An 83,563-nucleotide genomic window follows, 5' to 3' on the forward strand; every position below is an offset into this window, starting at 1 on the left:
GGGTACAGAGCCATAAAAAAGCCGCACCCGGTGACGGGTGCGGCGGGGTATTGCATTGCTGGTCGATCAGTTGAGCTGTGCGCCCTGGTCGATCCAGGCGCCGATCAGCTCGCGTTCTTCCTGGGTCATCTGGGTGATGTTGCCCAGCGGCATGATCTGCGAAGCAACGCTTTGCGCGTGGATCTTTGCGGCCTGCGCTTTGATCTGCTCCGGGGTGTCGAGGATAAAACCGGCAGGCGGTGCGCTGAACATCGGGCTGCTGGGGGTGGCCGAGTGGCACACGCTACAGCGTTCCTGAATCACGCTGTTGACCTGGGCAAAGTCGCCAGCGCCCGATGCGCTTTCAGCTGGAGCACTGGCCGCAGGGGCCGCTGCGGCTTCTGCCGGTTTGGCAGCTGCTTCGGCAGCCTTGGCGGCAACTTCCGGGTGGCCGCTGATGCCAGTGGCCGGTACCGGGGCGTATTTGATCACTGCGGTTTTCGCTACGTCGGGGGCGGCCGACTTCATAGTCGGGCCGGTGACGAAAGCCAGGCAGATCATGCCCAGGGCGGCGGCAGGCAGGGTCCAGACGTACTTGCTGCTGTCATGACGGGTGTTGAAGTAGTGGCGCACCAGTACCGCCAGCATCGCGATGCCCGCCAGAATCAGCCAGTTGTATTGGCTGCCGTAGGTGCTCGGGAAGTGGTTGCTGATCATGATGAACAGCACCGGCAGGGTGAAGTAGTTGTTGTGGCGCGAACGCAGCAGGCCTTTGGCCGGCAGGGTCGGGTCCGGCGTGGTGTTGTCTTCGATGGCCTTAACCAGCGCGCGCTGGGCCGGCATGATGGTGAAGAACACGTTGCCGACCATGATGGTGCCGATAATGGCGCCGACATGGATATAGGCCGCGCGGCCGCTGAAGATCTGGCTGAAGCCATAGGCGGCGGCGATGATCAGCACGAACAGCACGGCGCCAAGTAGGGCCGGGCGCTTGCCCAGCGGCGAATCGCAGAGGAAGTGGTAGGCCACATAGCCCGCCACCATCGAGCCGAAACCGATGGCAATGGCCATTTCCGGTGCCAGATCAACGCCCGGCTTGACCAGGTACAGGCTCGGGTTGAGGTAGTAGACCACCAGCATCAGGGCCACGCCCGACAGCCAGGTGGCATAGGCCTCCCATTTGAACCAGTGCAGGTTCTCCGGCATTTTCGGCGGGGCCAGTTTGTATTTTTCCAGGTGGTAGATACCGCCACCGTGAATCGCCCACAGGTCGCCAGACAGGCCTTCGCGGGGATTGCTGCGGTTGAGGTTGTTTTCCAGCCAGACGAAATAGAAGGATGCGCCGATCCAGGCGATGCCGGTGATCATATGGATCCAGCGAATGCCCAGGTTCAGCCACTCAGTAAAATGTGCTTCCACGATCAGTACCTCTTTCCCAGTGCTGGCAGGCCAGTCCCCTGGGCTTCTCTTATTGGTGGGGAGCGAGCAGCAGTTGCTCATGCTCGTCGAAGAAATGCTCATCGCAGTTGTTGCCAGAACCACTGCGATCAACCACCAGGAAGTCATCCCGCTTTTCGATCGTCAGCACCGGGTGGTGCCAAACGCCGCGATGGTAATTAATGCCCTGCCTGCCGTTGCTGCGGAAGGCGCGGACCAACTCTGATTCAGGTGCATCGCCAAGTGGCGCGACCACGATCAGAAAGGGGTGGCCGAGCAGCGGTATGAACGCTTGGCTGCCCAGCGGATGGCGCTCCAGCATGCGTACGGTCAGCGGCATGTCCAGGGCTTCGGCACTGAAGATGCTGATGATCGCCTTATCCTCAGGCTGGGCGGTCTCAACCGCGGCCAGCTTGTGATAACGGCGCGTGGAGCCGTTGTTGATCATGAAAAACTCGCTGCCCTCGGTTTCGATGACATCGCCGAAGGGGGCGAAGGCTTCTTTGCTGAGGGGCTCGATGATCAGTTTGCGCATGATGGTCTTCTGTTTTTAAGTTCGGTTGCTTGTGCGTTTGTGTGGGAGAGGCTGGGCGGCATTCCGCTTTAGCCGCGAGCGTTTCAAGCTATCGCGGCTGAAGCCCCTCCTACAGAGTCATCTGCACGTTTTACTTGGCGACTTTGCCGAACAGGCGCAGGCGGCTGATACCACCGTCCGGGAACACGTTCACCCGTACGTGGGTGATCGGGCCCAGTGCCTTGATCTGCTCGCTGAACTCGTGCTCGGCGTGCATCTGCAGCTTCTGGCTCGGCAGCAGGTCGCGCCAGAACAGGCTCTGGGTTTCGATCTGGCTGTCGGTGCCGCCTTTGACGAAGGCGGCCTGGATCGAGCAGCTGTCCGGGTAGTTGCCTTTGAAGTGCAGGGTGTCGACGACGATGCGCTCGATTTCACCGGGATGGCCGAGGGCGACGATCACCCAGTCGTTGCCTGGAGTACGGCGACGCGCAGTTTCCCAGCCGTCGCCCATGTTGATGCCACGGCCCGGGTTGAGGATGTTGCTCATGCGGCCGAAGTGTTCGTCCGAGCAGGCCAGGGCGCGACCGCCATTCAGTGCGGCAGCCAGGTCGATCTGCTCGTTGTCGCCGATGTTGCTCCAGTCACGGAACGGCACGCCGTATACGCGCAGACGGGCGACGCCGCCGTCCGGGTAGATGTTGAAGCGCAGGTGGGTGAAGGCCTGGGCGTTGGCAATTTCGTGGTAGTGGTGGCTGTTGCCTTGCAGTTCGACGGCGGCCAGCACTTCGGTCCACTGGGTGGCGTCGGTCGGGTCGCCTTCAGCGACGAAGCAGCCTTCCAGGGATGCCGACGGCGGGAAGTTACCGGTGAAGAAACTGGTGTCGATGTCCACGCCCTTGATCGAGCCCGGTACGCCCAGACGGATCACCGCGCTGTCGTAACCTTCGAAGCGCTTGCGGCGCGATTCCCAGCCATCCATCCACTTGCCGTTGTCATCGAACACGCCCTCCTTCCATACGGCCGGAGTCGGCTGGAACAGACGGTTAACGTCGGCGAACCAGTCGTCGGTGACCGAAATGGCCTTGGTGCCCAGGCGTGCGTCGGCGAGGTTGACGTATTTCTCAAAGGGTACGGCGTAAGCTTTCATGAAATGTCTGCCTTAGATGATGGCGTTGGGGAGGGCGGAGTGCTTGAAGCATGTTCAACGTCTGCTGCGCGTCGGCCCTGCTGCGTTAAAAACAGTCTCGAAATGCTCATTTACACCAGTAAACTCCGCTTCCTCGTCTGTTTTTGCCTTGCATTGCTCTAGCTCGCGAGACGTTGAGCGCTTTTTTCAAAGCTGCTGCAAGCGGAACAGCGCGATCTTGTTGATCTCGGCCAGGGCGCAGGCGAATTCCTGCTCCGGGGAGTTATGAATCCGCTCCTCGAAGGCCGCCAGGATCTGGTGCCGGTTGCTGCCTTTCACCGCCATGATGAAGGGGAAGCCGAACTTGGCTTTGTAGGCATCGTTCAGTTCGGTAAAGCGGGCGAACTCTTCTGCGGTACAGGCGTGAATGCCCGCACCGGCCTGCTCCGACGTGGAGGAGGCGGTCAACTCACCGCGTACGGCTGCCTTGCCGGCCAGATCCGGGTGAGCATTGATCAATGCCAGCTGTGCAGCATGGCTGGCACTGAGCAACAGGTCGGCCATGCGCTGATGCAGGCCGTCGATGTCGTTGATGCTGGCGTCCGGGCTTCCGGCGTCCTGGCCCAGGTCGAAGGCCTTCTCGGCCACCCAGGGCGAGTGCTCGTAGATATCGGCGAAGACTTTGACGAAGTCTTCGCGGCTCAAGCGGGACGGGGTCAGGGTTTGAAAACGGCTCATTTGTTGTTCTCTACAAAAGGGTGAGTGGTGTGCCAGTGGCGGGCAATATCGACGCGCCGTGCGAACCACACCTTGTCATGGCCATTGACGTACTCGATGAAGCGCGCCAGGGCGGCCAGGCGTGCCGGGCGGCCGAGCAGGCGGCAATGCATACCGATCGAGAGCATCTTCGGTGCGCCGTCCATGCCTTCTGCATAGAGCACGTCGAAGGCGTCCTTCAAGTACTGATAGAAGTCGTCGCCGGTGTTGAAACCCTGCACCTGGGTGAAGCGCATGTCGTTGGTGTCCAGGGTGTAGGGGATCACCAAGTGCGGCTTGGCCGCGGTGCTGGCCGGGTCCCAGTAGGGCAGGTCGTCGTCGTAGGTGTCCGAGTCATAGAGGAAACCACCTTCCTGCATGACGATACGCCGGGTATTCGGCCCGGTGCGGCCGGTGTACCAGCCGAGCGGGCGTTCGCCAGTGATGTCGGTGAGGATGCGGATGGCTTCGAGCATATGCTCGCGCTCTTCGACCTCGCTCATGTACTGGTAGTCGATCCAGCGATAGCCGTGGCTGCAGATCTCGTGACCGGCGGCGACCATCGCTTTGATCGCATCCGGGTGACGCTGCGCGGCCATGGCCACGGCGAACACGGTCAGCGGAATGTCATGTTTCTGGAACAGCTTGAGCAGGCGCCAGATGCCGGCACGGCTACCGTACTCATACAGCGACTCCATGCTCATGTTGCGCTCGCCCTGCAACGGCTGGGCGGAGACCATCTCGGAGAGGAACGCTTCGGACTCCTTGTCGCCGTGCAATACGTTGCGTTCGCCGCCTTCCTCGTAGTTGAGTACGAAGGAAATGGCGATACGGGCATCGCCCGGCCAGTGCGGATGCGGAGGGTTGTTGGCGTAACCGATCAGGTCGCGTGGGTAGTCAGCGCTCACTGCAGTCTTCCTTCTTAGCGTTGTTGCGGCCACTGCGTAGCCCATGGGGTATGGGTACGCGACCGTGATGGGATAATTGTATACAAAGTACATTGCATTTTGTAAATAGAAAATTTACCTATTTTGCTGAGCCCATTCACTGCAAGAAATCTGCCTATATGGTCAGGTGTTTGCACTGTAGCGTTCTGTTTATAAGGCTCTGCGGCTTTTCAGGTGAGCCTGGTATGGTTCTCGTCTGCCACGATATGAGTAGGTTTATTGTGTACAATATTTTTAAAAAGTGTCTTATATTTTTATTTCGACGTGCTATGCTCTGTCCACGTCGAGGCTGCGTGAAGCCTGAACGACCTGCCGAATTCAATAAAAGTAGAGGAGGTGCGGTGTCTGCGTGGCAGTTGCCAGCGTAGATGCCCATGACCAATGGGACGATTGACGACACATGTACTCGATGCCGCACATGGCTGCCCTGGCAGTGCCATCACCGTTGAGCTGTACCGCGTCGAAGGTGCGCAACTGGAGCTGCTGGCCACTGTCGTGACCAACCATGATGGCCGTTGCGATGCGCCGATTCTGCAAGGCGATGATTACCGCAGTGGCGTCTATCAATTGCACTTTCATGCCGGCGATTACTACCGGGCGCGTGGCGTGAGCCTGCCCGAGCCGGCGTTCCTGGATGTGGTGGTGCTGCGTTTCGGCATCGATGCCGGCCAGGACCACTACCACGTACCGCTGCTGATTTCCCCCTACAGCTACTCCACCTACCGCGGTAGCTGAACCGAATGTTTGTCACCCTCTGACTCGTTTAGAGAGTCCTTGGCCCGTATGCACTGCGGGCTTTTTTTTGTCTGGAATTTGCCTGCTGGCCGTCGATCTTGCGCACAAGGTGGACAAGCCTGCGGCATGTCCACCCTACGAGGTTGGTCGATGTCGGGCGAACATGGCGAGGTCGTGTCCGCCAGCGCTGGCGCTAGCTGTTCACCGGTCCGCACTCCGTAGAGTGGCTCGGGTGGCGCTCCGCTACCCCGCGCATTGCCGGTGGTGACTTTAAAGGTGGGCAGGCCTGCGAGGTTGGTCGATGTCGGGCGGACATGGCGAGGTCGTGTCCGCCAGCGCTGGCTCAGCGGCTCAGCAGCGAGGCCGCTCCAGCGCCGCCAAACAGTGCCGCGCTGATACGGTTGAACCATACCTGCCCCTTGCCCGAGCGCAGGTAGCGCGCGGCGCCCTGGGCGCTGAGGCCGTAGAACAGCTTGCAGCTCAGATCGAGCACCGCCCAGGTGGCAATCATCACCAATAACTGGCTGAGCATCGGCCGTTCGGCGCTGATGAATTGCGGCAGGAAGGCGGCAAAGAACAGGATGTCTTTGGGGTTGCTGGCACCCAGGCCGAAGGCTTTCCAGAACATAGCGCGAACGCTCGGGTTGACCGGTTGCTCTTCGGCCGTCACTGGCTTGGCGGCTTGGCGCGACTCCTGCCAGCTCTGCCAGGCGAGGTAGAACAGGTAGAGCGCGCCGACGATCTTCAGTGCGCTGAACAGCTGTTCGGACGCCAGCAGCAGGGCGCCCAGGCCGAGCGCCGAGGCGCTGAGCAAGCAGATCGACGCCGACACGCCGCCGAGAAACGCCGGAGCCGAGCGGCGCAGGCCATAGTTCAGGCTGTTGCTGACCATCAGCAGCGACAGCGGCCCGGGGATCAGGATCACGATCAGTGCGGCGCTGCTGAACAGCAGCCAGGTTTCCAGACTCATTGCATTCTCTCCAGATGTGGAAAAGCCCCAGCGCCGAAACGCTGAGGCTTGGTAACGCTCAGGCCAACCTTACAGGAAGGCGAACTTGGCGATAAAGATCACACACAGTACATACAGGCTGACCGAGACCTTGTCGCGTTGACCCGTCAGCAGCTTCAGTGTGGCGTAGGTCAAAAAGCCCAGGGCGATGCCGTTGGCGATCGAGAAGGTCAGCGGCATCATCACCACGGTGACGATCGCCGGAATAGTGTCGGTGAGGTCTTCCCAGTCGATGTGCGCCATGCCGCTCATCATCAGCATCGCCACATAGATCAGCGCGCCGGCGGTGGCGTAAGCCGGAATCATGCCAGCCAACGGGGCAAAGAACATCGCCGCCAGGAACAGCACACCTACAGTGACCGCGGTCAGCCCGGTACGGCCGCCCGCCGCTACCCCGGAGGCGCTTTCCACATAGCTGGTCACTGGCGGGCAACCGACCACGGCACCGATCACGCTGGAGGTACTGTCGGCCTTCAGGGCCTTGGACAGGTCTTTGATCTTGCCGTCTTCCTCGACCAGGTTGGCGCGGTGCGCCACCCCCATCAGGGTGCCGGCGGTGTCGAACATGTTCACGAACAGGAAGGCCAGGATCACGCTGATCATGGCGATATTGAACGCGCCAGCGATGTCCATCGCCATAAAGGTCGGCGCCAGGCTTGGCGGCATCGACACCAGACCGTTGTACTCGACCAGGCCCAGCGCCCAGCCCAGGGCGGTCACGCCGAGCATGCTGAACAGGATGGCGCCGAAGACGTTGCGGTGGCTGAGCACGGCAATCATCAGGAAGCACACCGCGGCCAGCAGCGCCGACGGCTCACCGAAGGAACCCATGGTCAGCAGGGTGGCCGGGCTATCGACGACGATGCCGGCGGTCTTCAGGCCGATCAGGCCGAGGAACAAGCCGACCCCGGCACCCATGGCGAAGCGCAGGCTCATCGGGATGCTGTTGAGCAACCATTCGCGAATCTTCGATAGGCTCATGATCATAAACAGCACGCCGGAGATGAACACCGCCCCCAGGGCGATTTGCCAGCTGTAGCCCATCTCGCCAACCACGGTGTAGGTGAAGAAGGCGTTAAGACCCATGCCCGGCGCCAGGCCGACTGGCCAGTTGGCGTACAGCCCCATAAGGAAGCAGCCGAGCGCTGCGCCGATGCAGGTGGCGACAAACGCGGCGCCATGATCGACGCCGGCCGTGGCCATGATGTTGGGGTTGACGAAAATGATGTAGGCCATGGTGACGAATGTCGTCAGGCCTGCCAGCAGTTCGGTTTTGATACTGGTGCGGTGCTCGGTCAGCTTGAAGAAGCGGTCGAGTAGACCGGTCTTGGCCAGCCCTTGAACGTGAGTCGCATGTTGTTCTTGTTTAGCGCTTTCCACAGCAGGTACTCCTCATCTCTCTTGTTGTGTACCACCCAGAGTCAGTGCCGTGGCACGGTTCGACTCTCTGAGGCAGATGGTGCGTTGGGGTGTGCTTGCTGGCTTAGTTGTTGACCGAGCGGTCAGGAAGTCACACTGGCGCGATTATGCGTTTGTATACAAAAAAAGCAAATAATGTTTTCTTTGTTGCGCAAATTGAACCAATAGATTGTCTGCGCCAGGTTGCAGAGTTGTGCTCGCGACAATCGGTGTCTTGTTTTTATGTAAATTCTAATTAAAACAATACCTTATGATTTTATCCAAATAGCCGGTAAGCACCTGCTGCCTACGCGGTAGCCACGGAAAAATGCATGCGCAGGCGGCGTTAAGCTATTTGCTCAGCACAAAAATGAGTTTTTATAAGAAATCAATTTACCCGCTGCACAGTGAGAAGCGCCGTCGTGGCGATTGTCTGGTGGTTGCACCGATGGGGTGCTTGGCTGGAGCGAGTGGGCATAAAGTGTGCGCAGTGGTTAGATTGTGTACAATGCATAAGACTTTTCCCTCTGATTTTTCACCACATACTGCTTGCCAGGTGCTAGGTGAAAAGCAGTAGAGTCTCGCTAGTCAGTTATTGAAACCCTCTCGGGCTTGGCGCTCCTGGCTTTCAACGACCAGCAAACCGCCGACCTCTTTGACGCGAGCCAGAATGAACGATCAATTGCAGCCCCTTAAGAAGCAGCCGCGTATCGGCAAAAGCAGCCGCAGCGGGACTCAGGACGATATCGTTTACGCGCATATCTTCGATGCCATCCTCGAGCAGCGCCTGGCACCTGGCACCAAGCTCAGCGAAGAAGCCCTCGGCGAGATTTTCGGCGTCAGCCGCACCATCATTCGCCGCGCTCTGTCGCGCTTGGCGCATGAAGGCGTGGTGTTGCTGCGGCCGAACCGTGGCGCGGTAGTGGCCAGCCCGAGCGTGGAAGAGGCGCGGCAGATTTTTTACGCTCGGCGCATGGTCGAGCGAGCGATCACCGAGTTGGCGGTGACCTATGCCACTGCCGAGCAACTCAGCGAGTTACGCCAGATGGTCGAAGACGAGCAGAGCAGCTTCTCGCGCGGCGATCGCGGCGCGGGTATCCGCTTGTCCGGCGAGTTCCACCTGAAATTGGCCGAGGCGGCGAAGAACGCGCCATTGATCAGCTTCCAGCGCAGCTTGGTGTCGCAAACTTCGCTGATCATCGCCCAGTACGAAAGCGGCAGCCGTTCGCACTGCTCCTATGACGAGCATAACCAGTTGATCGATGCCATCGAGGCGCGCGATGCGGCCAAGGCCGTGAGCCTGATGATGCATCACATGGATCACATCGACAGCAAGCTCAACCTCGACGAAGAGAGTGCCTCGGACGATTTGCACGCGGTGTTCTCGCACCTGCTGCAAACCAAGAAGAAGCCAGGGCGTAACGCCGCCAATCGCTGATTGCCGAGCGCCTCCTGAACAAGCCCCGCATCGTCGTGATGCGGGGCTTTTTTGTGTTTTGCACAATCAGGCGCGGCCGTAGGTTAGCGGCATTGCGCTGCCAAGGCTTCAGTGCCGCGTAACCCAACAGTGCTGCCTGCAACGCGTGCAATCGCGGTGGGTTACGCGGCGCGGTCTAGCCGACGGATCGCCACCCCCTCAATCCCTACGATGCACCGACTGGCCGGCGGCGAAGGTTTCCTTAACCGCGCGGTCGTCGCCGAGCATGGTCAGGGCGAACAGCTTCTCGTCGAGGGTCTTGGCCTGCTGCATGCGGTAGCTGATCAGCGGCGTGGCGTTGTAGTCGAGCACCACGAAGTCGGCGTCTTTGCCGCTCTCGAAATTGCCCAGCTTGTCGTCCAGGTACAGCGCGTTGGCACCGCCGAGGGTGGCCAGGTACAGCGACTTGAACGGGTCGAGTTTCTTGCCTTGCAGCTGCATGACCTTGTACGCCTCGTTCAGCGATTGCAGTTGGCTGAAACTGGTGCCAGCGCCGACGTCGGTGCCCAGGCCGACGCGTACGCCATGCTGCTCCAGCGCTTGCAGATCGAACAAACCGCTGCCAAGAAACAGGTTGGAGGTCGGGCAGAAGGCCACCGCCGAACCGGTCTCAGCCAGACGTTTGCACTCGTCGTCGCACAGGTGCACGCCGTGGGCGAACACCGAGCGCGCGCCGATCAGTTGGTAGTGGTCATACACATCCAGGTAGCCCTTGCGCTCGGGGAACAGCTCTTTCACCCACTCGATTTCCTTGCGGTTCTCGGACAGGTGGGTGTGCATATACAGGCCCGGGTACTCCTGGTATAGCTGGCCAGCCAGGCGCAGTTGTTCCGGGGTGCTGGTCGGGGCGAAGCGCGGAGTCACCGCATAATGCAGGCGGCCTTTGCCGTGCCAGCGCTCGATCAGTTCCTTGCTGTCGGCGTAGCCGGATTCCGCGGTGTCGGTCAGATAATCCGGGGCATTGCGGTCCATCAGCACCTTACCGGCGATCATCCGCAGGTTCAGCGCTTCGGCGGCTTCGAAGAAGGCGTCCACCGATTGCTTGTGCACCGTGCCGAACACCAGGGCGGTGGTGGTGCCGTTGCGCAGCAGTTCCTTGAGGAAGATCCCGGCCACGTCCGCAGCGTGGGCCTTGTCGGCGAATTGCTGCTCGGTGGGGAAGGTGTAGGTGTTCAGCCAATCCAGCAGCTGCTCGCCGTAGGAGGCGATCATCCCGGTTTGCGGGTAGTGGATATGCGTATCGATGAAACCGGGGGTGATCAATGCGTCACGGTACTCGGTGATTTCCACGCCCTTGAGGCTGGGCAGCAGCTCGGCGGCGTGGCCAACCTGGGCGATCTGGCCATCTTCGACAACCAGCAGGCCGTCTTCGAAGTATTGGTAGGACGCTTCGACGCCGACCACGGCAGGGTCGGCGAGGCTGTGCAGGATGGCGGCGCGGTAGGCGTGGGTCGTGGTGCTCATGGTTGTCTCTATCAATCGTTGAGTGGGGTCGGTAGGAGCGGCCTTGGCTGCGATTGGGTCTGATCGCGGCCAAGGCCGCTCCTACAGAAATCTGTGCAAGCTCAGGATGTCGGTTGGGCTTCGCTCCTCGGCGCCAACCTACGAGTGTTCGGCTGTGCTTCTGCGTGACGCCGGCAGCAGTTTGGCGACGCTGGTTTCGCCCTTTTTCACGTCCAGGCCAAAGGTGGCGTTGTAGGTGGCGATCACTTCGCCGGCGATGGACACGGCGATTTCCACCGGCAGCTTGCCTTTCACCTCGGCAATGCCCATGGGGCAACGCATGCGCGCCACCACGGCCGGGTCGAAGCCGCGATCACGCAGGCGGTGTTCGAACTTGGCGCGTTTGGTCTGCGAGCCGATCAAGCCGTAATAGGCGAAATCGTTGCGTTTGAGGATGGCGGCGGTCAGCTCCAGGTCGAGCTGATGGTTGTGGGTCATGACGATAAAGTAGCTGCCGGCGGGCATGCGTTCGATCTCGTCGATCACCTCGTCATTCACCACTTTGTCGACCCCGGCCGGGATCTGCTCGGGAAACTCGCTTTCCCGCGAATCGATCCAGCGCACCTTGCAGGGCAGGCTGGCGAGCAGCGGCACCAGGGCGCGGCCGACATGGCCGGCACCGAATACGGCGATCTGCGCCTGTGGCTGGCCCATGGGTTCGAACAGCAGCACGGTGGCACCGCCGCAGCACTGGCCGAGGCTGGCCCCGAGGCTGAAACGCTCCAGGCGGGTGTCCTGGCTGCGGCTGCTGAGCATTTCGCGGGCCAGCTCCATCGCCTTGTATTCCAGGTGACCGCCACCGATGGTTTCGAAGATGCGGTCAGCGGTGACCACCATTTTCGAGCCGGCATTGCGCGGGGTTGAGCCGCGTTCTTCGATGATGGTCACCAGCACGCAAGGCTGGCCTTGCTGCTGTAGTTCGGCGAGGGCGCTGATCCAGCTCATTTGCTCAGCCTCCAGGTAGGCGGCAGTTGTCCCGGGCGTGGCAGGCGCCAGTTGCTTGCCGACGGGTCCAGTATGGGTGCCGGAATCGGTCGAGGTGTCTGGGGTTTCGCTTCGGTGTGTTTTGTCATTGTTCTACACCTGTTCGGTTGCGTAGATCCGAGGTTTATTCGCAAGGCCTACGGCCTCGTAGGGTGGACATGCCGAAGGCTTGTCCGCCACCTGGGAGCCATCGGTGGACAAGGCTTCGCCATGGCCACCCTACAAAAGCGTGCCCGGATGCAATCCGGGCTACATATTGGCGTTATGCCGGTTCTATCTCGACTACCGTCGCGGTCTTGGCCGTTTGCTGCAGTTTCTTCATCTGCTCCACGCCCCAGAGCACGCGCTCCGGCGTGGCCGGGGCGTCGATGTTCGGTTGTACGCGGTAGTCAGCCAGGCTGGCCACGGCGTCCTTGATCGCACACCACACGGCGATGCCGAGCATAAACGGCGGCTCACCGACGGCCTTGGAATGGAACACGGTGTCTTCCGGGTTCTTGCGGTTTTCTACCAGGTTGACGCGCAGGTCCAGCGGCATATCGGCGATGGCGGGGATCTTGTAGCTGGCCGGGCCGTTGGTCATCAGCTTGCCCTTGCCGTTCCACACCAGCTCTTCCATGGTCAGCCAACCCATGCCTTGAACGAATGCGCCTTCCACCTGGCCGATGTCGATAGCCGGGTTCAGCGAGGCGCCGACGTCATGCAGGATGTCGGTTCGCAGCATCTTGTACTCGCCGGTCAGGGTATCGACTATCACCTCGGAACAGGCTGCGCCGTAGGCGAAGTAGTAGAAGGGACGGCCGGCGGCCTTGTCGCGGTTGTAGAAAATTTTCGGCGTGCGGTAGAAGCCGGTGCTCGAAAGCGACACCTGACCGAAGTAGGCCTTCTGGATCACTTCCTCGAAGCTCAGGAACAGATCGCGCACGCGCACCTGGCTGTTGCGGAACTCAACGTCTTCCGGGGTGACCTTGTACTCGCGCACCAGGAAGTCGACCAGGCGCTGCTTGAGCGTTTCGGCAGCATTTTGTGCGGCCTTGCCGTTAAGGTCGGCACCGCTGGAGGCGGCGGTCGGCGAGGTGTTCGGCACCTTGTCGGTGTTGGTGGCGGTGATCTGGATGCGCGAGATGTCCACCTGCAGCACTTCGGCGACGATCTGCGCGACCTTGGTGTTGAGGCCCTGGCCCATCTCGGTGCCGCCGTGGTTCAGGTGGATCGAACCGTCGGTGTAGATATGGATCAGCGCGCCGGCCTGGTTGAGGAAGGTGGCGGTAAAGCTGATGCCGAATTTCACCGGGGTCAGCGCCAGGCCTTTCTTCAATACCGGGCTCTTGGCGTTGAACGCGCGGATTTCTTCGCGGCGTTTGGCGTAGTCACTGCTGGCTTCCAGCTCGGCGGTCATCTCGTGGATAACGTTGTGCTCGACGGTCTGGTGGTAGTGGGTGACGTTGCGCTCGGTCTTGCCGTAGTAGTTGGTCTTGCGCACTTCCAGCGGGTCTTTGCCCAGGCTGCGCGCCACCGCATCCATGATCTCCTCGATGGCGACCATCCCTTGCGGGCCGCCGAAGCCGCGGTAGGCGGTGTTCGACGCGGTGTTGGTCTTGCAGCGATGACCATTGATGGTGGCATTGCCGAGGAAGTAGGCGTTGTCGGAGTGGAACATCGCGCGGTCGACGATCGAGCCGGACAGGTCTGGCGAGTACCCGCAGTTGCCGGCCAGTTCGATCTCGATGCCATGCAGCAGGCCGTTGTCATCGAAGCCGACGTCGTATTCGACGTAGAACGGGTGACGCTTGCCGGTCATCTGCATGTCTTCGACGCGCGGCAGGCGCATCTTGGTCGGTCGGCCGGTGAGATGGGCGATTACTGCGCACAGGCACGCCGGGCCAGCGGCCTGGGTTTCCTTGCCGCCGAAACCGCCACCCATGCGGCGCATGTCGATGACGATCTTGTGCATCGGCACGCCGAGCACTTCGGCCACCAGTTTCTGCACTTCGGTGGCGTTCTGCGTCGAGGTGTAGACGAGCATGCCGCCGTCTTCAGTCGGCATCACCGAGGAAATCTGGGTTTCCAGGTAGAAGTGTTCCTGGCCGCCGATATGCAGGCTGCCTTGCAGGCGGCGCGGCGCGCTGGCCAGTTCGGCAGCGGAGTTGCCGATCTTGTGCTGGTGGCTGTCGAGGACGAAATGCTTCTTGCGCAGCGCATCGACCACGTCGAGAACCGGCTCGAGGTCTTCGTATTCGATGATCGCGGCCATGGCTGCCTTGCGTGCAGTTTCCAGGCTGTCGGCACCCACGGCCAGTACCACCTGGCCAACGTATTCAACCTTGCCGTCCGCCAGCAGTGGGTCACCGGCGACCACCGGGCCGATGTCCAGCTGGCCGGGTACATCATCCTTGGTGATGGCAATGGCCACCCCAGGAATGGCATAGCAGGGGCTGGTGTCGATGCTGACGATGCGCGCGTGGGCGCGGTCGCTCATGCGGGCATAGACGTGCAGCTGATTGGGGAACTCCAGGCGGTCGTCGACGTAGATGGCTTCGCCGGAGACGTGCTTGTCCGCGCTTTCATGTTTGACGCTCTTGCCAACGCCGGTGGTGATGTCGGCGCGGAACAGTTCGGCCAGTTCGGCCTGGCTTTTAACTACATGATGATTAGACATACGCGGTCACCCGGGTTTCGACTTCGGGAGCTTGCAGCTCGAGGAAGAATTTACGCAGCAGATTCTGTGCAGTGAGCAGGCGGTATTCCTTGCTGGCGCGGAAGTCGCTGAGTGGGGTGAAGTCCTCGGCCAGGGCGGCGCAGGCACGCTCGATCACGCCCGGATACCAGGCCGAGCCTTGCAGCGCGGCTTCACAGGCCGCGGCGCGTTTCGGAATCGCGGCCATACCGCCAAAGGCGATACGCGCGCTTTGCACCACGCCATCTTCGACCACCAGGTTGAAGGCGGCGCACACGGCGGAGATGTCATCGTCGAGGCGCTTGGACACCTTGTAGGCGCGGAACGCCTGGCTGGCCTGGTGGCGCGGCACGATGATCTTCTCGATAAATTCGGCTTCCTGACGGGCAGTCACCTTGTAGTCGAGGAAGTAGTCTTCGATCGGCAGGGTGCGGCTGCTGTTGCCTTTGCGCAGCACGATCTGTGCGCCGAGGGCGATCAGCAGCGGCGGGGCGTCGCCAATCGGTGAGGCGTTGCCGATATTGCCGCCCAGGGTGCCCTGGTTGCGGATTTGCAGGGAGGCGAAGCGGTGCAGCAGCTCGCCGAAGTCCGGGTAGTCCTGGGCCAGGGCGGCGTAGCAATCGGACAGCGCGGTGGCGGCACCGATTTCGATGCTTTCGGCGGTCACTTCGACGCGTTTCATCGCCTCGATATGGCCGACGTAGATCATCACCGGCAGCTCGCGGTGGAACTGGGTGACTTCCAGGGCCAGGTCGGTGCCGCCAGCGAGCAGGCGGGCTTCCGGGTTGGCGGCGTAGAGATCGGCCAAATCGGCGACGGTCAGCGGCAGCAGGCAGCGTTTGTCGCCGCTGTTGAGCTCGGCGGTGTCACGTGGGGCGATGGCTTTCAGTTGCGCGACGGTCTGCGCTTCGGCAGCGTCGAACTGATCGGGCTGTTTCTGGCAGCAGGCCTGCTCGGCAGCATCGATAATCGGGCGGTAGCCAGTACAGCGGCACAGGTTGCCGGCCAGGGCTTCCATGGTGTCAGCCTTGTCGAAGCCGCCGCTGCCTGACGCGGCCCGGTTCTTCTGCAGGGCGAACAGCGACATGACAAAGCCAGGGGTGCAGAAGCCGCACTGCGAGCCATGGCAGTCGACCATGGCCTGCTGCACGCTGTGCAGTTTGCCCTGGTGCTTGAGGTCTTCGACCGTGATCAGCTGTTTGCCGTGCAAGGAGGAAACGAAGGTCAGGCAGGAGTTGAGGGTGCGATAACGCACGCGCTCGCCGTCCAGCTCACCTACTACCACGGTGCAGGCACCACAGTCGCCAGAAGCGCAGCCTTCTTTGGTTCCGGATTTGCCAAGATGCTCACGCAGGTAATTGAGCACGGTGACGTTTGGGTCCAGGGCATGCTCAGTATGCAGCTCCCGGTTGAGTAAAAACTGGATCAAGGACGACCTCCAGGCACTTTATTGTTGTGTACGAGCGACTCGCCAGGATGGGCTCGCACTGAGGCCCTGGCATACGTTGCATGGGGCCAATCTAGAGTTTTCTGACTTTTGGGTCAATAAATATTTGACCTTATGGTCAGGGAATTGTCATGCGATTCGGTTATGAGCCAGGGGGCCACAAGGGATTGCCTTAAAGGCTAGCGGATTTTGTGCCAGCGCAGGCTCTGTAACGGGGGATTCAGGCGAGAGGCGATTGACCGTGCAGGGTGGGCTTCGGCCCACCAGGGCCCGATGAGCGGCGAGTGTTGCAGGTTGGCACCATGAAAAAAGCCCCGAAGACCTGCATCTTCGGGGCTGAGTGGTGCCGCGTTGTTTAGTGTGCGAGTTGCGAGTCGGTCAACTGGTGCTCTTCGCCGGCGTAATAGGCACGCACGCGTGGGTCCATCACCGCGCGCCACAGTGGCGGGAACAACGCCAGGACGATCATCCCGGCATAGCCGTTGGGCAGTTGCGGGCTGTCGTCGAAGTGGCGCAGCACCTGGTAGCGGCGTTTGGCGTAGGCGTGGTGGTCGGAATGGCGTTGCAGGTGAAAGAGGAACAGATTGGTCAGCAGGAAGTTGCTGTTCCAGGAGTGCGTCGGATTGGTGCGCTCGTAGCGACCGTCTTCCTGCTTGCGCCGGTGCAGACCGTAGTGCTCCACGTAATTGACGATCTCCAGCAGGGTGAGGGCTATAAAGGACTGGCCGAGGAAGAACAGCGCGCCCAGCCAGCCAAACGCCAAGCCGAAGCCGAGCAGGAACAGTGCGCTGATGGCGTACCACCAGATCAGCTCGTTGCGCCAATGCAGCGCCGCTAGCCCCTTGCGCTTCAGGCGCTGGCTTTCCAGAGCCCAGGCATTGCGGAAGTTGTGTTTGTAGGCGTGTGGCAGGAAGGCATACAGGCTTTGCCCGTAACGCGACGACGAGGCGTCTTCCGGCGTGGAAACATGCACGTGGTGACCGCGCACATGCTCGATCTTGAAGCCGGCGTAACACACCGCAGCGAGCAGCAAGCCGCCGGCATTTTGTTCGAGTTGTGGGTCCTTGTGGATGAATTCGTGGGCCACGGTGATACCAATCGCGCCGGTGACCGTGCCCACCGAGAGCAGCCAGCCGAGTTGACCGAGCCAGCTCCAGGCCTCGTAGTGCACGAACACCCAGCCAGACCAGATCAGCATGCCGAGCAGAAAGGGTACTGTGCTCAAGCTTAGGAAGCGGTAGTAGCCTTGTTTATCCATCTGCGGAACTTGAACGGCTTCATCCGGGTTGGCTGGGTCGCGTCCGACAAGTGCATCGAGCAGTGGAATCACCCCGAACACGATGCTGACCACCAACCAGGCCCAGGCGTTGGCGTATTCGCTGCCCAGCGACCAGTAATAGCTGAGCGGGATACCGAGTACCGGGATCAGCCAGATCCAGTAGCCGACTTTCTTCAGGGCGATGATCCAGGGCGAGGGCAGGCGTTCGAACATGGTGGCTCCGTCTTATTATTCTGTGCATGATTGGTTGGTAGGATTGTAGGACAATCAGTTTCTGTGACTACCCACCCACAGCCCATCTTTTGCTCGGAAAGCCCGCCTCACCTGCCCTTGGCCCGGTAACACCCTGTGTTACACTCGCGCCTGCAATTGCCGGCCTCGCGCCCAGCCAGGGCGGGAGCGCAGACCAGTCAGACGCTTGCGCCAATAGGTCCATAGAGCCTAAGGAAAACCATGACGTTCAAGGCACCGGACAGCCTCGCCGAGCAGATCGCTCATCACCTCGCGGAACGCATCATTCGCGGTGAACTGAAGGAACGCGAGCGCATTCAGGAGCAGAAAGTCACTCAGTCATTGAATGTCAGCCGGGGTTCGGTGCGCGAGGCGCTGCTGATTCTCGAACGGCGCCATTTGATCGTGATCCTGCCGCGCCGCGGCGCCCAAGTCACCGAACTCACCCCGCACAACGTCAAGAGCCTGTACGCCCTGGTCATGGAGCTGTACATCCTGCTTGCCCGCGCGGTGGCCGATGGCTGGCGCGTCGAGGCCGACCTGGCGCCGTTTTTGGCGATCCAGCAGCGCTTGTTGGCGAGTTTGCAGCGTGAGGACATTCACGCCTTCGTCGAGGGCAGCTTCGATATCATGCGCGCCGCCTTCCCGTTCTCGAACAACCCCTATCTGCAAGAAACCGTCGAGAACCTGCTGCCGGCCATCAGTCGCACCTATCACCTGGCGCTGGAGCGGCGCAAAGGCGAGATGGGCCAGTTCATGAACACCTTCGCCGCGCTGCTGCAAGCCATCATTGCCCGTGACCACCAGCAGGCGCGTGAGGTGCTAACCGGCTACGGCGAGCACAACTGCCAGTTGGTGCTGGCCACCCTGGCCGAGCGCTGATCGATGCGGCTCAAGTGCATCAAGCTCGCGGGTTTCAAATCCTTCGTCGACCCGACCACGGTGACCTTCCCCAGCAATATGGCGGCGGTGGTTGGGCCCAACGGCTGCGGCAAGTCGAACATTATCGACGCCGTACGCTGGGTGATGGGCGAGAGTTCGGCGAAGAACCTCCGTGGCGAGTCGATGACCGACGTCATCTTCAACGGCTCCAATACGCGCAAGCCAGTGACCCAGGCGTCCATCGAGCTGATTTTCGACAACTCCGATGGCACCCTGACTGGCGAATACGCCGGCTATAACGAGATTTCGATTCGCCGACGGGTGACCCGCGACAGCCAGAACACCTATTTCCTCAACGGCACCAAGTGCCGCCGTCGCGACATTACCGACATCTTCCTCGGCACCGGCCTGGGGCCGCGCAGCTACTCGATTATCGAGCAGGGCATGATCAGCAAGCTGATCGAGGCCAAGCCGGAAGACCTGCGCAACTTTATCGAGGAAGCCGCCGGCATCTCCAAGTACAAGGAGCGTCGCCGCGAGACTGAAAACCGCATTCGCCGTACCCACGAGAACCTGGCGCGCCTGACCGACCTACGTGAAGAGCTGGAGCGTCAGCTCGATCGCTTGCACCGTCAGGCTCAGTCGGCGGAGAAGTACCAGGAATACAAGGCCGAGGAGCGCCAGCTCAAAGCCCAGCTCACCGCACTGCGTTGGCAGGCGCTGAACGAGCAGGTTGGCCAGCGCGAAGCGGTGATCGGCAACCAGGAAGTCAGCTTCGAGGCGCTGGTCGCCGAGCAGCGCAACGCCGATGCCAGTATCGAACGCCTGCGCGATGGTCACCATGAGCTGAGCGAGCGTTTCAACCTGGTGCAGGGTCGCTTCTATTCGGTGGGTGGCGATATCGCCCGGGTCGAGCAGAGTATCCAGCACGGCCAGCAGCGCTTGCGCCAGTTGCAGGACGATTTGCGTGAAGCCGAGCGCGCGCGCCTGGAAACCGAATCGCACCTGGGCCACGACCGCACCTTGCTGGCGACCCTGGGTGAAGAGCTGGAGATGCTGCTGCCCGAGCAGGAGCTGACCGCCGCAGCAGCGGAAGAATCCGCCGCCGGGCTGGAAGAATCCGAAAGCGCCATGCACGGCTGGCAGGAGCAGTGGGATGGCTTCAACCAGCGCAGCGCCGAGCCGCGCCGTCAGGCCGAGGTGCAGCAGTCGCGGATCCAGCAGCTGGAGCAGAGCCTGGAGCGCCTGGCCGAGCGCCAGCGCCGGCTGAGCGATGAGCTGCTGCAACTGGCTGCCGATCCGGAAGATGCGGCCATTCTCGAGTTGAGCGAGCAGATCGCCGCCAGCGAACTGAGCATCGAAGACCTGCAATTGGCTGAAGAACAGCAGGCCGAGCGCTTGCAGCAATTGCGCAATGACCTGCAACACGCCGGGCAGGCCCAGCAGCAGGCGCAAGGCGAATTGCAACGCCTGAATGGTCGCTTGGCCTCACTGGAAGCCTTGCAGCAAGCGGCGCTGGACCCGGGCAAGGGCGCGGGTGAGTGGCTGCGCGAGCAGCAGCTCAGTGAGCGTCCGCGTCTGGCTGAAGGTTTGCGCGTCGAAGCGGGTTGGGAGCTGGCGGTGGAAACCGTGCTGGGTGCCGACCTGCAAGCTGTGCTGCTGGACGACTTCAACGGCTTGGACTTGAGCGGCTTCGAACAGGGTGATTTGCGTCTGGCCAGCCCCAGCAAGGGCGGCATGCGGGTGGCCGGCAGCCTGCTGGATAAAGTTGAGGCCAGCGTCGATCTGGCTCCTTGGCTGGCCAAGGTCAAGCCGGTACACAGTCTCGATGAAGCGCTGGCCGCGCGCCTGAGCCTGGGCGACGGCGAAAGCCTGATCAGTCGCGACGGTTATTGGGTCGGTCGGCATTTTCTGCGGGTGCGCCGCGCCAGTGAAGCGGAAAGCGGCGTATTGGCCCGCGGCCAGGAAATTGAACGCCTGGGCCTTGAGCGTGAAGAGCGTGAGGCAGCCCTGTCGCTGCTCGATGAGCGGTTGCTGCAACTGCGCGAAAGTCAGGGCCAGCAAGAAGAGTTGCGTGAGCAGCAACGTCGCCAGTTGCAGGAACAGGCCCGTCGCCTCGGTGAACTGAAGGCGCAGCTGTCGGCCGGTCAGGCCAAGGTCGAGCAACTGACCCTGCGTCGCAGCCGTCTGGACAGCGAGTTGCTGGAGCTGGCCGAGCAGCGTGAGATTGAGCATGAGCAACTGGGTGAGTCGCGCTTGCAGCTGCAAGATGCCCTGGACGCCATGGCCACCGACAACGAACAACGCGAAAACCTGCTGGCCAGCCGCGATGTGCTGCGTGAGCGACTCGACCGAGTGCGCCGGGAAGCTCGTCAGCATAAAGATCATGCCCACCAGCTGGCGGTGCGCCTGGGTTCGCTCAAGGCGCAACACGACTCCACTCGCCAGGCCCTGGAGCGTCTGGAATTGCAGGCCGAGCGCCTGCACGAGAAGCGCGAGCAGCTCAATCTCAACCTGGAGGAGGGCGAAGCACCGCTGGAAGAGCTGCGCCTGAAACTGGAAGAGCTGCTCGATAAACGTATGGCGGTCGAGGATGAGCTGAAACTGGCGCGTCTGGCCCTGGAAGATGCTGATCGCGAATTGCGTGATGCGGAGAAACGCCGCACCCAGGCCGAGCAACAATCGCAGTTGCTGCGTAGCCAGCTGGAGCAGCAGCGGATGGACTGGCAATCGCTGACCGTGCGGCGCAAGGCGTTGCAGGATCAGCTGCTGGAAGACCATTACGACCTGCACGGCGTACTGGCGAGCTTGCCAAGCGAGGCCAACGAGCAGGCCTGGGAAGACGAGCTGGAGCGCCTGGCCGCGCGGATTCAGCGTTTAGGTCCGATCAACCTCGCCGCCATCGACGAATACCAGCAGCAATCCGAGCGCAAGCGCTACCTGGATGCGCAAAACGCCGACCTGGTCGAGGCGCTGGACACCCTGGAAAATGTCATTCGCAAGATCGACAAGGAAACCCGCAACCGTTTCAAGGAAACCTTCGATCAGATCAACGGCGGTTTGCAGGCGTTATTTCCCAAGGTTTTCGGCGGTGGCAACGCCTATTTGGAACTCACCGGCGAAGATCTACTCGATACCGGTGTGACTATTATGGCGAGGCCGCCCGGCAAGAAGAACAGCACCATCCATTTGCTCTCGGGTGGTGAGAAGGCGCTGACCGCGTTGGCTCTGGTGTTCGCCATCTTTAAACTCAACCCAGCACCGTTCTGCATGCTCGATGAAGTCGATGCACCGCTGGATGACGCCAACGTCGGCCGCTATGCGCGGCTGGTCAAAGAGATGTCGGAAACTGTGCAGTTCATCTATATCACCCACAACAAGATCGCCATGGAAATGGCCGATCAGTTGATGGGCGTGACCATGCACGAGCCGGGTTGTTCGCGGTTGGTGGCGGTGGATGTGGAGGAAGCACTGGCGATGGTCGAAGCGTGATGCGCACCGCTACGGCACCCGTCGAACGCGGCCAAAGCGGGATGCCGCTGGTCAGGCTGGGGCTCGCTCGCAACGCTGGCCGCGCCAGTGAGCAAACATGACGTTTTTAACGACCTGCTGGCGGTGTAAAGTTGCCTTTCGTCGTGCTAGCTTAATGCCCACTTTTGTTGCACGTGGAAAACGCCTGTCAGAACATGGAGTTGGCGCCACGTTTTAGAGTTACCGAAGCATGGGCTGGATGCTCTTTTTTCATCACATTTTCATTAGGGGTCAGGGTATTTCATGGAATTCGGTCTGCGCGAATGGCTGATCGTCATCGGTATTATTGTGATTGCTGGCATCTTGTTCGATGGCTGGCGGCGCATGCGTGGTGGCAAGGGTAAGTTGAAATTCAAACTCGACCGGAGTTTCTCCAATTTACCGGACGACGGCAGCGATCCGGATCTGCTCAGCCCGCCGCGTGTACTTGAGCGCCACCAGGAACCATCGCTGGACGAGGAAGATTTGCCCTCGATGAGCGCCCGCGAGCTGAACCGTCGGCGCGGCAGTGAACCGCAGCAAGGCGATTTGAACCTGGGTCAGGACGAGCCGGTTCCGACCTTGCTCAATCCGGTCGATGAAGGTGCCGAAGACGCGCGCCACAACGCTACGAAGACCGCCAGCAAAGAGCTGCCACCGGTTGAAGAGGTGCTGGTCATCAATGTGGTGGCCCGTGAGGGCGAGGGCTTCAAAGGTCCGGCCCTGCTGCAGAATATTTTGGAGAGCGGTTTGCGTTTCGGCGAGATGGACATCTTCCACCGCCACGAAAGCATGGCCGGCAATGGCGAAGTACTGTTCTCCATGGCCAACGCTTTGAAGCCAGGCACCTTCGACCTCGACGATATCGAAGGTTTCAGCACTCGCGCGGTGAGCTTCTTTCTCGGCCTGCCGGGGCCGCGTCATCCCAAGCAGGCGTTCGATGTCATGGTCGCGGCTGCACGTAAGCTGGCGCATGAGTTGAACGGCGAGTTGAAGGATGATCAGCGCAGCGTGATGACCGCGCAAACTATCGAGCATTACCGTCAGCGCATCGTCGAATTCGAGCGCAAGCAACTGACCAATAAACGCTAAGCGTAACCGTTTGCAGAAAGAGCAGCCCAGGCTGCTCTTTTCGTTTGAGAGATAAGCACCATGCCTGACGCCCAAGCCGCCGCCGAACGTATCGCCCAGCTCCGTAGTGAGCTCGATGCGCACAACTACCGTTATCACGTGCTTGACGAGCCGAGCATTCCGGACGCCGAGTACGACCGCCTGTTTCATGAGTTGAAGGCCCTCGAAACCGAGCATCCGCAACTGGTGACACCAGATTCACCGACCCAGCGGGTGGGCAGCCTGGCGCTGTCGGCCTTCGGCGAGGTCAAACACGAGGTGCCGATGCTCAGTCTCGGCAACGCCTTCGAAGAAGACGACCTGCGCGATTTCGACCGCCGCGTGCGCGAGGGGCTGGATTTGCCGGCCGGCGATCTGTTCGGTGGCGGCGTCGATGTCGAGTACAGCTGCGAACCCAAGCTCGACGGCCTAGCCGTCAGCCTGCTGTACCGCGATGGTCTGTTGGTGCGTGGCGCCACGCGTGGCGATGGGAGTACCGGCGAGGACATCAGTGTCAACGTGCGCACCATCCGCAATGTGCCGCTCAAGTTGCAGGGCAGCGGCTGGCCGGCGGTGTTGGAGGTGCGTGGCGAAGTCTTTATGTCCAAGACCGGTTTCGACGCGTTGAATGCTCGGCAGCTGGAGGCAGGCGGTAAGACCTTCGCCAACCCGCGTAACGCAGCGGCGGGCAGCCTGCGCCAGCTCGACTCGAAGATTACCGCCAGCCGGCCGCTGGAGTTCTGCTGCTATGGCGTTGGCCAGGTGCAGGGTGAGTTGCCGGACAGCCATATCGGCATTCTCGAGGCGCTGAAGGGTTGGGGCATGCCGATCAGCCGCGAGCTGAAATTGGCCAAAGGGGCGGATGAATGCCTGGCTTACTACCGCAGCATCGGCGAGCGGCGCGAGTCGCTGGCCTACGAGATCGATGGAGTGGTGTTCAAGGTCAACAACCTGGCCTACCAGCGTGAGCTGGGCTTTCGCGCCCGCGAGCCGCGCTGGGCGATTGCACATAAATTCCCCGCGCTGGAAGAGCTGACTGAGCTGCTGGATGTCGAGTTTCAGGTCGGCCGCACCGGTGCGGTAACCCCGGTGGCGCGCTTGAAACCGGTAAAAGTGGCGGGTGTCACAGTGTCCAACGCCACCCTGCACAATATGGATGAGGTGGCACGGCTGGGGGTGATGATCGGCGATACGGTGATTATCCGCCGCGCCGGTGATGTGATTCCGCAGGTGGTGCAGGTGGTGCTTGAGCGGCGGCCATCGGATGTCAGGCCCGTGCAGATTCCTGAAAGCTGTCCGGTGTGCGGTTCGCATGTCGAGCGCACCCAACTGGTCAAACGCAGCAAGGGCAAGGAAACCTTCAGCGAGGGTTCGGTATACCGCTGTGTGGGTCGTCTGGCCTGCGCTGCGCAGCTCAAGCAGGCGATCATCCACTTTGTCTCGCGCCGCGCCATGGACATCGAAGGTCTGGGCGAGAAGAGCGTCGAGCAGTTGGTGGACGAGGGCTTGGTGGCCTCGCCGGCAGATCTCTACACCTTGCAGTTCGAGCAGATAGTCGGCTTGGAAGGTTTCGCCGAGCTGTCCACGAAAAACCTCTTGGCGGCCATCGCCGACAGCCGCAAGCCGAGCCTGGCGCGCTTTATCTATGCGCTGGGCATTCCCGATGTCGGCGAGGAGACCGCCAAGGTGCTGGCCCGTTCGCTGGCGTCGCTGGAGCGGGTCAAGCGGGCATTGCCCGAGGTGCTGACCTATCTGCCGGATGTCGGCCTGGAAGTCGCCCATGAGATTCACAGCTTCTTCGAAGACGCACATAACCGTACGGTAATCGAGCAGTTGTTGGCACGTGGTATCGAGTTGCAGGACGAGGGTGAGCTGCATGCCGAGTTCGCTGCCTGCGCCACGCTGGCCGGTTTTATCGACAAGCTGAACATTCCCTTTATCGCCGTGACTGGCGCAGAGAAACTGGCCGTAAAGTTTGGCTCGTTGCAGGGCATCATCGACGCCGACTGGCTCGACCTGCGTCAGGTCGAACGGCTTAATGAAAAAGCTGCCAGATCACTTCGCGAGTTTTTCGACAAGCCGGAAAATGCCGAGCGGGCGCGGCGTATCGAGGCGCAATTGCATGAGTTCGGCATGCATTGGCAGAGCGAGAAGAAAACCGTCGAAGGCTTGCCGTTGGCCGGGCAGACCTGGGTGCTGACCGGCAGTCTCGAACTGATGAGCCGCGATGTAGCCAAGGACAAGCTGGAGGGTCTTGGCGCCAAGGTCGCCGGTTCGGTATCGGCCAAGACCACGTGCGTGGTCGCCGGGCCGGGCGCAGGTTCGAAGCTGGCCAAGGCCAACGAGTTGGGTGTACAGGTGCTGGACGAGCAAGCGTTTCTCACGGCAATGGCGGCTTATGGCGTCGCGACCTGAGGGTAGACCTGCATCTAGGGCGCGTGGGCTGAAGTCCACCCTACAAGCCGTTCAGGTCGAGAGTCAGGCGTGAACGCCAAGCATCAGGTTATCGAGCACTTGCGCCGTTGCGTCATCCAGGGCGACCTCTGCCGCCAAATGCCGCCCCGGGCGGCGCGCCTGGCGGAATTCGCTGGGGGTACAGCCACAGGACTGTTTGAAAGCGCGAGCGAAGTAGGACGGGTCCTTGAAACCGGCGTCGTAACCGATGCTGGTAATGGGCATCTGGCTGTTGTCGAGCAGCTCCTTGGCGAAGTCCATGCGTTTGTTCAGGATGTAATCCATAAAGCCGATGCCGACGACTTCCTTGAACAGGCGGCTGAAGCGAAAGGGGGTCATGCCGCAGCGTTGCGCCAGTACCTTCTGGTCGATGCTCTCGCGAAAGTGCTGGTCGATATACTGCAGCACCTTCTGCAGCGCCTGGTGTTTCTGGTGCTCGCTAGTCAGGCGGATGCTGTCCGGCAGGCATGGATGGCGCTCCACCAGTGGCTTCTTGCCATGGCTATTGAAACTGCGGCGCAACTCGCACAACTGCTGCAGGGAGTGCAGATAGCGGTTTTTCTCCGCTGCCGAAAGCGGCAGCACCATGTATTCCCACACCCGCGAGCGCATGGCCCATACGGCCAGCTCTTCCGAGTGCTGCACGGTGAACATGGTGATCGGGATCGAAGGTGCGGTGCGCTTGACCTCCAAGAGCAGGCTGAGGCCGAGCGCGTCCGGGCGATCGAAGTGCATGCAGATCATGTCGGGCTGTTGCTCATGGGCCCGCTCGGGCAGGGTGGAAGGTTTCGCCAGACGGCAATCGCAGGTCGCACGGAATTGCCCGATCAGCTCTTCAACCGATCGGTCGTGCGTAAGATCGAGCCATAACAAAAATGGCTTTGTGGCCGAGTTAGACTTCATACCCTTAGCTCTGCGCTTGAGTGTTCTATCAGACTAAAGTCTTAGTGCCACTGTGCTATCAGTGCGAAGATCAAATTCTAATAAAAAAAGCCAAGCCTAGCTCGTTACGCTCTATGTCTCGTTGAGAGCCCAGCGCCACGTGGCGTCCTTCGCTTTTTTCGACGGGGGCGGGATCGACCATTCGTCGCTTGCGAATTAGTTGCAGAGTCATCTGTAAGTTATTCCTTTTCCTGGGATTTCCTTTGTCTATGCATCTATTACGGGTTGCCCATGGCTTTTGTAGGGTGGGTTACGGCGCAGCTGACTGCGCATCCGCACTTAGCTTGTGGTCATGCGCCCAACCCACCCTACGCATTACCCCTCCCCAGGTATCGCCGCGCCGGCTCACAGGCAACGCGGAGCCTTTTCGTTGCCGGCGTCCAAGGACGGCCGTCGGATTTTAGCTGCCTGGCCATGCTGGCAAAAAAGTCCTAGCGATCCGCAAAAAACTCCTAACCCCTCTATATCCGCCTGACTAGGGTTCAAACAGGCGGGGCAAGCAGTGCCGCCGATTTCCTGGAAGAACAACTTTCGAGTGAGGTGGGCGAAATGACTTTTCAAACAATCAAGACTTCGGTGATGAAGTTTGTGAAGGACGAAGATGGTTTGACCATTGTGGAATATGCGGTGGCGGGTGGGCTCATCACAGCTGCCGTAGCGGCCACTTTCTTGGCCTTGGGAACGAATGTGGAAACCACTATGGACAGGCTCTGTAACGCAGTTGGCGGTGGTGCGGCCTGCTAGTGACGACAGTTGCATAGGGAGAAGTGGCCATGAGTTTGGAGCAGATCACCGTAGTTATCTTGCTTCTTGGGCTGCTGCTTATCGCGGTGGCGAGCGATTTGCGCCGCCATCGCATTCCCAACTTCCTGGTCGTGCTGGGCCTCGCGCTGGGGCTGGCCGGCCAGGCTTATACGGGCGGAATTAGCGGTTTGGGCGATGGTGCGTTGGGACTGTTGATCGGTTTCGGCGTGTTTCTCCCGCTCTACGCCCTGGGCGGCATGGCCGCCGGCGATGTCAAGCTGATGGCCATGGTCGGCGTCTTTTTGACGCCGAGTGGCGCGCTCTGGGCGGCCCTGTTCAGCCTGATGGCCGGCGGTCTGTGCGGCTTTCTGATCGTGCTGGTGCGCGGGCAATTGCTGCAGACCCTGTCGCGTTACGGCTTGATGCTCAGGGCCCGCGCCTACTTTGCTCCGGCAGCGGATGAAGTGGCCGGCAAACCCTTTCCTTATTCGGTGGCGATTTTGTTGGGCACGCTGGCCAGCCTGTACTGGTTGCATTTCGCTCAATAATTTGGGAGGCCCGTTATGTATGCAGTCAGCGACAGCGACGCCTACCCCAGCGAACGCGAGGCCGTAGAACGCCTGGCCCCGCAGCCACGGAGCATTCGCGAGACCGGCCTGGCGGACAATTTTCTCGGCGATCTGCTGTGCAAGCACCTGCACGATGCCGGGGTGCTGGCTATGCCGCAGTTGGTCGAGCGCCTGGCGTTGACCGGCGCGGTGCTGGAGGAGGTCCTGGCGTTTCTGCGCAAGGATGGCCGGGTCGAGGTACTCGGTCAGGCAGGCGGCCAGACCGCCGCCCAGGGCCTGCGTTACGGCCTGACCGAGCGCGGCCGCAGCGCCGCCCGCGATGCTCTGGCGCGCAGCGGCTACATTGGTGCGGCGCCTTATCCGGTGAGCAGTTACCGCTCGCTGCTCAAAGTGCAGACCATCCACCATGGCCGCATCACCGCGCGCGACATGCGGGCCTCCTTCGGTGGTGTGGTACTGACTGAAGGCATGCTTGATCAGTTGGGCGTGGCCTTGAATTCCGGGCGCGCCATCATGATTTACGGCCCGGCCGGTACCGGCAAGACCTATATCAGCAGCCGCCTGATCCGCCTGTTCGCCGAGGCCATCTGGGTGCCTTACGCCATCGCGGTCAACGAGGCGGTGATCGAAATTTACGACCCCCAGGTGCACCAGCGGCTGGATGACCCGGACGAGCAGCAGAACAGCCTGATGCTTAGCGAGGGCATCGACCGCCGCCTGCTGTGCTGCAAGCGCCCGGTGTTGATCACCGGCGGCGAGCTGAGCATGGAGCAGCTGGATATTCGCTACGACCCGTTCAGCCGGCAATACCAGGCGCCGCTGCAACTCAAGGCCAGCAACGGCCTGTTCATCATCGACGACATGGGCCGTCAGCGCATGGCGCCGGCCGAGTTGCTCAACCGCTGGATAGTGCCGATGGAGGAGAAGCGCGACTTCCTCAACCTCGGCGGTGGGCGCCACTGTGAGCTGCCATTCGACCTGGTGCTGGTGTTCTCCACCAACCTCAACCCGCTGGAACTGGCCGACGAGGCCTTCCTCCGGCGGATCGGCTACAAGCTGCATTTCAACTACCTCAAGGCCGAAGAGTACGAGCGTATCTGGCGCCAGGAATGCGAGCGTCTGGGCATCGCCTATGACCCAGTGCTGCTGCGCTATGTGCTGCAAGGGTTGTACGAGGCCGAGGGCATGCCGCTGGTGCCTTGCCATCCGCGTGACCTGCTGGGCATGGCGCTGGATCGCCAGCGCTACCTGGATGGCAGCGGGCCGCTGTCGCCGCGCGAGCTGGAGTGGGCTTGGCACAACTACTTCATCCAACTCGACTTCCTTGGGTGACGTTGCTGGATAAGACTTTCTTGGCTAAGGAGATACAGACATGAGTGCGCGTACCCTGACCCTGGTTGCTCTGTCCCTGATCCTCGGGCTGGGCGCCGCCTGGATGGCCAACAACTGGCTGAGTGCCCGGCTCGATGCAGGCCCGGACGACAACCTGCAGAGCGTGGTGGTGGCCACTGTGGAAATCCCCTTCGGCCAGATGATCGAGGCCCAGCACGTCAGCCTGGTGCGCATGCCGAAAAACACGGTGCCGGACGACGGTTTCGATACCACCGACAAGGTGATCGGCAAGATCGCCACCTTCAGCATGCTGCGCGGCGACATCCTGCGCGGCGCGCGGCTGGCCGAGCACCTCGGCGGCAGCACCCTGGCCTCGCTGATCGAGTCGAACAAGCGCGCCATCTCGGTGCGGGTCGACGACGTGGTCGGTGTCGGCGGCTTCTTGCTGCCGGGTAACCGGGTCGACGTGCTGGCGACTAAGCAGAGTGGCGGCAACAACAACGAAGCCGAATCGAAGACCATCCTTGAAGACCTGCGGGTGCTCGCCGTCGACCAGACCGCCAGCACCGACAAGACCCAGCCGGTAGTGGTGCGCGCGGTGACCCTGGAGATGAGCAGCGCAGAGGCTGAGGTGCTGGTTAAGGCGCAAACCGAGGGCAAGCTGCAACTGGCTCTGCGCAACCCGCTGAACAACCAGAAAAAGCTCGAAACCGCCGCACCGCTGGCACTGGTCGAGGCGCCTGCGCCGACTCCGCTCGCAGCCCCGGCGCCAGCCAAACCGCTGGTGCGGCGCAGCGGCGGTGGTGTAGGGGTCACGATCATTCGCGGTACCGCAGTCGAGGCAACGAAGGTACAGCTGTAGGGGCGGGAGAGGAGGGCGCGAGTCAAGCGGGGTTCGCGCACTCCCCATTCGCCTCACAGGACGAACGGGTACGCAGTGGCAGCGGTTTCCGCTGCTCCGGTAAGCAGGTAAGGCGACATAACAAGCAAGGAGTAGGGCATGGAGATCATCCTGAGACTCAGGTCATACGCGCTGTACGCACTGGGCGCCTGGCTGCTGTCGAGCATCGTGGTGCAGGCGGCTGAAGCGCCGCCGGCGGTAAGTACCATGCCGGCAGCCAATACCAGCAATATCGAGGTGCCGATCTATAAATCGCGGGTGCTCAGCACGCGCGCCCCGGTGAAGAAGGTCTCGGTGGGCAACCCGGAGATCGCCGATATCCTGATCACCAGCCCGACCCAGCTGTATCTGCTCGGCCGCTCCCTGGGCAGCACCAACGTACTGCTGTGGGATAGCCGCAACCGGCTGATCGACAGCCTCGACCTGGAGGTGGTGCACGACCTCGGCGGGTTGAAGGGCAAATTGCACCAGTTGATGCCTAACGAACGCATCGAGGTGTTCAGCGCCCAGGGCGCGCTGGTGCTACGCGGCCAGGTGAGCAGCGCGGCGGCCATGGATACCGCGATCAAACTGGCCAAGACCTATACCGCACAGACTGCCAGCGTGGTCCAGGGCGAGGGTGAGGCGGCGGTTGCGGCGCCGACCCAGTCGCTGGAGGTGATCAATCTGCTCACCGTCGGCGGCAGCCAGCAGGTGATGCTGGAGGTCAAGGTGGCGGAGATGAAGCGTGATCTGGTCAAGCGTCTTGGCGTGCGTTTCCTGGCGATCGGTTCCGGTGGCAATTGGGAGTTTGGCGGCTTCAATAACAGCGGCTCAGTGGTCGACAACCTGCTTAGCCCAAGCACGGGGTTTCTGGCTCAGTTCGCCTCCGAGAGCTTTTTCTTCAACGCCATATTGGAAGCATCCAAGGACAATGGCTCGGCCAAGATACTGGCGGAGCCGACCCTGACCACCCTGACCGGACAGCAGGCCGAGTTCATTTCCGGCGGCGAGTTCCCCATCCCGGTTTCCGATGATGACGGCATCACCATCGAGTTTAAGGAATTCGGGGTCGGGGTGAAGTTCCTGCCGACCGTATTGGACTCGGGGCGGATCAACCTCAACCTGAACGTATCGGTCAGCGAGCTGGTGGCTGCCAACAGCTTGGTAGTAGAAGCTGAGTCGACTAGCGGTTCCTCCTCATTACTGGTGCCGGCGCTGACCAAGCGCAGTGCCTTGTCCACCGTCGAGTTGGGCAATGGCCAGACCATCGCCATCGCCGGGTTGATTAGCGAAAGCACCCGTGATTCGGTCAGCCGCTTCCCCGGATTGGGTGACATCGCGGTGATCGGTAACTTGTTCCGCAGCCAGGAGTTCATCAGTGGTGAGACCGAGCTGGTGATCCTGGTGACGCCGCACCTGGCCAAGCCAGTAGATGCCCGGAGCGTGCGTCTGCCGACCGAGAAAGTCGTCGCACCTGGCGATGTGGATTTCTACCTGCTGGGCAGAACCAAGGGGCGTGAAGCCGGGCGTCCGGTACCGGTCAGCCTTGGCGTCAGCGAAGGCAGTTTCGGCCACGATCTGAATTAGCTGCTGGTGGAGCCTGCTGGGCAGACCGCCAGGCGCCGGGCACGATCTCAATCAATTGGAGGCAGCGACCATGAAAATCATGATTCTCCTGTGCATGCCGGTATTTGCGTTGGCCGGCTGCATGACCTACGACGAGGCGCGGGTCGGCACCCAGGGTTCCAGCATTTACGACATCCACTATCAGCAGATTGCCGACAAGACGTTGGCCGCCAACCCGGGCACCGAGGTCTCGCCCAGCGGCACCGATGGTCCTCTGACAGAGAAGGCCATGGATGGCTACCGTGGCGTGACCGGCGATGCGACCCAGGTCGGCCAGCCGATCCAGATCAACATCGGCAACTGAGGGCTGGATGATGAAACCCCGTATGCACCGGCCGTTCACCGCGCTGCCACAACGCCAGCGGGGAGCGGTGATCGTACTGATCATGATTGCCCTGCTGTCTATTCTGGCCATGGCCGCATTGGCCCTCGATGGTGGGCATATGCTGGTGAACAAGACGCGTCTGCAGAATGCCGTGGATGCAGCGGCGCTGAGTGGCGCCAAGCGGCTCTTGCAGGTGTCCGGCGCGGTCGGCGCGGCGACCGTGGTGGAAAGAGCCGCGCGCGATACTTTGCTGCTCAACGCCAGTGCGCTGAACGGCAACGGCGAACTGGCGAGCGCCATCACCCAGGCGGGCGGCGTTAACAGTTTCGCCGTGGTAGAGCTGGCCAACAGCGTCTATGGCCCGTTCACCTTCCCAGGGCCTGCGGATGCCAGCTATGTGCGGGTGTCGGTGCCGAACTATCCGCTGAGCCCGTTCTTCTGGGGCATTCTGCAGGTGATCGCCGGGCCCGATCCGGCCAAGGCAGTGGCAGCCATTGCCACCGCCGGGCCGAGTCCGACCAGTCCTTGTGATGTCGTGCCGCTGATGGTGTGTGGCAATCCTGCTCAATATGACCCGGCCAATGGGATGTTTTGGGGTTATCGCTTCGGCGATCTGCAACTGCTGAAAACCGCGGCAAACGACGATTCGCCGATCGGCCCCGGCAATTTCCAGTTGCTCAGCCTGGATGGCAATGGTGGGAATGTTGTGCGTGATTCGCTGGCCGGCGGTATAGAGCGGTGCAACAACGTCGGCGAACAGGTCCAGACCAAACCGGGCAATACCGTCGGGCCATCGGTTCAGGGGCTGAATACGCGGTTTGGCAACTATCAGGGCGGGAACCTGAGTCGTCAGGACTATCCACCGGATCTGGTGATTACCGCCACGGATTTGAAGTACGACGACAAGGAGTCGCCGCCACGGATCGAGCATCAGAATCAGCCGGTCACTTCCAGCAACGGCAACCTGTCCTCCGCCAGTGGTGCGCTGTTCGATTACAACGACTGGCTGCAGGCTTCGGCGGCCTGCGCCGCCGGCACCGGCAGCGGCTGCCAGAGCGGTGGCGTATTCGAGCGGCGCATGCTGAAGATCGTGGTTGGCCAATGCAACGGCACGGATGGCGGCAAGACGCCGATCCCGGTGCTCGGCTTCGGCTGCTTCTTTGTGCTGCAACCAGCGGAGCACAAGGGCAACGAGGCGCAGATATTTGGGCAGTTCGTCCGCGAGTGCGAAGGCGACAACGTGGCCGGGCCTACCCCGATAGACGACGCGGGGCCGCAGATCATCCAGCTGTACAAGACCTATATCGACAACAACCGGACGCCGAGCAACGACTCTTAGGAGGGGCCATGGACCGACAAGCATTCACGCGGCGCCAGGCCCAGGGCGGGATAGCCATGGTCGAGTTCGTCATCACGCTGCCGCTGCTGCTGTTGCTGCTTTTCGCTATTGGCGAGTTCGGTCGCCTGCTGTTCCAGTACAACAGCCTGCTACAGGCCAGTCGTGATGCCGGGCGCTACGCGGCCGGCGAAGCCTGGAACGCTAGGTTGGGGCGGGTCGAGCTGAGTACTGACCTGCAAACCCAGATCCAAAACCTGGCAGCCAGCGGGGTGGCCTCCGCGCAAGTTGTGTCCTGTAGCCCCGACCCCAGCGCGAAGCTAGTGCCTAAGCTGTGCCCAGGTAATGTCACCGTCACCCCGGTGGGCACCGACCACGTCCAGGTCACCATCCGTTACACCTTCTTACCGCTGATCGGTAGCGGCATTCCGGCTTTTATCGGTGACGCCACTGGGCTTAATTTTCCGCTGGTCGCCACCACTGTCATGAGGGCCTTGTGATGAACGCCAGGCAGATGCGCGGGGTGTATGTAGTGGAGTTCGCCATCATCGGCCTGCTGCTGTTCACCCTGCTGTTCGGTGTGCTGGAGATGGGCCGTCTGTTCTTCACCGTCAACGCCCTGAACGAAACCGTGCGCCGGGGTGCCCGGCTGGCGGCGGTGTGCGATATCAGCGAGCCGCGCATTCTGCGCCGGGCTATCTACAATGCGGCCAATGACAGTGGCGCCAGCAGCCTGATCGGCGGTCTGGATACCGCCGACCTGAGCCTGACTTATCTCGACGGCACAGGTGGTCCTGTCCTCCTTCCCAGCGATCCCGTTGCGGTCAACGGGTTTCGTGCTATCCGCTATGTTCGCCTTCAGGTGCGGGGCTTTACCTTCAGCCTGCTGATTCCCGGGTTCGGGGGCATCACGCTGCCTGACTTCCAGTCGATTTTGCCTCGCGAAAGCCTTGGCCGTCATGCCGAGGAAGGTGTAGTTCCGGAGATCACGCCATGCTGAAGCTCAGAGAAGCCCCCGCGCTATCCAGTTCGCTCGGTAAACAGGGATTGCATCTATTGATCAGCAGCCGCGATGCCGCGGCGCTGAATCACCTGAAAACAGTCAGTCAGCGTCTGCCCAGCGTGCAAGTGACCACTCGATTGGTGAGCAACGGCCATACCGACCCACTGTACGGCTTAGAGCGGATGCCCGACTTGCTGTTGTTGCGGGTCAGCCATCTGTGGCGCGAGGAGCTGGTGGCCCTGCTGCAACGTCCGGCCCATGAGCGGCCGCCGCTGTTGATCTGTGGCCCGCTGGACGAGCGCGAAGGCATACGTTTGGCGATGCAGGCCGGCGCCCGGGATTTTCTGCCCGAGCCGGTGGCCGCAGATGAGCTGCTGGCCGCTTTGGGCCGGATGATCCATGAGACCCAGGCGGGGCAGGCAACGGGCGGCAAGTTGATCGCGGTGATGAATGCCAAGGGCGGCTCGGGCGCCACCCTGCTGGCCTGCAACTTGGCCCATCAGTTGAGTGCACGTGGCGGCAGCACTCTGTTGCTGGATCTGGATCTGCAGTTCGGCAGCGTTGCCCATTGCCTGGATGTGGTGCCGGCGCACAGTCATGTGGAGGTGCTGCAACAGATCGAGGAAATGGACAGTGTCGCCTTGCGTGGCTTCTGCAGCCATTTCAGCCCGACCCTGCATGTGCTGGGTGGGCGTTCCGGCGAGCTGTGCTTGCCGCAGGATGTACACCTGGAGCAGTTGGAGACGCTGTTGCGCCTGGCGCGCAGTACCTACGACTGGGTGGTGGTGGATCTGCCGCGGCAGATCGACCACCTCACCGGCATTACTCTGGAGCAGGCAGATCGGGTCTATGTCCTGGTGCAGCAGAGCCTCAGCCACCTGAAGGATGCCACCCGCCTAGTGCGCATCATGCGCGAGGAGCTGGGGGTGCAGGGCGACCGTTTGCAGGTGGTGGTCAACCGCTACGACAAGGCCTCGCCGGTCAGCCTGCAGGATATTGCCGAGGCACTGCGCTGCACGGACCTGCAGAAATTACCCAACGACTATGCGGTGGTCAGCGAAAGCCAGAACACCGGGGTTCCGCTGCAACTGCATGCGCCGCGGGCCCCGGTGACCCTTGGCATGCGCGAGTTGAGTCAGGCGTTGCTCGGCACCGAGACGGCCGAGCAGGGTTTGCTGAAACGTACCTTTGGCCGACTATTCAGGGGATAGACCATGCTCAGTGAATTTCGCAATCGCCTGCGTCAGCAACCGGGCAAGACTGCGGCGGTAGCCTCGCAGGAACAGGCCAAGGGCGAGGAGGCTGCCAGTGCACCCATGGCCTGGGAAAGCAGTGCGCCGGATGCCGTTTATGAAACCAAGTCGCGACTCAACCCGATGGAGGCTGAGTGGCGGGAGAAGATCTATCAGCAGTTGCTCAAGGTCATGGATCTGTCGCTGCTCGATTCCCTCGAACCGGCCGAGGCCGGTCGGCAGATCCGCGAACTCAGCCAGCGCCTGCTGGACGAGCATTCGGCGCCGGTGAGCGCCAGCAGCCGGCAGTTGATCATCAAGCAGATCACCGACGAGGTGCTGGGGCTGGGGCCGTTGGAACCGCTGCTGGCCGATCACAGCGTGTCGGACATCCTGGTCAACGGCCATGCCTCGGTGTATGTCGAGCGCTACGGCAAGTTGCAGCACACCGATGTGCGCTTTCGCGACGACCAGCATCTGCTGAACATCATCGACCGTATCGTTTCCAACCTGGGCCGGCGCATCGACGAATCCTCACCGCTGGTGGATGCGCGCTTGAAGGACGGCTCGCGGGTCAACGCGATCATCCCACCGCTGGCCATCGACGGACCGAGCATGTCGATCCGCCGTTTCGCGGTGGATCTGTTGAACGCCGAGAGTCTGGTGCAGATGGGTACCCTGACCCCGGCCATCGCTCTGGTGCTCAAGGCCATCGTGCGCGGACGGCTGAACGTGCTGGTATCTGGCGGCACCGGCACCGGCAAAACCACCATGCTTAACGTGCTGTCCAGCTTCATTCCGCACAATGAGCGGATCGTCACCATCGAAGACTCGGCCGAGCTGCAACTGCAGCAGCCGCACGTGGTGCGCCTGGAAACCCGGCCACCGAATATCGAGGGTCGCGGCGAGGTCAACCAGCGCGAATTGGTGCGCAACAGCCTGCGCATGCGCCCGGATCGCATCGTTATCGGCGAGGTGCGCGGCGCCGAGGCGCTGGACATGCTGACGGCGATGAATACCGGTCATGACGGTTCGCTGACCACCATTCACGCCAATACCGCACGCGATGCCTTGGGGCGCATCGAGAACATGGTGTCGATGACCGGCGCGACCTTCCCGATCAAGGCCCTGCGCCAGCAGATTGCCTCGGCCATCGACGTGGTGATCCAGTTGGAGCGCCAGGAGGATGGCAAGCGGCGCCTGGTCAGCGTGCAGGAGATCAATGGCATGGAAGGCGAGATCATCACCATGACCGAGATCTTTGCCTTCGTCCGCCGCGGCATGGGCGAACACGGCGAGGTGCTCGGCGACTATCGCCCGACCGGCATGGTGCCGGCCTTCCGCGATGTGTTGGGCAAACGCGGCATCGAGTTACCGCTTAATCTGTTCCGTCCGGAATGGCTGGGGGGCAGTCATGAACCAGATTCCCAGTGAATTTATCCTGGCGTTCCTCGGCATGGTGTTCGCTGCCGTGTTCCTCCTCAGCCAGGGCCTGGTGGTACCGGTGTTCGGCGAGGCGGGCCGGGTGCGTAAGCGCATTCGCGGGCGTTTGCATGTGCTGGAACATGCCAGCAACCTGCCGAATATGCAGTCGGTGCTGCGCCAGAAGTACCTCAGGCGCCTGTCGCCGCTGGAGGCCCGGCTGGAGCAACTGCCCGCCATGGAGACCCTGGCGCAGATGATTGAGCAGGCCGGGCATCATTACCGGGCCTACCGGGTATTGTTGCTCGGGCTGATCCTTGGTGTTGCGGTGGGCATTCTGCTGTGGCTGTTCATCCGGCTGTGGTGGGTGGCGCTGCCTGTGGCCGTGCTGGCGTGCTGGCTGCCGGTGCTGAAAATTGCCAGCGACCGCAGCAAACGTTTCGCCCAGTTCGAGGAGGGCTTACCGGATGCCCTGGACGCCATGTGTCGTGCCCTGCGCGCCGGCCACCCGTTCAACGAAACCCTGCAACTGGTGGCCGAGGAGCACCAGGGGCCGGTGGCCCATGAATTCGGCCTGACCTTCGCCGATATCAACTACGGCAACGACGTGCGCCGGGCAATGCTCGGCCTGCTCGAGCGCATGCCGAGCATGACGGTGATGATGCTGGTGACCTCGGTGCTGATTCACCGCGATACCGGCGGCAACCTGACCGAGGTGCTGGAGCGGCTGAGCAGCCTGATCCGCGGGCGCTTCCGCTTCCAGCGCAAGGTCAAGACCTTGTCGGCGGAGGGGCGGATGTCGGCCTGGGTGCTGGTGGCCGTGCCCTTTGTGCTGGCTGCGGCGATTGTGCTTACAACGCCAGAATATTTGCCCCTGCTGCTCAAGGAGCCGTTGGGCCAGAAACTGGTCATCTGGGCTTTTGCCGCCATGCTGATCGGGATTTTCTGGATTCGCAAAATCATCAGGATTCAGGTCTAGGTACTGGCTCTCGTCGAGGAGGTATTGCTCATGGACTATCTGCTGAGTCTGCTCAATCGGGTGGTGGGCAACGAGGAGTTGGCGCGCCTGTTGTTCGTCGGCGGCATCGGTCTGAGCGCGGTGCTGACGATGGCCACCCTGGCCATGCTGGTGTTGGGGTTGCGCGACCCGGTGCAGCGCCGCCTGAGCCTGATCAAGCGCGGGCATGGCGGCTTGGCCGCCAGCCAGGAGGCGCCGAGTAACCTGCAACTGATGCTGGAGCAGGTGGGCCAGCGCTTCACCTCCGCCGAGCAGGGGCACGACTCGGCTACCCGCACCCTGCTCACGCACGCCGGTTATCGCTCGTCCGCAGCGGTGCAGACCTACTGGGCGGTGCGCCTGCTGGCGCCGCTGGTGCTGGTGGGGCTTACCTTGCTGGTCCTGCCGCTGATCCCCACGCTGTCCCTGGTCATGGGCATTGCTCTAGTGGCTGCGGCGGCCGCCTTGGGCTGGCTGATGCCGGCCATCTATGTCGACAAGCGTAAGCAGGCGCGGATGGCCCGGCTGTTGGTAGCCTTTCCCGATGCTTTGGATCTGATGGTGGTCTGCGTCGAGTCGGGGCTGGCCTTGCCTCAGGCGATTGAACGGGTGGCCGACGAGATGGCGGTCAGCCAGCCGGAATTGGCGGTGGAACTGGCCTTGGTCAACTCGGAGATTCGTGCCGGCATTTCCAGTGCCGAAGCGCTCAAGCATCTGGCTGAACGCACCGGGCTGGAAGACATCCGCGGTTTGGTCAGCCTGCTGGCGCAGAGCATCCGCTTCGGCACCAGCGTCGCCGATACCCTGCGTATCTACGCAGAGGAATTCCGCGACCGGCGTACCCAGAAGGCCGAGGAGACGGCGGCGAAAATCGGCACCAAACTGGTCTTTCCACTAATCTTCTGCCTATGGCCGAGCTTTTTCCTGGTGGCCATCGGTCCCGCCATCATTGGGGCACTCAAAGCGTTCGGGAAGCTATGACATGAAAAGGATCAGTCTGCTGTTGGCCATGACGGCCGTGCTGTCAGGATGTCAGACCATGGGGCCGGAGCCGGAACTCAATACCCGTTCGGTGTATAGCGGCGACAATTCGTTGTTGCACAAGGTACAGAAACAGGCCAGTTCGGCCGATCAGGCCATGCAGATGGCCGCGATGGCCTACCGGGCCGGTGATCTGGATCAGTCGCTGTATCAGTATCTGCGCGCCATCGAACTGCAGTCGAAACGCTACGAGGCCCTGGTCGGGGTCGGGCGCATCCACCGCGAACGCGGTAATACTCAGCTCGCCGAGATGGCCTTCAGCGATGTGCTGGCGAGCCAGCCGGAAAACCTCGACGCCCTGGCGGAGATGGGGCTGCTGCAGCTGGCCAAGCGTGATCATGAGGTCGCCCGGGCGTTGCTGTTCAAGGCGGTGGCGCTGGATCAGCGCCGTCTGGGCAACGATCAGGGCGATGGCCTGCCCGACGTGGCCGCACTCAAGGTGGACGGCCAGTCGCCTCTTAAGGTCTACAACGCCCTTGGCGTACTTGCCGACTTGAGTAACGATTTCCCGTTGTCCGAGGCCTATTACCGCTTGGCCCTGCTGATCGAGCCGCGCTCGGTGCTGGTGCAAAATAGCCTGGGCTACTCCTACTACCTAGCCGGACAATGGCCCGAAGCCGAACGTACCTATCAGCGCGGCATCGGCTACGACACTACCTACGCACCGCTGTGGCGCAACTACGGGCTGCTGCTGGCGCGAATGGAGCGTTACGAGGAGGCGCTTTCCGCATTCGAGCAGATCAGCGATCGTGCCCAGGCCAGTAACGATGTTGGTTACGTCTGCCTGGTCGAAGGCAAGCTGGATGTGGCCGAGCAGTTCTTTCGCAGCGCGATCGAGCAGTCGCCGGCACACTACGATACTGCTTGGGAAAATCTGAACCGGGTGCAGCAGGTCAGGCGGATTCGCCAGATGGATCGTAACCCTGGCTCGGTCGCCGTCGCCCCGTTAGCGGAGCCAGTGGCGCAGTAAGAGAAACCACTGCAACTCCCGTAGGCGGGCGTTGAATGCAGCGATACTCATCGGCGTCGTTAATGGGTTAAGCGGCGCGCAGGATTCCGCGTTGTGCTTGAGTCTTGAGCGCCGCTAACCCAGCCTACGGTCTTAGTTGATCGCGTCGCTCAGCGCTTTGGCTGGTACGTACTTGACTACTTTCTTGGCGGCGATTTCGATTGTCTTGCCGGTCTGTGGATTGCGACCGGTGCGGGCAGGGCGCTCGCTGACTTTCAATTTGCCAATACCCGGCAGGGTGATCTCGCTGCCGTTTTCCAGGGCTTCGCTGACGATTTCGCTGAGCTGCTCAAGGGCCGCACGCACGGTGGCCTTGGGTGTATCGATAGCTTCGGCGATATCGCTGATCAGTTGGTCTTTGGTCATGGCCATGCTGTTGCTCCTTGAAATGAGGGGGATGCCCCGCGCAGGGTACTGCGATTGTGCGTCGCCAGCATCGCTTCAGTGCGGATGCCAGGCAATCGAGACCTGTTTGTGACTCGTTGCGCTGGCGGAAATTCCCTGTGCAGGCCGATTTACGCTCTGTGCGCTGCTCTTGTCGGTGCTCGCTCATGCTTGATTCATGCAGCGAAGCTCACTGGCATAACCTGGAAAGCTCCTGCTCTAACCGGCGCTATGTAGGGCTCGCCAGTGCCTGTGCGTTCACGCAGGAATTCGCCAAGTATTTTTCAGCGGTGGTCTAAGCTAGCTGGTACTTGGCCATCATGCCGGAGAGTCGTTATGTTCCGTGTTTTCGCTGATCTGGGCTTCCGTTGGAAAATCGCTCTGCCGATTCTGTTGCTGGCCATGCTGCTGGTGACGATGGGGGTGCTGGGCATGCGCGGAATCAGTCAGGTGGCAGACTCCAGCACCACGCTGACCAATCGTTACCTGCCGGGTATCAGTTTGTTGCTCAATGCCGACCGTGACCTCTATCAGGCCTTTGTCGCCGAACGCAGCACGCTGGACGAAAATGCCGGTGTGCATCTGGATGGGCTCAAGGCATCACACGCGGAAAACCTGCAGCAGGCCTATGACCGCGTACACAAGTTTGCCGCTATGCAGCCCGGCGCTGAAGCATTGCAGCTGGTTTCCCAGTTCGACCGTGGTTTCGAGCGCTGGAAGGCGACATCCCAGCAAGTCCTGCAATTGCTGGGCAGTGATCCGGTCGCAGCCAGCGCCCTGAGTTTTGGCGCGAGCGAAGCGCAGTTCGAAGAAATGCGCACGGCCATCGACAAGCTCGGTGAACTGGAGGATCGGGCAGCCAATGCAGAAGGGCTGGCGGCTATCGAGTTAGGCCAGGCTCTGAGTTGGCAGCAAGGCATCATCATCGCCATCGGCCTGGCGGTGTGTTTGGTACTAGTGATCGGCTTCCCGATTCTGGTGACCCGGCCTTTGCATAACTTACTGCACCGTATCGAGCAAATCGCCGATGGCGATGGCGACTTGCGGGTACGTTTGGATGTGCTTTCCAGAGACGAGTTGGGCAAGCTCAGTCATGCCTTCAATCGCTTTCTCGACAAATTACAGCCGTTGATCAAGGAGGTCGGCCGGGTCACCGGCGAGGTTGCCGACTCCGCGCAGAGTCTGGCGGGCATGGCGGCGGCGAATGATCGCTTGATCAGCAGTGAGCATGCCGCCGTCGATCAGGTCAGCACCGCGGCCACCGAGATGAGCGTGGCAGTGCATGAGGTGGCGCGCAACGCACAGAATGCTGCGGACGCTGCGCGCACCGCCGAAGCGCAGTCCCGCGAAGGGGCTCAGGTAGTTGGGGCGACGATTCACTCGATTCGCCAACTGGCCCAGGAGGTGGAAAGCGCTTCCGACACCATCCAGACCCTGGAGCAGGAAACCGCCAATATCGGCGCAGTGCTGGCGGTGATCAAAGGTATTGCCGAGCAGACCAACCTGCTGGCGCTGAATGCGGCCATCGAGGCGGCTAGGGCCGGTGAGCAGGGGCGCGGTTTTGCCGTGGTGGCCGACGAAGTGCGGGCTCTGGCGGCGCGTACTCAGGACTCGACCAAGGACATCCAGGAGATGATCCAGCGTTTGCAGATCGGCGTGCAGAACGCGGTCAAGGCGACCCATTCCGGCAGCGCGCGAGCGCGGCAGAGCGTTGAGCAGGCCGCGGGCGTCGACCAGGCGCTCAACGACACCAGCGATTCAGTGCAGCGGATCAACGACATGGCGGCACAGATCGCCACCGCGTGCGAGGAGCAGAGCAGCGTGACCGAGGAGATTGCCCGGAACATTAGCGATATTCGCGATCTGTCCAACGAGGCGGCGCAAACCTCGGAGCAAAGCACCCGCGCCAGTCAGCATCTATCCGAGCTGTCCCATGGGTTGGCGCAGCTGGTTGGCCGCTTTCGCGTGTGACCCGCACACCATGAATTCAGCGCTAAGTGTTTGAAGCAGTTGTAAGTTCAATGCAAGCCGGTACAATGGCGCGGCTCGTCGCAAGGCGAGCTGCGTTATGGTGGCCCTGCCGGTCCCCTCGCAACGATTACCCGTGAACCTGGTCAGATCCGGAAGGAAGCAGCCACAGCGGGAACATTGTGTGCCGAGGTGTGGCTGGTGGGGTTGCCTCCATCTCTAAACCCATCCGGGTTTGACTCGCGTAAATTGAATACCCCTACTCATCGAATCTTGACGCGCCGCGTTACAGGTTTTCGTGCGCCATGAAAAAGCCCCGCATTAAGCGGGGCTTTTTGTGTTGGGTGCAGGTCAGGCGATGTGGTAGTTGAGCACGCTGTCTTGTTCTTTCAATGCTTTACGCATGTCCGCAGGAATGCTGCCGGAGCGTACGGCGAGTTCCAGGCGGATTTCTTCCAGGCTCTGGGCGAAAGCCTGCGAGTCATTCCGCTGGGCGGCGCTGAGTACGCGGCTGTAAGCGGTGACATCGGCAGCATCGACTAAAGAGAGGACGATGCCGCCGTCCGGGCGTGGTGCGCTAAAGGTGACGCGCAAGGGCGCGAACAATTGCTCGACGAGTTGGCGATTGATGTTGTCCATGACCGTACTCCATCCTGAGGGTGACTAGCTTCGACCCCGCTGCAGCGATGAAGTTCGGGGTGGATGTGGCGATCAGGCCAGTAGCGACTGGCGTGCGCGCTCGATTACCTGCTGTAGGGAGTCACCGCTGTACTGGCCGGGATACAAGCGCTGGCTATGTCGAGCGATGCCGGCCTGGTTGACGATGGTGAAGCTGAAGCTGCCTTTGCGCGCGGCCATGATGTGGCAATCGAAGGGCGAAAATGCGCTGGTTAGGGTGCGAATGGCATCCTGAATTTGGTGTTGAGTATTCATTTTTCTGGGTGTTTCCTAAAAACAACGGGCGCGTCATTGCGCTAAATAAAGCTCCAAACGATCGACCGTGCAGGCCGAAGGGATGAGTCTGATCGGAGCGGGACTGCACGCAAAAGTTCCAAGTGAGGGGCTTGAGCGCGGTCGGTACTTCGGAGGCGGGCTTGAGTCGGCGCTTGCGCGGGACGGCCAGATCAGTCAGCAGGTTGGGTCACGGTAGAGAACTGTGCGGCATCGCTTGGTGAGGCGGATGCGTTCTTTACCTGGAAACCATCGAGGGGGCCAAAAGGCCTGATTGACTTACAGCGTGGTACGAACGGCGCGGATGATAACCGCTTGATCAAACTTTAGCCAGGGCAATCTTCGCAGGGTGACGGATTGGGCAGTAACGAGTCTGCGCATCGGATGCAATTTGCCCCATGCTCCGTTAGGATTAGCCCACTTTTGCTTTCCTCTCGTGACGGGTTTCGATGAGTTATCAGGTTCTTGCACGTAAGTGGCGTCCGCGCTCGTTCCGCGAAATGGTCGGCCAGGCCCATGTGCTCAAGGCGCTGATCAATGCCCTCGATAGCCAACGTCTGCACCATGCCTACTTATTTACCGGTACCCGTGGGGTCGGCAAGACCACTATCGCGCGGATCATCGCCAAGTGCCTGAACTGTGAGTCCGGGATCAGTTCGACTCCCTGCGGCGTGTGTTCGATCTGTAAAGAGATTGATGAGGGGCGTTTCGTCGACCTGATTGAGGTCGACGCCGCCAGCCGCACCAAGGTAGAAGACACCCGTGAGTTGCTGGATAACGTGCAGTATTCGCCGAGTCGCGGGCGCTTCAAGGTCTACCTGATCGACGAAGTGCATATGCTCTCCACCAGCTCGTTCAACGCGCTGCTGAAAACCCTGGAAGAGCCGCCACCGCACGTCAAATTCCTGCTTGCCACCACGGACCCACAAAAGCTGCCGGTTACCGTGTTGTCGCGCTGCCTGCAGTTTTCCTTGAAGAACATGCCGCCGGAGCGGGTGGTCGAACACCTGAGTCACGTGCTGGGTTTGGAAAATGTGCCCTTTGAGCAAGACGCGCTGTGGTTGTTGGGGCGCGCGGCAGATGGCTCGATGCGCGATGCCATGAGCCTGACCGATCAGGCGATTGCTTTCGGTGAGGGCAAGGTGCTGGCTGCCGATGTGCGCGCGATGCTCGGTACCCTGGATCATGGTCAGGTGTATGGCGTGTTGCATGCGTTGCTGGAAGGCGATGCGCGCGGCTTGATCGAGGCGGTGCGGCATCTCGCCGAGCAGGGGCCGGATTGGAGCGGCGTGCTCGCGGAAATCCTCAATGTGCTGCATCGCGTGGCGATTGCCCAGGCTCTGCCGGATGCAGTGGACAACGGTCAGGGGGATCGTGAGCGCGTGCTGGCCCTGGCCCAAGCGCTGCCGGCTGAAGATGTGCAGTTCTATTATCAGATGGGTCTGATCGGACGGCGCGATTTGCCGCTGGCGCCGGACCCGCGCAGTGGCTTCGAGATGGTGTTATTGCGCATGCTGGCGTTCCGGCCCGCAGATCCCGGCGATGCGCCGAGGGTGGCGCTAAAGCCGCTAGGGATTAGCCAGGCCACTGCTGATCCCCGCACCAACCCAGTGGCCGGCGCTGCTATGGCGACGCCGGCTGTTAGTGTTTCCTCTCCGCTGTCTGGCGTGGCGGCAGCGCCTGTAACGGCGCCAGTTCCTGAGCTCCATCCCGAGCCCGAGGTGACGGTCGCGCCAGCGCTTGCGGTCATTCCGGCTGTGCCTGAGTCAGCGCCGGCGCCGCTTGACGTAGTACCGCCAGTCGCTCCTGAAGTCGTTAGCGAACCCGTGGTTGAGACGCCTGCCAGTGTGGTGACGGCGCCTGCGGCAGCGGTCACTGACCTGCCTTGGGAGGAGCAGCGTCCTCCGGTCGATGCGATTGCCCCGGTTACGCAGGCGTTGCCGGTGCCAGCCGTTGCGGTTGCTGCAGCTGAGCCGGCGATAGAGCACGCGGCGGTGCTTGTCAGTGCATCGCACGTCGGTACGGACAGTGACGACGAGCCACCGCCCGGCGATTACGATTATGTGGAGATGGATGCGCAGTCGTTCGACTACGATTTCGATGCCGTAGAACTGGCCTCGCCTGCGGTTCCTGAGCCTATGCCGGCAGCGCAGCCGGCGACCGGTTTGGCTGCGGACTGGCTGGAGCTGTTCCCCAAGCTGGGCTTGTCCGGCATGACCGGCAGCATTGGCGCCAACTGCACGCTGATGGCTGTCGACGGCGATAGTTGGCTGTTACACCTCGATCCAGGGCACAGTGCATTGTTCAACGCGACCCAACAACGTCGTTTGAATGATGCGTTGAATCAGTTTCATGGGCGCGAGTTGAGCCTGCACATCGAGTTGCGCAAGCCTGAGCAGGAAACCCCGGCGCAGGCCGCGGCACGCAAGCGTGCCAATCGTCAGCGCGATGCTGAAGCGTCGATCCAGAATGATCCGCTGGTGCAACAAATGATTCAGCAGTTCGCCGCTATTATTCGGGCGGACAGCATTGAACCCGTGGACACCGCAGTTAACCCCTGATTACCGAGGACTAGCACCATGATGAAAGGTGGCATGGCCGGCCTGATGAAGCAGGCCCAGCAGATGCAAGAAAAAATGCAGAAAATGCAGGAAGAGCTGGCGAACGCCGAGGTTACCGGTCAGTCCGGTGCTGGCCTGGTCAGCGTGGTGATGACCGGTCGCCATGACGTCAAGCGCGTCAGCCTGGACGACAGCCTGATGCAGGAAGACAAGGAAATTCTCGAAGACCTGATTGCCGCTGCGGTGAACGATGCCGTGCGCAAGGTCGAGCAGAACAGCCAGGATAAGATGTCCGGCATGACCGCCGGGATGCAACTGCCCCCAGGCTTCAAAATGCCCTTCTAAGAAGGGGCGTCCAGCCAGCGCACATGACCGCGTTGCAAACAGGCCCGGGCATCCTCATTTACAACAGTAAATTCCAGTGCCCGCGCCTATTTGCGCCTTGTCCTGCATACCGTCTGAGCACCCCGCTGCGGCGGTAGCCGGCAAGCCAAAAGCCGAGCTTGCGAACACTCAAAATCCTGTCGTCACCGAGTACCTCTCCATGAGCTTCAGCCCGCTGATTCGCCAACTGATCGATTCCCTGCGCATCCTGCCGGGTGTGGGGCAGAAGACTGCTCAGCGCATGGCCTTGCAGATGCTCGAGCGCGATCGCAGCGGCGCTTTGCGTCTGGCCCAGGCGTTGACCCAGGCCATGGACGGGGTCGGGCATTGCAAGGAGTGCCGTAGCCTGAGTGAAGATGAGGTCTGTCAGCTCTGCCTCGATCCGCGGCGTGACGACAGCTTGCTGTGCGTGGTGGAAGGACCGATGGATGTATACGCGGTGGAGCACACGGGTTTTCGCGGTCGCTACTTTGTGCTCAAGGGGCACCTTTCGCCTTTGGACGGCCTGGGCCCGGAAGCCATCGGTATACCTGAACTGCTGGCGCGCATTGAGGCGGGCAGTTTCAGTGAGGTGATCCTGGCCACCAACCCGACAGTCGAGGGCGAGGCCACTGCCCACTACATTGCCCAGTTGCTCGCCAACAAGGGCCTGATCGCTTCGCGCATTGCCCATGGCATGCCGCTAGGTGGCGAGTTGGAACTGGTCGATGGCGGCACCCTGGCGCATTCGATTGCCGGACGGCGGCCGATTCAGCTATAGCGAGCCTGGGGCTGCGTTCAACCGTTCGTGGGTCCGTGTGTAGGCGGCGGGCGCGTGACCGGAAACGTCTGAGCGGTGATTTTTATCGAGTGCTGTGCAGGCGAAGCGGCTTCTGCGGCAGAGAAATGCCTGCGACCTTATAGCCCTGTTGCCTGGCACTATCCTCATCTTGTAAACCAAGCAAGCGCTCGGTATGGTCGTTCAAACCATCTCGGGAGCTCCCCATGTCTGCCCTTCAGCATTATTTCGATGACTCCCACCAGTTGGTGCGCGATTCGGTAAGGCGTTTCGTCGAGCGGGAAATTCTTCCGCACATCAACGACTGGGAGGAGGCCGAAGAGTTTCCCCGTGAGTTGTACCAGAAGGCTGGCGCTGCGGGGATTCTTGGCATTGGTTACCCGGAGCAGTTCGGTGGTAGCCATGAGGGCGATATCTTCGCCAAGGTTGCCGCCAGCGAAGAGCTGATGCGCTCCGGCTCCGGCGGCCTGGTGGCCGGGCTGGGTTCGTTGGATATTGGTTTGCCGCCCGTGGTGAAGTGGGCCAAGGCCGAGGTGCGCGAGCGCATCGTGCCGCAGGTATTGGCCGGCGAGAAAATCATGGCGCTGGCCGTCACCGAACCCTCTGGTGGTTCCGATGTGGCGAACCTGAAGACCCGTGCAGTGCGCGACGGCGATTTCTATCGCGTCACCGGGAGTAAGACCTTCATCACCAGTGGCGTGCGCGCGGACTATTACACCGTGGCGGTGCGTACCGGTGGCGAGGGGTTTGCCGGTGTCAGTCTGTTACTGATCGAGAAGGGCACGCCGGGGTTCACCGTTGGCCGCAAGTTGAAGAAGATGGGCTGGTGGGCCTCGGACACCGCCGAGTTGTTCTTCGACGATTGCCGTGTGCCGGTGGCGAACCTGATTGGCGCCGAGAACATGGGCTTTGCCTGCATCATGGCCAATTTCCAGAGCGAACGGCTGGCGCTGGCGATCATGGCCAACATGACGGCGCAACTGGCCTTTGACGAGGCAATGGCCTGGGCCAAGGCGCGTGAGGCGTTCGGCAAGCCCATCGGTAAGTTTCAGGTGCTCAAGCATCGTCTGGCGGAAATGGCCACGCAGCTGGAGGTGTCCCGCGAGTTCACCTACCGCCAGGCGGCGCAGATGGCGGCGGGCAAGAGCGTAATCAAGGAGATTTCCATGGCGAAGAACTTCGCCACCGACATCGCCGATCGCTTGACCTACGACGCGGTGCAGATCATGGGCGGCATGGGGTATATGCGTGAAAGCTTGGTCGAGCGCCTGTACCGCGACAACCGCATTCTTTCGATCGGCGGCGGCTCACGGGAGATCATGAACGAGATCATCAGCAAACAGCTGGGGCTGTAGGAGGGCGGCCATCCCTGGGGGTATCAGTTGGCCTGTGGGCTTGGAGCCGTATAGCGCAGTAGACGCGCGGGTGCGGTGATTAACCACGCTGCAAAAAATAAGCCCCGCGAGTGCGGGGCTTATTCAGAACAGGACAGGAGGCTTAGGCCACCTGTACCTCTTCAGCTTGCATACCTTTCTGACCGCGAGCGGCCACGTAGGTAACGGTTTGGCCTTCTTTCAGGCTTTTGAAACCGTCGCTCTGGATTGCTTTGAAGTGCACGAACAGATCATCGCCGCCGTTAGTCGGGGTAATGAAGCCGAAGCCCTTCTCATCGTTGAACCATTTGACGGTGCCAGTTTCGCGATTTGCCATGATGTGTCTCTTAATTCGATACGAATTGCGGTGCCAGATAATTCATAGCACCTATGCGGTTTTGCTGATAACTACAGTTCAGCTCAACCATTCTAGGCCGTTTTTGCGACGAATGTTGGGATTGAAGTTAATTCACTGAATTTCTGCATTTTAGTCAGGCTGAATTTCTCAGTCTGGTCAGGTCGCGCAGCGGTGGTTCACCGAACAAACGGCGGTATTCGCGGCTGAATTGCGATGGGCTTTCGTAGCCCACCCGATAGCTGGCCGAGGCGGCTTCCAGGCCTTCGCAGAGCATCAGGCGTCGCGCTTCCTGTAGGCGCAGCTGCTTCTGGTACTGCAGTGGGCTCAGCGCGGTGACGGCCTTGAAGCGGTGATGCAGAGTCGAGGTGCTGAGGTTGACCTCACGGGCCAGGTCCTCGATGCGCAGGGGTTGGTCGAAATGCAGATTCAGCCATTCGATGGCGCGGGTGATGCGCTGACCCAGGCTGTCGGCGATGGCGATCTCATGCAAGCGATGGCCCTGCGGGCTGTGCAGCAGCCGGTAGAAAATCTCGCGCAGGGCCAGCGGCGCAAGCATGGCAATGTCGCGCGGAGTCTCCAGCAGACGCAGCAGGCGCAACACAGCGTCGAGCAATTGAGTATCCAGACGATCCAGATACAGCGCCCGACGTGGCCCAGGATTGGGTACGCCAATCGGGCCTATATCGGCGATCAAGCTGGCGATCAGCGCCGGATCAATCTCCAGGCGCAGGCTCAGGTAGGGCTGCTCGGGGGTTGCGTCGATCACTTGGCCGGTCACCGGCAGGGTGACTGAGGCCACCAGGTAGTTCAGTGGGTCGTAGGTGTACTGCTCGCCTGCGAGGCGCACATCCTTGCGGCCCTGGGCAATGATGCACAGGCATGGCCGGTACAGCGTCGGTATGGGCAGGCTGGGCTGGGTCGCGCAGGCCAGGTCGAGGCCGGCAATCGCACTCCCATGCAGGCCATCACCTGGGCACAGGCGCTGGATCAAGGCGGCCAGTTCGGCCTGGCGCGAGGCCAGGTTTTCGTTGAGGGCTGAGAGGTTGGCGAGTGATGTCATGGCAGGGCTCCTGTGGCTTGCAGACTAGCCCGGTTTTTCAGGCAAGTCTGCGCTGCACATAAGGCGTTGCAGGTTTAGGCAATGATTCACCAGCAATAGGCAAGCCGCCATGTTCTATGGGCTTTCAGGCCGGCAATGGGCTGATCAAAGATTGCACGTAGCTATTCAGGCCGAGTCTGTGCATTGCAGGTTTAGGCAATAATTCGCCAGTAATCGACTAACCCAGAACCCGCCATCTGACCGAATCTGTTGTTGTCGCGGCTTGCCATGCCGCTTATCAGCAGAGGGTTCGGCCATGTTGAATATCCAAGACAAAGTCATTCTGATCACCGGCGCGAGCAGTGGTATCGGCGAGGCCTGCGCGCGTTTGCTGGCCGAGAAGGGCGCGCGACTGTTGCTCGGCGCGCGGCGCACCGAGCGCCTGGAACAGTTGGTCGGTGAGATCCGCGCGGCTGGCGGTAACGCGGACTACCGACGCCTGGACGTGACCAGTCAGGCCGACACCCAGGTGTTTGTCGATGCCGCTCTGGCGCAGTACGGCCGCGTCGATGTGCTGATCAACAACGCCGGGGTCATGCCGCTGTCGCGCCTCGATGTGCTGAAGGTGGAGGAGTGGAACCGCATGATCGACGTGAATATCCGCGGCGTTCTGCACGGCATTGCCGCGGCTTTGCCGGTGATGCAGCGTCAGCGCAGCGGTCAGTTCGTCAATATCGCCTCTATCGGGGCCTATAGCGTGGTGCCGACTGGCGCGGTGTACTGCGCGACCAAGTATGCGGTGCGTGCCATCTCCGAAGGCTTGCGTCAGGAAGTGGGCGGCGATATTCGCGTGACCCTGGTGTCGCCGGGCGTGGTCGAGTCGGAGTTGGCCGAGAGCATTTCCGATGCGCCGAGCCGTGAGGCAATGCAGGCGTTCCGCAAGGTCGCCATCACCCCGGACGCGATTGCCCGTGCCATCGCCTATGCCGTCGAGCAGCCGGCGGATGTCGATGTCAGCGAGCTGATCGTGCGGCCAACTGCCAGCCCTTACTGAGCAGGCCTACCTGGAGAACGCCACGATGTTTAGCCATACCGCTGTGCTGCGCGCCGCGCGTGGGTGTGCCGAGCCATTAGGACTGTGTCTGGATGACCTGCGTGAACCCGTGCAACGCATGGCGGGGTGCCTGGGTGTCGAGGTGCGACGGGTGCCGCACGATGCGGCGCTGTGGGTGCTGGAGACGCGCTGGCAATCGGCGGCTGCCATGCAGGCGTTCTTCCTCGCGCCGCGGCTGCAGCAACTGCTGGACCGCGCCGTGCAGCAGGGCATGCTCAGCGGCTTGGATTGCGAGGCCGCCTGAACGGCAAAACGCCCCGTCGCTAGCGATAGCGGCGGGGCGGTTCTGCATTGTGCCGAGCATTGAAAGACGCTCTGCACCTTGGTGGAGCGCTTGAGCTAAGGATCAATCAACCAGTGTCAGGGTGACGTCGATGTTGCCGCGGGTGGCGTTGGAGTAAGGGCAGACGATGTGCGCACGCTCGATCAGGGTTTGCGCTTGCTCGCGGTCCAGGCCCGGCAGGCTGATGCGCAGTTCGACTTCGATGCCGAAGCCGTTCGGGATCGCGCCGATACCGACCACGCCCTCGATCGATACGTCTGCCGGAATGGCCAGTTTGTCGCGGCCGGCGACGAACTTCATCGCGCCGAGGAAGCAGGCCGAGTAGCCCGCAGCGAACAGTTGCTCGGGGTTGGTGCCCTGGCCGCCGGCACCGCCGAGTTCTTTCGGGGTGGTCAGGGCGACGTCGAGTACGCCGTCGGAGGAAACAGCACGACCGTCACGGCCGCCGGTGGCTTCTGCGTAGGCACGGTAAGCAATGGTTTGAATCGACATGGTGGTAATCCTCTAAGACTGGTTGGTTTGAAGTTTGCTGCGGTGCGGCGTGCTCAGCCGTCGTGGTTGATCAGCCACGTCGGGTACAGACCTTTGCCGTCCTGCGGGTTGGCGTGGCTGAGAACGGGAGCCGAGAGAACAAGCGTAGCGGTTAGGGTGATCAAGGTTTTCATGACAGTTCTCCACGAGTAATAACGTTGTTCGGTTGGGGGGGGGGGAAGGCAACTGCGCAGCCTTCCGTTGGTATTTCACGCTAATATTTTGTGCGCTAATCAGTTCCATGGGGAGAACTCTAGTGCTCATTAATTTAGTGCGCAAGATATATTTTTGAACATTTAGCGATAAGTGCTGCTTTGTTCAGGCATAAGCGAGGATTGGCGGGCTATTGCACGATGTTTTCGGCGGGCGATGGGCGTGAGCGGAGTGGGGAATATAGGCGGTAAGAGGGGCGTGAGGTAGCCGGCAAGGCCGCCCGGGGTGCTTACACGGCCTGTTGCAGGCTGCTGCGTAAGGCGACTAGTTCAGCCTTCAGCGCGCCGAGTTCCGCTGCGGATTGCTGGGTGGCGGTTAGGATGCAACTGGGAATGCTCTTAGCGTGTTCTCGCAGGTTGCGGCCTTTGTCGGTCAGGAACAGCTCCACCACGCGCTCGTCGGCACGGCTGCGGGTGCGCTTGAGCAGGCCCTCGGCTTCCAGGCGCTTGAGCAGTGGGGTGACGGAGCCGGGGTCGGTCAGCAGGCGACTGCTGATGTCGCCCACGGTGATGCCATCACCTTCCCAGAGCACCATCATGGCCAAGTACTGCGGGTAGGTCAGGCCAAGCGCTTGCAGCAGTGGCTTGTACACCTTGGTCAGCAGCAGCGAGGTGGAATAGAGGGCAAAGCACAGCTGGTTGTCGAGCAACAGCTCGGCGCAGGCGTCGTCTTGGGGGGCCATGGTGATCTCCGGCGGTGCGTGGCGAATGACGACAATTTATCGCGCTAACTACTGGGATGCCAATTGAATGCGGCCATGACCGAGAAATGGCCAGTCAGACCACCTCGCGGCCATGGGCTCATGGTTACTCCGCAGCCGTGTGTGCCTTGCTCGCGCCCTTGGGCGCAAAACGTGCGGCCAGGCGCATGGAGGCGGTTACCAAACGCTGGTAGAAGGCCGGCCACAGCCGTTGCATGCCATCCAGGGCATAGGCGTCGGGGCCGATGAGGATGCGCCGTTTGTTCGCCAGCACGCCGTTGATGATCACCTGCGCGGCTTTCTCCGGGGTAGTGCGAAGCAACTGGTCGTTGAACTGCTGGCGCGCCTGGTCGGCGTCCTGGCCGGTGACGCTGCTCAGGCTGTCGTTCATCCGCGCGGTCTTGGCGATGTTGGTCTTAATCCCGCCGGGGTGCACGCAACTGGCCGATACGCCGCAGGCCTGCATGTCCAGTTCCTGGCGCAGCGATTCGGTAAAACCGCGCACGGCGAACTTACTGGCGTTGTAGGCGCTCATGCCGGGTTGCGAGAACAACCCGAACACGCTCGACACGTTGACGATATGACCACTGCCCGCAGCTTTGATGTGTGGCAGGAAGGCCTTGGTGCCGTGTATCACGCCCCAGAAGTTGATGGCCATGATCCACTCATAATCGGCGTAGTCGTTGCCTTCCACCGTGCCGCCCTGGGCCACTCCGGCATTGTTGAAGATGGCGTTGACCCGGCCGTGCTCGGCTACCACCAGGGCGGCCCAGGCATGCACGGCCTCGCGGTCGGCGACGTTGACCGTGGCCTCGCTGACGCTGACACCGAGTTTGCGCGCCTGGGCGGCGGTTTCCGCCAGGCCCTCGACGTTGACGTCGGAGAGCGCCAGGTGACAGCCCTGGCGCGCCAGGCCGTAGGCGAGCGCGCGGCCGATGCCGGAGCCGGCGCCTGTGATGGCGGCGACTTTATTCTCGAAGGACTTCATACGCTGGCCTCCTGTGCCAGTTGCAGGGCATGGCTTTGTGCCGGGTGCGCGGCGTTGCGGCGACTGAAGTGGTAGGCCGCCGGGTCGAAGTTGCGGGTCAGCAGGCGAAAGCGCCAGGTGAAGCCCGGCCAGACCGTGCAGTTACGCCCGCTCACCGGATGCAGGTACCAGCTCTTGCAGCCGCCGGCGTTCCATACGGTGTTGCCGAGGTTGCCCTGGATCTTGCCGTTGAAGGCGTTCTGCACCGCGCGTTTGACTTCCAGGCTCTGCAACTTCTGTTCGCCGACCAGCTTGAGCGCCCCGAGCACGTAATGGATTTGCGACTCGATCATGTAGACCATCGAGTTGTGGCCCAGGCCGGTGTTCGGACCCATCAGGAAGAATAGATTGGGGAAGCCGGCGGTCAGGGTGCCTTTGTAGGCCTCCGGGCCCTGTGGCCAGGTGTCGAGCAGGTCGACGCCAGCGCGGCCGAAGACCACGCCGCGCGGCAGGGGATCGCTCGGAGTGAAGCCGGTGCCGAAGATGATCGCGTCGATGGCGCGCTCCTGTCCGTCGACGGTGACGATGCTGTTCGCGCGGATTTCCTGAATGCCGTCGGTGATCAGATCGACGTTGGGCTGGGTCAGCGCCGGGAAGTAATCGTTGGAGATCAATACCCGTTTGCAGCCCATCAGGTAATCCGGGGTGACCTTGGCGCGCAGCACCGGGTCCTTGATCTGCTTGTTGATGTACCACTTGCCAACTTTCTGGGCGATGGTCATCACCTTGGGCAGCATGGCGAAGCCAATCACCCGGCTCTCCAGCACGGCATAGATGGCGCCGCGCCAGAGCTTTTGCAGCAGCGGGAAGCGCTTGAAACGGTCGCGTTCGCGCGCGCTGATGGCGCGGTCCGGCTTGGGCATGATCCATGGTGCGGTGCGCTGGTAGAGGTCGAGCTGGGCGACCTGCTGCTGGATCTGCGGGACGAATTGGATGGACGAGGCACCAGTGCCGATCACCGCCACGCGTTTGCCGCTGAGGTCGTAGTCGTGGTTCCACTGCTGGGAGTGGAACAGCGTGCCGCTGAAGTTCTCCAGGCCAGTGAGCGCCGGAATTGCCGGGGTCGACAGGGCGCCCATGCCGGACACCACGAACTGCGCGCTGTAGCGATTGCCGGCGCGGTCCTCGATCTGCCAGCGCTCCTGCTCTTCGTCCCAGTCCAAACGGGAAATCTCGGTGCCGAGCAGGGTGTGCGGTTGCAGGCGGTATTTTTCCCAGCAGCCTTCCAGGTAGCCCTTGATCTCCGGTTGCTTGGCGAACATCCGCGTCCAGTCGGGGTTCTGCTCGAAGGAGAACGAATACAGATGCGATTGCACGTCGCAGCCGCAGCCCGGGTAATTGTTGACGCGCCAGGTGCCACCGACGCCGGCTTCTTTTTCGAACAGCAGGAAATCATGCTCGCCTTGCTGCTTCAGGCGGATGGCCATGCCGAGGCCGGAAAAGCCGCTGCCGATGATGGCCACCTTGCAGTGGCGGGCGGCAGCGGGAAGGGGTGACACGGGTGCGTTCATGGCCAAGCTCCTGTTATGTTTATTGCTGGCGTATACAGCTGTATACCAAAGTAGACAGTTGTATACTCAGCGGCAAGCCGTAACGCCACAAGCCAACTTTTAGGTAGGGTTTTGTCATGGATGCAGACACTGGCAGCGATCAGCCCGTGCAGGAGAAGAGTGCCGAGGCACCGGGCAAGCGCCTGCTGCTGGAGGCGGCGTTACGTCTCACCTCAACCAGTCGCAGCCTCAGTGGCCTGGGGTTACGCGAACTGGCGCGCGAGGCGGGGCTTAACCCGAATACCTTTTATCGCCACTTCAAGGATGTCGACGACCTCGGCCTGGCGGTGATTCGCGAGATTTCCAGCAAACTGCGCCAGCCCCTGCGCGATCTGCGTCGCGAAGCCGCCTTGCGCGCCGTGCAAGGCCCGCAGACGGCCATGCCGACCCTGTTGGGCATCGACCTGGGCCGTGGTCGGCGGGTGTGCCATGAGACGGTGCACCTGTTCTTCGATTTCGTCGACGCCAATCCAGAGGCTTTCATCATCGGCGTGCGCGAGTTGCACGGTGCCTCGCCGGTGCTGCGCGATGCCTTGCGAGAGGTGATGGATGGCTTCGCCGTGGACATGGCCGCCGACATCCTCGAATTCAAGCTACTGCCCGCCAGTATCGAGGCGGCGGTGGTGCAACAGGTTTCCAGCCTGATCAGCCGTAACCTGTTCCAGCTGTCGCTGGACTACCTGGGTGAGCCCGCGCGCCAGGCGTCGATTCGTACTCTGGCCGAGGAGCAGGTGCTGATGCTGTTCACCGGCGCCAGCGTGTTGCAGAGCCTGGGGCAGCTACAGTTGCCGGTGAACTAAAACGGCTATGCAGGTGAATACGATGTTCTCATTACCCGTGTTTGGCGGCTGTGCATGCGGCGGTGTGCGTTACCGCCTGGACAGCCTGCCGGGCGAAAGCGGCTACTGCCATTGCCGCATTTGCCAGAAAGTCAGCGCCGCGCCTGCCATCCCCTGGGCCATGGTGCCGGCTTCGGCGCTGCACTACCTGAGCGGCGATATCGGCATTTTCCATTCCAGTGCCCGTGGCGAGCGGCGTTTCTGCCGCGCCTGCGGCACCCCGTTGGAGTACCGCGAGCAAGGCCGCGATGAGGTGGGCTTGAACAGCGTGACGCTCGACCAGCCCGAGGCGGTGGTGCCGCAAAAACATATCTGGTACGCCTCGCACCTGCCCTGGTTCGAGCTGGCGGACGACTTGCCGCGCTTCGCCGGCGAAGGCTAACGCTGTTCTCAGTCCTGATCCGGCGTAGCGCTGCTAGTCGTCTCATCCTTTTGCTTGGCCAGGCTGAAGTGCTGGAACGCCTGGGCAATGGTGCTGCGCAGTTGTTCGTCGTCCCAGGGTTTGGTGAGGAACTTGTAGATCGCGCCCTGGTTGATCGCGTCGGTCACCGACTTCAGGTCGGTGTACCCCGATAGCACGATGCGCACGGTATCCGGGTAGAGATCCTTGACCCGACTGAAAAACTCGGTGCCGTTCATTTCCGGCATGCGCTGGTCCGAGAGAATCACCTGCACGTCGTGCTTGGCCAGCAAGGCAAACGCATCCTGGGCACAGTGGGCGGCGAGGATCTGGTAGCCGTCACGGCGCAGAACGCGGGCCAGGGCACGCAGGATGTTGTCCTCGTCGTCGAGCAGCAGCAGGGTCTGCGTGTTGCTGTCTGCCGCACTGCTCGACTGTTGCGCGTGGCGCTGCCGATGCTGCAGTTGCAGGAACTCTTTCAGCTTGGCCAGCGGCATCGGCTTGGCGAAGTAGTAGCCCTGGAATTCGTCGCAGTGGCTCTTTTTCAAGAAGGCGAACTGCGGTTCGGTCTCCACACCTTCGGCAATCACCTTGAGTTTGAGGTGATGGGCCATGGAAATGATGCCCTGGGTAATGGCCGCGTCGTGGCGATCGCTGATCACTTCCTGGACGAACGAGCGGTCGATCTTCACCTTGTCGATCGGCAGGCGCTTGAGGTAGTTGAGGCTGGAGAAGCCGGTGCCGAAGTCATCGATGGAGATGTGCACACCGAGGTCTTTTAAGGCATGCAGGGTAAAGATGGCGCGCTCGGCGTTATCCAGCAGCACGGTTTCGGTGATTTCCAGTTCGAGCATTTCCGCCGGTAGCTGGGCTTTTTCCAGGGTGAGGCGCACGGTTTCGACGAAGTTGGACCGTTGGAACTGCACCGGCGAAATATTCACCGCCATGACCGCATGGTTGAAGCCCTGAACGAGCAAGTTGCGGGCCGCCTGGCAGGCGGTGCTCAGTACCCATTCGCTGAGCGGGATGATCTGTCCGGTGTCCTCGGCGATCGGCACGAACTGCGCCGGGGAAATAAAGCCGTGCTCGGCATGCTGCCAGCGCAGCAGCGCCTCGTAACCGACCACTCGGCCGCTGCGCCCGTCGATCTGCGGTTGGTAATACAGCTCGAAGGCTTCGGCCTCGATGGCTTTTTGCAGTTCGTTGCGCAGGGTCACGCGTTCGCTGACCTTCTGGTTGAGGTCCTCGGTGTACCACTGGTAGTTGTTGCGCCCTTGCTGCTTGGCTTTGTACATCGCCAGGTCGGCTTGCTGGATCAGTTGCATCGGCTGTTCGATACTGCCATCGCTGAGGGTGATACCGATGCTCGCGGTGATGTGCAGTTCGATGCCGCTGACCTGGTAGGGGCGGGCGATGCTCTCGATGATGCGGTCGGCCACCAGCAGCACGTCTTCTTCGCGGGCCAGGTCCGGCAGGATGACGATGAACTCGTCACCGCCCAAACGCGCCACGGTGTCGCCGGGGCGAATCTGCTGGTTCATGCGCCGCGCCACTTCAATCAGAATCTGATCGCCGACGCTGTGGCCCATGGTGTCGTTGATCGGCTTGAAGCCGTCCAGGTCGATGAACATGACCGCCAGGCTGCGTTTGTAGCGGCGGCTGATCTGGCAGCCCTGGCTCAGGCGATCCTCCAGCAGTGAGCGGTTGGGCAGGCCGGTGAGCACGTCGTGGCTGGCGTTGTAGGCCAGTTCGGATTCGAAGCGCTTCTGTTCGGAAATATCGTTCTGCACGCCGATGAAGTGGGTGATTTCGCCCTGTTCGTTGGGCACCGGGGCGATGTACATGTCGTTCCAGAATGGCGTGCCGTCCTTGCGGAAGTTGCGCAGCACCACGTGCACATCGCGCTTTTCCTGCAGGCTCAGGCGAATCTCGCCGATACCGATCTGGTCGCGCTCTTCGCCTTGCAGGAAGCGGCAGTTCTGGCCCAGCGCCTCTGCGGCGCTGTAGCCGGTGATGCGCTCGAATGCCGGGTTGACGTAGATGATTGGCAGGTCGTCGACCTGTGCGTCGCAGATCAACGCACCGTTGTAGCTGGCCTCCAGGCTGCGTTTGAGCAGGCGCAGTTGTTTGTCGGCCTCCTTGCGCGCGGTGATGTCGCGAAACGCCACTACCCAGCCTTGTGGACCGTCGTCGTCGAGCAGTGGGGCGCTGTCGTAGGCGATGTGGCGTTTGCCCAGGGCGTTCAGCGACAGGCTGATTTCGCCGTGGTAGCTGCTGGTGCGTTCGCTGTGTTCGCTGTCGCTGAGCGCCAGTGGCAGGAAGGTACTCAGTGCTTGGCCGAGCAACGCATCCGCCGGTTGGCCGAGCAGTTCGGCGGCGGTGGGGTTGATAAAGCTCATCCGTCCTTGTCGATCGACCGCCAGCAGGCCTTCGGCGATGCTGTTGGTGATGGCCGAGGTGAATTCCAGTTGGGCTTTCAGGCGCCGCTCACCGCCGATCACCGCTTGCATCAGGCGATTGTTTTCCAGAACCGCGACCGCCATTTGGGCGAACTGCCGGGCAATCGCCAGGTCATCCTGATCGAACTCGCCGCTGTATTTGTCCGACAGTTGCAGCAACCCGAGATTGTTACCGCCGTGATCCTGCAAGGGCACCGCGAGCCAGCCGCGCATGGGCGGGTGTGCACGGCCTTCGCCGCTGAAATGGCGCCAGCGTGGGTGCTGTTCCAGCTCGGCCTGGCTCAGCAGCATCGGCTGGTTGGTTTCGCAGACCAGGGCATAGATGCCCGTGCCGTTGGGCGGGGCTTGATAGCCCTGCCAGGCGGCGTATTTTTCCGAGAGGGAAACGCCATTGATCGACTGCGCCCAATGCGGCCCCTGAGTCAGGCTCATGACCGCCTGGTGGGCGCCGAGCAGCAGGCGCAGGCGTTCGGTCATGTAGTTGAGCAGGGTGTCGCTGTCGATGATGCTGTTGATGTTCACCGCGGTTTCACTCAGCCCGCGCATGAGGTCGGCCTGGCGCTCCGAGTGCTGCAGCGCTTCACGCAAGGCTCGGGTCATGCGGTTGCGTTCGCTGATGCCCTTGGCGATGCCGAAGACCCCGACGATCTGCTCGTCGATGACGATCGGCAGATGGGTAATGTCCAGCTCAAGCTGCTGACCGCGATGGTTGCGGCTACGCAGTTCGTAACTTTGCGGCTGGCCGCCGAGGGCGGCCTGCACATGTTTTGTGAACAGCCGGAGATCGTCTTCGACCACCAGCAGGGAAATCGGCTGTCCCAGCAGTTCGGCCTCGCTGTAGCCGGAGAGCTGGCAGCCGGCCTGGTTCATGCTGGTGTAGCGGCCCTGCAAGTCGAAAGAAAATACCGGATCGGGGTTGAAGGTGAATAACGAGCGGTAGCGCTGTTCGCTTTCCCGTAAACGCAGGCGGTCGTGCTGACGTTCGATGGCAATCGCCGCCAGTTGGCCGATGGTGCCGATCAGTTGCAGCTGGTCATCGTCCGGCGCCTTGGCTTCGCGGCCGTAGATAGCGAAGGTGCCGAGCACGTCGCCATGGTGGGAGATCAGCGGGATTGACCAACAGGCGCGCAAGCCATGTTGCAAGGCCAGCTCGCGGACGTCTTGCCACAGTGGGTCGTGCTCGATGTCTTCAACGATGACCAGCTGCCGGCGATACACCGCCGTGCCGCAGGAGCCGGCGCAGGGGCCGACGGCCATGCCATGCACGGCCTGGTTGTAACTCTCCGGCAGGCTGGGGGCGGCGCCCAACAGCAGGTGCTGCTGCTCCTTGTCCACCAGCAGCACCGAGCACAGCGTGCGCGGCGCTTGCGATTCGGCGAGCAGGCAGATGGTTTTGAGGATTTCCGCCAGCGGTTGGTCGGTGGAGATCATGCTGAGAATGTCGCGCTGATCCTCCGCATAGGCTTCGTTGTGCACCAGGCGGCTGACATCGTGGGCCACGGCGAACAGGGTGCGATCTTGCTCCGACCAGCCCGCGGTCCATAACAGGTGCACAGTGCTGCCATCCTTGCGCCGGTAGCAGTTGCGAAAGCCTTTGCGCGGTTCGCCGGCCATGATGGCGTTGACCGTGGCTTCGGTGAGTTCACGCTCTTGCGGCAGGACGAATTGCAGGTATGGCTTGCCCAGCAGTTCTTCCGGTGGATAACCGAGCACTTCGCTGGCGGAGGGGCTGAGTTGGGTGAACAGGCCCTGCTCGTCGATCGAGCAGAGCACGTCCATCGAATAATCCATGATACGCTGATTCAAGGCTTGCAGATCGGCCTGGCGGCGCAGGCTGTGCTCCAGCTTCAGGTTGCTGTATTGCAGGCGTTGCGAGTGTTCGATGGCCAGGCGGGCGAGGCGCTGACTGATCATGATGAAGAAACTGAAGGCCAGGCCCAGCAGTATCACCAGGCTGGGCAGGTAGGCGGCGGCATAGCGGCTGCTCGGCTCATCCTGGTAGCTGACCAGGCGCCATGCGGTGCCTGACTGCCATTGCACGGTCTGTTCGTCGACCGGGGTCAGGTATTGCGTTGGTGAGCCGTTCTGCGAGTCGAAGATCAGCTGCTTATCTTCGAACACCTTGACCCTCAGGCTGCCCAGGTCGCTGCCCAACTGGGTGCGCAGGGTGGCGTTGAGGTTGAGGCTGGCGACCAGCATCCAGCCCGGATGCTCGGGCAGATTCAGTGGCATGGCCACCAGGCTGCTGTCGTTGCCGCGGGCCACCGCGATGGCGTCGCCGATACGCGCTTCACGGCTGTGCTGCATGCTGGTCAGCCAGATGCGCTGGTTCGGCTCGCCGAGGAAAAAGCGCAGCCACGCGGCATTGACCGGCTGGCGGCTGAGCAGGCGTTGCGGGATCAGTTGTTCATCGAGCACCGCCACCAGGCCGAGGCCGCTGAAGTCGCGCAGATAACCCCCGGCCTCCTGGCGCCAGAGTTGATCGTTGGGCATTTGCCCGATGCTTTCCCAGCGTTCGGCCATGCGTCGTATCAACGACAGGTGTTCATTCAGCGTGCGCTCCGTGGACGCCTGCACTTTGGACAGCAGCAGGTTGCTTTCGCGCGCCACGTTATCGATGTTCTGCTGACTCAGCAGGTACCAGCTGATGCCGGTGATCAACACGCCGAGCGCGCCGGCCGCAAGACTGAGGCGGTCGAGCAGGTGTTCCCGGTGTGTCGGCAGCAAGGGCAGCAGCAGGCCGGCGATGCCGAGCATGAGGGTGAACAGGTGGGCGATGCTGTTGCTTTCGAACTTGAAGCCCAGGTGGGCGATGTCCAGCTCCGGCCACCAGGAGGTCAGCTGCGACAGCAGGATGATCAAGGTGACCGCGATGCCGATCATGCGGCTGACCCAGGCGCCCCACATGCCGCGGTGGGCACACATGAACGCCAGCGCCAGCAGACTGAGGAGCGCCGCTAGAGAGCTGCGCATGCGCACAAAGCCGCTGATCAGCGACTGTTCCGCTGCCGATCCCGCGCTCAGGTAGTTATGCGCCAGGCTGTACAGGCAGATGCCCAGCAGCAGGCTCAAGGCCAGCACACTGGCACGGTGGTGGTTGCGTGCCGCGCACAACAAACCGATGCCGAGCAGCACTGACACCAGTGAACTGTCGGGCAGTAACACGATGTTGTAGGGGCTGGGGTGCACGGTCAGCAGGTAGGCGCCCAGGCCAATTGCGCCGAGTACGAGCAGCGCGAAAGCCAGTGTGTGCAGGTAGGCCTGGATGATCACGTGCCGGGTTTTCATCACGTTCCTTGAGTCGTGCGGCGCAGGATGGCCGGGTAAGTCGGGCTTAATGGGGGTCAAATTCGTCGATCAATACGGAGCCGTCGGTGTCGCGGCGCACTCGGGTAATCCCGGGATGCTCGGCCTCCAAGCGCAGCAACTCCTGCTGCTGGCGGTCCAGGGAGCTTTGTTGTTCGCGCACCTGCGCGAGCAGGCGCTGATTCTCGGTGCGCAGCAAAAACAGGTCGATGGCACTGCGCAGGGCCGTTTCGATTTCGTAGTCCTCCCAGGGTTTGGGGATGAACCGGTAGATTTCCGCCTGGTTGATCGCCTGCATCATCGACTGTCGGTCGCCGTGGGCACTGAGCAGCATGCGCAGGGCATTGGGCTGACGTTGGCGGGCGAACTGCAGGTAGGTGATGCCATCGAGTTGCGGCATCTTGTAGTCAGACACGATGACCGCGTATTCGTGCTCACTGAGAGCGTCGAGGGCGTCCTGGGCATCGCTGAAGACCTGCACATCCCAATGGTGTGGGCGCAGTGCCCGTTGCAGGGCCGCGAGTACGTGGGGCTCGTCGTCCACCAGTTGAATTTTGATCATCGGACGGTCTCCGGCACGGGGCTGGGCTGAGGGGCGGGGCGGACGAACAGGGTGTAGCGCGCACCTTCGCTTTCCTCGAAGGCGATCAGCTTGTCGATCAATGCGCGATTGAGTTGTTTGCCTTCGTTGAGCAGCAAGGTGCCGCTCTCGGCGTGAAGGTTACGCGCCAGCAGCATGCCCGGCTCGAGGCGGCGGGTGTCGAGGGCCATGATGCTGGCATCGGCCAGGGCCAAATCGGGGGCAAGCGTGGTGCAGAGGTGGATGAACTGCTCACACAGGGCCGGATCGTAGAGCTTGCCACTGTATTTCTGGATCAACAGCAGCGCTTCGTCGCGGTTCAGGCGCCGATCCAGCACTAGGCCGCATTGCAATTCGACGAAGTCCACCGCCAGTTTGAGCAGGCGCGCACCGACGGGTATCGCCTCGCCCTTGAGGCGGTCGGGAAAACCCGCACCATCCCAGCGTTCCTGATGGTGACGGATCAGTCGGGCGGCGTCTTGCAGGGGTTCGAGGGCCATCAGCAGGCTTTCGCCGGCCACTGGGTACTGCCGGTAACGTGCGCGCTCCTGCTTATACAGTAGGTCCGCTGGGCTGTTGAGCAGGCTGTCGCTCCAGGTCAGTTTGCCCAGGTTGTACAGCGCGGCGGCCATGGTCAGGTCGCGCTGTTGAGCCTCTGGCCAGTGCTGGCCTTCGGCGTAGGCGCGTACCAGGGCAATCACCTGGGCGTTGCTGTGCTTGTCGCGCGGCAAACGCTGGTTGAGCAGGGCGGAGAACACTTCGGTGGCGGTAACGTAACTGCGCTTGAGTTCGGCATAGGCCAGGTCGAGCATGTCGGCGGTTTGTTGCAGCTCGGCGGTGCGGTCGCGCACCCGTTGTTCGAGGTTGGTATTCAATTCCAGCAGACGTTGGTTCTGCTCGTAGGTGAGCTGTTCGAGGCGCTTGCGTTCGCGCTCGGAGTGCTGAAAAGCCAAGGCCTGGCGGATGGTCAGGCGCAGCTCGTCATCGTCCCAGGGTTTGCTGATGTAACGGTAGATGTGCCCTTCGTTGATTGCCTTGACCATGGTGCCGATATCGGCGTGGCCAGTGAGCAGAATGCGCAGGCAGTCCGGCCAGCGTTGCTGCACTTCGGCGAGCAGGCTGGCGCCGTCCATGCCCGGCATGCGCGCATCGGAAACGATCAGGTCGATGGGTTGCTGGTCGAGCAGTTGCATTGCCTGGGCGGCATCGCCCGCCGTGAGGATGTCATAGGGTTCGTGGCGCAGCAGGCGGCGCAGACTTTTGAGGATGTTTTCCTCGTCGTCCACCAGCAACAGGGTGGCGCTGTGCAGTTCGCTCATACCGCATTACCGGGCTGAAGCGCCGGTGGTTGGCAAACCGGCAGCCAGATGCGGAAGCGCGAGCCTTTGTCGACTTCGCTGTGCACTTCGATGCGCCCATGGTGCTTTTGCACGATGTTGTATGACAGCGACAAACCCAGCCCGGTGCCTTTACCCACCGGCTTGGTGGTGAAGAAGGGTTCGTAGATGCGGTTGAGCAGTTGCGGCGCGATACCTTTGCCGGTGTCTTCGACTTCCAGCCACACCCACTCGCCCTCATGGCCGCTGCGCAGGGTAATGCGGCCGAACTGCTCGATGGCGTGGGCGGCGTTGACCAGCAGGTTCATCATGACCTGGTTGATCTGCGAGGGAATGCACTCCACGGCAGGCAGTTGGCCATATTCCTTGATCACTTCGGCCTTGTACTTGAGTTCGTTGTTGACCACGTTGAGGGTGGTGTCGACGCCACGGTGCAGGTCGGCGAGGCGGAATTGCTCTTCCTCGATGTGCGAGAAATCCTTGAGCGCGGTGATGATTTTCTTGACCCGTTCGATGCCGTCTTCGGATTCGCTGATCAGCGCCTCGACATCGTTGCGGATGTAGTCGTATTCCAGGCTGCGCTTGAGCTGACGCAGTTCGTCGAGGCTGGCCGCGCCATCCACCGCGTCGATGATCCGCAGCAGGTCGTGGACGTAGCCGGCGAGGGTCTTGAGGTTGGAGAACACATAGCCAATCGGGTTGTTGATCTCATGTGCAACGCCTGCGGCGAGCTGGCCGATGGCGGCGAGTTTCTCCGATTGCAGCAACTGCGCATTGGCTTTTTCCAGCTTATTGAGCAGCTGTTCCTGTTCGATCTGCTTGCTGCTCAGGGTGTTCAGCGCGGCATCGAGTTGCTCGTTGGAGCGCGCGAACTCCGTGGTGTCATACAGCAGCAGGCCAAAGCGCTGCTGGCCATCTGCGCCAGTGAAGGGGAACAGCAGGGTGCTTTGCAGCATCAGTGGTGCGGGTTGTCCGCAGACACTCAGCGGCAGTTGAATCAGGTAGGGGTCATCACGCCACTGGGTGTAGACGTGCCGGCCGTGCTCGCGCACCTGCGCCACCATTTTGCTCAGGCGCGGTGTATCGGCTTCTGGAAATATGCTGGTCAACGGTTGCCGGCGTGCCTGTTGCAGGAGCTTGCCGCTACACTGGCTGATAAACGTATTCCAATACTCAATGCGCAATGCAGAATCGAGGATGATCACCCCGATTTCGATATGTTCGACAAGCGCACTGGCCAAATCACGCTGGCTGCTGTCCATTGCGCGCTCCTGAGTCCAGTGTGTTGGCGGAAAGGTGGGTGGCGCGTGATGCATGTCTCGGCATGCGCAGCTACTCTATGACGGTTAAATGACGCCTTGATTATGGCGTTGTCCGTCAGCTGCCACCATACTTATTTCCACCGCTCCTGAGATCAGGTTAGACCATGCTTTTAGAGGCTGCGGATGACTCGGTCATCCATTACATCTTCGCGTTTTCAGATGGTCGTAGCTGGCGCCATAGCGTCGAGTTGGAGCCGCAGGCCGTGCCGGTCGATGCGGCGCAATTGCCGGCCTGGACCAAGCTGGAATTTCACCAATGTGAACATTGTCCGTTGCCGGCGCACAGCGCGACGCATTGCCCTTTTGCCTTGGCATTGGTGGCCCCGGTCAAGCTGTTGGCACAGTCGCCGTCCTACGAGCAGGTCAAGGTCGAGGTGCGTTGGCGTGGTCGCGAGATTCGTCAAAGCACCACCTTGCAACGAGCGTTGGGCTCTTTGCTCGGCGCCTTGGGCGCCACCTCGGGTTGTCCGCATACGCGGCTGCTGAAAGCCATGGCCTGGTTCCATCAGCCGTTCAGCGGTACAGACGAGACGCTCTATCGCGTCTTCGGCACTTATTTGCTGGGGCAGTATCTGCGCCAGCAGCGCGGCCTGAGTGTGGATTGGTCGATGAGCGAGTTGCGCGAGGTCTACCGCAATTTGCGCTTGGTCAATCTGGGCATGACCAAGCGCCTGCGCGCGGCGGCCGTCGAAGACTCGGGGCCGAACGGCATGATCCTGCTCGACTTGCTGGCGGCTGACACGCTGTATTCGCTGGATCAGTACGAAGGCGAGCTGGACCGCTTTTTCGAAGAATTTTTTCGGTAGATACAACGTTAGGGCGGGCTTCAGCCCACCCTAGGCCATCGGGTTGGAGCAAACGCTCGGCCCTGGACCTGTTCCCTTCAGTTACTGAAGCCGAGCCGCTGCCGCCAGCTCTGTTCCAAACTCTTGGTGTCGTGGTCGTTGGGGTGAAAGCCCGGGCGATAGTAGTCCAGGTACGGCAGCACCAGTTTGGTCAGAAAGCCATTGCGCGGGCTGAACAGCAACCCCAGGCCTTTTTTCCAACTGCGCCAGTTGAACAGTTGGCCGTCCTTGCGCAGCAGGTGCACCTGGAACCAGCCGATCACACTGAAAAAGATCAGCGTGGCGATGGCCATCATCGCTACACGAGTGAAGTAGCCACCGCCGGTGGCCTGGTAGACATCGTAGGCCACCGCCTTGTGCTCGTTCTCTTCAATCGCGTGCCACATCCACAGCTGGTACAGCTTGGGATCGTTCATCTGGGTGGTCAGGTCTTCACGCTGTAGCAGCTGCTCGGCCATGGTCGCGGTGAAGTGCTCAAGGGCGCAGGTGGCGGCCAGGCGCTGCTTCTTGGTGGTGATCTTGGTCACCCACTCGAGCAGCACCTTGATGCGCAGCTCGAGGATTTCCAGATCGATATCGTGCTCGGCGGCGTAGTCGTTATAGGCCGCATGCTCCTTGGAGTGCATGGCCTCCTGGCCGATGAAGGCGCTGATGTCTTTTTTCAGTTGCGGGTCGGTGACGCGTTCGCGCACCGCCCGCACGCTGTCGACAAAGAACTTCTCGCCGTAGGGAAACAGCGACGACAGGTTGTTCATGAAGTGGCTCATGAACGGGTCGCCGGCAAACCAGAACTTCTGGCTTTCGGCGAAGCTGAAGTCCATGCGGCGCACTGGAAAGCTGGCGGTTGGGGTACTGGTTTTGGCTGTCATAAGGGCGACTCCTCGGCGTATTGGTCGTGTTTGCGACCGCTCTTGTTATGGGGCTTGGGTCGACAGGCTGGGCTGTCTCGGGCCGTGATTTATCTTTAGCCGAGGGCGTTTTAGGCGCGAGGTCATTCCTGGCCAGGGCGGCCGGATTTGCGCCAACTTATGGATAGTTGTCGGACAGTTCGCCAGGCCCTGGTCCGTGAAAGGCGCGAGCTATCGGCATGCCAAGAGGTTATTGCAGATACCGACCCTGCCGCGCCAGGGTGGCGCGATGCAGGGCTCGTCGTTATCGATGCTTAAGGCTATGTCTGAAACGCGCAGCCGGCTAGGCGATGCCTGGAGCACGGCAATGCGTAGGGTGGGTTAGGCGCATGACCACGGACTATCGGCGGCTGCATAGTCCGTGGCGCCGTAACCCACCAAAGGGGGTAGGCCGATTAGCGTGTGGTGGGTTACGTGGCGCAGCCAGTGCGCAGTCGCTTTGCCTGCATGCTTCAGCGCCACTAACCCACCCTACAGAGTCTGCGCACAACAGTTATTAAGGCCTGGCAGCCTTTTGCTTCAGCGTTGCTGGCGCAGCTCGGCGACTTCGGCACGCAGGGCGCGCAGTTCATCGAGCAGCAATTGCTCGGTGGGCGAGGGCGGGGCCAGTTTGGCTTCCTGCTCATGGGTGGTCTGCATGGCATTGACCACCACGGCGATAAACAGGTTGAGCATCATAAAGGTGGCAATCAGGATAAACGGCAGGAAATACATCCACGCCAGCGGGAAGGTCTCCATGACCGGGCGCACGATGCCCATCGACCAGCTTTCCAAGGTCATCACCTGGAACAGGGTGTAGAGGCTGGCGCCGAGGCTGCCGAACCACTCGGGAAACGCCGCGCCGAACAGCTGCGTGGCCATCACCGCCGCCACGTAGAACACCAGGCCGAGCAGCATGGCGATGCTGCCCATGCCCGGCAGCGAGGACAGTAGCGCCTCGACCACCCGGCGCATGTTCGGGTTGATCGAGATCAGCCGCAGCACGCGCAACACGCGCAGCGCACGCAGCACGGCGAACGGTCCACTGGACGGCACCAGAGCCACACCCACCACCAGGCAGTCGAAGACCGCCCAGGGATCGCGCAGCAGGCCCAGGCCGCGAGCGGTAAAGCGCAGCGCCAGTTCCAGGATAAACACCGCGAGAATCAGCTGATCCAGCATCAGCAGCAGCTCACCCCAGTCGGCCATCAGGCCGGGGTAGGTCTGGATGCCGAGAATCGCGGCGTTGAGCACGATCAGGCTGGTCACCAGGCGGGTGATGGCTGTGCTTTCCATCAGCGCGCCGAGGCGCAGACGCCAGTGGCTGGACGTCGGGTTCATGGGTATTTCATTCATGGCGTATGGGGTACTTGTGTAAGCGGTGGCGCGAGAGCGTTCGCGAGGGCCAGCCTGACCCCGACATGCAGCGCTGTCGTCAGGGCCTGCGGGCAGATTTATTGATCGTTGAGGGCGAAACTGGTCAGGGCGAAGGTGGCGATACCGCTGTCTTGCAGCTTTTGCGAACCGCCGAGTTCTGGCAGGTCAATGATCGCAGCAGCCTCGAAGACGCTCGCGCCCATGCGCCGCACCAGTTGCGCGGCCGCCAGCAGGGTGCCGCCGGTGGCGATCAGGTCATCGAAAATCAGCACCTTGTCGCCTTCGCAGAGGCTGTCGGCGTGCACTTCCAGTTTGGCTTCGCCGTACTCGGTCTGATAGCTCTCGCTGAGCACGTCGGCGGGCAGCTTGCCTTGTTTGCGGAACAGGATCAGCGGCTTGTTCAGTTCATAGGCGATGATCGAGCCGATCAGGAAGCCGCGTGCGTCCATGGCGCCGATATGGCTGAAATCGGCTTCGACGTAACGCTGGATAAAGCTGTCGGCGACCATGCGCAGGGCGCGTGGCGACTGAAACAGCGGGGTGATGTCGCGAAAGATCACCCCCGGCTTGGGAAAATCCACCACCGGGCGGATCAAGGTTTTGATGCTGAATTCGTCGAAGATCATCGGCTAGGTCCTGCGCTGGGCGGATCGATCAGCCGTCGAGGTTGCCGCCGGCCAGGGCACACAGCTCGATCGGGTCGAGGATATGCACTTCCTTGCCTTCGGCTGCGAGCAGCTTGTTCTGTTGGAAGCGGGTAAATACCCGCGATACGGTCTCCACTGCAAGGCCCAAATAGTTACCAATTTCGTTGCGCGACATGGCCAGGCGGAACTGATTGGCCGAGAAGCCACGGGCGCGGAAGCGCGCCGAGAGGTTGACCAAGAAGGTGGCGATGCGTTCGTCAGCGGTTTTCTTCGAGAGCAGCAGCATCATCTGCTGATCGTCGCGGATCTCCCGACTCATGATGCGCATCAGCTGGCGGCGCAGCTGCGGCAGTTGCACCGACAGCTCGTCGAGGCGCTCGAAGGGGATTTCGCACACCGAGGTGGTTTCCAGGGCCATGGCCGACACCGGGTAGCTCTCGCTGTCCATGCCGGAGAGGCCGACCAGTTCGCTGGGCAGGTGGAAACCGGTGATCTGCTCTTCGCCGGCATCGCTGATGCTGAAGGTTTTCAAGGCCCCGGAGCGCACGGCGAAAACCGAATTGAAGTGATCGCCCTGGCGAAACAGAAACTCGCCCTTTTTCAATGGGCGCCCGCGTTTGACGATCTCGTCCAGCGCGTCCATGTCTTCCAGGTTCAACGACAGCGGCAGGCACAGACTGGCCAGGCTGCAGTCTTTGCAATGGGCTTGATGGGGCGCACGCAGCTTGATGCTTTCGGACATCGACCTTGATTCCTGGGTTAAACACACAATAGTCGTAAGGGTACAGTAGCCTAGGCAGGCTCAGCCAGTCGACGAACGCCTGACTCATCGCTCAAGTTCGCTTTTTTATCGCCGATCAAGTGGCATCGGTAGACCTTCGGAACACACTCATGCGGCTCGACTCCAACGCGTTGACCCACAACCTGAGCTTGGCGGTACAGCGGCAAAAAGCCGCGGCGCAAGGCGAGACCGCCGACCCGCAAACCCTGCGTGAAGGGTTGCGCGTCACCCTTTCGGAGTTGGGGCAGGCGCGCTCGGCCAGTGCGCAGAAGCACAGTGACATCGACGACAGCGAGCTGCCGCAGACCATCAAACAGATTCTCAAGATGATCCGTGAGCTGAAAGCGCAAATCGCTGCCAAGCAAGCCGAACTGAAGGCGCTGCTGGCCGATAGCAGCCTCGATGCGCAAGCGCGGCGTGTGCAGGCCGAAGCCATTCAGGGCGAACTGTCCTCGCTCAACGGCGCCCTGGCCAGTGCCAACGCCAATCTGATTCAAATCATGCGCGAGCAGGGCCTCAGCAGTGAACAGATGCAGCTTGTCGCCACGTTGGCGATGAAATAGCGCGCCGCTCGTTGGCTAGCGCTACTAACCCAGACGAGGTCGCTGCGTCACGCCAATTCGGGAAGAGCCTTTATTCAGAGGCAGCAATCTATTTGCACTTGCCTAGATCACCCGTGAGAAGCGCTGCTGGTTCTGTGCGCACAGGTAATGGTCGAACAGCATGCACAGCGAGCGCACCAGCAGGCGTCCGGCTGGCAGCACCGCGATGGACTGGGCATCGAGCCTGATCAGGCCGTCTTTGGCCATTTGCTGTAATTGCGGCCAGATTGCGGCGAAATAGTCGCGAAAAACCATATCGAAGCTCTGCTCGATGCTGGCGAAATCCAGTGCGAAGTGGCAGATCAACTGTTGGATCACCGCGCGCCGCAGGCGGTCGTCGGCCGTGCAGTGCAGGCCACGCTGGGTCGCCAGTTGGCCGCTACTCAGGTGTTGTTGGTAGTTGCTCAGGTCGCTGCTGTTCTGGCAGTAGAGGTCGCCGATCTGGCTGATCGCCGATACCCCCAGCCCAATCAGGTCGCAATGACCATGCGTGGTGTAACCCTGGAAGTTGCGTTGCAGGCTGCCGTCTTCCTGGGCGCTGGCCAGTTCGTCGTCGGGCAGGGCGAAGTGGTCCATGCCGATATAGCGGTAACCGGCGGCGCTCAGTTGCTCGATGCTGGCCTGCAGCATGGCCAGTTTGTGTGTCGGGCTTGGCAGCTCGCGGCTGTCGATGCGCCGCTGTGGCATAAAGCGCTCGGGCAAGTGGGCGTAATTGAACAGCGACAGACGATCCGGCTGGAGGGCGATCACCTCATCGACCGTACGGGCGAAGCGCTCCGGGGTCTGCTGGGGCAGGCCGTAGATCAGGTCGATATTCACCGAACGAAACTGCAAGGTGCGCGCGGCCTCGACGATGGCGCGGGTTTCTTCCAGGCTCTGCAGGCGATTCACCGCGCGTTGCACGGCCGGGTCGAGGTCCTGCACGCCGAGGCTGACGCGGTTGAAGCCCAGCTCGCGGAGTAGGCCCATGGTCGACCAGTCGGCCTCGCGTGGGTCGATTTCGATGCTGTAGTCGCCGGAGTCGTCATCCAGCAGGTTGAACTGCTGGCGCAGTTGGCGCATCAAACGCCGCAGTTCGTCATGGCTGAGAAAGGTCGGCGTGCCGCCGCCCAGGTGCAGTTGTTCGACTGGCTGCTGGCGGTCGAGATGGCGGCTGATGATCGCCATCTCGTGTTCCAGCTCCAGCAAATAGGGCTGCGCGCGACCGCGGTCCTTGGTGATTACTTTGTTGCAGGCGCAGTAGTAGCAAATGTTGGCGCAGAACGGCAGGTGCACATACAGCGATAACGGGCGCAGGGCTTTGCGGCTGTTACGCAGTGCGTGCAGCAGGTCGAACGGGCCGATGCCGCCATGCAACTGCATGGCGGTCGGGTAGGAGGTGTAGCGTGGCCCGGCCTGGTCGTAGCGGTGGATCAGGTCGGCGTTCCACTGGATGGCGTCGAGCATCGGGCGATTTTCGCTTCGGCAGTCAATGTGCCAAAAGTCTAACGGTCGCCAGGCCCTGGCTTGTTGATCTGAGTCATGGCGGCGCAGTGCTCGCTTTAGCGCTCGTGGCCGGTTTGTTGTCGATGAAGGCCGCGAACCGTAGGGCGGGTTAGCGGCGCCAAGCACTGGGCGCTCTGTTACCGCCATGGTGGCGCGTCGCGTAACCCGCCGATTCTTGCGTGGCGCCGATGGTGGCTTACGGCGCAACTGAGCCTGCGCAATGCTCAGCAGCTGGGTGGGTTAATGGCCCATCAGCCAATGCTGGTGCGGGCCGGGCAGGGTCCACAGGCCGAAGAGCATCACCAGCACGCCGCCCGTCATGCGCACGCCCCGTTTGCGCAGCACGGCGCTCAGGCGTTCGGCGGCCAGTCCGGTGGCCAATAGCACTGGCAGGGTGCCGAGGCCGAAGGCCAGCATCAACGCGGCGCTATCGAGTGCATCGCCCTGGCTCGCCGCCCACAGCAGACTGCTGTAGACCAGCCCGCATGGCAGCCAGCCCCACAGCGCGCCGAGGATCAGCGCGCGCGGCAGGCTGGTGACCGGCATAAAGCGCCGGGTCAGCGGCTGAATGTAGCGCCACAAACCGCGGCCCAGGGCTTCGATGCGGGTCAGGCCGCTCCACCAGCCGGCCAGATACAGGCCCATGGCGATCAGCAGCAGTGCGGCAATAATCCGCATGCCCATGGCCGCCGGGCTGCTGGCCACGGCCCAGCCGGCCAGGCCGAGCAGTAAGCCGGCAAGGGCATAGCTGAGAATCCGTCCGATGTTGTAGCTGAGCAACAACTGAAAGCGCTGTGCCCGCTGCTCCGCCGGGATGGCCAGGGTCAAGGCGCCCATCAGGCCGCCGCACATGCCCAGGCAATGGCCGCCACCGAGCAGGCCGAGGATCAGTGCCGACAGCAGCAATGGGGCGAGTTCAATCACGAGGCGCTTCCTGCTTGTCTGGCGCTTGTTCGGTCTTCTGCGCCTGGCTGACACCGGCCTTGTGCATCGGATCTTCGTCGTCGAACAGGATGCTGTGCGCCGGGCCGTCGAGGTCGTCGTACTGGCCGCTGTCGACCGCCCAGAAGAACAGCCAGATGGCGAAGGCGACCAGCACCAGGGCGACGGGGATCAGGATATACAGCGCGGGCATGAGGTCTCCGGACAACGGTGTAGGTTGGGCTGAGGAGCTTGCGACAACGCCCAACATTTCGATAGATCGGCCTACGCGGTGGCGATCTGTGCGCCGCCGGGCTTCGCTGAACTCAGCCCAATCTACGGCTTTGGCATACGGGTCAGGCGCAACGCGTTGAGCACCACCAGCAGCGAACTGAGCGACATGCCCAGCGCGGCCCAGATGGGCGTGATCCAGCCAAGGGCGGCAAACGGCAGCACCAGGCCATTGTACAGGCTGGCCCAGGCCAGGTTCTCGATGATGATGCGGCGTGTGCGCCGTGCCAGGCTGAAGGCTTGCACCAGGCTGCCCAGACGATTGGACAACAGCACCGCATCGGCGCTGGTTTTCGCCAGGTCGGTGGCGCTGCCCATGGCCACGCTGATGTCGGCCCCGGCCAGCACCGGCACGTCGTTGACGCCGTCGCCGAGCATCAGCACGCGGCGGCCTTGTGTGTGCAACTTATGCAGTTCGGCCAGCTTGGCATCCGGGGTCATGCCGCCACGGGCGTGCTCGATGCCCAACTGACGCGCCACTTCGCCGACCATCGGCGAGCTGTCGCCGGAGAGCAGCAGCACCTGCCAGCCGCGCGCACGGCAGGCACTCAGCAGCGCCGGCGCATCGTCGCGCAAGCGGTCGTCGAGCACGAACCAGGCGAGCGGGCCATGGTTGTCGCCAAGCAACAGCCATTGGCCCTGTGCACCGGGAATGGCCGGTGCGGGCAGGCCGCTGAGGGCGCTGACGAACGTGGCTTGACCAATACGCAGCTGCCGGCCGTTAACCCAGCCTTGCAAGCCTTGGCCCGGCACACTGTCGACCTGCTCGGCGGCCTGCGCGGCACGGCCGAAGGCCCGCGCGATGGGGTGTTCGGAGCGATTTTCCAGGGCGGCGGCGAGGGCCAGGCAGGTATCGCCATCCAGCGCGCCGAGCGGATGAATCGCGCTGAGGGTCAGGCGGCCCTCGGTCAGGGTGCCGGTTTTGTCGAAAATCACCGTGTCGATCTGGTTCAGGCCTTCCAGCACATGACCGCGGGTCAACAGCAGGCCAAGTTTATGCACGGTGCCGGTGGCGGCGGTCAACGCGGTTGGCGTGGCCAGCGCCAGGGCGCAGGGGCAGGTGGCAACCAGCAGCGCCAGCACCACCCAGAAGGCGCGTGAAGCATCGATCTGCCACCACACCAGGCCAACGATGGCGGCCACCACCAGGACGATCAGCAGGAACCACTGCGCCACCCGATCGGCGATTTCCGCCAGGCGCGGTTTATCGCTCTGCGCGCGCTCGAGCAGGCGCACGATGGCCGACAGTCGCGTGGCATCGCCGAGCGCCCGCACTTCGACGGTCAGCGGCCCTTCGACATTCAGGGTGCCGGCGGTAACGCTGTCGCCGACGCTGCGCGGCTGCGGCAGGTACTCGCCGGTGAGCAGCGATTCATCGACGCTCGATTGGCCGCTGAGAATCAGGCCGTCGGCTGGTAGCAGGGCGCCGGGCGGCACCAGCACCTGTTCGCCGATGTGCAGCTCGCGCAGCAGAATGCGCTGGGTCTGCCCATCGGCGTCCAGACGCAGGCAGGAGGCCGGCAGCAGGTTGACCAGCTGCGCGGTAGCCGCCGCCGTGCGCTCGCGGGCGCGGCGTTCCAGGTAACGGCCGGCCAGCAGAAACAGGGCGAACATGCCCACCGCATCGAAGTACAGCTCGCCCTGGCCGGTGACGGTCGACCAGATGCCGGCGGCGTAGGCGCCGCCAATCGCCAGCGAGACCGAGACATCCATGGTCAGGTGGCGGGTGCGCAGGTCGCGCAAGGCGCCGCGGAAGAACTGGCCGCAGCAGTAGAAGACGATGGGCGTGGTGAGGAACAGACTGACCCAGCGCAGGATCTTGTCCAGCTCGGGGCTGAGGTCGATGTTGAACTCCGGCCAGGTGGCCATGGTAGCCATCATCACCTGAATCCACAGCAGCCCGGCGACGCCCAACTGGCGCATGGCGCGGCGGTTCTCGCGCTGCAGCTGTTCAGCGGCGGCATCGGCTTGCCAGGGGTGAGCGGCGTAACCGATCGAGCGCAGCGTCTTGAGCAACTCGCTGAGGGGCAATTGGCTGTCGGCCCAGCGCACCTGCAGGCGGTGGTTGGACAGATTGAGATTGGCTTCGGCGACACCTGGCAGACCGCGCAGGTGTTTTTCGATCAACCAGCCGCAGGCGGCGCAACTGATGCCCTCGATCAACAGACAGGTTTCGCTCAGCTCGCCCTGGTGTTGAACGAAGGGTTGCTGAACGTCGGCGCGGTCGTACAGCGCCAGCTCATCGGGCAGAGCCTGTGGCAGGCTTTGCGGGTTGGCGGCGGTTTCGCTGCGGTGCCTGTAATAGTGCTCCAGGCCACCGGCGACGATGGCGTCGGCCACCGCTTGGCAGCCCGGGCAGCACATGGCGCGCGGCGCGCCGAGTACCTGGGCGTGATAGCGGCTGCCGGCAGGAACCGGTAAACCGCAGTGATAGCAGGGCAGAGGGTTCGCCATCGGTAAGGCTACTGCGCATCCCCAAGCAGGATGGTTTTACCGGTTTCCAGGGTTTCTTCCTCGAACAACCGCCAGTCCTTGCCGCCTTCCTGGCCGATCAGCTCGACGAACCGCCGGCCGTGCACCACATCCTGCATTTGCCCGCGATACAGGCCCTGGCCTTGCGGTTGCAGGACGATACGGCGGTCGCGCTCCGGTTGCGTCGGCGAAACCAGGTTCAAGACCAGTTGCGCTGGGCCGCTTTTGCCTTGCAATTGAAGCTCGGCAAGCCCGGCCTCTTCATCGAGCGTCAGGCGGGCATGCAACTGCAGGCGCTCGGCGAGCTTTTCCCGCTCCAGCGATTGGTTGATGCCTTTGCCGACGTCGTAATAGTCGTCGGAAATCAATCCCGGCGGGTTTTTCGTGGCGATGGTCAGCAGGGCCAGGCCCTGCACCACTGAGTAGCTCAGGAGGGCGATGAGGAACCAGGGCCAGAACTGCTTGTACCAAGGTTTTACCGGTGTTTCGTCAGACATGCTGTGCCTATTTAGTTAGTCAGCGGACGCTGGGGCCGATAAAGCGGCTGTCGGCGTCGTTCTTGATGCTCGCATCGTCAACGGACTGAATGCGGAAGGTGATTTCGTTGGTGCTCGACGGCAGGCTTGAAGGCTCGATCGACAGTTCGACCGGGAGCGACAGTATTTCACCGGCCTGCGCCTTGATCTCGCGTTTGCCCTCATACACCAGGCCATCGAGGCCATCGGCTTCGATCACGTAGGTGATGTCGCGCTGGGCCTTGTTCATGATTTTCAGGGTGTAGACGTTTTCGATGCGGCCTTCTTGGTTTTCGCGATAGAGCACGCGGTCCTTGAGCACATCTATCTCGACCAGTTGACGGCTGGCCACGGCCCAGACAAACACGCTGATCATCGCCAACAACGCGACGGCATAGCCGATCAAGCGCGGGCGCACCAGTTGGGTGTGTTGGCCGGACAGGTTGTGTTCGGTGGTGTAACTAATCAGCCCTTTCGGGTAGTTCATCTTGTCCATGATGCTGTCGCAGGCGTCGATGCAGGCCGCGCAACCGATGCATTCGACCTGCAAACCGTCGCGGATGTCGATGCCGGTCGGGCACACCTGCACGCACATCTTGCAGTCGATGCAGTCGCCGAGGCCTTCGGCCTTGTAGTCGGCATCCTTGCGGCGCGGGCCGCGGTGTTCGCCGCGACGCGGGTCGTAAGAGACGATCAGGGTGTCCTGGTCGAACATCACGCTCTGGAAGCGTGCGTAGGGGCACATGTAGATGCACACCTGTTCGCGTAGCCAGCCCGCGTTGCCGTAGGTGGCGAGGGTGAAGAAGCCCACCCAGAATACCGCCCAACCCCCGGCTTGCAGGGTGAACAGGTCGGGGATCAGCTCGCGGATCGGGGTGAAGTAGCCGACGAAGGTCAGCGCGGTGATCAGCGATACCGCGACCCAGATGCTGTGCTTGGCCAGTTTGCGCAGAAATTTCTGCGCGGTCAGCGGTGCTTTGTCGAGTTTCATGCGCTGGTTGCGATCACCTTCGGTGACCTTCTCAGCCCACATAAACACCCAGGTGAACACGCTTTGCGGGCAGGTATAGCCGCACCAGACGCGTCCGGCGAACACGGTGATAAAGAACAGGCCGAAGGCGGCGATGATCAGCAACGCGGAGAGCAGAACGAAATCCTGCGGCCAGTAGGTGGCGCTGAAGATATGGAACTTGCGCTCGGGCAGGTTCCACCACACGGCTTGGCGGCCGTTCCAGCTGAGCCAGACGGTACCGAAATACAGGAGAAACAGGAGGGCGCCACCGAGCATGCGCAGGTTGCGGAAGATGCCGGTGAAAGCGCGGGTATAGATTTTTTCGCGGTTGGCGTACAGATCGACGATTTCGACCGTGGCCGGGGCAGGGGTAACGTCTTTGACTGGAATGTGTTCGCTCATCAGTTCGTACCACAGCGGTTGGTTGGCTGCCCCGGCCGATACGTGCCGGCCGGGGTCATTTCACGATTACGCTATGGTACGCCTGACTATCCTGCGCTTGGGTGCGACCCTGGGTCGCGTTCGGCACAGAAGGGAGAATTACTTCTCCACCGGTTGTTGCGACAGGCTGTACACATAGGCTGCCAGCAGGTGCACCTTGTCGTTACCGAGGAAGGCTTCCTGGGCTGGCATCTTACCGTTACGGCCATAGCGCAGGGTCTGCTGAACCTGGGCGAAGCTCGAACCGTAGAGCCAGATCTTGTCGGTCAGGTTCGGCGCGCCAAAGCTGTGCTGGCCTTTGGCGTCGGCGCCGTGGCAGACCGCGCAGGTGGTCGAGAAGATTGCTTGGCCAGCGGCCAGATCGATCTTCATGTCTTCCGGATTTTTCAGGCCGGAGAGGCTGCGCACATAGCCGGCGACATTGCGGATGCCGCTTTCGCCGAGGCTGTCCAGTTGCGCCGGCATGGCCGCCTGACGACCCGCGAGAATGGTGGTCTTGATGGTTTCCGGCTCGCCGCCATACAGCCAATCGTTGTCGGTCAGGTTAGGGAAACCGTAAGCGCCTTTGGCGTCGGAGCCGTGGCAAACCGAGCAGTTGGAAGCAAACAGGCGGCCGCCCATTTTCAACGCTTGCTCGTCTTGCGCCACTTGCTCGATCGGCATGGCGGCGTACTTGGCGAAGATCGGCCCGTACTGGGCGTCGGCCTTGGCCATTTCCTTTTCCCACTCGTGCACGCCGGTCCAGCCCGCGTTGCGCTGCTCGCCATTGGCGATTTGCACGGTGGCGGCGAAGGGCGTCTTGGCTTCGTTGTCGAGGTAGTCGTAGCCCGGCAGCAGGCCTTTCCAGTTACCCAGACCCGGGTAGAGCGCCAGGTAGCCGAGAGCGAAGATGATGGTGCCGACGAACAACATGAACCACCACTTGGGCAGCGGGTTGTCGTATTCCGCGATACCGTCGAACTCGTGGCCGACGGTTTCTTCGGTGCTCTCTTGGCGCTGGCCCTTACGGGTGCCGAAGATCAACCAAGTGAGGGCGAAGATGGTGCCGAGTGAAAGGATTGTTACGTACCAACTCCAGAACGTGGTCATTGGTTATTGCTCCTGGAAGATTGCTCGTCACGCACGCTGGATGTGGGTTCGTCGGCGAAGGGCAGGTTGGCGGCTTCGTCGAAGCTGTCTTTACGTCTGCTGCTATAGGCCCAGAGCACCACGCCGATGAAGGCGATGAACACCACTGCTGTGCCGATGCCGCGAATAGTCCCGATGTCCATGTGCGTTACCGTTTGTTCTTGATAGAGGTGCCGAGAACCTGCAGGTACGCGACCAGCGCGTCCATTTCGGTCTTGCCCTTCACGGCGTCTTTGGCCCCGGCGATGTCTTCATCGGTGTAGGGGATGCCAAAGCCACGCATGACTTCCATCTTCTTGGCGGTGTGCTTGCCGTCGAGCTTGTGCTCAACCAACCAGGGGTAGGCCGGCATCTTCGATTCCGGCACCACGTTGCGCGGGTTGTACAGGTGCGCACGCTGCCATTCGTCCGAGTAACGACCGCCAACCCGGGCCAGGTCCGGGCCGGTACGCTTGGAACCCCACAGGAACGGGTGGTCCCAGACGCTTTCACCGGCGACCGAGTAGTGGCCATAGCGTTCGGTTTCGGCACGGAACGGACGGATCATCTGCGAGTGGCAGCCGACACAGCCGTTGGCGATGTACACGTCGCGGCCTTCCAGTTGCAGCGCGGTGTAAGGCTTGAGGCCTTCCACCGGCTCGTTGGTGACGTCCTGGAAAAACAGCGGAACGATCTGCGTGAGGCCACCGATGCTGACGGCGATGACCATCAGCAGCGCCATCAGACCGATATTCTTCTCGATGATTTCGTGTTTCATCAGTGCGCTACTCCGACAGGCATCTGTGCAGCCGCTTCGTACTCAGAAGCCTTGGCGGCACGTACGGTGCGGTAGGTGTTGTAAGCCATCAACAGCATGCCGGTGACGAAGAAGGCGCCACCGATCATGCGCACCACATAACCTGGGTGGCTGGCTTCCAGGGCTTCGACGAAGGAATAGGTGAGCGTGCCGTCTTCGTTGACTGCACGCCACATCAGGCCCTGGGTGATGCCGTTGACCCACATCGAGGCGATGTACAGCACGGTGCCGATAGTGGCCAGCCAGAAGTGCGCGTTGATCAGCGCGATGCTGTGCATCTGCGGACGACCAAAGACCTTTGGCAGCAGGTGATACAGCGCACCGATGGAGATCATTGCTACCCAGCCGAGCGCGCCGGCGTGGACGTGACCGATGGTCCAGTCGGTGTAGTGGGACAGGGCGTTGACGGTCTTGATCGCCATCATCGGGCCTTCGAAGGTCGACATGCCGTAGAACGCCAGCGACACCACCAGGAAACGCAGGATTGGGTCGGTACGCAGCTTATGCCAGGCACCCGACAGGCTCATCATGCCGTTGATCATGCCGCCCCAGCTTGGCGCCAGGAGGATGATCGACATCGCCATGCCCAGGGACTGTGCCCAATCCGGCAGAGCGGTGTAGTGCAGGTGGTGCGGGCCGGCCCAGATGTACAGGGTGATCAGTGCCCAGAAGTGCACGATCGACAGGCGATAGGAGTAGATCGGCCGCTCGGCCTGCTTGGGTACGAAGTAGTACATCATGCCCAGGAAGCCGGTGGTCAGGAAAAAGCCCACGGCGTTGTGGCCGTACCACCACTGGATCATCGCATCAGTCGCACCGGCGTAGGCCGAGTAGGACTTGAACAGGCTCACCGGAACGGCGGCGCTGTTGACGATGTGCAGCATCAGGGTGACCAGGATGAACGCACCGAAGAACCAATTGCCCACGTAGATGTGCTTGGTCTTGCGCTTTACGATGGTGCCGAAGAACACCACCACGTAAGCCATCCAGACGAGCCCCAGAAGGATATCGATCGGCCATTCCAGCTCAGCGTATTCCTTGGAACCGGTGTAACCCATCGGCAGGGTGATGACCGCTGCGACGATTACCGCTTGCCAACCCCAGAAGGTGAAAGCAGCCAGACCGTCGGAGATCAAGCGGGCCTGGCTGGTGCGCTGTACCACGTAGTAGGACGTGGCGAACAGGGCGCAGCCGCCGAAGGCGAAGATCACCGCGTTGGTATGCAGGGGGCGCAGACGGCCGAAGCTCGTCCATTCCATGCCCAGGTTGAGTTCTGGCCACACGAGTTGTGCGGCAATGAACACGCCTAGACCCATGCCAATGACCCCCCAGATCACCGTCATTACGGCGAACTGGCGAACCACCTTGTAGTTGTAAGCAGTCTGACTGATTGCTGTGCTCATGCTGGGTTCCACGGTTAATGGAGTTTTTAGGGGTACAAAAATCGGCGGCAAGTATGTAGAAAGCAGGTAGCCATTGCAACGACACAAGCCGACGCGATCAGGGTTTCAAGGGCTTTCGGCACGCGTTTCACCGCAGCTCTACAACACCGAGTCGTAAGCTTCAGGCGCCCGAAAAGGCGCAGCGCGAAGATGGGAATCGCCTTGGAGTTATGACAGGTGGCGACTGCTGACTAGATTAGCTCAAGTCAAACGCACGGCGTGTCATTGGTCGGAGGGGTGCGACTCTGGGTCGCATCCCGGCCACATCGAATTCGCCAGAGGCGAAGCACCTTTTATAGTGGTCGGCGAAACGGATTGTGCTGTTCATCTCAGGGCGTTCATCCACGCTTAGCGACAGATCGTTTGAAAACAGCCGGGCTTCGGCCAACGAAGCCAGCAGCACGACCGGTGGATTGCTAAAGCGAGGCAAGCATGAGCACAGGAGAGACCGCGCGTATTGACGAAGATCAATGCACGCAAGCACAGCACGCGTGGTTGTGGAATCGGCCCGTGGGCGAGAGCAGGGCCACCCTGATACTCGCCCACGGTGCCGGCGCAGCGATGGACAGCGCCTTCATGACGCACATGGCCGAACTGTTGGCCGCGCGCGGGGTGGCGGTGGTGCGTTTCGAGTTCGCCTACATGGCGGCGCGACGCGAAAACGGTAAGAAACGCCCGCCCAATCCCCAGGCCAAACTGCTGGAACAGTGGCGAGCGACGTATGCGGCGGTGCGCCAACAGGTCGCCGGGCCGCTGGCCATCGGTGGCAAATCCATGGGTGGGCGCATGGCGAGTATGCTCGCCGACGAACTGGGCGCGGATGCCCTGATTTGCCTGGGCTATCCCTTCCACGCCATCGGCAAAGCCGACAAACCGCGCGTCGCCCACCTGGCCGACCTGCGCACGCCAACCCTGATCGTCCAGGGCGAACGCGACCCCATGGGTGACCGGCATACCGTGGCCGGCTACGCGCTGTCAGCGGCGATTACCCTGCACTGGCTGGTCAGCGGCGACCACGACCTGAAACCGCTGAAAGCCTCGGGCTACCACCACGAACAGCACCTGGAGAGCGCGGCACAGGCGGTGGCTGGGTTCTTGTCGACTTAAAGCCGGCTTATGCAGGTATCTGAAGCTGCGCGGCTCCAGCCTGCACGCCCCGATGCATTACTTGTGGGGAGAGTCCATATACGCATTGTTAGCGATGAACCCTTGCTTTGCGTTGCATGTCTTTATGCCAGCCAGAGATAATTACGCACTCACCGTAAGCAATTAACCCGTAGAGGATAAGGTGAGCGACCTTCTCTATTTTGAAATTTTCAGGCTCGGCGATTAGCCAGATTGCTGGGAAGGTAAGAAGAACTCCTGCAGCAACTCTTATGAGGCCGAGCGCACCAGACCCTGTTTCATGGAGAACTGTTGTGATGACTCTCCATGCCTCTCTTGAGGATTCACTTGGTTTCCAAATTAACCAATTTAGGCTGCCTACGATAAGAAATGCCACGAATAAAGACACTAAGTAATAGGTGAGGAAGTTGTTGCTTGTTATGAGATTTTTTACCATCGCCCCAAGGTTTTCTGCGCCGCCTAGCATATAGCTGGCTATAAGCGGGACGCCTCCGAGCAAGAAAATTATGAGAGCTTCGATTGTCAGGCGACTCTTCATTCTGTGGGTTTCTCTGACGATTAAGCTAAGGGGCGGGCTTTAGCCCGTCCCAGTGAGCGAAGCGAACGGTTTGAATGCTGTAATGGACTCTCCCCACACCACGGTTCTATACCAAGGCGTTGAGGATTGAAAAGTGGGAGAGCCGTTATGAAGCGAATCGCAGTTGATCTGGCCAAGTCCGTCTACCAAGTTGCCGAGAGTGTCCGTTCCGGCCAGGTGGTGCAGCGCAAGCGGCTGAACCGAGAGGCGTTTAGGCGATATATACAGGAGCAGGCCGAGCCGGTCGAGTGGGTGATGGAGGCCTGTGGTACGGCTCATTACTGGGGCCGCGTAGTGCAGTCCCTGGGGCATCGGGTGAAGCTGATCCATCCCCGCTATGTGCGTCCGTATCGTCGCCGCAACAAGACCGACCGCAACGATTGCGACGCGATGCTGGAAGCGGCGCGCTGCCAGGATATTCATCCGGTGCCGGTGAAAAGCCACGAACAGCAACAGGTGCAGCAACTGCATGGGTTGCGCGAAACCTGTAAGAAGAGCCGCACCCAGCGCATCAACCTGCTGCGCGGCATCTTGCGCGAAGCGGGTATCGAAGCCCCTGCCGCGACAGCCGCGTTTCTCCGTGTCGCTCATGAACTGGTTGATCGCGCCGAGCTGGAACCCTTGCGCCATCAACTGCATATCGTCCTGGCGGAGATCAACCTGCATGAGCAGTGCATGGCTGAGTGCGAACAGCAGCTCAAGCGTTGACACGCCGACGATGAGGTGGTGCGCAAGCTGGATGAAGTCAGCGGTATTGGCCTGCTGACGGCCAGTGCGCTGAAAGCGGCGGTAGGCAAGCCTGAGCGCTTTGCCAGCGGTAGGTAGCTGAGCGCCTGGCTGGGCCTG

73 protein-coding genes, 1 other RNA gene and 2 pseudogenes are annotated in these 83,563 nt (G+C 61.5%); 35 read left to right on the forward strand and 41 right to left on the reverse strand.

Annotation, left to right across the window (positions count from 1 at the left end):
• Positions 1-66 precede the first annotated feature (66 nt).
• From B3M58_RS00605 to puuE, 5 genes are all read right to left on the reverse strand, one after another.
• Complete coding sequence (locus B3M58_RS00605) at positions 67-1,398, reverse strand: urate hydroxylase PuuD (protein WP_296216607.1); 1,332 nt, start codon at positions 1,396-1,398, stop codon at positions 67-69.
• Positions 1,399-1,447: 49 nt separating this feature from the next.
• Positions 1,448-1,951, reverse strand: coding sequence for an ureidoglycolate lyase (locus B3M58_RS00610; RefSeq protein WP_296216608.1), 504 nt, complete (start codon positions 1,949-1,951; stop codon positions 1,448-1,450).
• A 130-nt stretch (positions 1,952-2,081) separates the two neighbouring features.
• Positions 2,082-3,077 (reverse strand): allantoicase, encoded by a 996-nt coding sequence (gene alc, locus B3M58_RS00615; RefSeq protein WP_296216609.1) that lies wholly within the window; start codon positions 3,075-3,077, stop codon positions 2,082-2,084.
• A 186-nt stretch (positions 3,078-3,263) separates the two neighbouring features.
• Positions 3,264-3,794 carry a 2-oxo-4-hydroxy-4-carboxy-5-ureidoimidazoline decarboxylase gene (uraD, locus tag B3M58_RS00620; RefSeq protein ID WP_296216610.1) on the reverse strand — a complete coding sequence of 177 codons (531 nt, stop codon included), beginning with the start codon at positions 3,792-3,794 and terminating at the stop codon, positions 3,264-3,266.
• Positions 3,791-4,720: an allantoinase PuuE gene (gene puuE, locus B3M58_RS00625; protein WP_296216611.1), complete on the reverse strand. Its 930-nt coding sequence runs from the start codon at positions 4,718-4,720 to the stop codon at positions 3,791-3,793. The genes uraD and puuE overlap by 4 nt, the downstream gene beginning before the upstream one ends.
• Before the next feature lie 420 nt (positions 4,721-5,140).
• Here puuE and uraH point away from each other — a divergent pair, with 420 nt between their 5' ends.
• Positions 5,141-5,494: a hydroxyisourate hydrolase gene (uraH, locus tag B3M58_RS00630; protein WP_296216612.1), complete on the forward strand. Its 354-nt coding sequence runs from the start codon at positions 5,141-5,143 to the stop codon at positions 5,492-5,494.
• Positions 5,495-5,837: 343 nt separating this feature from the next.
• On the opposite strand, the gene B3M58_RS00635 is transcribed toward uraH, so the two are convergent.
• Together B3M58_RS00635 and B3M58_RS00640 are read right to left on the reverse strand one after the other, a co-directional pair.
• Positions 5,838-6,464 carry a LysE family translocator gene (locus B3M58_RS00635; RefSeq protein ID WP_296216613.1) on the reverse strand — a complete coding sequence of 209 codons (627 nt, stop codon included), beginning with the start codon at positions 6,462-6,464 and terminating at the stop codon, positions 5,838-5,840.
• A 69-nt stretch (positions 6,465-6,533) separates the two neighbouring features.
• A complete protein-coding gene (locus tag B3M58_RS00640) occupies positions 6,534-7,883 on the reverse strand; it encodes an NCS2 family permease (RefSeq protein WP_296216614.1) in 1,350 nt (449 codons plus the stop codon).
• A gap of 688 nt (positions 7,884-8,571) precedes the next feature.
• Between B3M58_RS00640 and B3M58_RS00645 the strand changes: the two genes are divergently transcribed.
• A complete protein-coding gene (locus B3M58_RS00645) occupies positions 8,572-9,339 on the forward strand; it encodes a GntR family transcriptional regulator (RefSeq protein ID WP_296216615.1) in 768 nt (255 codons plus the stop codon).
• A gap of 198 nt (positions 9,340-9,537) precedes the next feature.
• On the opposite strand, the gene guaD is transcribed toward B3M58_RS00645, so the two are convergent.
• From guaD to B3M58_RS00670, 5 genes are all read right to left on the reverse strand, one after another.
• Positions 9,538-10,842, reverse strand: a complete 1,305-nt coding sequence (guaD, locus tag B3M58_RS00650; protein WP_296216616.1) for a guanine deaminase — start codon at positions 10,840-10,842, stop codon at positions 9,538-9,540.
• Between the two features lie 138 nt (positions 10,843-10,980).
• The gene (gene xdhC, locus B3M58_RS00655; RefSeq protein ID WP_296216617.1) at positions 10,981-11,826 is read right to left on the reverse strand and encodes a xanthine dehydrogenase accessory protein XdhC; all 846 of its coding nucleotides are present in this window, start codon (positions 11,824-11,826) and stop codon (positions 10,981-10,983) included.
• A gap of 301 nt (positions 11,827-12,127) precedes the next feature.
• Positions 12,128-14,524: a xanthine dehydrogenase molybdopterin binding subunit gene (gene xdhB, locus B3M58_RS00660; RefSeq protein WP_296216618.1), complete on the reverse strand. Its 2,397-nt coding sequence runs from the start codon at positions 14,522-14,524 to the stop codon at positions 12,128-12,130.
• On the reverse strand, positions 14,517-15,971 hold the full coding sequence (gene xdhA / locus B3M58_RS00665) for a xanthine dehydrogenase small subunit (RefSeq protein WP_296216619.1): 1,455 nt from the start codon (positions 15,969-15,971) through the stop codon (positions 14,517-14,519). Before xdhA ends, xdhB begins: the two co-directional genes overlap by 8 nt.
• Before the next feature lie 373 nt (positions 15,972-16,344).
• On the reverse strand, positions 16,345-17,481 hold the full coding sequence (locus B3M58_RS00670) for an alkane 1-monooxygenase (RefSeq protein WP_296216620.1): 1,137 nt from the start codon (positions 17,479-17,481) through the stop codon (positions 16,345-16,347).
• Positions 17,482-17,721: 240 nt separating this feature from the next.
• Between B3M58_RS00670 and B3M58_RS00675 the strand changes: the two genes are divergently transcribed.
• From B3M58_RS00675 to ligA, 4 genes are all read left to right on the forward strand, one after another.
• A complete protein-coding gene (locus tag B3M58_RS00675) occupies positions 17,722-18,381 on the forward strand; it encodes a GntR family transcriptional regulator (RefSeq protein WP_296216621.1) in 660 nt (219 codons plus the stop codon).
• A gap of 3 nt (positions 18,382-18,384) precedes the next feature.
• On the forward strand, positions 18,385-21,873 hold the full coding sequence (gene smc / locus B3M58_RS00680) for a chromosome segregation protein SMC (protein ID WP_296216622.1): 3,489 nt from the start codon (positions 18,385-18,387) through the stop codon (positions 21,871-21,873).
• Between the two features lie 282 nt (positions 21,874-22,155).
• Positions 22,156-22,983, forward strand: coding sequence for a cell division protein ZipA (gene zipA / locus B3M58_RS00685; RefSeq protein ID WP_296216623.1), 828 nt, complete (start codon positions 22,156-22,158; stop codon positions 22,981-22,983).
• 60 nt (positions 22,984-23,043) lie between these two features.
• Positions 23,044-25,416, forward strand: coding sequence for an NAD-dependent DNA ligase LigA (ligA, locus tag B3M58_RS00690; RefSeq protein ID WP_296216624.1), 2,373 nt, complete (start codon positions 23,044-23,046; stop codon positions 25,414-25,416).
• Positions 25,417-25,479: 63 nt separating this feature from the next.
• Here ligA and B3M58_RS00695 read toward each other — a convergent pair whose 3' ends face one another.
• Positions 25,480-26,358 (reverse strand): helix-turn-helix transcriptional regulator, encoded by an 879-nt coding sequence (locus tag B3M58_RS00695; protein WP_296216625.1) that lies wholly within the window; start codon positions 26,356-26,358, stop codon positions 25,480-25,482.
• Between the two features lie 588 nt (positions 26,359-26,946).
• Between B3M58_RS00695 and B3M58_RS00700 the strand changes: the two genes are divergently transcribed.
• The 14 genes from B3M58_RS00700 (at position 26,947) to B3M58_RS00765 (ending at position 39,877) form a co-directional block, all read left to right on the forward strand.
• Positions 26,947-27,141, forward strand: a complete 195-nt coding sequence (locus B3M58_RS00700; protein WP_296216626.1) for a Flp family type IVb pilin — start codon at positions 26,947-26,949, stop codon at positions 27,139-27,141.
• 29 nt (positions 27,142-27,170) lie between these two features.
• On the forward strand, positions 27,171-27,689 hold the full coding sequence (locus tag B3M58_RS00705; RefSeq protein WP_296216627.1) for an A24 family peptidase: 519 nt from the start codon (positions 27,171-27,173) through the stop codon (positions 27,687-27,689).
• 15 nt (positions 27,690-27,704) lie between these two features.
• Positions 27,705-29,042 carry an AAA family ATPase gene (locus B3M58_RS00710; RefSeq protein WP_296216628.1) on the forward strand — a complete coding sequence of 446 codons (1,338 nt, stop codon included), beginning with the start codon at positions 27,705-27,707 and terminating at the stop codon, positions 29,040-29,042.
• 40 nt (positions 29,043-29,082) lie between these two features.
• Positions 29,083-29,904, forward strand: a complete 822-nt coding sequence (cpaB, locus tag B3M58_RS00715; protein WP_296216629.1) for a Flp pilus assembly protein CpaB — start codon at positions 29,083-29,085, stop codon at positions 29,902-29,904.
• 138 nt (positions 29,905-30,042) lie between these two features.
• Positions 30,043-31,512 (forward strand): type II and III secretion system protein family protein, encoded by a 1,470-nt coding sequence (locus B3M58_RS00720; protein WP_296216630.1) that lies wholly within the window; start codon positions 30,043-30,045, stop codon positions 31,510-31,512.
• Between the two features lie 70 nt (positions 31,513-31,582).
• Positions 31,583-31,855, forward strand: a complete 273-nt coding sequence (locus B3M58_RS00725) for a hypothetical protein (protein WP_296216631.1) — start codon at positions 31,583-31,585, stop codon at positions 31,853-31,855.
• A 7-nt stretch (positions 31,856-31,862) separates the two neighbouring features.
• On the forward strand, positions 31,863-33,215 hold the full coding sequence (locus B3M58_RS00730; RefSeq protein WP_296216632.1) for a TadE/TadG family type IV pilus assembly protein: 1,353 nt from the start codon (positions 31,863-31,865) through the stop codon (positions 33,213-33,215).
• Between the two features lie 8 nt (positions 33,216-33,223).
• Entirely contained in the window at positions 33,224-33,712 is a 489-nt protein-coding gene (locus tag B3M58_RS00735) for a TadE/TadG family type IV pilus assembly protein (protein ID WP_296216633.1), read from the forward strand.
• Positions 33,712-34,212 carry a TadE/TadG family type IV pilus assembly protein gene (locus B3M58_RS00740; protein ID WP_296216634.1) on the forward strand — a complete coding sequence of 167 codons (501 nt, stop codon included), beginning with the start codon at positions 33,712-33,714 and terminating at the stop codon, positions 34,210-34,212. Before B3M58_RS00735 ends, B3M58_RS00740 begins: the two co-directional genes overlap by 1 nt.
• Positions 34,206-35,426 carry an AAA family ATPase gene (locus B3M58_RS00745; RefSeq protein ID WP_296216635.1) on the forward strand — a complete coding sequence of 407 codons (1,221 nt, stop codon included), beginning with the start codon at positions 34,206-34,208 and terminating at the stop codon, positions 35,424-35,426. The genes B3M58_RS00740 and B3M58_RS00745 overlap by 7 nt, the downstream gene beginning before the upstream one ends.
• A 3-nt stretch (positions 35,427-35,429) precedes the next feature.
• Complete coding sequence (locus tag B3M58_RS00750) at positions 35,430-36,881, forward strand: CpaF family protein (protein WP_296216636.1); 1,452 nt, start codon at positions 35,430-35,432, stop codon at positions 36,879-36,881.
• A complete protein-coding gene (locus B3M58_RS00755) occupies positions 36,862-37,848 on the forward strand; it encodes a type II secretion system F family protein (protein WP_296216637.1) in 987 nt (328 codons plus the stop codon). Before B3M58_RS00750 ends, B3M58_RS00755 begins: the two co-directional genes overlap by 20 nt.
• Positions 37,849-37,878: 30 nt before the next feature.
• Positions 37,879-38,847 carry a type II secretion system F family protein gene (locus B3M58_RS00760; RefSeq protein WP_296216638.1) on the forward strand — a complete coding sequence of 323 codons (969 nt, stop codon included), beginning with the start codon at positions 37,879-37,881 and terminating at the stop codon, positions 38,845-38,847.
• 1 nt (position 38,848) lies between these two features.
• Complete coding sequence (locus B3M58_RS00765) at positions 38,849-39,877, forward strand: tetratricopeptide repeat protein (RefSeq protein ID WP_296216639.1); 1,029 nt, start codon at positions 38,849-38,851, stop codon at positions 39,875-39,877.
• A 132-nt stretch (positions 39,878-40,009) separates the two neighbouring features.
• Here B3M58_RS00765 and B3M58_RS00770 read toward each other — a convergent pair whose 3' ends face one another.
• Positions 40,010-40,288, reverse strand: coding sequence for an HU family DNA-binding protein (locus B3M58_RS00770; protein WP_296216640.1), 279 nt, complete (start codon positions 40,286-40,288; stop codon positions 40,010-40,012).
• Between the two features lie 348 nt (positions 40,289-40,636).
• Here B3M58_RS00770 and B3M58_RS22500 point away from each other — a divergent pair.
• The 3 genes and pseudogenes from B3M58_RS22500 to ffs form a co-directional block, all read left to right on the forward strand.
• A pseudogene (locus tag B3M58_RS22500) lies at positions 40,637-41,413 on the forward strand (MCP four helix bundle domain-containing protein); the annotation flags it as partial.
• Between the two features lie 78 nt (positions 41,414-41,491).
• Positions 41,492-42,271 (forward strand): methyl-accepting chemotaxis protein, encoded by a 780-nt coding sequence (locus B3M58_RS22505; protein ID WP_414704035.1) that lies wholly within the window; start codon positions 41,492-41,494, stop codon positions 42,269-42,271.
• 107 nt (positions 42,272-42,378) lie between these two features.
• Positions 42,379-42,475: signal recognition particle sRNA small type (gene ffs / locus B3M58_RS00780), an RNA gene on the forward strand.
• Between the two features lie 144 nt (positions 42,476-42,619).
• On the opposite strand, the gene B3M58_RS00785 is transcribed toward ffs, so the two are convergent.
• Together B3M58_RS00785 and B3M58_RS00790 are read right to left on the reverse strand one after the other, a co-directional pair.
• The gene (locus B3M58_RS00785) at positions 42,620-42,907 is read right to left on the reverse strand and encodes a DUF3509 domain-containing protein (RefSeq protein WP_296216642.1); all 288 of its coding nucleotides are present in this window, start codon (positions 42,905-42,907) and stop codon (positions 42,620-42,622) included.
• Positions 42,908-42,979: 72 nt separating this feature from the next.
• A complete protein-coding gene (locus B3M58_RS00790; protein ID WP_296216643.1) occupies positions 42,980-43,201 on the reverse strand; it encodes a hypothetical protein in 222 nt (73 codons plus the stop codon).
• Between the two features lie 467 nt (positions 43,202-43,668).
• On the opposite strand from B3M58_RS00790, the gene dnaX reads away from it, so the two are divergent.
• The 4 genes from dnaX to B3M58_RS00810 all read left to right on the forward strand — a co-directional run bounded on the left by dnaX (position 43,669) and on the right by B3M58_RS00810 (position 48,297).
• Positions 43,669-45,780, forward strand: a complete 2,112-nt coding sequence (dnaX, locus tag B3M58_RS00795; RefSeq protein ID WP_296216644.1) for a DNA polymerase III subunit gamma/tau — start codon at positions 43,669-43,671, stop codon at positions 45,778-45,780.
• A gap of 18 nt (positions 45,781-45,798) precedes the next feature.
• Entirely contained in the window at positions 45,799-46,125 is a 327-nt protein-coding gene (locus tag B3M58_RS00800; RefSeq protein ID WP_090385942.1) for a YbaB/EbfC family nucleoid-associated protein, read from the forward strand.
• A gap of 199 nt (positions 46,126-46,324) precedes the next feature.
• A complete protein-coding gene (recR, locus tag B3M58_RS00805; RefSeq protein ID WP_296216645.1) occupies positions 46,325-46,924 on the forward strand; it encodes a recombination mediator RecR in 600 nt (199 codons plus the stop codon).
• A gap of 224 nt (positions 46,925-47,148) precedes the next feature.
• Positions 47,149-48,297 carry an acyl-CoA dehydrogenase family protein gene (locus tag B3M58_RS00810; protein ID WP_296216646.1) on the forward strand — a complete coding sequence of 383 codons (1,149 nt, stop codon included), beginning with the start codon at positions 47,149-47,151 and terminating at the stop codon, positions 48,295-48,297.
• Between the two features lie 142 nt (positions 48,298-48,439).
• Here the strand turns inward: B3M58_RS00810 and B3M58_RS00815 are convergent, their stop codons facing one another.
• Both B3M58_RS00815 and B3M58_RS00820 read right to left on the reverse strand, forming a co-directional pair.
• A complete protein-coding gene (locus B3M58_RS00815; protein WP_069516724.1) occupies positions 48,440-48,652 on the reverse strand; it encodes a cold-shock protein in 213 nt (70 codons plus the stop codon).
• Positions 48,653-48,806: 154 nt separating this feature from the next.
• Positions 48,807-49,733: an AraC family transcriptional regulator gene (locus tag B3M58_RS00820; protein ID WP_296216647.1), complete on the reverse strand. Its 927-nt coding sequence runs from the start codon at positions 49,731-49,733 to the stop codon at positions 48,807-48,809.
• Positions 49,734-50,028: 295 nt separating this feature from the next.
• Here B3M58_RS00820 and B3M58_RS00825 point away from each other — a divergent pair, with 295 nt between their 5' ends.
• Positions 50,029-50,766: an SDR family oxidoreductase gene (locus B3M58_RS00825; RefSeq protein ID WP_296216648.1), complete on the forward strand. Its 738-nt coding sequence runs from the start codon at positions 50,029-50,031 to the stop codon at positions 50,764-50,766.
• 25 nt (positions 50,767-50,791) lie between these two features.
• The gene (locus B3M58_RS00830; protein ID WP_296216649.1) at positions 50,792-51,070 is read left to right on the forward strand and encodes an antibiotic biosynthesis monooxygenase family protein; all 279 of its coding nucleotides are present in this window, start codon (positions 50,792-50,794) and stop codon (positions 51,068-51,070) included.
• Positions 51,071-51,172: 102 nt separating this feature from the next.
• Here B3M58_RS00830 and B3M58_RS00835 read toward each other — a convergent pair whose 3' ends face one another.
• From B3M58_RS00835 to B3M58_RS00850, 4 genes are all read right to left on the reverse strand, one after another.
• Complete coding sequence (locus B3M58_RS00835) at positions 51,173-51,601, reverse strand: organic hydroperoxide resistance protein (RefSeq protein ID WP_296216650.1); 429 nt, start codon at positions 51,599-51,601, stop codon at positions 51,173-51,175.
• Positions 51,602-52,082: 481 nt separating this feature from the next.
• Positions 52,083-52,535 carry a MarR family winged helix-turn-helix transcriptional regulator gene (locus B3M58_RS00840; protein ID WP_296216651.1) on the reverse strand — a complete coding sequence of 151 codons (453 nt, stop codon included), beginning with the start codon at positions 52,533-52,535 and terminating at the stop codon, positions 52,083-52,085.
• Positions 52,536-52,659: 124 nt separating this feature from the next.
• Positions 52,660-53,541: an SDR family NAD(P)-dependent oxidoreductase gene (locus B3M58_RS00845; RefSeq protein WP_296216652.1), complete on the reverse strand. Its 882-nt coding sequence runs from the start codon at positions 53,539-53,541 to the stop codon at positions 52,660-52,662.
• Entirely contained in the window at positions 53,538-55,091 is a 1,554-nt protein-coding gene (locus tag B3M58_RS00850) for a flavin-containing monooxygenase (protein ID WP_296216653.1), read from the reverse strand. Before B3M58_RS00850 ends, B3M58_RS00845 begins: the two co-directional genes overlap by 4 nt.
• Positions 55,092-55,207: 116 nt before the next feature.
• On the opposite strand from B3M58_RS00850, the gene B3M58_RS00855 reads away from it, so the two are divergent.
• A complete protein-coding gene (locus B3M58_RS00855; protein ID WP_296216654.1) occupies positions 55,208-55,930 on the forward strand; it encodes a TetR family transcriptional regulator in 723 nt (240 codons plus the stop codon).
• 22 nt (positions 55,931-55,952) lie between these two features.
• A complete protein-coding gene (locus tag B3M58_RS00860; RefSeq protein WP_296216655.1) occupies positions 55,953-56,351 on the forward strand; it encodes a GFA family protein in 399 nt (132 codons plus the stop codon).
• An 8-nt stretch (positions 56,352-56,359) separates the two neighbouring features.
• Here the strand turns inward: B3M58_RS00860 and B3M58_RS22465 are convergent, their stop codons facing one another.
• Genes B3M58_RS22465 through B3M58_RS00890 form a run of 4 tightly spaced genes read right to left on the reverse strand, consistent with a single transcriptional unit; the run spans position 56,360 to position 65,313 of the window.
• On the reverse strand, positions 56,360-62,116 hold the full coding sequence (locus B3M58_RS22465; protein WP_339627939.1) for an EAL domain-containing protein: 5,757 nt from the start codon (positions 62,114-62,116) through the stop codon (positions 56,360-56,362).
• A gap of 46 nt (positions 62,117-62,162) precedes the next feature.
• Complete coding sequence (locus tag B3M58_RS00880) at positions 62,163-62,696, reverse strand: response regulator (protein ID WP_296216656.1); 534 nt, start codon at positions 62,694-62,696, stop codon at positions 62,163-62,165.
• Complete coding sequence (locus B3M58_RS00885) at positions 62,693-64,033, reverse strand: HD domain-containing phosphohydrolase (RefSeq protein ID WP_296216657.1); 1,341 nt, start codon at positions 64,031-64,033, stop codon at positions 62,693-62,695. The genes B3M58_RS00880 and B3M58_RS00885 overlap by 4 nt, the downstream gene beginning before the upstream one ends.
• Positions 64,030-65,313, reverse strand: coding sequence for an ATP-binding protein (locus B3M58_RS00890; protein WP_296216658.1), 1,284 nt, complete (start codon positions 65,311-65,313; stop codon positions 64,030-64,032). Before B3M58_RS00890 ends, B3M58_RS00885 begins: the two co-directional genes overlap by 4 nt.
• A gap of 164 nt (positions 65,314-65,477) precedes the next feature.
• Here B3M58_RS00890 and B3M58_RS00895 point away from each other — a divergent pair, with 164 nt between their 5' ends.
• Complete coding sequence (locus B3M58_RS00895; RefSeq protein WP_296216659.1) at positions 65,478-66,179, forward strand: DUF6901 family protein; 702 nt, start codon at positions 65,478-65,480, stop codon at positions 66,177-66,179.
• Between the two features lie 77 nt (positions 66,180-66,256).
• Here B3M58_RS00895 and B3M58_RS00900 read toward each other — a convergent pair whose 3' ends face one another.
• The 4 genes from B3M58_RS00900 to fnr form a co-directional block, all read right to left on the reverse strand.
• Entirely contained in the window at positions 66,257-67,087 is an 831-nt protein-coding gene (locus B3M58_RS00900; RefSeq protein WP_296216660.1) for a metal-dependent hydrolase, read from the reverse strand.
• A 558-nt stretch (positions 67,088-67,645) separates the two neighbouring features.
• Positions 67,646-68,461 (reverse strand): ion transporter, encoded by an 816-nt coding sequence (locus tag B3M58_RS00905; protein ID WP_296216661.1) that lies wholly within the window; start codon positions 68,459-68,461, stop codon positions 67,646-67,648.
• Between the two features lie 98 nt (positions 68,462-68,559).
• Positions 68,560-69,108: an adenine phosphoribosyltransferase gene (locus tag B3M58_RS00910; RefSeq protein ID WP_296216662.1), complete on the reverse strand. Its 549-nt coding sequence runs from the start codon at positions 69,106-69,108 to the stop codon at positions 68,560-68,562.
• Positions 69,109-69,136: 28 nt separating this feature from the next.
• Positions 69,137-69,871 carry a fumarate/nitrate reduction transcriptional regulator Fnr gene (fnr, locus tag B3M58_RS00915; RefSeq protein WP_296216663.1) on the reverse strand — a complete coding sequence of 245 codons (735 nt, stop codon included), beginning with the start codon at positions 69,869-69,871 and terminating at the stop codon, positions 69,137-69,139.
• A gap of 149 nt (positions 69,872-70,020) precedes the next feature.
• On the opposite strand from fnr, the gene B3M58_RS00920 reads away from it, so the two are divergent.
• Entirely contained in the window at positions 70,021-70,473 is a 453-nt protein-coding gene (locus tag B3M58_RS00920) for a hypothetical protein (protein WP_296216664.1), read from the forward strand.
• A gap of 102 nt (positions 70,474-70,575) precedes the next feature.
• Here B3M58_RS00920 and hemN read toward each other — a convergent pair whose 3' ends face one another.
• The 10 genes from hemN to ccoN all read right to left on the reverse strand — a co-directional run bounded on the left by hemN (position 70,576) and on the right by ccoN (position 80,976).
• Positions 70,576-71,958 (reverse strand): oxygen-independent coproporphyrinogen III oxidase, encoded by a 1,383-nt coding sequence (hemN, locus tag B3M58_RS00925; protein WP_296216665.1) that lies wholly within the window; start codon positions 71,956-71,958, stop codon positions 70,576-70,578.
• Positions 71,959-72,237: 279 nt separating this feature from the next.
• Positions 72,238-72,921, reverse strand: coding sequence for a sulfite exporter TauE/SafE family protein (locus B3M58_RS00930; RefSeq protein WP_296216666.1), 684 nt, complete (start codon positions 72,919-72,921; stop codon positions 72,238-72,240).
• Positions 72,914-73,132, reverse strand: a complete 219-nt coding sequence (gene ccoS / locus B3M58_RS00935; protein ID WP_296216667.1) for a cbb3-type cytochrome oxidase assembly protein CcoS — start codon at positions 73,130-73,132, stop codon at positions 72,914-72,916. The genes B3M58_RS00930 and ccoS overlap by 8 nt, the downstream gene beginning before the upstream one ends.
• 122 nt (positions 73,133-73,254) lie before the next feature.
• A complete protein-coding gene (locus tag B3M58_RS00940) occupies positions 73,255-75,663 on the reverse strand; it encodes a heavy metal translocating P-type ATPase (protein WP_296216668.1) in 2,409 nt (802 codons plus the stop codon).
• 8 nt (positions 75,664-75,671) lie between these two features.
• A complete protein-coding gene (locus B3M58_RS00945) occupies positions 75,672-76,178 on the reverse strand; it encodes a FixH family protein (RefSeq protein WP_296216669.1) in 507 nt (168 codons plus the stop codon).
• Positions 76,179-76,197: 19 nt separating this feature from the next.
• Complete coding sequence (ccoG, locus tag B3M58_RS00950; RefSeq protein ID WP_296216670.1) at positions 76,198-77,610, reverse strand: cytochrome c oxidase accessory protein CcoG; 1,413 nt, start codon at positions 77,608-77,610, stop codon at positions 76,198-76,200.
• 138 nt (positions 77,611-77,748) lie between these two features.
• On the reverse strand, positions 77,749-78,738 hold the full coding sequence (gene ccoP / locus B3M58_RS00955) for a cytochrome-c oxidase, cbb3-type subunit III (RefSeq protein WP_296216671.1): 990 nt from the start codon (positions 78,736-78,738) through the stop codon (positions 77,749-77,751).
• Entirely contained in the window at positions 78,735-78,920 is a 186-nt protein-coding gene (locus B3M58_RS00960; RefSeq protein WP_296216672.1) for a cbb3-type cytochrome oxidase subunit 3, read from the reverse strand. Before B3M58_RS00960 ends, ccoP begins: the two co-directional genes overlap by 4 nt.
• A 5-nt stretch (positions 78,921-78,925) precedes the next feature.
• The gene (gene ccoO / locus B3M58_RS00965; protein WP_296216673.1) at positions 78,926-79,534 is read right to left on the reverse strand and encodes a cytochrome-c oxidase, cbb3-type subunit II; all 609 of its coding nucleotides are present in this window, start codon (positions 79,532-79,534) and stop codon (positions 78,926-78,928) included.
• Complete coding sequence (gene ccoN / locus B3M58_RS00970) at positions 79,534-80,976, reverse strand: cytochrome-c oxidase, cbb3-type subunit I (protein WP_296216674.1); 1,443 nt, start codon at positions 80,974-80,976, stop codon at positions 79,534-79,536. The genes ccoO and ccoN overlap by 1 nt, the downstream gene beginning before the upstream one ends.
• 471 nt (positions 80,977-81,447) lie before the next feature.
• On the opposite strand from ccoN, the gene B3M58_RS00975 reads away from it, so the two are divergent.
• Positions 81,448-82,122 carry an alpha/beta family hydrolase gene (locus tag B3M58_RS00975; RefSeq protein WP_296216675.1) on the forward strand — a complete coding sequence of 225 codons (675 nt, stop codon included), beginning with the start codon at positions 81,448-81,450 and terminating at the stop codon, positions 82,120-82,122.
• A gap of 88 nt (positions 82,123-82,210) precedes the next feature.
• Here the strand turns inward: B3M58_RS00975 and B3M58_RS00980 are convergent, their stop codons facing one another.
• On the reverse strand, positions 82,211-82,678 hold the full coding sequence (locus B3M58_RS00980) for a hypothetical protein (RefSeq protein WP_296216676.1): 468 nt from the start codon (positions 82,676-82,678) through the stop codon (positions 82,211-82,213).
• Positions 82,679-82,825: 147 nt separating this feature from the next.
• Between B3M58_RS00980 and B3M58_RS00985 the strand changes: the two are divergent.
• Positions 82,826-83,539 (forward strand): annotated as a pseudogene (locus tag B3M58_RS00985) (IS110 family transposase); the annotation flags it as partial.
• Positions 83,540-83,563: the final 24 nt, after the last annotated feature.

The sequence above is a fragment of the Pseudomonas sp. UBA2684 genome, assembly GCA_002354655.1.
Lineage (GTDB): Bacteria > Pseudomonadota > Gammaproteobacteria > Pseudomonadales > Pseudomonadaceae > Aquipseudomonas.

Bases quoted from the DNA above. Each gene is read 5' to 3' on its own strand.
- B3M58_RS00855 (WP_296216654.1), top strand. From the start codon at position 55,208: ATGGATGCAGACACTGGCAGCGATCAGCCCGTGCAGGAGAAGAGTGCC.
- B3M58_RS00700 (WP_296216626.1), top strand. From the start codon at position 26,947: ATGACTTTTCAAACAATCAAGACTTCGGTGATGAAGTTTGTGAAGGAC.
- B3M58_RS00900 (WP_296216660.1), bottom strand. From the start codon at position 67,087: ATGACAGCCAAAACCAGTACCCCAACCGCCAGCTTTCCAGTGCGCCGC.
- B3M58_RS00980 (WP_296216676.1), bottom strand. From the start codon at position 82,678: ATGAAGAGTCGCCTGACAATCGAAGCTCTCATAATTTTCTTGCTCGGA.
- B3M58_RS00945 (WP_296216669.1), bottom strand. From the start codon at position 76,178: ATGTCTGACGAAACACCGGTAAAACCTTGGTACAAGCAGTTCTGGCCC.
- ccoP (WP_296216671.1), bottom strand. From the start codon at position 78,738: ATGACCACGTTCTGGAGTTGGTACGTAACAATCCTTTCACTCGGCACC.
- B3M58_RS00910 (WP_296216662.1), bottom strand. From the start codon at position 69,108: ATGATCTTCGACGAATTCAGCATCAAAACCTTGATCCGCCCGGTGGTG.
- B3M58_RS00890 (WP_296216658.1), bottom strand. From the start codon at position 65,313: ATGGACAGCAGCCAGCGTGATTTGGCCAGTGCGCTTGTCGAACATATC.
- B3M58_RS00845 (WP_296216652.1), bottom strand. From the start codon at position 53,541: ATGAAGTCCTTCGAGAATAAAGTCGCCGCCATCACAGGCGCCGGCTCC.
- B3M58_RS00755 (WP_296216637.1), top strand. From the start codon at position 36,862: ATGAACCAGATTCCCAGTGAATTTATCCTGGCGTTCCTCGGCATGGTG.
- B3M58_RS00675 (WP_296216621.1), top strand. From the start codon at position 17,722: ATGACGTTCAAGGCACCGGACAGCCTCGCCGAGCAGATCGCTCATCAC.
- B3M58_RS00860 (WP_296216655.1), top strand. From the start codon at position 55,953: ATGTTCTCATTACCCGTGTTTGGCGGCTGTGCATGCGGCGGTGTGCGT.
- B3M58_RS00610 (WP_296216608.1), bottom strand. From the start codon at position 1,951: ATGCGCAAACTGATCATCGAGCCCCTCAGCAAAGAAGCCTTCGCCCCC.
- B3M58_RS00770 (WP_296216640.1), bottom strand. From the start codon at position 40,288: ATGGCCATGACCAAAGACCAACTGATCAGCGATATCGCCGAAGCTATC.
- B3M58_RS00820 (WP_296216647.1), bottom strand. From the start codon at position 49,733: ATGACATCACTCGCCAACCTCTCAGCCCTCAACGAAAACCTGGCCTCG.
- B3M58_RS00905 (WP_296216661.1), bottom strand. From the start codon at position 68,461: ATGAATGAAATACCCATGAACCCGACGTCCAGCCACTGGCGTCTGCGC.
- B3M58_RS00760 (WP_296216638.1), top strand. From the start codon at position 37,879: ATGGACTATCTGCTGAGTCTGCTCAATCGGGTGGTGGGCAACGAGGAG.
- ligA (WP_296216624.1), top strand. From the start codon at position 23,044: ATGCCTGACGCCCAAGCCGCCGCCGAACGTATCGCCCAGCTCCGTAGT.
- ccoS (WP_296216667.1), bottom strand. From the start codon at position 73,132: ATGCCCGCGCTGTATATCCTGATCCCCGTCGCCCTGGTGCTGGTCGCC.
- B3M58_RS00720 (WP_296216630.1), top strand. From the start codon at position 30,043: ATGGAGATCATCCTGAGACTCAGGTCATACGCGCTGTACGCACTGGGC.
- hemN (WP_296216665.1), bottom strand. From the start codon at position 71,958: ATGCTCGACGCCATCCAGTGGAACGCCGACCTGATCCACCGCTACGAC.
- B3M58_RS00735 (WP_296216633.1), top strand. From the start codon at position 33,224: ATGGACCGACAAGCATTCACGCGGCGCCAGGCCCAGGGCGGGATAGCC.
- zipA (WP_296216623.1), top strand. From the start codon at position 22,156: ATGGAATTCGGTCTGCGCGAATGGCTGATCGTCATCGGTATTATTGTG.
- B3M58_RS00920 (WP_296216664.1), top strand. From the start codon at position 70,021: ATGCGGCTCGACTCCAACGCGTTGACCCACAACCTGAGCTTGGCGGTA.
- B3M58_RS00940 (WP_296216668.1), bottom strand. From the start codon at position 75,663: ATGGCGAACCCTCTGCCCTGCTATCACTGCGGTTTACCGGTTCCTGCC.
- B3M58_RS00750 (WP_296216636.1), top strand. From the start codon at position 35,430: ATGCTCAGTGAATTTCGCAATCGCCTGCGTCAGCAACCGGGCAAGACT.
- B3M58_RS00635 (WP_296216613.1), bottom strand. From the start codon at position 6,464: ATGAGTCTGGAAACCTGGCTGCTGTTCAGCAGCGCCGCACTGATCGTG.
- B3M58_RS00830 (WP_296216649.1), top strand. From the start codon at position 50,792: ATGTTTAGCCATACCGCTGTGCTGCGCGCCGCGCGTGGGTGTGCCGAG.
- B3M58_RS22465 (WP_339627939.1), bottom strand. From the start codon at position 62,116: ATGAAAACCCGGCACGTGATCATCCAGGCCTACCTGCACACACTGGCT.
- B3M58_RS00710 (WP_296216628.1), top strand. From the start codon at position 27,705: ATGTATGCAGTCAGCGACAGCGACGCCTACCCCAGCGAACGCGAGGCC.
- B3M58_RS00790 (WP_296216643.1), bottom strand. From the start codon at position 43,201: ATGAATACTCAACACCAAATTCAGGATGCCATTCGCACCCTAACCAGC.
- B3M58_RS00745 (WP_296216635.1), top strand. From the start codon at position 34,206: ATGCTGAAGCTCAGAGAAGCCCCCGCGCTATCCAGTTCGCTCGGTAAA.
- guaD (WP_296216616.1), bottom strand. From the start codon at position 10,842: ATGAGCACCACGACCCACGCCTACCGCGCCGCCATCCTGCACAGCCTC.
- B3M58_RS00725 (WP_296216631.1), top strand. From the start codon at position 31,583: ATGAAAATCATGATTCTCCTGTGCATGCCGGTATTTGCGTTGGCCGGC.
- ccoN (WP_296216674.1), bottom strand. From the start codon at position 80,976: ATGAGCACAGCAATCAGTCAGACTGCTTACAACTACAAGGTGGTTCGC.
- B3M58_RS00885 (WP_296216657.1), bottom strand. From the start codon at position 64,033: ATGAGCGAACTGCACAGCGCCACCCTGTTGCTGGTGGACGACGAGGAA.
- dnaX (WP_296216644.1), top strand. From the start codon at position 43,669: ATGAGTTATCAGGTTCTTGCACGTAAGTGGCGTCCGCGCTCGTTCCGC.
- B3M58_RS00785 (WP_296216642.1), bottom strand. From the start codon at position 42,907: ATGGACAACATCAATCGCCAACTCGTCGAGCAATTGTTCGCGCCCTTG.
- B3M58_RS00975 (WP_296216675.1), top strand. From the start codon at position 81,448: ATGAGCACAGGAGAGACCGCGCGTATTGACGAAGATCAATGCACGCAA.
- B3M58_RS00810 (WP_296216646.1), top strand. From the start codon at position 47,149: ATGTCTGCCCTTCAGCATTATTTCGATGACTCCCACCAGTTGGTGCGC.
- ccoG (WP_296216670.1), bottom strand. From the start codon at position 77,610: ATGAGCGAACACATTCCAGTCAAAGACGTTACCCCTGCCCCGGCCACG.
- B3M58_RS00815 (WP_069516724.1), bottom strand. From the start codon at position 48,652: ATGGCAAATCGCGAAACTGGCACCGTCAAATGGTTCAACGATGAGAAG.
- B3M58_RS00705 (WP_296216627.1), top strand. From the start codon at position 27,171: ATGAGTTTGGAGCAGATCACCGTAGTTATCTTGCTTCTTGGGCTGCTG.
- B3M58_RS00825 (WP_296216648.1), top strand. From the start codon at position 50,029: ATGTTGAATATCCAAGACAAAGTCATTCTGATCACCGGCGCGAGCAGT.
- B3M58_RS00840 (WP_296216651.1), bottom strand. From the start codon at position 52,535: ATGGCCCCCCAAGACGACGCCTGCGCCGAGCTGTTGCTCGACAACCAG.
- xdhB (WP_296216618.1), bottom strand. From the start codon at position 14,524: ATGTCTAATCATCATGTAGTTAAAAGCCAGGCCGAACTGGCCGAACTG.
- fnr (WP_296216663.1), bottom strand. From the start codon at position 69,871: ATGTCCGAAAGCATCAAGCTGCGTGCGCCCCATCAAGCCCATTGCAAA.
- B3M58_RS00730 (WP_296216632.1), top strand. From the start codon at position 31,863: ATGATGAAACCCCGTATGCACCGGCCGTTCACCGCGCTGCCACAACGC.
- B3M58_RS00835 (WP_296216650.1), bottom strand. From the start codon at position 51,601: ATGTCGATTCAAACCATTGCTTACCGTGCCTACGCAGAAGCCACCGGC.
- uraH (WP_296216612.1), top strand. From the start codon at position 5,141: ATGGGACGATTGACGACACATGTACTCGATGCCGCACATGGCTGCCCT.
- B3M58_RS00740 (WP_296216634.1), top strand. From the start codon at position 33,712: ATGAACGCCAGGCAGATGCGCGGGGTGTATGTAGTGGAGTTCGCCATC.
- ccoO (WP_296216673.1), bottom strand. From the start codon at position 79,534: ATGAAACACGAAATCATCGAGAAGAATATCGGTCTGATGGCGCTGCTG.
- recR (WP_296216645.1), top strand. From the start codon at position 46,325: ATGAGCTTCAGCCCGCTGATTCGCCAACTGATCGATTCCCTGCGCATC.
- B3M58_RS00765 (WP_296216639.1), top strand. From the start codon at position 38,849: ATGAAAAGGATCAGTCTGCTGTTGGCCATGACGGCCGTGCTGTCAGGA.
- B3M58_RS00695 (WP_296216625.1), bottom strand. From the start codon at position 26,358: ATGAAGTCTAACTCGGCCACAAAGCCATTTTTGTTATGGCTCGATCTT.
- smc (WP_296216622.1), top strand. From the start codon at position 18,385: ATGCGGCTCAAGTGCATCAAGCTCGCGGGTTTCAAATCCTTCGTCGAC.
- B3M58_RS22505 (WP_414704035.1), top strand. From the start codon at position 41,492: ATGGCGGCGGCGAATGATCGCTTGATCAGCAGTGAGCATGCCGCCGTC.
- B3M58_RS00800 (WP_090385942.1), top strand. From the start codon at position 45,799: ATGATGAAAGGTGGCATGGCCGGCCTGATGAAGCAGGCCCAGCAGATG.
- B3M58_RS00895 (WP_296216659.1), top strand. From the start codon at position 65,478: ATGCTTTTAGAGGCTGCGGATGACTCGGTCATCCATTACATCTTCGCG.
- B3M58_RS00880 (WP_296216656.1), bottom strand. From the start codon at position 62,696: ATGATCAAAATTCAACTGGTGGACGACGAGCCCCACGTACTCGCGGCC.
- B3M58_RS00960 (WP_296216672.1), bottom strand. From the start codon at position 78,920: ATGGACATCGGGACTATTCGCGGCATCGGCACAGCAGTGGTGTTCATC.
- B3M58_RS00645 (WP_296216615.1), top strand. From the start codon at position 8,572: ATGAACGATCAATTGCAGCCCCTTAAGAAGCAGCCGCGTATCGGCAAA.
- B3M58_RS00670 (WP_296216620.1), bottom strand. From the start codon at position 17,481: ATGTTCGAACGCCTGCCCTCGCCCTGGATCATCGCCCTGAAGAAAGTC.
- xdhC (WP_296216617.1), bottom strand. From the start codon at position 11,826: ATGAGCTGGATCAGCGCCCTCGCCGAACTACAGCAGCAAGGCCAGCCT.
- cpaB (WP_296216629.1), top strand. From the start codon at position 29,083: ATGAGTGCGCGTACCCTGACCCTGGTTGCTCTGTCCCTGATCCTCGGG.
- B3M58_RS00850 (WP_296216653.1), bottom strand. From the start codon at position 55,091: ATGAACGCACCCGTGTCACCCCTTCCCGCTGCCGCCCGCCACTGCAAG.
- uraD (WP_296216610.1), bottom strand. From the start codon at position 3,794: ATGAGCCGTTTTCAAACCCTGACCCCGTCCCGCTTGAGCCGCGAAGAC.
- alc (WP_296216609.1), bottom strand. From the start codon at position 3,077: ATGAAAGCTTACGCCGTACCCTTTGAGAAATACGTCAACCTCGCCGAC.